Origin of the sequence: Streptomyces albiaxialis, from assembly GCF_039530985.1 — a bacterium.
GTDB lineage: Bacteria > Actinomycetota > Actinomycetes > Streptomycetales > Streptomycetaceae > Streptomyces > Streptomyces albiaxialis.
Map to the genome: position 1 here is coordinate 57303 of NZ_BAAAPE010000011.1, position 110122 is coordinate 167424.

At 72.9% G+C, this 110122-nt stretch carries 111 protein-coding genes and 3 pseudogenes (1 of these 114 running past the window's edge); 67 read left to right on the forward strand and 47 right to left on the reverse strand.

The genetic code is table 11. The features are described from left to right. Positions 1-202 precede the first annotated feature (202 nt). Positions 203-1882, forward strand: a complete 1680-nt coding sequence (locus tag ABD343_RS20840; protein ID WP_344530412.1) for an acyl-CoA dehydrogenase family protein — start codon at positions 203-205, stop codon at positions 1880-1882. A 400-nt stretch (positions 1883-2282) separates the two neighbouring features. On the opposite strand, the gene ABD343_RS20845 is transcribed toward ABD343_RS20840, so the two are convergent. Continuing rightward, on the reverse strand, positions 2283-3014 hold the full coding sequence (locus ABD343_RS20845) for a DUF7873 family protein (protein WP_344530414.1): 732 nt from the start codon (positions 3012-3014) through the stop codon (positions 2283-2285). A gap of 64 nt (positions 3015-3078) precedes the next feature. Between ABD343_RS20845 and ABD343_RS20850 the strand changes: the two genes are divergently transcribed. After that, positions 3079-3831 carry a hypothetical protein gene (locus tag ABD343_RS20850; RefSeq protein ID WP_344530416.1) on the forward strand — a complete coding sequence of 251 codons (753 nt, stop codon included), beginning with the start codon at positions 3079-3081 and terminating at the stop codon, positions 3829-3831. A gap of 301 nt (positions 3832-4132) precedes the next feature. Here ABD343_RS20850 and ABD343_RS20855 read toward each other — a convergent pair whose 3' ends face one another. Beyond that, on the reverse strand, positions 4133-4744 hold the full coding sequence (locus ABD343_RS20855; protein ID WP_344530418.1) for a TetR/AcrR family transcriptional regulator: 612 nt from the start codon (positions 4742-4744) through the stop codon (positions 4133-4135). A 62-nt stretch (positions 4745-4806) separates the two neighbouring features. Between ABD343_RS20855 and ABD343_RS20860 the strand changes: the two genes are divergently transcribed. Further along, entirely contained in the window at positions 4807-5751 is a 945-nt protein-coding gene (locus tag ABD343_RS20860; protein ID WP_344530420.1) for a beta-ketoacyl-ACP synthase III, read from the forward strand. Positions 5752-5778: 27 nt separating this feature from the next. On the opposite strand, the gene ABD343_RS20865 is transcribed toward ABD343_RS20860, so the two are convergent. Both ABD343_RS20865 and ABD343_RS20870 read right to left on the reverse strand, forming a co-directional pair. After that, on the reverse strand, positions 5779-6840 hold the full coding sequence (locus ABD343_RS20865) for a carbohydrate kinase family protein (protein ID WP_344530422.1): 1062 nt from the start codon (positions 6838-6840) through the stop codon (positions 5779-5781). A 135-nt stretch (positions 6841-6975) separates the two neighbouring features. After that, positions 6976-7740 (reverse strand): esterase/lipase family protein, encoded by a 765-nt coding sequence (locus ABD343_RS20870; RefSeq protein ID WP_344530424.1) that lies wholly within the window; start codon positions 7738-7740, stop codon positions 6976-6978. 155 nt (positions 7741-7895) lie between these two features. Here ABD343_RS20870 and ABD343_RS20875 point away from each other — a divergent pair, with 155 nt between their 5' ends. Beyond that, the gene (locus ABD343_RS20875) at positions 7896-10007 is read left to right on the forward strand and encodes a HEAT repeat domain-containing protein (protein ID WP_344530426.1); all 2112 of its coding nucleotides are present in this window, start codon (positions 7896-7898) and stop codon (positions 10005-10007) included. A gap of 96 nt (positions 10008-10103) precedes the next feature. Here ABD343_RS20875 and ABD343_RS20880 read toward each other — a convergent pair whose 3' ends face one another. Both ABD343_RS20880 and ABD343_RS20885 read right to left on the reverse strand, forming a co-directional pair. Next, positions 10104-10751 (reverse strand): dihydrofolate reductase family protein, encoded by a 648-nt coding sequence (locus tag ABD343_RS20880; RefSeq protein ID WP_344530428.1) that lies wholly within the window; start codon positions 10749-10751, stop codon positions 10104-10106. A gap of 104 nt (positions 10752-10855) precedes the next feature. Beyond that, positions 10856-11482 carry a DsbA family oxidoreductase gene (locus tag ABD343_RS20885; RefSeq protein ID WP_344530430.1) on the reverse strand — a complete coding sequence of 209 codons (627 nt, stop codon included), beginning with the start codon at positions 11480-11482 and terminating at the stop codon, positions 10856-10858. Between the two features lie 113 nt (positions 11483-11595). Between ABD343_RS20885 and ABD343_RS20890 the strand changes: the two genes are divergently transcribed. Next, complete coding sequence (locus ABD343_RS20890; protein WP_344530433.1) at positions 11596-12519, forward strand: helix-turn-helix domain-containing protein; 924 nt, start codon at positions 11596-11598, stop codon at positions 12517-12519. A 4-nt stretch (positions 12520-12523) separates the two neighbouring features. On the opposite strand, the gene ABD343_RS20895 is transcribed toward ABD343_RS20890, so the two are convergent. Further along, the gene (locus ABD343_RS20895; protein WP_344530435.1) at positions 12524-13030 is read right to left on the reverse strand and encodes a hypothetical protein; all 507 of its coding nucleotides are present in this window, start codon (positions 13028-13030) and stop codon (positions 12524-12526) included. Positions 13031-13158: 128 nt separating this feature from the next. On the opposite strand from ABD343_RS20895, the gene ABD343_RS20900 reads away from it, so the two are divergent. Continuing rightward, positions 13159-13803 (forward strand): NAD(P)-dependent oxidoreductase, encoded by a 645-nt coding sequence (locus ABD343_RS20900; RefSeq protein WP_344530437.1) that lies wholly within the window; start codon positions 13159-13161, stop codon positions 13801-13803. A 24-nt stretch (positions 13804-13827) separates the two neighbouring features. Here the strand turns inward: ABD343_RS20900 and ABD343_RS20905 are convergent, their stop codons facing one another. Beyond that, the gene (locus tag ABD343_RS20905; RefSeq protein ID WP_344530921.1) at positions 13828-14298 is read right to left on the reverse strand and encodes a MarR family winged helix-turn-helix transcriptional regulator; all 471 of its coding nucleotides are present in this window, start codon (positions 14296-14298) and stop codon (positions 13828-13830) included. Positions 14299-14442: 144 nt separating this feature from the next. Here ABD343_RS20905 and ABD343_RS20910 point away from each other — a divergent pair, with 144 nt between their 5' ends. From ABD343_RS20910 to ABD343_RS20920, 3 genes are all read left to right on the forward strand, one after another. After that, entirely contained in the window at positions 14443-16128 is a 1686-nt protein-coding gene (locus ABD343_RS20910) for an MFS transporter (RefSeq protein WP_344530439.1), read from the forward strand. Between the two features lie 9 nt (positions 16129-16137). Further along, positions 16138-16626, forward strand: a complete 489-nt coding sequence (locus ABD343_RS20915; RefSeq protein WP_344530441.1) for an NUDIX hydrolase — start codon at positions 16138-16140, stop codon at positions 16624-16626. 140 nt (positions 16627-16766) lie between these two features. After that, positions 16767-17360, forward strand: coding sequence for a hypothetical protein (locus ABD343_RS20920; protein ID WP_344530443.1), 594 nt, complete (start codon positions 16767-16769; stop codon positions 17358-17360). Positions 17361-17396: 36 nt separating this feature from the next. On the opposite strand, the gene ABD343_RS20925 is transcribed toward ABD343_RS20920, so the two are convergent. The 3 genes from ABD343_RS20925 to ABD343_RS20935 all read right to left on the reverse strand — a co-directional run bounded on the left by ABD343_RS20925 (position 17397) and on the right by ABD343_RS20935 (position 20024). Continuing rightward, positions 17397-18620: a GDSL-type esterase/lipase family protein gene (locus ABD343_RS20925; protein WP_344530445.1), complete on the reverse strand. Its 1224-nt coding sequence runs from the start codon at positions 18618-18620 to the stop codon at positions 17397-17399. Between the two features lie 20 nt (positions 18621-18640). Continuing rightward, positions 18641-19240 (reverse strand): TetR/AcrR family transcriptional regulator, encoded by a 600-nt coding sequence (locus tag ABD343_RS20930; RefSeq protein ID WP_344530447.1) that lies wholly within the window; start codon positions 19238-19240, stop codon positions 18641-18643. Between the two features lie 91 nt (positions 19241-19331). Then, on the reverse strand, positions 19332-20024 hold the full coding sequence (locus ABD343_RS20935; RefSeq protein WP_344530449.1) for a S1 family peptidase: 693 nt from the start codon (positions 20022-20024) through the stop codon (positions 19332-19334). A gap of 165 nt (positions 20025-20189) precedes the next feature. On the opposite strand from ABD343_RS20935, the gene ABD343_RS20940 reads away from it, so the two are divergent. Then, complete coding sequence (locus tag ABD343_RS20940) at positions 20190-20615, forward strand: CBS domain-containing protein (RefSeq protein ID WP_344530451.1); 426 nt, start codon at positions 20190-20192, stop codon at positions 20613-20615. Positions 20616-20713: 98 nt separating this feature from the next. Beyond that, entirely contained in the window at positions 20714-22219 is a 1506-nt protein-coding gene (locus ABD343_RS20945) for a WD40 repeat domain-containing serine/threonine protein kinase (protein WP_344530453.1), read from the forward strand. A 73-nt stretch (positions 22220-22292) separates the two neighbouring features. On the opposite strand, the gene ABD343_RS20950 is transcribed toward ABD343_RS20945, so the two are convergent. Next, positions 22293-22649 (reverse strand): ATP-binding protein, encoded by a 357-nt coding sequence (locus tag ABD343_RS20950; protein WP_344530455.1) that lies wholly within the window; start codon positions 22647-22649, stop codon positions 22293-22295. A gap of 97 nt (positions 22650-22746) precedes the next feature. On the opposite strand from ABD343_RS20950, the gene ABD343_RS20955 reads away from it, so the two are divergent. Together ABD343_RS20955 and ABD343_RS20960 are read left to right on the forward strand one after the other, a co-directional pair. After that, positions 22747-23601, forward strand: a complete 855-nt coding sequence (locus tag ABD343_RS20955) for a helix-turn-helix domain-containing protein (RefSeq protein WP_344530457.1) — start codon at positions 22747-22749, stop codon at positions 23599-23601. Position 23602: 1 nt separating this feature from the next. Then, positions 23603-23776 carry a DUF397 domain-containing protein gene (locus ABD343_RS20960; protein WP_425578234.1) on the forward strand — a complete coding sequence of 58 codons (174 nt, stop codon included), beginning with the start codon at positions 23603-23605 and terminating at the stop codon, positions 23774-23776. Here the strand turns inward: ABD343_RS20960 and ABD343_RS20965 are convergent. Next, positions 23760-24425, reverse strand: a complete 666-nt coding sequence (locus ABD343_RS20965) for a helix-turn-helix domain-containing protein (RefSeq protein ID WP_344530461.1) — start codon at positions 24423-24425, stop codon at positions 23760-23762. The two genes, ABD343_RS20960 and ABD343_RS20965, sit on opposite strands and share 17 nt — an antisense overlap. On the opposite strand from ABD343_RS20965, the gene ABD343_RS20970 reads away from it, so the two are divergent. Next, positions 24420-24761, forward strand: coding sequence for a DoxX family protein (locus tag ABD343_RS20970; RefSeq protein ID WP_344530463.1), 342 nt, complete (start codon positions 24420-24422; stop codon positions 24759-24761). The genes ABD343_RS20965 and ABD343_RS20970 overlap by 6 nt on opposite strands. Before the next feature lie 62 nt (positions 24762-24823). Beyond that, on the forward strand, positions 24824-26875 hold the full coding sequence (locus tag ABD343_RS20975; RefSeq protein WP_344530464.1) for a WD40 repeat domain-containing serine/threonine protein kinase: 2052 nt from the start codon (positions 24824-24826) through the stop codon (positions 26873-26875). 31 nt (positions 26876-26906) lie between these two features. On the opposite strand, the gene ABD343_RS20980 is transcribed toward ABD343_RS20975, so the two are convergent. Further along, positions 26907-27329, reverse strand: a complete 423-nt coding sequence (locus ABD343_RS20980) for a MarR family winged helix-turn-helix transcriptional regulator (RefSeq protein WP_344530465.1) — start codon at positions 27327-27329, stop codon at positions 26907-26909. Between the two features lie 223 nt (positions 27330-27552). On the opposite strand from ABD343_RS20980, the gene eno reads away from it, so the two are divergent. After that, on the forward strand, positions 27553-28830 hold the full coding sequence (gene eno / locus ABD343_RS20985) for a phosphopyruvate hydratase (RefSeq protein ID WP_344530466.1): 1278 nt from the start codon (positions 27553-27555) through the stop codon (positions 28828-28830). Positions 28831-28977: 147 nt separating this feature from the next. Here the strand turns inward: eno and ABD343_RS20990 are convergent, their stop codons facing one another. From ABD343_RS20990 to ABD343_RS21000, 3 genes are all read right to left on the reverse strand, one after another. Beyond that, complete coding sequence (locus ABD343_RS20990) at positions 28978-30162, reverse strand: cytochrome P450 (protein WP_344530468.1); 1185 nt, start codon at positions 30160-30162, stop codon at positions 28978-28980. Between the two features lie 113 nt (positions 30163-30275). Then, the gene (locus tag ABD343_RS20995; protein WP_344530470.1) at positions 30276-30968 is read right to left on the reverse strand and encodes a rhomboid family intramembrane serine protease; all 693 of its coding nucleotides are present in this window, start codon (positions 30966-30968) and stop codon (positions 30276-30278) included. A gap of 63 nt (positions 30969-31031) precedes the next feature. After that, positions 31032-31595 carry a CGNR zinc finger domain-containing protein gene (locus ABD343_RS21000; protein ID WP_344530471.1) on the reverse strand — a complete coding sequence of 188 codons (564 nt, stop codon included), beginning with the start codon at positions 31593-31595 and terminating at the stop codon, positions 31032-31034. A 113-nt stretch (positions 31596-31708) separates the two neighbouring features. Here ABD343_RS21000 and ABD343_RS21005 point away from each other — a divergent pair, with 113 nt between their 5' ends. Continuing rightward, positions 31709-32635 carry an alpha/beta fold hydrolase gene (locus ABD343_RS21005; RefSeq protein WP_344530473.1) on the forward strand — a complete coding sequence of 309 codons (927 nt, stop codon included), beginning with the start codon at positions 31709-31711 and terminating at the stop codon, positions 32633-32635. 7 nt (positions 32636-32642) lie between these two features. Here the strand turns inward: ABD343_RS21005 and ABD343_RS21010 are convergent, their stop codons facing one another. Further along, positions 32643-33761 (reverse strand): aldo/keto reductase, encoded by a 1119-nt coding sequence (locus ABD343_RS21010; RefSeq protein WP_344530474.1) that lies wholly within the window; start codon positions 33759-33761, stop codon positions 32643-32645. A gap of 145 nt (positions 33762-33906) precedes the next feature. Here ABD343_RS21010 and ABD343_RS21015 point away from each other — a divergent pair, with 145 nt between their 5' ends. After that, entirely contained in the window at positions 33907-34740 is an 834-nt protein-coding gene (locus tag ABD343_RS21015) for a helix-turn-helix transcriptional regulator (RefSeq protein ID WP_344530476.1), read from the forward strand. A gap of 227 nt (positions 34741-34967) precedes the next feature. On the opposite strand, the pseudogene ABD343_RS21020 reads toward ABD343_RS21015, so the two are convergent. Beyond that, positions 34968-35508 (reverse strand): annotated as a pseudogene (locus ABD343_RS21020) (cupin domain-containing protein). 78 nt (positions 35509-35586) lie between these two features. Here ABD343_RS21020 and ABD343_RS21025 point away from each other — a divergent pair. From ABD343_RS21025 to ABD343_RS21040, 4 genes are read left to right on the forward strand one after another with little or no spacing between them, the layout of a single operon-like run. Beyond that, positions 35587-36234: an FMN-binding negative transcriptional regulator gene (locus ABD343_RS21025; protein WP_344530478.1), complete on the forward strand. Its 648-nt coding sequence runs from the start codon at positions 35587-35589 to the stop codon at positions 36232-36234. A 40-nt stretch (positions 36235-36274) separates the two neighbouring features. Continuing rightward, a complete protein-coding gene (locus ABD343_RS21030; RefSeq protein WP_344530480.1) occupies positions 36275-36985 on the forward strand; it encodes a B3/B4 domain-containing protein in 711 nt (236 codons plus the stop codon). A 51-nt stretch (positions 36986-37036) separates the two neighbouring features. Further along, positions 37037-37441, forward strand: a complete 405-nt coding sequence (locus tag ABD343_RS21035) for an ArsR/SmtB family transcription factor (RefSeq protein WP_344530482.1) — start codon at positions 37037-37039, stop codon at positions 37439-37441. Further along, the gene (locus ABD343_RS21040) at positions 37441-37950 is read left to right on the forward strand and encodes an SRPBCC family protein (protein ID WP_344530484.1); all 510 of its coding nucleotides are present in this window, start codon (positions 37441-37443) and stop codon (positions 37948-37950) included. Before ABD343_RS21035 ends, ABD343_RS21040 begins: the two co-directional genes overlap by 1 nt. A 54-nt stretch (positions 37951-38004) precedes the next feature. Here the strand turns inward: ABD343_RS21040 and ABD343_RS21045 are convergent, their stop codons facing one another. Continuing rightward, positions 38005-38712 (reverse strand): type 1 glutamine amidotransferase, encoded by a 708-nt coding sequence (locus ABD343_RS21045; protein ID WP_344530486.1) that lies wholly within the window; start codon positions 38710-38712, stop codon positions 38005-38007. Between the two features lie 75 nt (positions 38713-38787). Here ABD343_RS21045 and ABD343_RS21050 point away from each other — a divergent pair, with 75 nt between their 5' ends. Continuing rightward, positions 38788-40626 carry an ABC-ATPase domain-containing protein gene (locus tag ABD343_RS21050; RefSeq protein ID WP_344530488.1) on the forward strand — a complete coding sequence of 613 codons (1839 nt, stop codon included), beginning with the start codon at positions 38788-38790 and terminating at the stop codon, positions 40624-40626. 38 nt (positions 40627-40664) lie between these two features. On the opposite strand, the gene ABD343_RS21055 is transcribed toward ABD343_RS21050, so the two are convergent. From ABD343_RS21055 to ABD343_RS21065, 3 genes are read right to left on the reverse strand one after another with little or no spacing between them, the layout of a single operon-like run. After that, a complete protein-coding gene (locus ABD343_RS21055) occupies positions 40665-41012 on the reverse strand; it encodes a YciI family protein (RefSeq protein ID WP_344530490.1) in 348 nt (115 codons plus the stop codon). A gap of 40 nt (positions 41013-41052) precedes the next feature. Further along, positions 41053-42012 carry a Vgb family protein gene (locus ABD343_RS21060; protein WP_344530492.1) on the reverse strand — a complete coding sequence of 320 codons (960 nt, stop codon included), beginning with the start codon at positions 42010-42012 and terminating at the stop codon, positions 41053-41055. After that, complete coding sequence (locus ABD343_RS21065; protein ID WP_344530494.1) at positions 42009-42665, reverse strand: CatB-related O-acetyltransferase; 657 nt, start codon at positions 42663-42665, stop codon at positions 42009-42011. Before ABD343_RS21065 ends, ABD343_RS21060 begins: the two co-directional genes overlap by 4 nt. A gap of 464 nt (positions 42666-43129) precedes the next feature. Between ABD343_RS21065 and ABD343_RS21070 the strand changes: the two genes are divergently transcribed. The 15 genes from ABD343_RS21070 (at position 43130) to ABD343_RS21135 (ending at position 54878) form a co-directional block, all read left to right on the forward strand. Further along, positions 43130-43315 (forward strand): hypothetical protein, encoded by a 186-nt coding sequence (locus ABD343_RS21070; RefSeq protein WP_344530496.1) that lies wholly within the window; start codon positions 43130-43132, stop codon positions 43313-43315. After that, entirely contained in the window at positions 43312-43899 is a 588-nt protein-coding gene (locus ABD343_RS21075; protein WP_344530498.1) for a GNAT family N-acetyltransferase, read from the forward strand. The genes ABD343_RS21070 and ABD343_RS21075 overlap by 4 nt, the downstream gene beginning before the upstream one ends. A gap of 14 nt (positions 43900-43913) precedes the next feature. Further along, positions 43914-44570, forward strand: coding sequence for an alpha-ketoglutarate-dependent dioxygenase AlkB family protein (locus ABD343_RS21080; RefSeq protein ID WP_344530500.1), 657 nt, complete (start codon positions 43914-43916; stop codon positions 44568-44570). Between the two features lie 406 nt (positions 44571-44976). Continuing rightward, a complete protein-coding gene (locus ABD343_RS41010; protein WP_312000843.1) occupies positions 44977-45060 on the forward strand; it encodes a putative leader peptide in 84 nt (27 codons plus the stop codon). Positions 45061-45194: 134 nt separating this feature from the next. Next, positions 45195-46901 carry a nitrite/sulfite reductase gene (locus tag ABD343_RS21085; RefSeq protein WP_344530501.1) on the forward strand — a complete coding sequence of 569 codons (1707 nt, stop codon included), beginning with the start codon at positions 45195-45197 and terminating at the stop codon, positions 46899-46901. Between the two features lie 34 nt (positions 46902-46935). Beyond that, positions 46936-47151 carry a hypothetical protein gene (locus ABD343_RS21090; protein ID WP_344530503.1) on the forward strand — a complete coding sequence of 72 codons (216 nt, stop codon included), beginning with the start codon at positions 46936-46938 and terminating at the stop codon, positions 47149-47151. After that, positions 47148-47864 (forward strand): phosphoadenylyl-sulfate reductase, encoded by a 717-nt coding sequence (locus ABD343_RS21095; protein WP_344530504.1) that lies wholly within the window; start codon positions 47148-47150, stop codon positions 47862-47864. The genes ABD343_RS21090 and ABD343_RS21095 overlap by 4 nt, the downstream gene beginning before the upstream one ends. A gap of 43 nt (positions 47865-47907) precedes the next feature. Further along, positions 47908-48441, forward strand: a complete 534-nt coding sequence (gene cysC / locus ABD343_RS21100) for an adenylyl-sulfate kinase (RefSeq protein WP_344530506.1) — start codon at positions 47908-47910, stop codon at positions 48439-48441. Continuing rightward, positions 48438-49373, forward strand: a complete 936-nt coding sequence (gene cysD, locus ABD343_RS21105) for a sulfate adenylyltransferase subunit CysD (RefSeq protein WP_344530507.1) — start codon at positions 48438-48440, stop codon at positions 49371-49373. Before cysC ends, cysD begins: the two co-directional genes overlap by 4 nt. 2 nt (positions 49374-49375) lie before the next feature. Further along, on the forward strand, positions 49376-50746 hold the full coding sequence (locus tag ABD343_RS21110) for a sulfate adenylyltransferase subunit 1 (RefSeq protein ID WP_344530509.1): 1371 nt from the start codon (positions 49376-49378) through the stop codon (positions 50744-50746). Between the two features lie 160 nt (positions 50747-50906). Beyond that, positions 50907-52010 carry an ABC transporter substrate-binding protein gene (locus ABD343_RS21115; protein ID WP_344530511.1) on the forward strand — a complete coding sequence of 368 codons (1104 nt, stop codon included), beginning with the start codon at positions 50907-50909 and terminating at the stop codon, positions 52008-52010. A 37-nt stretch (positions 52011-52047) separates the two neighbouring features. Continuing rightward, entirely contained in the window at positions 52048-52845 is a 798-nt protein-coding gene (locus ABD343_RS21120) for an ABC transporter ATP-binding protein (RefSeq protein ID WP_344530512.1), read from the forward strand. Next, positions 52832-53740 (forward strand): ABC transporter permease, encoded by a 909-nt coding sequence (locus ABD343_RS21125; protein ID WP_344530514.1) that lies wholly within the window; start codon positions 52832-52834, stop codon positions 53738-53740. The genes ABD343_RS21120 and ABD343_RS21125 overlap by 14 nt, the downstream gene beginning before the upstream one ends. Beyond that, complete coding sequence (locus tag ABD343_RS21130; protein WP_344530516.1) at positions 53740-54564, forward strand: sirohydrochlorin chelatase; 825 nt, start codon at positions 53740-53742, stop codon at positions 54562-54564. The genes ABD343_RS21125 and ABD343_RS21130 overlap by 1 nt, the downstream gene beginning before the upstream one ends. After that, positions 54495-54878, forward strand: coding sequence for a VOC family protein (locus ABD343_RS21135; protein WP_344530517.1), 384 nt, complete (start codon positions 54495-54497; stop codon positions 54876-54878). The genes ABD343_RS21130 and ABD343_RS21135 overlap by 70 nt, the downstream gene beginning before the upstream one ends. A 200-nt stretch (positions 54879-55078) precedes the next feature. Here ABD343_RS21135 and ABD343_RS21140 read toward each other — a convergent pair. The 7 genes and pseudogenes from ABD343_RS21140 to ABD343_RS21165 form a co-directional block, all read right to left on the reverse strand. Then, positions 55079-55378, reverse strand: a pseudogene (locus tag ABD343_RS21140) (winged helix-turn-helix domain-containing protein); the annotation flags it as partial. 65 nt (positions 55379-55443) lie between these two features. Next, positions 55444-56349, reverse strand: a complete 906-nt coding sequence (locus tag ABD343_RS21145; RefSeq protein WP_344530519.1) for a TauD/TfdA dioxygenase family protein — start codon at positions 56347-56349, stop codon at positions 55444-55446. Between the two features lie 23 nt (positions 56350-56372). After that, positions 56373-56867, reverse strand: coding sequence for an ABC transporter permease (locus ABD343_RS21150; RefSeq protein WP_344530521.1), 495 nt, complete (start codon positions 56865-56867; stop codon positions 56373-56375). Next, a pseudogene (locus ABD343_RS21155) lies at positions 56864-57750 on the reverse strand (ABC transporter ATP-binding protein). Before ABD343_RS21155 ends, ABD343_RS21150 begins: the two are co-directional and overlap by 4 nt. Then, positions 57747-58484: an ABC transporter substrate-binding protein gene (locus tag ABD343_RS21160; protein ID WP_344530522.1), complete on the reverse strand. Its 738-nt coding sequence runs from the start codon at positions 58482-58484 to the stop codon at positions 57747-57749. The pseudogene ABD343_RS21155 and the gene ABD343_RS21160 overlap by 4 nt, the downstream one beginning before the upstream one ends. A 145-nt stretch (positions 58485-58629) precedes the next feature. Next, a complete protein-coding gene (locus ABD343_RS41015) occupies positions 58630-58716 on the reverse strand; it encodes a putative leader peptide (RefSeq protein ID WP_425578240.1) in 87 nt (28 codons plus the stop codon). A 408-nt stretch (positions 58717-59124) separates the two neighbouring features. Beyond that, a complete protein-coding gene (locus ABD343_RS21165) occupies positions 59125-59919 on the reverse strand; it encodes an ABC transporter ATP-binding protein (protein WP_344530524.1) in 795 nt (264 codons plus the stop codon). 364 nt (positions 59920-60283) lie between these two features. On the opposite strand from ABD343_RS21165, the gene ABD343_RS21170 reads away from it, so the two are divergent. The 8 genes from ABD343_RS21170 to ABD343_RS21205 all read left to right on the forward strand — a co-directional run bounded on the left by ABD343_RS21170 (position 60284) and on the right by ABD343_RS21205 (position 66273). Further along, positions 60284-60502 (forward strand): hypothetical protein, encoded by a 219-nt coding sequence (locus ABD343_RS21170; protein ID WP_344530526.1) that lies wholly within the window; start codon positions 60284-60286, stop codon positions 60500-60502. Between the two features lie 415 nt (positions 60503-60917). Next, positions 60918-61685 carry a hypothetical protein gene (locus tag ABD343_RS21175; RefSeq protein WP_344530527.1) on the forward strand — a complete coding sequence of 256 codons (768 nt, stop codon included), beginning with the start codon at positions 60918-60920 and terminating at the stop codon, positions 61683-61685. Continuing rightward, the gene (locus ABD343_RS21180) at positions 61682-62680 is read left to right on the forward strand and encodes an alpha/beta hydrolase (protein WP_344530529.1); all 999 of its coding nucleotides are present in this window, start codon (positions 61682-61684) and stop codon (positions 62678-62680) included. Before ABD343_RS21175 ends, ABD343_RS21180 begins: the two co-directional genes overlap by 4 nt. Next, positions 62677-63207, forward strand: a complete 531-nt coding sequence (locus tag ABD343_RS21185; protein ID WP_344530530.1) for a hypothetical protein — start codon at positions 62677-62679, stop codon at positions 63205-63207. Before ABD343_RS21180 ends, ABD343_RS21185 begins: the two co-directional genes overlap by 4 nt. Beyond that, complete coding sequence (locus ABD343_RS21190; RefSeq protein ID WP_344530532.1) at positions 63204-63944, forward strand: class I SAM-dependent DNA methyltransferase; 741 nt, start codon at positions 63204-63206, stop codon at positions 63942-63944. Before ABD343_RS21185 ends, ABD343_RS21190 begins: the two co-directional genes overlap by 4 nt. Positions 63945-63954: 10 nt before the next feature. Next, complete coding sequence (locus ABD343_RS21195; RefSeq protein ID WP_344530533.1) at positions 63955-64137, forward strand: hypothetical protein; 183 nt, start codon at positions 63955-63957, stop codon at positions 64135-64137. Next, positions 64134-65138 (forward strand): ABC transporter ATP-binding protein, encoded by a 1005-nt coding sequence (locus tag ABD343_RS21200; RefSeq protein ID WP_344530535.1) that lies wholly within the window; start codon positions 64134-64136, stop codon positions 65136-65138. Before ABD343_RS21195 ends, ABD343_RS21200 begins: the two co-directional genes overlap by 4 nt. Next, positions 65116-66273 carry an ABC transporter permease gene (locus ABD343_RS21205; protein WP_344530537.1) on the forward strand — a complete coding sequence of 386 codons (1158 nt, stop codon included), beginning with the start codon at positions 65116-65118 and terminating at the stop codon, positions 66271-66273. The genes ABD343_RS21200 and ABD343_RS21205 overlap by 23 nt, the downstream gene beginning before the upstream one ends. 69 nt (positions 66274-66342) lie before the next feature. Here the strand turns inward: ABD343_RS21205 and ABD343_RS21210 are convergent, their stop codons facing one another. The 3 genes from ABD343_RS21210 to ABD343_RS21220 form a co-directional block, all read right to left on the reverse strand. After that, positions 66343-67566 carry a S8 family peptidase gene (locus tag ABD343_RS21210; RefSeq protein WP_344530538.1) on the reverse strand — a complete coding sequence of 408 codons (1224 nt, stop codon included), beginning with the start codon at positions 67564-67566 and terminating at the stop codon, positions 66343-66345. Between the two features lie 240 nt (positions 67567-67806). After that, positions 67807-68334, reverse strand: a complete 528-nt coding sequence (locus tag ABD343_RS21215; RefSeq protein ID WP_344530540.1) for a DUF1697 domain-containing protein — start codon at positions 68332-68334, stop codon at positions 67807-67809. A 21-nt stretch (positions 68335-68355) separates the two neighbouring features. After that, positions 68356-69477 (reverse strand): FAD-dependent monooxygenase, encoded by a 1122-nt coding sequence (locus tag ABD343_RS21220; protein ID WP_344530541.1) that lies wholly within the window; start codon positions 69475-69477, stop codon positions 68356-68358. A 150-nt stretch (positions 69478-69627) separates the two neighbouring features. Between ABD343_RS21220 and ABD343_RS21225 the strand changes: the two genes are divergently transcribed. Further along, positions 69628-70575, forward strand: a complete 948-nt coding sequence (locus ABD343_RS21225; RefSeq protein ID WP_425578235.1) for a GntR family transcriptional regulator — start codon at positions 69628-69630, stop codon at positions 70573-70575. 238 nt (positions 70576-70813) lie between these two features. Here the strand turns inward: ABD343_RS21225 and ABD343_RS21230 are convergent, their stop codons facing one another. Continuing rightward, positions 70814-72016, reverse strand: a complete 1203-nt coding sequence (locus ABD343_RS21230) for a macrolide family glycosyltransferase (protein ID WP_344530543.1) — start codon at positions 72014-72016, stop codon at positions 70814-70816. A 119-nt stretch (positions 72017-72135) separates the two neighbouring features. Beyond that, positions 72136-73452, reverse strand: a complete 1317-nt coding sequence (locus ABD343_RS21235; protein WP_344530923.1) for an SAV2148 family HEPN domain-containing protein — start codon at positions 73450-73452, stop codon at positions 72136-72138. Between the two features lie 256 nt (positions 73453-73708). Here ABD343_RS21235 and glgX point away from each other — a divergent pair, with 256 nt between their 5' ends. Both glgX and ABD343_RS21245 read left to right on the forward strand, forming a co-directional pair. Further along, entirely contained in the window at positions 73709-75853 is a 2145-nt protein-coding gene (gene glgX / locus ABD343_RS21240) for a glycogen debranching protein GlgX (protein WP_344530545.1), read from the forward strand. A gap of 88 nt (positions 75854-75941) precedes the next feature. Beyond that, the gene (locus tag ABD343_RS21245) at positions 75942-77687 is read left to right on the forward strand and encodes an immunity 49 family protein (protein ID WP_344530547.1); all 1746 of its coding nucleotides are present in this window, start codon (positions 75942-75944) and stop codon (positions 77685-77687) included. A 74-nt stretch (positions 77688-77761) separates the two neighbouring features. On the opposite strand, the gene ABD343_RS21250 is transcribed toward ABD343_RS21245, so the two are convergent. Then, entirely contained in the window at positions 77762-79036 is a 1275-nt protein-coding gene (locus tag ABD343_RS21250; RefSeq protein ID WP_344530549.1) for an MFS transporter, read from the reverse strand. An 81-nt stretch (positions 79037-79117) separates the two neighbouring features. Between ABD343_RS21250 and treY the strand changes: the two genes are divergently transcribed. Next, entirely contained in the window at positions 79118-81622 is a 2505-nt protein-coding gene (gene treY, locus ABD343_RS21255; RefSeq protein WP_344530551.1) for a malto-oligosyltrehalose synthase, read from the forward strand. A 2-nt stretch (positions 81623-81624) separates the two neighbouring features. On the opposite strand, the gene ABD343_RS21260 is transcribed toward treY, so the two are convergent. Continuing rightward, positions 81625-82257 carry an FHA domain-containing protein gene (locus ABD343_RS21260; protein WP_344530553.1) on the reverse strand — a complete coding sequence of 211 codons (633 nt, stop codon included), beginning with the start codon at positions 82255-82257 and terminating at the stop codon, positions 81625-81627. Next, complete coding sequence (locus ABD343_RS21265; RefSeq protein ID WP_344530555.1) at positions 82254-83165, reverse strand: LysR family transcriptional regulator; 912 nt, start codon at positions 83163-83165, stop codon at positions 82254-82256. Before ABD343_RS21265 ends, ABD343_RS21260 begins: the two co-directional genes overlap by 4 nt. A gap of 117 nt (positions 83166-83282) precedes the next feature. Here ABD343_RS21265 and lpdA point away from each other — a divergent pair, with 117 nt between their 5' ends. The 5 genes from lpdA (at position 83283) to ABD343_RS21290 (ending at position 89529) form a co-directional block, all read left to right on the forward strand. Further along, positions 83283-84719 (forward strand): dihydrolipoyl dehydrogenase, encoded by a 1437-nt coding sequence (lpdA, locus tag ABD343_RS21270; RefSeq protein WP_344530557.1) that lies wholly within the window; start codon positions 83283-83285, stop codon positions 84717-84719. Positions 84720-84794: 75 nt separating this feature from the next. Then, complete coding sequence (locus ABD343_RS21275; RefSeq protein ID WP_344530558.1) at positions 84795-85427, forward strand: WXG100 family type VII secretion target; 633 nt, start codon at positions 84795-84797, stop codon at positions 85425-85427. Positions 85428-85438: 11 nt separating this feature from the next. After that, on the forward strand, positions 85439-87826 hold the full coding sequence (locus ABD343_RS21280) for a PPE domain-containing protein (RefSeq protein ID WP_344530560.1): 2388 nt from the start codon (positions 85439-85441) through the stop codon (positions 87824-87826). 14 nt (positions 87827-87840) lie between these two features. Then, entirely contained in the window at positions 87841-88440 is a 600-nt protein-coding gene (locus ABD343_RS21285; RefSeq protein ID WP_344530562.1) for a hypothetical protein, read from the forward strand. Between the two features lie 147 nt (positions 88441-88587). After that, on the forward strand, positions 88588-89529 hold the full coding sequence (locus ABD343_RS21290; RefSeq protein WP_344530564.1) for a GNAT family N-acetyltransferase: 942 nt from the start codon (positions 88588-88590) through the stop codon (positions 89527-89529). Positions 89530-89662: 133 nt separating this feature from the next. On the opposite strand, the gene ABD343_RS21295 is transcribed toward ABD343_RS21290, so the two are convergent. Beyond that, on the reverse strand, positions 89663-90151 hold the full coding sequence (locus tag ABD343_RS21295) for a YybH family protein (protein WP_344530566.1): 489 nt from the start codon (positions 90149-90151) through the stop codon (positions 89663-89665). Positions 90152-90296: 145 nt separating this feature from the next. Here ABD343_RS21295 and ABD343_RS21300 point away from each other — a divergent pair, with 145 nt between their 5' ends. Together ABD343_RS21300 and treZ are read left to right on the forward strand one after the other, a co-directional pair. Next, positions 90297-91328: an ArsR/SmtB family transcription factor gene (locus ABD343_RS21300; RefSeq protein WP_344530568.1), complete on the forward strand. Its 1032-nt coding sequence runs from the start codon at positions 90297-90299 to the stop codon at positions 91326-91328. 10 nt (positions 91329-91338) lie between these two features. Further along, positions 91339-93102, forward strand: a complete 1764-nt coding sequence (treZ, locus tag ABD343_RS21305; protein ID WP_344530570.1) for a malto-oligosyltrehalose trehalohydrolase — start codon at positions 91339-91341, stop codon at positions 93100-93102. 27 nt (positions 93103-93129) lie between these two features. Here the strand turns inward: treZ and ABD343_RS21310 are convergent, their stop codons facing one another. Beyond that, a complete protein-coding gene (locus ABD343_RS21310) occupies positions 93130-93765 on the reverse strand; it encodes a LysE family translocator (RefSeq protein ID WP_344530571.1) in 636 nt (211 codons plus the stop codon). Positions 93766-93897: 132 nt separating this feature from the next. Here ABD343_RS21310 and ABD343_RS21315 point away from each other — a divergent pair, with 132 nt between their 5' ends. The 6 genes from ABD343_RS21315 (at position 93898) to ABD343_RS21340 (ending at position 99294) form a co-directional block, all read left to right on the forward strand. Next, positions 93898-94419, forward strand: a complete 522-nt coding sequence (locus ABD343_RS21315) for a hypothetical protein (RefSeq protein WP_344530573.1) — start codon at positions 93898-93900, stop codon at positions 94417-94419. Between the two features lie 59 nt (positions 94420-94478). Beyond that, the gene (locus tag ABD343_RS21320; RefSeq protein ID WP_344530575.1) at positions 94479-95315 is read left to right on the forward strand and encodes a DUF4097 family beta strand repeat-containing protein; all 837 of its coding nucleotides are present in this window, start codon (positions 94479-94481) and stop codon (positions 95313-95315) included. A 68-nt stretch (positions 95316-95383) separates the two neighbouring features. After that, complete coding sequence (locus ABD343_RS21325) at positions 95384-96370, forward strand: ATP-binding cassette domain-containing protein (RefSeq protein WP_344530577.1); 987 nt, start codon at positions 95384-95386, stop codon at positions 96368-96370. Further along, complete coding sequence (locus ABD343_RS21330; protein ID WP_344530579.1) at positions 96367-97167, forward strand: ABC transporter permease; 801 nt, start codon at positions 96367-96369, stop codon at positions 97165-97167. Before ABD343_RS21325 ends, ABD343_RS21330 begins: the two co-directional genes overlap by 4 nt. Positions 97168-97232: 65 nt before the next feature. Continuing rightward, positions 97233-98429, forward strand: a complete 1197-nt coding sequence (locus tag ABD343_RS21335) for a cytochrome P450 (protein WP_344530580.1) — start codon at positions 97233-97235, stop codon at positions 98427-98429. Positions 98430-98505: 76 nt separating this feature from the next. After that, a complete protein-coding gene (locus ABD343_RS21340; RefSeq protein WP_344530582.1) occupies positions 98506-99294 on the forward strand; it encodes a DUF899 domain-containing protein in 789 nt (262 codons plus the stop codon). Positions 99295-99409: 115 nt separating this feature from the next. Here ABD343_RS21340 and ABD343_RS21345 read toward each other — a convergent pair whose 3' ends face one another. Then, positions 99410-100897: an MFS transporter gene (locus ABD343_RS21345; protein ID WP_344530584.1), complete on the reverse strand. Its 1488-nt coding sequence runs from the start codon at positions 100895-100897 to the stop codon at positions 99410-99412. 92 nt (positions 100898-100989) lie between these two features. On the opposite strand from ABD343_RS21345, the gene ABD343_RS21350 reads away from it, so the two are divergent. Beyond that, entirely contained in the window at positions 100990-102060 is a 1071-nt protein-coding gene (locus tag ABD343_RS21350) for an alpha/beta fold hydrolase (protein WP_344530586.1), read from the forward strand. A 33-nt stretch (positions 102061-102093) separates the two neighbouring features. Here ABD343_RS21350 and msrB read toward each other — a convergent pair whose 3' ends face one another. The 4 genes from msrB to ABD343_RS21370 all read right to left on the reverse strand — a co-directional run bounded on the left by msrB (position 102094) and on the right by ABD343_RS21370 (position 105526). Next, positions 102094-102504: a peptide-methionine (R)-S-oxide reductase MsrB gene (gene msrB, locus ABD343_RS21355; RefSeq protein ID WP_344530587.1), complete on the reverse strand. Its 411-nt coding sequence runs from the start codon at positions 102502-102504 to the stop codon at positions 102094-102096. A 40-nt stretch (positions 102505-102544) separates the two neighbouring features. Then, on the reverse strand, positions 102545-103945 hold the full coding sequence (gene murC / locus ABD343_RS21360) for a UDP-N-acetylmuramate--L-alanine ligase (RefSeq protein ID WP_344530589.1): 1401 nt from the start codon (positions 103943-103945) through the stop codon (positions 102545-102547). Between the two features lie 211 nt (positions 103946-104156). Then, positions 104157-104612: an indole-3-glycerol phosphate synthase gene (locus tag ABD343_RS21365; protein WP_344530591.1), complete on the reverse strand. Its 456-nt coding sequence runs from the start codon at positions 104610-104612 to the stop codon at positions 104157-104159. Between the two features lie 122 nt (positions 104613-104734). Then, complete coding sequence (locus ABD343_RS21370) at positions 104735-105526, reverse strand: pyrimidine reductase family protein (protein WP_344530592.1); 792 nt, start codon at positions 105524-105526, stop codon at positions 104735-104737. A gap of 64 nt (positions 105527-105590) precedes the next feature. Here ABD343_RS21370 and zapE point away from each other — a divergent pair, with 64 nt between their 5' ends. Continuing rightward, positions 105591-106706 (forward strand): cell division protein ZapE, encoded by a 1116-nt coding sequence (gene zapE, locus ABD343_RS21375; RefSeq protein ID WP_344530594.1) that lies wholly within the window; start codon positions 105591-105593, stop codon positions 106704-106706. A gap of 56 nt (positions 106707-106762) precedes the next feature. Beyond that, positions 106763-108157 carry an alkaline phosphatase PhoX gene (locus tag ABD343_RS21380; protein ID WP_344530596.1) on the forward strand — a complete coding sequence of 465 codons (1395 nt, stop codon included), beginning with the start codon at positions 106763-106765 and terminating at the stop codon, positions 108155-108157. A gap of 287 nt (positions 108158-108444) precedes the next feature. On the opposite strand, the gene ABD343_RS21385 is transcribed toward ABD343_RS21380, so the two are convergent. Continuing rightward, positions 108445-109110: an ABC transporter gene (locus ABD343_RS21385; RefSeq protein WP_344530597.1), complete on the reverse strand. Its 666-nt coding sequence runs from the start codon at positions 109108-109110 to the stop codon at positions 108445-108447. After that, entirely contained in the window at positions 109107-109961 is an 855-nt protein-coding gene (locus tag ABD343_RS21390) for an ABC transporter ATP-binding protein (RefSeq protein ID WP_344530599.1), read from the reverse strand. Before ABD343_RS21390 ends, ABD343_RS21385 begins: the two co-directional genes overlap by 4 nt. On the opposite strand from ABD343_RS21390, the gene ABD343_RS21395 reads away from it, so the two are divergent. Beyond that, positions 109960-110122: the start of a peptidyl-tRNA hydrolase gene (locus ABD343_RS21395; RefSeq protein ID WP_425578236.1), read on the forward strand. Its footprint extends 620 nt past the window's final position; the window shows 163 of its 783 coding nt (coding positions 1-163); the start codon lies at positions 109960-109962; its stop codon lies off the right edge, out of view. The two genes, ABD343_RS21390 and ABD343_RS21395, sit on opposite strands and share 2 nt — an antisense overlap.

Here is a 110122-nt window from a genome sequence, read left to right on the forward strand (position 1 = left end):
CTGAAGGGGCACGCACGGTGCGGGGCGCCCCGTACCCGGCTCTTGTAGGGGCGCGCCCGGCGTGGGGGGACTGCGCTTGCCAGCCCTGCGCCTTCGCGCAGACCTCCCAAGCGCAGCAGGGAATGGCGGTGCATCGCGGAATGCCCCCGCGCCCCTGAACGCGCACGCCCCAAACCAGCACGGGAGATTTATTCTGGCTGTCATGTCAGCCACCGCCGCAGCCCCGGACTCCGCCTCGACGCACACCGTGGCCAACCAGCCCCCGCCCCTGGTCGAGTACGACCTCTTCACCGAGGATCACGCCCTCGCGGAGGCCGTCGCCCGGCATGTGGCGCCCGAGCGCGCGGAGGAGGCGCGCGGCGAGCTGAGCGCGCTGGGCCGCGCGGCGGGCTCGGCGGAGGCCCAGGAGTGGGGCCGGCAGGCCAACGAGTGCCCGCCCGTGCTGCGTACGCACGACCGTTACGGGCACCGGATCGACGAGGTCGAGTTCCATCCCGCCTGGCACCGCCTGATGGAGCGCGGCGTCGCGGCCGGGCTCACCGACCCCTGGTCGCGCCCGGACGGGCAACTGCGCCGCTCGGCGGCGTTCTACGTGTGGTCGCAGGTCGAGGCGGGCCACGGCTGCCCCCTGTCGATGACGCACGCGGCGGTGCCCGCGCTGCGCCGGGAGCCGGAGGTCGCGGCCGAGTGGGAGCCGCTGCTGGCCTCGCACACGTACGACTACGGGCTGGACCGCCCCGCGTCCGCGAAGGCCGGCGCCATCGCGGGAATGGGCATGACGGAGAAGCAGGGCGGCAGCGACGTCCGGGCGAACACGACGGCGGCCGTACCCCTGACGAGCGGGGGCGAGGGGGAGTACGTCCTGACCGGCCACAAGTGGTTCTGCTCGGCCCCGATGTCGGACGTCTTCCTCGTCCTGGCCCAGGCGCCCGGAGGGCTCACCTGCTTCCTCGTCCCCCGCGTCCTGCCGGACGGCACGCGCAACACGTTCCGCATCCAGCGGCTCAAGGACAAGCTCGGCAACCGCTCGAACGCGTCGAGCGAGGTCGAGTTCGACGGGACGACGTGGGCGCGGCGCGTGGGCGAGGAGGGGCGCGGCGTGGCGACGATCATCGAGATGGTCGCGGCGACCCGGCTGGACTGCGTGACGGGCTCGGCGGCGCTGATGCGGCAGGCGGTCGCGCAGGCCGCCCACCACACCGCGCACCGCGCGGCGTTCGGCACGACGCTGATCGACCAGCCGCTGATGAAGAACGTGCTGGCGGACCTCGCGATCGAGTCGGAGGCGGCGACGGCGCTCGCGATGCGGCTCGCGGCGGCGTACGACGGCGCGGCGGCGGGAGACGCGCAGGACAGGGCGTTCCTGCGGCTGGCGGTCCCGGCCGCCAAGTACTGGGTGACGAAGCGCGCGACGCCGCTGGCCGCCGAGGCCCTGGAGTGCCTGGGCGGCAACGGTTACGTGGAGGAGTCCGGCATGCCCCGGCTGCTGCGCGAGTCGCCGCTGAACTCGATCTGGGAGGGCTCGGGCAACGTCCAGTCGCTCGACATGCTGCGCGCGCTCCAGCGTTCGCCCGACTCGCTGAACGCGTTCCTGAGCGAGATCGGCCAGACCCGGGGCGCCGACCACCGGCTGGACGACGCGGTGAAGGAGGTGCTCTCCGACCTCGGCGACCTGGACGGCATCGAGGGCAGGGCGCGGCGCCTCGCGGAGAACATGGCGCTCGTGCTCCAGGGCTCGCTGCTGGTGCGGTACGCGCCGGCGGCTGTGGCCGACGCCTTCTGCGCCTCGCGGCTGGGCGGCGACTCGGGGCTGGCCTTCGGCACGCTGCCGGTCGGTGCCGACACGGGCGCGATCGTCGAACGGGCGCTGCCCACGGCGTGACCCGCGCCGGTCGCGGCGCGCGAGCGGGCCCGGGAGACATGTCCAGTTCCCCCGGGCCCTGTGAGTGGTGCCGTCCCCTTGTTCACGCCTGCGACTGGCAGCCAGGGTCAGTCATGAGGCCGTCGTGCTCTGCCTTTGAGCTACAGCCGCACGGAGAGCGGCTGGCCGGACTTGAACCGGCATCCGACGGCAGGAGCCCGGGCCCAACCGTCCAGGCGAGGGGACAAGGCGGATACTGAGTCTGGAGCGAGAGTCTGAGATTGATCACGCCCCCGCCTTCGGCGGCGGGACCGTGCCGTCACGACAAACTTCCTTCTTCAGCTTGCGCTCCTCGCGCACCCTGGCCTCACGACTGAGCGCGGGCCAGGGGGTTCATGGGTGCCTCCTGAGAGGCGTGGTGCTATCCGAAAAGATAGCCGAACACGGCGTCGCCCACCCGCTGGTCGGTGATCTCCGCGCCGTTGGCCTCCTCGCGGGCGAACTTCACGGCCTGCTGGAGCTTCTCCAGCCGGTCCAGCAGCTCGCGCACGCGGCGCGCGGGCAGCGCGCCGGAGAACTTGACCGTCGTCCAGTACCCGACGGGAATGTCCTCGTAATAGACCTCGACCTGGGCCGGGTGCTTCTCCGTCGCCTCGGCCTTCACATGGTTGCGCGGCACCTTCTTCGTCCGCACGGTGCGCACCGGCTCGGTCTTCCAGGCGTCCGTGGACGGGTCGAGGGTCCACGCCTCGGCGGCGTCCAGCACCGGCAGCTTGCGGAGCACGGCGTGCAGCTCCGCCAACTGCTTCTCCAGGAACAGCAGATACGTCACGGGAGCCTGGGCGACCAGCACCCGCCCCTCCACGGTCACGTCCGCGCGGGCCTCGCAGTTCGTCCAGTCCTTGGTGGCCGTCACGTCGAAGAGCCGGGTGAGGGCCGCGGCGGAGTCCCGCAGCACATCCTCGGCCTGCACCTGCACCCGCGTCGACTCGGGCGGCAACTGCTCGCCCTCCTCGTCCTTGGGCTGGTACGTGCGCGAGATCCCGGCCAGCAGGGCGGGCTTCTGCAGCCCGCGCTGGGCCTCGGTCAGGTCCTGCTGCGCCTTGGTCCTGACGCCCTTCTCGACCGCGATGATCTGATTCAGTTTCGCCACGCCCTGAACCGTACTGGCATGCGAACCGCGCACGCGATCACTTTTCCTGATCGACAATGCGCCCATGAGCGTTGAACTCTTCCTCGCCATCAGCTCCGGCGTCGTCGCCCTCGCCAGCGCCGTGCTCTCCTCCCGGTCGAGCCGCGGCCAGGCGCTGCTCTCCGCGCGCCTCCAGGAACAGGCCGAGGCCCGCTCCCGCGACGAGGCCCGCGAGGACGTGATGAGCCGCTACCGGGACCCGCTGCTGTGGGCGGCGTTCGACCTCCAGGCCCGGGTCTTCAACTTCGCACGCGGCCCCGAGGCGTTCCTGGCCACGTATTACGAGCGCGGCACGCCCCGGGAGCGGGAGTACGCCCTGCGCAGCACGCTCTTCGTCTTCGCCGAGTACCTGGGCTGGGTGGAGATCCTGCGCCGCCGCGTGCAGTTCCTGGACCTCGGGGACAGCGCGGACAACCGCAGGATGGTCGAGCTGATGGACGCCATCAGCACCGCGCTCAACAACGACCCCGGCAACCTGAGCTTCCGCCTCTTCCGGGGCGAGCAACGCGCCATCGGCGAAACGGTGATCGCCCCCGGCGAGGGCGACACCTGCATCGGCTACGCCGAGTTCTCCCGACGCCTGGACGAGGACCCGGTGTTCGCCGCCTGGTACGCCGGACTCACCGAGTCCATCCGGGAGTTCGCCGCCCGCCCCACCCGGCCCGACCGCCTGATACGCCTCCAGCACGCCCTGATGGACCTGATCGACTTCCTCGACCCCCAGGTCGAACGCTTCCCCTCCCACATCAGGGACCGCCTTCACAACGAGGGCTGGTGATCCCCCGGCACGTACGACAGCACGGGGTCGGCCCAGCCGCCCATCCTGCGGCACAGCCCGAACCGCGCGGCCAGCCACCGCCTCCGCTCCCGTCCCCGCCCCCTTCCTCGTCCTCCCGGCCGTCCTCCCACATGAACTGCAGGACCGGCATCTGCGCACGGCGGCTGGAGGCGTGCGCGAGGATCAGCGACCCCAGCGACACGAGGACCGCGAAGCCCGATATCGCGATGGTCAGCATGGTCCCCGCTCCCGCCGACGGACGGCCCGGTCTGACCGACCGATACCCCGGTTCGCGCGGGGCTCACGCCCCGGCGGACAGGATCCGGTCCAGGGCGCGGCGGGTGCGGGCCGGGGCCGTGGGGGAGGCGAAGAGCTGGATCTCCTGGTTGAGCGCCATATAGAGGCCGGTGATCTCGAAGGCCGTCTGGTCGGGGTCGGTGCCGGGCGGGAGTTCGCCCGCCGCGACGGCGATGCGCAGGTCGTTCACGAGCAGGCGGCGGCCGCGCAGCAGGAGGCGGGCGACCGTGTCCCGTACGGGCCCGCCGCGCGTGTCGAACTCGGCGGAGGCGGCCGCGAAGAAGCAGCCGCCGGGGAACGCCTCGCGCTCCCGCTCCAGATAGCGGATCCAGGCCTCGCAGAAGGCCCGCAGCCGGGTGAGCCCCGGCTTCTCGTCGGCCACCGGCTCCCATACGAGGCGGGTAAAGAGCCCGGAGGCCCCGTGCAGCGCGGCGAGCTGGAGGGCCTGCTTGGAGCCGAAGTGGCCGAGGACACCCGCCTTGCTCATGCCGAGGTCGGCGGCGAGCCGGCCGAGGGTGAGCCCCTCCAGCCCCTCGACGGAGCCGATCGCGACGGAGCGCTCGATGATGCGCTCGCGCGTTCTGCGGGACTCCGCGGCGGACTTCCGTGGGCTCATGCCTCCATCGTAGCCCTGCGGTCCCATTTAACTTCCGATCGGTCGGTTGCTATATTCCGGCCATGCCCGGAACCCGTATCGCCGCGCTGGGCCACCACCAGCCCGCGCGCGTCCTCACGAACGACGACCTCGCGCAGATGGTCGACACCAGCGACGACTGGATCCGCCGCCGCACCGGCATCGTCACGCGCCGGATCGCCGGGGCCGACGAGTCCGTCACCGACCTCGCCGCCGCGGCCGCGGGCAAGGCGCTGGCCGCCGCCGGGCTCGACCCCGCCGACATCGGGCTGGTCACCGTCGCGACATGCTCGGCGATCGACCGCTGCCCCTCGATCGCCGCCCAGGTCGCGGGCCGCCTCGGCATCCCCGGCGCGGTCGCCTACGACCTCAACAACGGCTGCGCCGGATTCTGCACGGCCCTCGCCACCGCCGGGCACTCCGTGGCGGCGGGCGCGGCCCGGCACGCGCTCGTGATCGGCGCCGAGAAGATGTCCGACGTCACGGACTGGACCGACCGCAGCACGTGCGTGCTCCTCGGCGACGGCGCGGGCGCCGCGGTCGTCAGCGCGGCCGACGACGAGGGGCTCGGCCCCGTCGTGTGGGGCTCCGATCCGACGCGCGCCCAGGCCGTACGGCTGCTCGACGACTGGCACCCGCGCTTCGCGCAGGACGGCCAGACCGTCTTCCGCTGGGTCACCTCCGAGCTGCCCGCGCTCGCCCGCGAGGCCTGCGCCCGCGCCGGGATCGAGCCCGGCGACCTGGCGGGGCTCGTCACCCACCAGGCCAACCTGCGCATCATCGAGAACGTCGTGAAGCAGCTCGACCTGCCCGGGCACGTCGTCATCGGGCGCGACGTGGTGGACTCCGGCAACACCTCGGCGGCCTCGGTCCCGCTCGCCCTCTCCAAGATGGCCGAGCGCGGCGAACTCCCCTCCGGGGGCCCGGTGCTGCTGCTGAGCTTCGGCGGCGGAATGTCGTGGGCGGGGCAGGTCGTGCGCTGCCCGTAGGCCCGGCGCTCGCCCCGGCGGTCCGCCTCAGTCGTCGGAGCCGGGGACCGGGTCGGCCTCCCCATGCTCCCCGGTCTCCGGTTCCGGCTCCGATTCCCGCTCCGGCTCCGGTCCGCGCTCGCGCCCCGATTCGGACTCCGGCTCCTTCAGGTCCGCCGCCCACGGCGGGTTCGCGCCGCGCACCGCGACGACCGCCGACGCGACGCGGACGCCGAACTCCAGCGCGCTCCCGACCTGTTCGGCGTCGAGCGCGGAGAGGCGTCCGCCGAGCGCGCCGTCCCCGTGCAGCGCGTGCAGGAACCCGGCCATGAACGAGTCGCCCGCGCCGACCGTGTCCACCACGTCCGTGCGCGGCGCGTCGGCACGGCGGACCTCGCCGTCGAGCGAGGCGAGCACGCCCTCGGCGCCGAGCGTGATCACGACGAGCCGGGTCCCGGCCGCGTGGAAGACGTCCACGGCACGCTCGGGATCCGCGCCCGGCACGAGGTGCTCCAGGTCGTCGTCGGAGAGCCGCAGGATGTCGGCCGCCGCGCACCAGCGGGGCAGCGCCTCGCGGTAGACGGCCGGATCGACCAGCAGCGGGCGGACGTTGGGATCGAGGGAGACCGTCGCGTACGGCCGTACGAGCGTGAGCAGCTCCTCGACCGCCTCCGCGCCCGGCGGCCGTACGAGCGCGAGGGAGCCGGTGTGCAGACAGGAGAGCGGCGGCTTCACGGCGGCGACCAGCTCGTCCGTCGTCCACTGCCAGTCCGCGGTGCCCCGCGCGTGGAACGAGAAGTCCGCGCGGCCCTCCTCGTCCAGGTCGGCGACGGCGAGCGTGCTCGACTCGGCGGCGTCGACGCAGCCGCTCAGGTCGACGTCGGAGGCGGCGAGGTGCTCGCGGAAGAGGCGGCCGAAGATGTCGGAGGAGAGCCGCCCGACGAACCGGGTCGGCGTGCCGAGCCGCCCCAGCGCCACGGCCGTGTTCGCGGGACCGCCCCCGGGGAAGACCTCCAGCCCGAGCGGCGCGTCACCGCCGCGCGTGGTGAACGCGTCGGCCACGCACTCGCCGAGCACGGCTATGGGGTCGGGGGCGCTGCTCTGACTCATCCGGCTCATCCGGGCGGGCCTTTCCCTGGTGCATACGGTCCGCTGCCGAGTATCGCTCACCATGCCGGGGCGGCCGAGCCCGGTCCGCGTCCGCACGCGACCGGTCCGCGCCCGGGCGGGGCCCGCTCCGGGGGCTCAGCCGCCCCGCAGGAAGTCGCGCACCGCGCGGTAGACGTGCCGGTCACCGATCAGCTCCACGTGGCCGAGGGCCTGCGGCACGGTGTGGTTGGCGGCGCCCTGGAGCGGGGTGCTGTCGGCGGGGACGATGTCGTCGGCGTCCGAGCGCCAGGTGGCGTAGCGGACGGGGCCCGGGGTCTCGTCGCCCGCGTTGAGCGCCCGGAGGAAGACGGAGTCCTCGCCCATCTGGCAGGCGTCGGTGTCCGTGCGGGGCCCGCAGTCGCCCGTGAGCGGGGTGTCCATGCCCTGATTGGGGCCGGCGATCCCGGCGAACTCCCGTACGTGCGCCGTGCCGTCGAGCTTCTTGAGGTAGTGCCGGGCCGAGAGGTTCCCCATGGAGAACGCCACGAGGTCCGCCTTGGCGGCGCCCGTGTCGGCGAGCAGCTTCCGCACGGTACGGGCGATGACGCGGGCGTTCTCGTCGTTGGGCCGCCCGGCCGTGAGGTCGACGGCGGCGATCCGCTTCTCCTCGTACCCGTCGCGGACGAACCAGCGCCGGAACGTCTCCCAGTCGGCGGGGCTCCCGCCGAGCCCGTGCACGAGCACCACGGGATCCGGGTTCCGCGACGGACCGGCGGAGGCCCCGGGGGACTCGGAGGCCCCGGGGGACGCCCCGGCGTCCGCGTCCTTCCCGCGGCCGGGGTCGTCGTCCGCGCATCCCACCAGGGGCGCCGTCAGCACCAGCAGCCCCGTCAGCATCACCGCGCACCGGAGTCGCCGCACACCGCCTCCTCGTCCCCGTACGTACCGAACAGGACCGGACAGGACCGCTGTCCCGTGCAGTATGCGCGGAATCCCCGCGCGACTCGACAGTGCGGACGTCCGGCATGCTGTGATCACCGGGACCACCGCGGGGAGGGGACGACAGAGTGCGGCCAGTGCTGAGAGGGATCGAGGACGTCGACTGGGCGTCCATGGAGCACGCCTACGGCGACGCGTCGGACGTGCCGGAGCTGCTGCGCGGCCTGGCCTCGGACGACCCCGAGGAGCGGGAGACCGCGCTGGACGGCATGTACGGCGCGGTCCACCACCAGGGCGACGTCTACGACTGCACGGTCGCCAGCCTCCCCTTCCTCTTCGCCCTGCTCCTCGAACCGGCGGTACGCGACCGGGGCACGGTCCTGGCGCTGATGTGCAGCATCGCGGGGGACACGGTCCCGGACCCCGAGGAGATATGGACCGACTTCGAGGACGAGGCGGAGCACGAGGCCTGGGTCGCCCATTACGTGACCGCTTCCGAGACCGTACGGGGCCGCTCCGCCGAGCTGTTCGCGCTGCTCGGCGATCCGGACCCGGAGCTGCGCGCCGTCGTGCCGGGCGCGCTCGTCCGGCTCCACGCCGACGCCGGGCGGGTGCTGGAGGCGCTGCGCGCACGGCTGGCCGAGGAGCCCGACGCCGAGGTGCTGCGCGCCCTCGTCACGGCCCTCGCCGACCTGGGCGTACGGCACGGCGGGGAGACCGCCGAGGGCGCGGGCGACTGCCTGGTGCGCGTCGCCCACGAGGCCCGGCCCCGGCCCGAACTGCTGCTCGCGACGCTGACGGGCCTGGCCCGCTGCGCCCCCGCGCTGCTGCCGCCGAGGGCCGTGGAGTGGGTGAAGGAGGCCATGCGCGAGGCCCGCGAGGTGCCCCCGGACGCACCGGCGTCCCCGGACACATCGCCGTCCCCGGGCGCACCGGAGCCCGCGCGTCCGCGTACCGACACGATGGTGTCGTACCTGCGCGAGCTGCGTGCCGAGCACCGCGCCGCGCTCGACGCCGACGAGGCCGTCGAGCTGCTCCGGCGGCTCCAGACGGCGCTCACGGACCGTACGGACGCCCGACTGGAGCTGCTGGTCGACCAGTTGCGCAGCCCGTCGGTGAGGCAGCGCCGCGCGGCGATGCGCCAGGCCGGCATCCTGCTGTCGGGGTGGCGGCTGCCCAGCGAGGAGCCGGTCGCGCTGATCGCCGGTCAGACCATGGGCGACGACGCGCGTTCGGCGGCCGAGGCGCTGAGCGAACTGACGTTCCTGCACCCCCTCGCGCACGGCGTCGCGGACACGATCGCCGCGGCGGTCGAGGCGTACCGGCCGCGCGGCGACGTGGCCGCGTTCGAGCCGAAGCACGAGGAGCTGTACGACCGGGCCGTCGACGCGCTGGCCGCGCAGGGCGACCCGCGCGCCGTGCCCGAGCTGGCGCTGCGGCTGGGGCGGGAGGCCCCGCCGTACGACCTGGCCGAGCGGCTGCGTCCGCTCGCCCCGCACTCCGCTCCCCTCGGCCCCGTCCTGCTGAAGCGGCTCTCCCGGCTGCGCCCCGGGGCCCACTGGCGCCGCGCCCGTTTCCTCGACGCGCTCGCCGTTCCGGCGCCGCCGGAGGGCCTGCCGGTGGCGGGGGCGTACGCGGCGGCCGAGGACGTCCCGACGCGCCTCGCCGCGTTCCGCCTCCTCGCACGGTACGGCCCGGAGGCGGCCGGGCACGCGGAGGGCGTACGGGCGTGGGCGACGGCGGACATGGACCGGTACCGCGCCCTCCAGGCGGCCACCGCCCTGTGGCGGATCACCGGCGAGGACGACCTGGACCGCGTGCGCCGCGTCCTGGACGCCGCGCTGCGCGAGGGGCGGCCGCAGGAACGCGTACGGGCCGTCGAGACGGCGGGCCTCCTGGGCCGGCACGCGGCCCCGCTGCTGCCGCTGCTGCGCGAGCGCCTGGCGGACGACGACCACCGGACGTCCGCCGCGCTCGCCCTCTGGCGGGTGCAGGGCGACGCGGAGGAGACGGCGCGGCTTCTGGTGGAGCAGTGGAGGCGCCACGCGTTCCGGCTCCCCGACATCGCCGCCTGCCTGGCGGAACTCGGTCCGGCGGCGGCCCCCGCCGTCCCCCTGGCCCGCGCCGAGCTGGCCCGCGCCCGGCGCCACGGCAACAACGACGCGGCGGGCAACACCCGCCACCACGTGGACCTGGACGAGGCCCTGCGCCACGACTGCCGCCGCGTCCTCGCCGCGAACGGAGAGTGAGGGGGCCGGCCCTCCCGTGGCTACGGGGCAGCCCCTGCCCAGCAGTCAGAGCAGAGGGCAGCCATGAAACGGCGCACAAGCACCGGGCACGCAGCGTCACTTCCGCCAGAAGAGGTGGTGCGTGACGCCGCCGCGCGGGCTGGGCACGACATCGCGGTGGAAGCGGTCGAACAGCTCGTCGGGCGACTTCCAGAACGGGACCCCGCTGCCCAGTTCGACCTCGGAGACGGCGACGTGGAGTGTGTCCACGAGGTCCGCTTCGAGGAACGCGCGGATGATCGTGGCGCCGCCGCCGAGCCGGACGTCCTTGCCCCTGGCCGCCTCCTTCGCCCGGTCGAGGACGGTCGCCGGGTCGGCGTCCACGAAGTGGAACGTGGTGTCGGAGAGCGTGAACGAGGGCCGGGTGTGGTGGGTCATCACGAACACCGGGGTGTGGAAGGGCGGTTCGTCGCCCCACCAGCCCTGCCACTCGTGGTCCTCCCAGGACCCCTCCTGCGGGCCGAACTTGCCGCGGCCCATGATCTCGGCGCCGATGTTCCGGTGGAAGTCCCGCGTGAGGTAGTCGTCCAGGCCCCGGCTGCCGCCCGGGTCCGTACGGTTCGGCCAGCTCGCGGTGGCTCCGGCCCAGGACATCAAGGCCCCGGGGTCGGCGTGGCCGAAGGGCTTCTCCAGGCTCCGGCCCTCGCCGGCGCCGAAGCCGTCACGGGAGACGGTGAAGTTCTGGACGCGAAGAAGCTGACTCATGGGGTTCCTTCACTCGTACGTGCGTACTCGCTGTCTCGCTGAGGTGTCGGAAAGGAGACCGCCGCCGGCTCCGGAACTCATCGCGCTTCCGGAGAGAATTTCGATCACCCCAGCGCGGCCAGCAGCGCCTCCTCCGGCTGGTCCTCCGCCAGGACCGTGCTGTCCCCGAAGCGGTAGACGGGGCCCGTCTCGCTGCCGAGGTCCCGGGTACGGGCGAGTTCGGCGCGCAGGAGGGCGGCGTCCTCCGTTCCCTCCGTCGCCACCCCCACGTCCTCGGCCAGGCGGGCGAGGACCTCGGGGTCCGAGAGGTGCAGTCCGTCGGTGAAGTACGCGCGGAAGAGGCGCTCGGTCATCGCGACGCCGCGCCCCTGCGCGACGGCGCGGGCCCGGAGGAGGTGCGCGGCGAAGGTGCTGGTGAAGAGCGCCCGGTCGAAGCGGACGCGGAGGCCGTCGGCGGCCCCGAGGGTGCGGTCGGCGCGGATCGCGCGGGCGGCCTCCTCGCCCTTGTCCCGCTTATGGACCTCGAAGAGCGGCTCGGCCTCGGCCGGTGCGCCGGGCCGGACCCGGTACGGGCGCAGCACCAGGTCCACGGGCCCGCCGCCCTCCTCCTCATGACGGCGGAGGGCGCGGACGAGACGGGTGAAGCCCAGGTACGAGCGGGCGCACACGAAGTCGTGGATCAGCTCGACACGGCGTACGGGCGTGGTGGCCGGCGTGGTCGTGGTCGTCATGGGCCCCAGCCTCGGTACCAGGGTCCGCACAAGGGAGTACCGGACCTTTCCTGGGAACGCCCGTACCAGGCTCCGCCCTCCCCGAACGCGCTCTCGGTCCCGATACTGAGCGGGTGAACGACGACCCCGACCCCAGCCCCGACGGCGCCGACCGCACGCTCGGCACGGCGCTGCGCCGCTGGCGCGACCGGACCGGACCGGGCGATGCCGGGCTCCCCCGGGAGCAGGCCCGGGCCCGGCGCGCGCCCGGGCTCCGGCGCGAGGAGCTGGCCGCACTCGCGGGCGTCTCCGTCGACTACGTGATCCGGCTCGAACAGGGCCGCGCGTCCTCGCCCTCCGGCCAGGTCCTCGCCGCGCTCGCCCGCGCGCTGCGGCTGACGCCCGCCGAACGCGACCACCTGTATCTGCTGGCGGGCCAGTCCCCGCCGGTACCGCGCCAGATCTGCGCGCACCTCACGCCCGGCGTCCTGCGGCTGCTCGACCAGATGGCCGCGACGCCCGTGGGCGTCCATGACGCCGCGTGGAACCTCGTCGCGTGGAATCCGCTGTACGCGGCGCTGATGGGTGACCCCTCCGCGCTGCGGGGGCGCGAACGGAACGTCCCGTGGCAGCACTTCACCGGCGGCGCGGGGTCCGCGCGCGTCACGCACGGCGGTCCCGCGGCGACGGCCCGGTTCGAGGCGGCGATGGCCGCCGACCTGCGCGCCGCCACCGCCCGCTATCCCTCGGACCCGGATCTGCGGGCGCTGGTCGCCGAACTCCGCGCGGCGAGCGCCCGGTTCGCCGCGCTGTGGGACACGCACGAGGTCGGCGTCCATACGGCCGACGCGAAGACGGTGCACCACCCGCGGGTCGGGCCTCTGGAGCTGACCTGCGACGTGCTCACGGCGCCCGGCACCGACGTGCGGCTCGTCCTCCACACCCCGGCCCCCGGCACGGACGCGGCCGACAAGCTGCGGCTGCTCGACGTCCTCGATACGCAGGCCATGGCGCAGACCACGACGCACGCCATGACGCCGGCCCCGGAGTCGGCCTGAGCCCTCAGCCCGCCGACTCCTCCGGCCGGGTGCCCGCGCCGATGCTCGTGCCCGGCTTGCGCGGCGTGCGGTGGCCGCTCACGGCCGCCCAGACCACGCCGACCAGGGTCACGACGAGCCCGGCGGCGGTCAGGACGTTCGCGGGGGACACCTCGCGGAGCACGTCCGGGTCCACGCGCGTACCGTCCAGCAGCCCGGCGTGGATCACGTGCGAGCCGCCGATCCCGGCGAGCGCCGCGCCGAGCACGACGGGCACCAGGAAGCCGTCCCGCGCGCGCAGCCAGAGCACGGCCGCGGCGCCGAAGCCGAGCGCGGCGAGGAGGCTCGGCAGGGCCGCCAGCTCGTCCGGGTCCACGGCGATGATGATCTTCGAGTCGATCCAGGCACCGGCGGAGATCGCCGCGCACCCGACGGCGAGCAGGACCACGCACCGCCACAGCGCTCCCCAGGCCGACCTGCGTCCCTCCAGGTCGTACGCGAGCGGTGGGCCGGAAGGGGCAGGTGAGGTCACCGGCACATCATGACGTACGCCGCCCCGGGCGTCACCAGGCCCCTTGCTCCGTTCCCTATGCACCGTTTGCCCTTCTTCGTGCGGTTCATACGGTGGAAGGCGACGCCACTCCCCCAGGAAGGCCCGCCATGAAGATCGTCCTGCTCGGCGCCACCGGCATGGTCGGCAGCCGCATCGCCACCGAAGCGCTCTCCCGGGAGCACGAGGTCACGGCCATCACCCGTTCGGGCCTGGCGCCCGAGGACGGAAATCCGCGGCTTACGGCGGTGGCCGCCGACGCCTCGAACCCGGAGCGGATCGCCGAACTGGCCGCCGGGCACGACGTCGTGGCCTCGGCGCTGGTGCCCCCGCGCGACGGCAGCGATCCGCGCGAGCCGTTCAGCGCGCTCTACGACGACGTCCTGCGGGGCGTACGGCAGTCCGGCGTGCGCCGCATCGTGATCGTCGGCGGCGCGGGCAGCCTGCTCGTCGGGCCCGGCGAGATGCTGCTGGACTCCCCCGGCTTCCCCGACGCCTACAAGGGCGAGGCACTGGCCCACCACGACCTGCTGACGAAGCTCCGCGACGTCGAGTACCTCGACTGGACCTACATCTCGCCCGCCCCCGAGATCGCCCCCGGCGTGCGCACCGGCACCTACCGCATCGGCGGCGAGCGCCTGCTGACCGGCGACGACGGCACCAGCTCTATCAGCGCCGAGGACTACGCGATCGCGTTCGTCGACGAGCTGGAGAGCGCGGAGCACCCGAACGAGCGCATCTCCGTCGTGCACTGATCCGTCGTGCACTGAGCACGCCGCTCAGGCCCCCTCGCGCCCGCCACGGCCCGGACCGCCCTCCCCGTACTCGTCCGCGAGCAGCGCGCCCATCGCGTCGCGCAGCTCGTCGAGGAACCCCTCGAACTCCCGCAGCCGCTCCGGGTCGTGGCGGGCCACCACCTCCGTGAGCCGCGCGCTGTACGGGCCGAAGAACTCCACGGCGCGCGGCCTGATCTCCGGGCTGCTGCGCAGCGTGACCACGCGCCGGTCGGCCTGCTCGCGGGTACGGACGACGTGCCCGGCCTTCTCCAGCCGGTTGAGCAGCGCGGTCGTCGCGCCGGACGACAGCGAGACGCGCTCGGCGAGCCGGGCCGGGGAGAGCGGGGTGCCCTTGTCCTCCGCGTAGAGGATCTCGGCGAGCGCGGCGGCGTCGGTGGCGTGCAGCCCGAGCCAGACGGCAAACCGCCGGGTGAACTCCGTGTAGTTGGCGCCGAACGCGCGCAGCCCGTCCATCAGCCGGTCCCGCCGCTCCTCCACCCGCTCCTCCACCCGTTCCGTCACCGTGTCCCGTCCTCTCCTCGCATGCCCCGGGGTTTGACAACGTACCGCGGCCATGAAGTACCTTCACCGTAAAGTTACTCACTCATGGAGGTACTTATGGGGGTACCCATGCCCCGCCGCTGGCTCGGTCTCGTGGCCGTCTCGCTGGGCGTCGCGCTGATCGTCGTGGACCTCACGATCGTCAACGTGCTGCTGGCACCCGTCATCGAGGACCTCGGGATCGACTCGACCGAGGCGCAGTGGGTCCAGGAGTCCTACGCGATCGTCTTCGCCGCGCTCCTGCTGCTCGCCGGCCGCCTCTCCGATCTGTACGGGGCGCGCCGCGTCTTCCTGCTCGGCCTGGCCGTCTTCGGCGCGACGAGCCTGGGCGCCGGGCTCGCGCCGGACGGCGGGACGCTGATCCTCGCGCGGTTCGTCCAGGGCGTGGGCGGCGCGATGATCCTGCCGTCCTCGCTGGCCCTGGTGAACGCGGCGTTCACGGGCCGGGAGCGCGGACAGGCGTTCGCCGTCTGGGGCTCGACGATCGGCGCCGCGGCGGCGGTCGGCCCGCTGCTCGGCGGCTGGCTCGCGGACTTCTCCTGGCGCTGGGCCTTCGGCCTCAACATCCCCGCCGTCGCCCTGATCGCCCTCGCCGCCCGCCTCTGCCTCCCGGCCTCGCCCCGCTCCCGCGGCCGGGTGGACGCGCCCAGTGCGGCGCTCTCGGCGGCGGGGCTCGGGCTGCTCGCGTTCGCGCTGGTCGAGGGGCGTACATACGGCTGGCTGGCGTCCGTCGAGCCGCTGACCGTCGGCGGCGTCACCTGGGGCGGCGGGCCCTCGCCCGTACTCGTCGCGCTCGTCGCCGCCTCGGCCGCGCTGGCCGTCTTCTGGCGCCGTCAGTCCGCGCTGCGGCGGCGCGGCGCGGAACCGCTCATGGACGTCGGCCTGTTCGCGCTCCCCTCCTTCCGGAACGGGAACGCGGTCACGCTCGTCGTGGGGCTCGGGGAGTTCGGGATCGTCGCCGTCCTGCCGCTCTGGCTCCAGTTCACCCTCGGCTACAGCGCGTTCGAGGCGGGGCTCGCGCTCGTGGCGCTCGCCGCGGGCAGCTTCGTCGCGAGCGGGGCCGGCTTCTCGATGGCCGCGACGGTGCCGCCGCTGACCCAGGTGCGGCTCGGGCTCGGCCTGGAGGCCGCCGGGCTGGCCGCGCTCGGCCTGTGCGCGGCGACGGACAGCGCCTGGTGGCCGGTCGCCGGGGCGCTCTTCGTCTACGGGATCGGGGTGGGCCTCGCGACGGCCCAGGTCACCAATGTCGTCCTCGCCGAGGTCCCCGCCGCGAGCGCGGGGCAGGGCTCGGGCATCCAGAGCGCGTCCCGCGAACTCGGCTCCGCGCTCGGCATCGCCGTGCTCACCACCCTGTTCTTCAGCACGCTCGGCACGTCCCTGCGCGACCGCCTCACCGGCGCGGGCATGCCGGACGCGGAGGCCGAACGCCTCAGCGGCGCGGTGACGGACAGCGCCGGGGCGGCGATCCCCTCGCTCGCGGACGGGCCGGGCGGCGCGGAGGCGGCGGACGCGGCACGCGCGGCGATGACCACCGGCCTCCAGGCCGCGAGCTACGCGTGCGCCGGACTCCTGCTGCTCGCCCTCGCCGCGACCTGGTCCCTCACACCGCGCGCGGACGGCGCGGAGCGGAAGAACGACCCGGAGGAGGGCGGGAAGAACGACCCGGAGGAGGGCGAGAAGAACGGCCGGGAGGAGGGTGATCAGCGGGCCGAACCCCTGACCGCGCCCGGCAACGGTGGCTAGGGTGCCGCCATGTCTGCCGCCGCCGCTCCCCCGCCCCACGGGCCCGCCCCCGCGTACGTCGTCAACGTCTGCGTCGCCCTGCGGCGCGGGGACCGCTGGCTGTTGATCGTCCGGCACCCGGACCTCGGGCACGCCGGGGGCACGCTCTCGGTGCCCGGCGGGAAGGTGGAGGAGGCCCGTCCGCGCGACGACGTGCTGGAGGCGACGGCGCGGCGGGAGGCGGCCGAGGAGGTCGGCGTCGACCTCGACGGCGTTCCGCTGCGGTACGCGGAGAGCACGTTCTTCGTCTCGGATCAGGGAACGCCGGTCGTGAACGTGGTGTTCGCCGCCCGCCTCCCCGAGGGCGCCGAGCCGTACGCGGCGGCGCCCGGCGAGGTCTCCGGGCTCCGGTGGCTCACGCGCGAGGAGCTGGAGGCGGAGGCGGACTGCCCCTCGTGGACGGTCCGGAACATCCGCAGCGCCGCCGCGGTCCTTGTCATGGACCCCCCGAACACCTAACCGGAACTCCGCGCACGTATGATCGCTCCGCCCGTGCGGCAGCCCTGCCAGAACGTGACGCTGCCGGAGCACGGCCGACGATCGATGCCGCCCGTCCACGGGACGGGCGGGAACGGGGAGAGCACCACATGCGGAACGGAATGACGTCCACTGTCCGGCGCGCGGCCTGTGTCGCCGCCTGCGCGGCGCTCGCGCTGACCGCCACGGCGTGCGACGGCGGCAAGAAGAGCAGGGGCGGCGGCTCGGACGGCGGCTCGTCCACCCAGCAGGACGAGAAGCCGAAGGTCCTGAAGCTGGGGCAGCCCGCCCCGGAGCCCCAGACCTTCTCGGGCTCCAAGAAGGCCGAGTTCGAGGTCGCGCCCACCAAGGTCACGATGGGCGAGCCCGGGGACCTCGCGGACCTCGACAACCAGAAGACGGCCAAGGGCAAGGTCCCCGCCTGGATCTACGTGAAGGCCAAGCAGGTCGAGGGCGGCACCACGAAGAAGCCCATGATCATGAGCGACTTCGGCGCGAAGGCGGGCGGCGCCTCGGCCAAGCGCCTCATCCTGCTCATGGGCGGCCTCAAGGCCACCCCCAAGGACTGCGTGGACGACGACAGCGTCACCTGGACCAAGGGCAAGACGGCGACCGTCTGCCAGGTCTACCTCGTCCCGCAGGGCAAGAAGATCGACGAGGTGCTGCTCAGCCGAGGGTTCACCGCCGAGCCGCAGCGCTGGGCCGTCAACAAGTAGCCGCAGCCGGCCCGCGGCGGGCTGCCGAGGGCCCTCTCACCCCGCCCGGGTGAGGGGGCCCTTCTCCGCGAAGGCCAGTTCCGCGAAACGCTCGCCGATCCGGCGGTGGGTCTCGGCGTCCGGGTGCAGCCCGTCCGGCAGCGGCAGTTCGGCGTGGTCGGCCTCGCCGTACAGCTCGCGGCCGTCCAGGAGGCGCAGGTGCGGGTCGTCGGCGGCGCGCTGCTCCACGATGCGGGCCAGCTCGTCCCGGATGACCCGCAGCGTGAGTTTCCCGGCGGCCGTCTCGGCCGGGTCGCCGGTCGCCCGGAAGCCGAGCCGCCCCTCGCTCAACGCCTCGAAGTCGAAGGCGCCGGGGCCCGGAGTGTCCTCGTGTATCGGGCAGTACAGGGGCGAGACGACCAGCAGCGGCGCGTCCGGGTGCCCCTCGCGGATGGTGTCGAGGAACCCGTGCACGGCCGGGGTGAACGCACGCAGCCGCATCAGGTCGGCGTTGACGATATTGATGCCGATCTTGACGCTGAGCAGGTCGGCGGGCGTGTCCCGCATCGTCCCCGCCGTGAACGGGTCGAGCAGCGCGCCGCCGCCCATGCCGAGGTTGACCAGCTCCACGCCGCCGCGCGCGGCGGCGAGCGCGGGCCAGGTCGTCGACGGGCTCGCGGCGTCGGAGCCGTGGCTGATCGAGCTGCCGTGGTGCAGCCACACCGGGCGGCCCCGGTCCGGCACCGGCTCGACGGGCGCGTCGGTACGGAGCGCGACCAGCTCGGTGGTCTCGTTGTGCGGCAGCCAGATCTCGACGTCCTTGACGCCCTCGGACAGCGCGCCGAACCGGACGGTGCCGACGGGCCCCTCGGTGATCTCCGCGCTCCCCGTGGCGAGATCGACGGTCACCGTGTTCCCGCCGGAGGCGGACGCGCGGCCGGTCAGACGGCCGTCCACGAGCAGGTCGTAGACGCCCTCGGGGCGGGGCGGCGCGCCGCGGTAGACCCGCTTGGTGGCGAGCGCGTCCAGCTCGACGGCGGTCGCGGCCGTACGGAACACGAGGCGGACGCCCGACGGCTGGGACTCGGCCATCGCGAGCTGGCCGTCCGGCGTACGGGCGCGGGCCCACGCGGGCAGCCGGTGCGGCAGGACGCCCCGCGCGGTGCGCTCCAGCTCGGCGGCGCCGCGCAGCAGCTCTTCCGGGACCGTGGTGATCCAACGGTGCGGGGGGTTCGGTTGGCCCGGTCGGTTCGGGTGGTCCGGGTGGTGCTCGGTGTGCATGGCTTCAACCTGTCGTTCGTTCAGGGGAGTTCGTCGGCCACGCCCTCGGACGCCTGGGCGGGCCAGTTGCGCAGCAGGGAGTCGAGGGCGTCGATGACCCGTTCCCAGGAGACCTGGGGGTCGGGGGCGCTGTGGCTGAAGCTTCCGGACAGCTCCAGCGTCACGTAGCCCTGGAAGACGCTCCCGAGGAGCCGGATCGCGTGCGTCTGGTCGGGCTCCTCCAGCGCGTACCCCCGCAGGATGGCGCGCGTCATCTGCGAGTGCCGCACGCCCGCGCTCGCGGCGGCCGTCTCCGGGTCCAGCGGCGTCTGCGCGGCGGCGAAGCGGCCGGGGTGCTCGCGGGCGTAGTCCCGGTAGACGTTCGCGAAGGCGGCGAGGGCGTCCTTGCCCGCGCGGCCCGCGAGCGCGGCGGAGACCCGGTCGGCCATCTCCTCCAGCGCGAGCAGCGCGATCCGGACCTTCAGCTCCTGGGAGTTCCGCAGGTGCGAGTAGAGACTCGCGACCTTCACGTCGAACCGCCGGGCCAGCGCCGAGACGGTCACCGCCTCGAACCCCTCCTCGTCCGCCAGCTCGGCCCCGCCCCGGGCCAGCACCTCCGCGGACAACCCCGCACGCACCATTCCCTCACCTTCCGTTTGCCTGAATCGATTATGCACCTCCCTAAAACCTTTAGGCAAACGCCTTAGCTCTTTCAGTGGGAGTCGGTCGGGCTCAGTAACCGACGGTGAGGCCCATGGCGGAGAGGGGTTTCACGACGGGCTGGTAGTACGTGGCGCCGCCCGAGGCGCAGTTGCCCGTGCCCCCGACGAGGATGCCGACGGCCGCGTTCCCGGAGACCGCCGGGCCGCCGTCGTCGCCGGGCTCGGCGCAGATGTCGGCCCGGAACAGCCCGTTGACGACGCCCTCCGGGTAGTTGATCGAGACGTTGAGCTGCTGGATCCGCCCGCAGTGCCACCCCGTCGTCGGACCGGACCGGCACACCGCCATCCCGGCCACCGGCTCGACGGCCCGCTCGATCCGCACCGCGCCCGGATACGCGTTGACCTCGCTCGGGTACGTCAGGTCCGGGTTGGTGTAGCGGATCACCGCGTAGTTGCCGCCGGGGAAGTGCGCGGCGACCGTCTCCCCCACGGGCACCGTGCGCTGCGCGTCCGCGAACCAGCGCGTGCCCACGTCGCCGCAGTACCCCGGCATCAGCCCGTAGAAGCGGGTGCCGTCCGTCGCGTTGAAGCCGATCGTGCAGCGGGTCCCGGCGTCGCTGAAGACCCCGTCCCCGCCGCGTACGGCCCCCGCGGCGGCGCCCTCCGCGTGCGCCGCCCCCGGCGCGGCGACCACCGCCAGCAGCGCGAGGCACGCGAGCAGAGGGGCCAGGATCGCTTTGCGTACTGCACGTGCGGCGCTCATAGCGCCTCCTACGGAAGTCAGGGTCCGTGACGGACGGAGCGCGCTCATTGTGGCCGAGGTACGCCCGTGGGGTAAGCGCGCATCCGGCCACCGTGCGCCCGCCCGGCACCGCCGGGAGAATGGCCAGGGACAGCAGCGTCGGACGGCAGCGAGGAGGAGAGACCCATGACCACAGCCGCCGACATCATGAACCCCGGGCCCCAGTGGATCCCGGCCACCGAAACCCTCGACAGGGCAGCGCAGTTGATGCGCGAACTGGACGTCGGCGCCCTGCCCGTCAGCGACCCGACGGACCCCCGCGAGCGCATGATGGGCATCATCACCGACCGCGACATCACGGTCCGCTGCGTCGCCGCGGGCCACGACCCCTCACACGTCACCGCCGGCGACCTCTGCCAGGGAACGCCCCGCTGGATCCGCAGCGACGCGAGCGTGGACGAGGTCCTCGACGAGATGGAGAGCCACCAGATCCGCCGCCTGCCCGTCATCGACGACGACAAGCGCCTCGTCGGCGTCATCAGCGAGGCCGACCTCGCACACCACCTCAGCGACGAGCAGCTCGCCCACTTCGTCGAACGCGTCTACGCCTGACCGAGCCCGGCACACGCCCTGCGACGTTCCCCACGGCCGCCGACCAGGATCACGCGCACGGCAGGGCAGGGGAGTTGAGGACGTGGAGGGCAATCGGCATGGCCGCAGAAGACGCGGACCCGGTAAGGGCTGAGCGGGCCACGGTCTTCCAAGAGCTGGAAGCTGACGACCCCGAGAAGTTGGGTGACTACACCCTGGTGGCGCGGCTCGGTGCGGGCGGCATGGGCACGGTCTACCTCTCGCACACCCAGGCCGGGCGGCCGGTCGCCATCAAGGCGATCCGCCCGGAGCTGGCGGACGACCCGACGTTCCGTCGACGCTTCCGCCGTGAGGTGGCCGCCGCACAGCGGGTGCACGGCCTGCACACGGCCCCCGTCATCGACAGCGACATCGACGGCACCCCGCTCTGGCTCGCCACGGCCTTCGTGGAGGGGCCGACGCTCTCCACCGCGGTGACACGACACGGCCCGCTGCCGGAGTCGGCTGTCCTGCTGCTGGCCGCGGGGGTGGCCGAGGCACTGCAGGCGGTACACGGAGCGGGCATCGTGCACCGCGACCTGAAAGCGTCAAATGTGCTGCTGGCCACGGACGGCCCTCGCGTCATCGATTTCGGCATCGCCCGGGCCGCCGATGCCACGGCCCTCACGGACACCGGGGTTGCCGTAGGCACACCCTCCTTCATGTCGCCCGAGCAGGCCGTGAACGAGGAAGTCGGCCCCGCGACCGACATCTTCTCGCTCGGCCAGCTCGTCACGTATGCCGCGAAGGGCACACCAGCGTTCGGGGAAGGCCAGGCATACGGCGTGCTGTACCGCATCGTGCACGAGGAACCGGATCTGGCCGATGTGCCCGAGGCCCTGCTCCCCCTCCTGAATCGCTGCCTCGCCAAGGATCCCGGCGAACGGCCCTCACCCGCCGAGGTCATCGACCTGTGCCAGGCGGCCTCCAGCGGCGGCGTGCTGCGACGTCCCCGCAACTGGCTGCCCGAAGCGATCACTGCGGACATCACACGGCACCAGGACGTGCCCGCGCAGGCAGGAGCGAGCACGACCGCTTCGGCCTCGGATTCTCCAGAGGCGTCGAAGAGCGTCTCGGCGGACCCGCCGGAACGTCCGGACCCTGTCGCGGTGGACGAGGCACGACGCGAGCTCGCCGAAACGCCGAAGCCCGCCCGGAAGGCGGTCCCGCGGCGAGCGCTCCTCGCCCTCGGCGCGACGGCCCTCGCGGGCGTGGGCGGCACAGCCGCGATAGTCGGTCTGCGAGAAGACTCAAAAGACAAGAGTCCAGAGAGCCCCAAGGCAAGGAAAGCCACCGTAAAGGCCGCGCACATCCTTACGGGCCACAGGAAGGCTCCCCTTTGTGTGGCGTTCAGGTCGGACGGCAAGTCCCTGGCGACCAGCGGCGACTCCGAGAAGGTGTTGCTGTGGGACGTGGCAACGGGCAGAAGACGCTCCCTCGCCGGCCGCGAAGGTGCGGTCTATTCCGTGGCGTTCAGCCCGGACGGCACAGTCCTCGCCACCGGCAGCGAGGACGAGACCGTACGGCTTTGGAAGGCAAACGGAGACGTTCCGCTCTCAGCGGCGCACGTCGGCCGACGAACCTAGTACGGCACCCGGACCCACCCGGTCTGAGGGAATTCGGCGGGCGAGGCCGGAGTGAGCGCGAGCGCGCGGACCGTCACGGCTCCGCCAGTTCGCACCACACCGTCTTCGCGCACGCGTGCCGCTCCACGCCCCACCGCGCGGCGAGCGCGTCCACGAGCGCGATTCCGCGCCCCGACTCCGCGTCGGGGCCGGCCGCGTCCTGCCGTACGGGCACCGCGCCCGGCGCCGGGTCGGTGACCGCGAGCCGCGCGTGTCCGCCACCGGTCCAGGAGAGCCGCACGCTCACCGGCGCCCCCTCCCCCACGTGCACGATCACGTTCGTGACCAGCTCGCTCACGCAGAGCGCCGCGATGTCGCCGAGCCCCCGGCTGCCCCACGCCGCGCAGTGCAGCGCCACCCGTTCCCGTACGGCCGCGAGCGCGCTCGGCACCGCGAGCAGCGGGATCGTAAGTGCTTGCCGCCCGGTCGGTTCCAGTCGCCGGAGAACATAGTCGTGCGACCGCGCCCCACCGGAAACGGCGGTAACCATGCCAGGTCCCAAGGACATCGACGGCTCGGCGGGCGTCCCCACCTTCTACGGCAAGGAGCTGCGCTGGAAGCGCGAGCAGGCCGGGCTGACGCAGCAGCAGTTGGTGGAGGGCAGTTTCTACGGAGCCACGCATCTCAGCGAGATCGAACGCGGCGAGCGGCGCATGCCGCGGGATCTCGCCGAGCACGTGGATCGCGTCCTCGACACGGACGGCTTCTTCAGCCGCCGCTGCGAGGACGTCCGGCGCGCGAGGAGGGTCGGGCACGCGTTGTATTTCGAGCGCGCCTTGGAGGCCGAGAAGCGGGCCGATTCCATCGAGGAGTGGAGCCCGACGCTGTTCCCAGGGCTCCTCCAGACCGAGGCGTACGCGCGAGCCATCGTGGAAGCAGCGCACCCCATGGAGCACCCGGACAAGGTGGCCCTCAAGGTCGATGCGCGCCTGGCACGCGCCCAGATCCTCAACGATGACGCCGAACGCCCCGAGTTCTGGTGCATCTTGCACGAGTCGCTGCTCACCCAGCCCGTCGCCCCGGCACCCGACATGGCTGATCAGTTCGAACACCTCATGGAGTTGACGTTGACCCGTCGGGTCGTTCCACAGATCGTTCCGTGGAACGCGGGGGCGCACCCCTTCATGATGGGCATGGCCACCGTCATGTCGTTCCCCGACGCCCCTCCCATCGTCTACACGGAGTCGCTGTACAGCGGCGAGACCATCGACGATCCGGCGCTCGTGAAGCGATACCGCAAGGCATACGATCGGCTCAGGGCCGCCGCACTGCCGCCGAAGGCGTCCCTAGCCCTGATCCAGGCAGCGGCAGAGGACTATCGAAATGGCAAGCAGCCAGATTGACTTGAGCACATTCGAGTGGCGCAAGAGCAGTTACAGCAACGGCGATGGCGGCAGTTGCGTCGAGGTCGGCATAGCCGAAGGCTTCATCCCCGTGCGGGACACGAAGAACGGGGGCGAGGGGGACACCCTCGTGTTCTCCGGGGACGCTTGGGCCCGTTTCATCGAACGGTTGTGAACGAACCCGGCGTACGGCCCAGCAGCGTGCGGGCCGTACGCGTGAGGTGGGGCTGATCGGCGAAGCCCGCCTCGGCCGCGGCGGTCGCGGGCGGGGCCTGCGCGAGGGCGGTGACGGCGGTCCGGAGACGGGCCCAGCGCCGTAGCAGGACGAGGGGGACGCCGACCGACTCGCGGACGAGGGCCCGTAGCCGTACGGGCGAGAGCCCGACCTCTTCCGCGGAGGCGCCGGAGTTCAGGGCGTACGCGACCCTGGGGTCCAGCTCGGCAGGGGCGGCACCTGTCAGAGCGACCAGCTCCTCGTACGCGGAGTCGAGGTCGGGCAGGGCCGCGCGCAGGCGGCGTACCGATGCCGCCGACAGGGGCGTGATCTCTGCCGGGCCCGCGAGGAGCCAGGGGTCGAGGAAGAGCGCGGCGTACCCCGCGGTCGTACGGCACGCGTGTGCGAGTTGGGGCGGGACGAGGAGGCCCGGGCCGGAAACGGCGCGACCGCCCGTCGCCACGGCCTCCCCCTCGGAGAGCACCAGCTTCCAGGCGGGGTGCCGGTGACGGCGGACCGCGTAGGGGCGGGGCTCGGCGAAGAGGGTCAGACGGCGATCGTTCTGTTCAAGCGTCCAGGCGCGGTCGGCGGAGAGCATCGCGCCATGCACGCTATCTCCGCACTCGCGCTCGCGTCACTCCTGATCGGTTCGGGCATCGCGCACTTCCTCGTACCCCGTTACTTCCGCGGGCTCGTACCGGACTGGGTCGGCCACGCCGGGCCGGTCGTCGCGGCGAGCGGGGTCGCGGACCTCGTGGTGGGCGGGGCGCTGTGCGTACCGGGGTGGCGGGAGGCGGGCGCGTGGGCGGCGGCCGTACTGATCACCGCGTATCTGCCCTCGCACCTGGACGCGCTCCGGCACGCCCGCCCCGCGTGGGCGCTCACCCGGCTCGTCGTGAACCTCGCGTACATCGGCGGAGCGGTGGCCGTCGCGATGGCGGCATAGACCTCGTCTAGGATCAGCGCGGCAGAGCAGGGGAGTTGACGACGCCGGGGGGCGATCGGGGCATGGTCGCGGAGGACGCGGGAACGGGCGCCGCCGCGCGGGCCACGGTCTTCGAGGAGCTGGGGGCGGACGACCCCGAACGGTTGGGCGACTACACCCTGGTGGCGCGGCTCGGTGCGGGCGGCATGGGCAAGGTCTACCTCTCGCACACCCGGGCCGGGCGGCCGGTCGCCATCAAGGCGATCCGCCCGGAGCTGGCGGACGATCCGGCGTTCCGTCGACGCTTCCGCCGGGAGGTGGCCGCCGCACAGCGGGTGCACGGCCTGCACACGGCCCCCGTCATCGACAGCGACATCGACGGCACCCCGCTCTGGCTCGCCACGGCCTTCGTGGAGGGGCCGACGCTCTCCACCGCGGTGACACGACACGGCCCGCTGCCGGTGCCGGCCGTCCTCCTGCTGGCGGCGGGAGTGGCCGAGGCACTGCAGGACGTGCACGGAGCGGGCATCGTGCACCGCGACCTGAAAGCGTCGAACGTGCTCCTGGCCATGGATGGTCCGCGTGTCATCGATTTCGGCATCGCGAGGGCAGCCGACGCCACGGCCCTCACGGACGCCGGGAGCGCTGTCGGCACGCCCGCCTTCATGTCGCCCGAGCAGGCGCAGGACAAGGACGTCGGCCCGGCGACCGACGTCTTCTCACTCGGCCAGCTCATCGCCTATGCCGCGAGAGGCACACCCGCGTTCGGGGAGGGCCAGGCATTCGGCGTGCTCTACCGCATCGTGCACGAGGAACCGGATCTGGCCGATGTGCCCGAAGCCCTGCTCCCCCTCCTGAATCGCTGCCTCGCCAAGGATCCCGGCGAACGGCCCTCACCCGCCGAGGTCATCGAGCTGTGCCGTGCGGCCTCTGGGGACGACATGCTGCGACGTCCCGGCACCTGGCTGCCGGAGGCGATCATCATGGACATCACGCGGCATCACGTACCGGAGCGTGCGCCGACGGGCGTCGGGGAAACGCGGCAGCCTGCCCGGAAGCCGGTCCCCCGACGGACCGTCCTCGCCCTCGGCGCCACCGTCCTCACCGCTGCGGGAAGCGCGGCCGCCGTCATGGGCCTGCGGGAAGATTCCGACCCCAAGAGCCCCGGAAATGCCGCGGGGAGAAAGGCCGCCGCAAAGAATGTCAGCGTAAAGAGTACGGACATTCTCATCGGCCACGTCGTGGGCATCAACTCCCTGTCGTTCAGTCCGGACGGCAAGTCATTGGCCACGTCCAGCGGTCCTGAGACCGTGCATCTGTGGGATCTGACAAAGAACGAGAACGAGCCCACCCTCCCCGGCGAGAAGAGAGCCACCTATTCCGTGGCGTTCAGTCCGGACGGCAAGACGCTCGCCACGGGCAACGGCGGCGACTACGAGGGGGTGCATCTGAGGGACGCGAAGACCGGCCGGATCCGGACCAGCCTCACCGGAGTCGCGGACAAGGTCCTCTCCGTGGCCTACAGCCCGGACGGCAAGACCCTGGCCGCCAGCAGTGCCGAGGACGTGCTCCTGTGGGATGTGGAGAGCGCCAAGAGGACGATTGCTCTCCCCGGCCACAACACCATGACCAACTCTGTGGCGTTCAGTCCGGACGGCAAGACCCTGGCCACCGGCAGCGACGACAAGCAAGTGCGCCTGTGGGACACGGCAACAGGCAGGCGCAGAGCCACCCTCACCGGCCACAAAGGCCAAGTCAACGCCGTCGCATTCAGCCCCGACGGCAAAACCCTGGCCTCGGGTGGCTACGACAAGCAAGTGCGCCTGTGGGACGCGGCAACAGGCAGGCACAGAGCCACCCTCACCGGCCACAAAGGCCAAGTCAACGCCGTCGCATTCAGCCCCGACGGCAAAACCCTGGCCACCGCCGGCCACGACAAGACAGTGCGCCTGTGGGACATGAGGACAGGCAAGCGCAAGGCCACCCTCACCGGCCACAGAAACGCGATTCTCTGTTTGTCGTTCAGCCCGGACGGCAGAACCCTGGCCACCGGGAGCGAGGACAGAATGGTGCGGCTCTGGAGAGCGGGCAGGGGCGTTCGCATTTCAGCGGCACAAATCGACCAGTCAGCGTAGGCGGCCATCGGTAACCGCTCGCGGCGAACTCCTAGTGCGCCGCGAGCCGTTCGACCAGGGCGGTGCTGCGTGCCAGCAGCTCCCGTTCCTCGTCCGTCAGCTCCGCCTCGATCGCCCGTGCGAGCCAGTCCGCGCGGCGGCCGCGCTCCTCCTCCAGCAGCGCACGGCCCTCGGCGGACAGCTCGACGAGGCTCTTGCGGCCGTCGGTCGGGTGGGCCCGGCGGGTGATCAGGCCCTGGTCCATGAGGAGGCCGACGGCCCGGGCCATGGACTGGGGGCGGACCCGCTGGTCGGCGGCGAGTTCGCTGGTCGTCATCGCACCGCTGCGGTCCAGCGCGCCGAGGACGGCCACCTGGCCGAGCGGCATCTGGTCCTCCAGCTTCACGCGGCGCGTGAGCTTTCCCATCGCGGTGCGCAGTTCGGCAGCGACGGCGGCGGATTCCGGAAGGGGCATACCGAATTTTAACGCAGCGATGCTGCTCAGCCGCGCTGCACAGTCGCTCTGCGCAGCGGAACTGAACAGTGCGGCTGAGCAGTGGATCTGAACAGCGAATCTGAACAGCAGAACTGCGCAGCAGAACTGCACAGCATTGCTGTAGAGTGCGGTGCGCCGGGGTCAGCGTCAGCGCCGCCGCAGCCGGGCCCCGGCTCGTACGCGAAGACGGGAAGGACCTCCCATGACCGCCATCACCTCCGTCACCGGCCGCCGCATCCTCGACAGCAGGGGCAACCCCACCGTCGAGGTGGACGTGGAGCTGGCCGACGGGTCCCTGGGCCGGGCCGCCGTGCCCTCCGGCGCCTCGACCGGCGCCCGCGAGGCCGTCGAGCTGCGCGACGGCGACCCGGCGCGCTGGCACGGCAAGGGCGTCGACCGCGCGGTGCGCCACGTCAACACGGAGCTGGCCGAGGCCGTCACCGGCCGCGAAGCCGAGGACCAGGCCGGGCTCGACGCGGTCCTCGTCGCCACGGACGGCACCCCGGCCAAGTCCCGGCTCGGGGCCAACGCGCTCCTCGGGGTCTCCCTGGCCACCGCCAAGGCCGCGGCGGCGGCGCACCGCCAGCCGCTCCACCGTTACCTGGGCGGTTCCGGCGCCCGGCTACTGCCCGTACCGCAGATGAACATCGTCAACGGGGGCGCGCACGCCGACAATCCGCTGGACTTCCAGGAGTTCATGATCGCGCCGATCGGCGCGGCGTCCTTCGCCGAGGCCGTACGGATGGGGTCGGAGATCTTCCACACCCTGCGCCGCGACCTCCTCGCCGCCGGGCACTCCACGGGCGTCGGCGACGAGGGCGGCTTCGCGCCCTCGCTGCGCACCGCGAAGGAGGCGCTCGACTTCGTCGTGGCCGCCGTCGAGCGCGCGGGGTACCGGCCGGGCACGGACATAGGCCTGGTCATGGACCCGGCCTCGTCCGAGTTCTTCCGCGAGGGCGTCTACGACTACGCCGGGGAGGGCGTACGGCGTACGCCCTCCGAGCACGCCGAGCACCTGGTCGAGTTGATCGACGCGTACCCCGTCGTGTCGGTCGAGGACCCGATGGCCGAGGACGACCTGACGGGATGGCGGGAGCTGACCGCGCGGGTCGGCGCGCGCTGCCAGCTCACCGGGGACGACGTGTTCTGCACGAACGAGACCCTGCTGCGCGAGGGCATCGCCTCCGGCGTCGCCAACTCCATCCTGGTGAAGGTCAACCAGATCGGCACCCTCACGGAGGCCCTGGACACCGTCGCCACCGCCCACCGGGCGGGGTACACGGTCGTCATGTCGCACCGCTCGGGCGAGACGGAGGACACGACGATCGCGGACCTGGCGGTGGCCACGGGCTGCGGCCAGATCAAGACCGGCTCGCTCTCCCGCTCCGACCGCACCGCCAAGTACAACCAGCTCCTGCGCATCGAGGAGCAGTTGGGCGACAGCGCCCGGTACGCGGGCGCGGAGGCGCTGCGCCGCTGAGAGAGACGTCCCGAGGAGCGCCCTTAAGGGGCGCGGGGAACTGCGCGCCCAGCCACAACACAGGCGCAGCCTGCAACGCGCAGCAAGGGGCACCCCCTGCCCAGCCTCAAGACGAGGCGAGGGCAACCACGCTCCGCCGGAATCGGACTACTCGGCCGTGCGGACGGCGACGTCAAGACGCTCCAGACCGCGCAGGCCGTTGTTGATCATCGGCGTCGAGGCCACGGTCTCGAAGCGGCTCACCCGGTCGGCCAGCCGGTCCAGCAGCGTGCCCATCTCCAGCCGGGCCAGGTGCATGCCGACGCAGACGTGTTCGCCGCGGCCGAAAGCCAGATGGTCCGAGGGGCGCCGGGTGATGTCGAAGCGCTCGGGGTCCGCGTAGTGTCGCTCGTCGCGGTTGGCCGAGCCGTAGAGCAGCGCCACCCGGCTGCCCTCGGGGAGGACCGCCCCGTCGATCTCGTGGTCCTCGGTGAGGACCCGGCTGAACTGCGGGACCGGACTCTCCAGCCGCAGCGACTCGTTGATCGCGTGCGGGATCAGCGTACGGTCGGCCCGCAGCAGGTCCCACTGGTCCGGGTGCGCGGCGAAGAGCGCGATCGTGTTCGTGATCGCGAGGATCGTGGTGTCGAGGCTCGGCGTGACGTAGTCGAGCATCAGCCCGGGGCACTTCTCGCGCGCCAGTTCGCCCCTGTCGGCGGCCTCGTGGAGGTGGGCGGCCCAGCCGTCCGGGGCGATACGGCCGGGCACCGCCTCGTGGGCGACGAAGTCCATGAACTCCTCGACGACCGGCGCCGCCCGCGCGAAACGCTCGTCGGCCGGGCCCTGCATGTCCCACATCGCGGCGGCCCACTCCAGCATCTTGGCGCGCCCCCGGTCGGGCAGTCCGACGAGGTCGGAGACGACGGCCATGGGCAGGTGCTCGGCCAGCTCCGTCGCGGCGTCAAACCGGCCGCGCGCGACCAGTTCCGCGACGATCCGCTCGGCCTCCGCCTCGATCGTGGGCGTGACGTCGCGCATCCGGTCCTGGCGCAGCGGACGGCCCAGCACCGCGCGCATCTCGGTGTGCTCGGGCGGGTCGCTGCACAGCGTGATGCCTTCGAGCTGCTCGTTCATCCCGGGATCGACGAACACCCCGCGCGCCGAGGAGAACGTCCGCCAGTCCACGAGCGCCGCGCGCACCTCCCGGTAGCGCGGGAGCGCGTAGAGGCCGTACCGGGACAGCCATACCACGGGGCCGAGCGCGCGCAGCTCCGCGTAGAGCGCGTAGGGATCGGCGCGCGCCTCGGGCGTATAGAGATCGACGTCACTGACCGGTACCGGTATCGCAGACACAGGGGCTGACTCCAAGGAACGGACGGTCGGTTCGCGCGATCTTCGCACGCGCCCGGCGGCCGACGCGGCGGATTCTGTGCGGCCGTCCCACCCTGCCATTCCCGCGCGGTGCTTTACGGGGCAACGGCCGTACGCCCGGGGCGCATCAGTCCCCCTGTCGCTCCCAGCGCGCAGCCCACGAGCAGGCCCACCCCGTGGTTGTCGGCGAGGAGGCAGAGGAGCAGTCCGGCGGCGGGGACGAGGGGCGCCGTCCGCCGCAGGACGGCCTCGCCGCCGCGCGCCACCGCGTACCGGACGGCGAGCGCGCCCACGAGGCCGCAGACCGCCACCGAGTCGCCGCCTCCCCGCGGGCTCCAGCCCGCCATGCTGACGGCCTGTGCCGCGACCCCGCTCACCACGAAGACCAGCAGCGTCCGCCCGGGCCCGAACTGCCGCTCGGCGACAGGGGCGACGACCGCGAGCGCGGCGAGGTTGAAGAGGAGCTGGGGCCATCCCGAGGACTGCACCGCGAGGGCGGTCACGGCCCGCCACCACTCGCCGTGGGGGTGCCGTTCCAGCGCGTCGACCATGCCGGGCACGGCCTCCTGGACCACGCCGAGCACCGCCATGCAGGCCACCAGCGCCGTCGCGGCCTTCGGGAGGGGGCGTCGCCATGCCCGTAGCAGGGCCAGCGGCGGAGGGGCCTCGGGGCCGCCCGCCTCGCCGCCCGCCTTGCCGTCCTCGGCGGCGAAGGCGGCCAGGAGGCGCACGCCCGTCGCGACGACGACGGCCGCGCACCCGTAGAGCAACACGCTGTGCAAGGTCACGCCCGAAGCCTGTCAGACGGTCACGGCCGGACGGTCACGGCGCCCCCCGCTCCGGTACGGGGCCTATTGCTCCGCGTGCGGGGTCCCGCACTGCTCCGCGTGCGGGGCCTCGCGCTGCTCCGCGTGCGGGGCCTCGCGTGCCCGGGCCTGGTGGCGGCGGGCCTTCAGACGATTGCCGCAGGTCTTCATCGAGCACCAGCGCGCGGTGTTGGCACGGCTGCGGTCGAGGAGGAAGAGGCAGCACTCGGGGTTCTCACAGGGGCGGAGGCGGCCCGGCATACGCTCCTTGACGTCCGCCCAGGCGAGGACCAGCTCCACGGCGAGCCGGCGCTCCGGCGGCACGTCGAGGTGCCATTCGAGGCCCGCCGCGCTGGGTCGCGGGACCCTGCGGACGTCCGCGAGGAGACGCTGCAGCTCCGCCTCCGGCCCCGACTCCGGCTCCGACTCCATCGCCTGGAGCGCGTCCCGGGCGGCACGCAGCCATCCGCGCTCCTCGGGGCCGCCGGGCCCCCCGTGCTCCCGCGCCCACCTGTCGATCTCGTGGTCGTCGCGCCACAGGTCCGTCCGGTGGCCGTCCGTCACGGGGGTGCTGTTGAGCGCCTGCAACAGGGCCTGTTCGTCCAGCACGGTGCGCGACCTTTCTCCGGCTAACTCCCTCGACTCGCTTGACAGGTTACCTCCTCGGCGGGTCTACTGAACACCGAGGGAATAACCCTCATGAAGCCTTGAAGGGGTTATTCATGGTCGAGATCCATCACCGGTATGCGACGGTGCGCGGACACCGCGTCTTCTATCGCGAGGCGGGGCCCCGCGAGGCCCCCACGCTCGTGCTGCTGCACGGGTTCCCCACCAGCTCGCGGATGTTCCGGCACCTGATCCCCGTGCTGGCCGACCGGTTCCACGTCCTCGCCCCCGACCACCTCGGTTTCGGCAGCTCCGACGCCCCGCCCGTGGACGAGTTCGCCTATTCCTTCGACTCCCTGGCCGACCTCACCGAGGCCCTCCTCGCCCAGCTAGGCGTCGATCGCTACGCCATCTATGTCCAGGATTACGGGGCCCCCGTCGGCTGGCGGCTGGCCCTGCGCGCCCCGGACGCCGTCACCGCCGTGATCACACAGAGCGGGAACGCGTACGAGGACGGCTTCGTCCCGGATTTCTGGGCACCCCTGTGGGCGTATGCCGAGGATCCGGGCCCGGAGACCGAGCCCGCCGTCCGCACCGCGCTCTCGCTCGACGCCATCCGCTGGCAGTACCTGCACGGGGTGGACAGGCCCGAGCTGGTCGACCCCGACACCTGGACCGCCGACCACCGCGAGATCTCCCGGCCGGGCAACGATCTCGTGCAGCTCGCCCTCTTCCGTGACTACGCCCGCAACCGGCCCCTCTACCCCGAGGTGCACGCCTATTTCCGCGAGCGCCGGGTCCCCCTCCTCGCGGTCTGGGGCGAGGGCGACGAGATCTTCGGCCCGGACGGGGCCCGCGCCTTCGCGCGGGACCTGCCGGACGCGGAGATCCATCTGGTGCCCGGCGGCGGGCACTTCCTCCTGGAAAGCCACCTCGACACCGTGGCGGGCTACATACGCGGATTCCTCACCGCCACGTCGTCCGGCACCGTCGCTCCGCCCGCCGCCACGCCGCCCGCCGCCACCTCGTCCGCCGCCGCGTAGCCGCCCGTCAGCGGCGGGCCTCGATCGTCAGGCCGCCCGTGGTCTCGTTCCGGATGTGGTCGCTGGCGAGCAGGTCGTGCGGGAAGCCCAGCACGGGCGCGCCGACCGCGTCGAGACGGGCGAGTTGGGCGTCGGTGAACTCGACGTCCAGGGCGCCCAGGTTGCCTTCGAGCTGCGCGGGTGTACGGGCGCCGATGATCGGAGCCGTCACGGCCGGGTTCCGCAGGGTCCAGGCCAGCCCGACCTGGGCGGGGGTGCGGCCCATCTCGGCGGCCACCTCCTTCACGACCTCGGCGATGTCGAGGTTGCGCGCGGTGAGCTGACCCACCGCGAGGTTGAACTTCTTCCGGGTCCCGTCACTGGAGGCACCATCAAAACCGTCCGCACCACCCGAGCCGCCCGCCCCGTCCGAGCCACCCGCAGCGCCCGAATCCGTCAGATCCTCGCGGCTGTACTTCCCGGAGAGCACGCCGCCCGCCAGCGGCGAGTAAGGGACCACGCCCAGGCCCATCTCGCGCGCCATGGGGATGAGGTCGCGCTCCCCGCCGCGCTCGATCAGGTTGTACTCGATCTGCAGCGCGACCAGCGGCGACCAGCCGCGCAGCTCGGCGACGGCCTGCATGCGCGAGATCTGCCAGGCGGGGGCGTTGCTCATCGCCACGTAGAGGACCTTGCCCTGCCGGACGAGGTCGTCCATGCCGCGCAGGATCTCCTCGACCGGGGTCGTGAAGTCCCATACGTGCAGGTAGAGCAGGTCGATGTAGTCCGTGCCGAGCCGCCGCAGGCTCTCCTCCACCGAGGCGAACAGGCTCTTGCGGTGGCTGCCCCCGGAGTTCGGGTCGCCGGGGCGGCGCAGCGTCGTGTATTTCGTCGCCAGCACCAGGCTCTCGCGCCGGTCGCGGGCGAACTCGCCCAGCAGGCGCTCGGAGCTGCCGTCGGTGTAGGTGCTGGCGGTGTCGACGAAGTTGCCGCCCCGCTCGACGTAGAGGTCGAACAGCTTGCGTGCCTCGTCCTTCTCGGCTCCCCAGCCCCACTCGGTCCCGAAGGTCGCCGCGCCCAGGGCCAGCGGGGAGACCCGCAGCCCGGAGCGGCCCAGCAGCCGGTAGGTGTCGAGGGTGAGCGGCATGATGGCCTCCTGTGCTCGTGTTGCGTCGCGCGTAGTGCGTCGCACGTGTTCCGTTGCCGGGAACAAGGCTGCGACGGCCGCGGACAGGGGGTAAGGGAAGGCGGATCCTGGGAAGGCCCGTCCCACTCTCGTTGTTGCACCGACCATGACGACCCCCACCGTGGACACCCATCAGGAGCTGGCCGCCTTCCTGCGGACCCGGCGCGAGCGGCTGGACCCGGGCGCCCTCGGCCTGCCCGCGCCCCGGCGGAACCGGCGGACGCCGGGGCTGCGCCGCGAAGAGGTCGCCGAGCTGGCCGGAGTCAGCGTCGACTATGTCGTCCGGCTGGAGCAGGGCCGCGGCCTGCGCCCCTCGGCGGAGGTGCTGGAGTCGCTGGCCCGCGCCCTGCGCCTGGCCCCCGCCGAGCGCGCCTATCTCTTCGACCTCACCCAGCAGCGCCCTCGCGGCGCCACCGAGCCCGCGCTCACGGTTCCGCCGCCGCTGGCCGGACTGACGGCGGACCTGTCGCCGCTGCCCGCCATGCTGATGAACCACCGGTCCGACATCCTGGCCTGGAACCGCGAGATGACCCGGCTGCTCCTGGACTTCGACACCCTGCCGCCCGCGCGGCGCAACGCGATGTGGCTGTGCCTGGCCCACCCGGAGATCCGCGAGCTCTACGTCGACCGGGAGCGTGTCCTGCGCGAAGGCGTCACCCATCTCCGCGCCGCCTGGGCCGCCCACCCGGAGGACCGCGCGCTCTCCGACCTCATCGCCGAACTCCTCGACGGCGACGAGGAGTTCGCCCGCCTGTGGGCCGCCCGCGACATCGGCGACACCGGTCGCGGCCACAAGACGATGCGCCACCCCGAGGCCGGCGAGATAGCCGTCCACGCCGAGGTCCTGATCCCTCTCCAGGACCCCCACCACCGCCTGATGCTCTTCCGCCCCGCGAACGAGCACAGCCGTACGGCCCTGGACAGGCTGTTCGCGGACTGAGGGATCAGGAAGGAGGCGCGAGCCGCAGAGGGTTCTCGTGCCAGGGCACATGTGAGGGGGTAATGGCGCGGGCAGGGGCGGAGGAGGAGCGAGGAAGTCGTCCACGCCGGTGATCCGTTCGGAGGCCTCATAGAAAAGCTGGGCCGCGAGGAGCCGCCTGTCGGCGTTCGCCAGCGAATCCAGATCGGGCGCTCCTTGCCTGAGGGGTGGTCGGCCCGATCCAGCGCTCAGCCCCCGGCTCCGGGTCCGGACGTCCCAGGCGTCGCGGGCGGCCCCGGAGGGAGCTGGACCGTCATGCGGAGGTGACAGGTGGTGGTGCGCGCGCCTCGGTAGGTGTGGAGGGGCGACGGCCCCTGGATCGTGGCTGTCCGGCCAGCCTCGACATGGCGTTCGGCGCCGTCGACGACCAGGGTCATCCGGCCCGGGTGACGCTGACGGTCTCCACGGCCCCGGCCTGGTGGGGGTGGCTCGGGTGCTCCTCGCCCGGCTCCAGTTTCCAGCGCCGGGCCTCGACCGGCGCCACGCCCCTGGCCGTCAGCAGGAGACGGCCCTCGCCGCCTCGTTCGCCTGTCCACAGCGGCGTCACGGCATCGGCGAACATGACGCGGACGCGGGCCTCCGAGGGGCCCTCCAGCAGGGCGGAGACCGGGGTGCCGAGGGTGTGACCTGGGCGCGACGGCCCAGCTCGTCCAGGGACAGGCCCGCACGGGTGCGGGCCGCCCGGGCGTTGTGCGCGAGCGTCCGCAGCGCCGCCTGCGTCGCGGTCATGTGCCCTCCCACCTGGCCACCCCGCACGCTGGAACGACTGAAAAGTAGGTTGGAACGACCGTCGACGAGGAGGAGCGCGTGTTCATCCACCCCTGGGATGCCGGTCTGGACGACGCCGAGTGGCAGAGCTGGCTCGCCGAGGGCCACGACTTCGGGCAACTGAGCGTCAACGGCCTGCCCGGCGAGCCACCCGCCGTCGTCCCCACCCACTTCACCCACGAGGGCTCGCGGCTGCTGGTCCACCTGGCCCGGCCCAACCCCGTCTGGGCGGCGGTCGAGCGCGACCCGCACGTGCTGTTCACCGTCGTCGGCGACTACGCGTTCGTGCCCGGCCCCTGGCGCGCCAAGGACGGCGTCCCGCCCGTCGAGGGCGTTCCGACCAGCTATTACGCGACCGTCCAGTTCACGTGCCGTGCCACCGTCGTCGACGATCCCGAGGCCAAGGCCGAGCTGCTGCGCCGCCAGCTCGCCCATTTCCAGCCCGACGGCGACCACGCCCCCGTCGCCGCGGGAGAGCCGCCGTACGGGCGCATGCTCTCCGGCATCCGCGGGCTGCATCTCGACGTCACGGACGTACGGGCCAAGTTCAAGTACGACGACCAGAAGCCCGTGGCGCACCGCGAGCGCGTCGCCGACCGGCTCGCCGCCCGCGGTGAGGGCCTCGACGTCCCCACCGCGCGCCAGCAGCGCCGCCGCCTGGACCACCTCGGTCCCTGGCAGCCCTGACACCCGCACCGGCGCACACCGAACAGGAACGGAACACCCTATGACCACCGTCCACCTCACCCCCGCCGTCGCCGAGGCCTTCCCCGGCACGCTCATCGCCGTGGTCACCGCCACCGGGCTGCGCGGCCACGGACCCTGGCCCGCCACCGTCGCCGCCCTGGCGGACCTGGAGCGGGAGCTGGCCGAGGACACGTGGCGGCCCGCCGACGAGACCGATCCGCGCGTCGAGGCGTGGCACGCCGCCTACCGCTCCTTCGGCACCAACCCGCGCCGCATCCGCCCCAGCGTCGACGCGCTCGGCCGCCGCCTCGCCAAGAAGGGCGCCCTGCCGCGCATCAACCCGGCCGTCGATTCCTACAACGCGGTCTCCGTCCGCCACGGCCTCCCGGCGGGCGCCTTCGACCTCGACCAGGTCTCCGGCGACATCGAGATCCGCCCCTCCGACGGCACCGAGTCCTTCACACCGCTCGGCGAGCCCGGCACCGTCGAGCAGCCCAGGCCCGGCGAGATCATCTACGCGGACGCCACCGGCGTACTGACCCGGCACTGGAACCACCGCGACGCGCACCGCACCCGCGTCACCGAGGACTCCGCCGCCGTCGCCTTCGTCCTCGAAACCCTCCGCGCCGCCGACGACGGCCATCTCCTCAAGACGGCCGCACACGAACTCCGCGACCTGCTCACCCCGCACGCCGAGGAGATCGCCGTACACCACCTCACCCCGGAACACCCCTCGGCCGCGTGCCGCTGAGGACCCTTATATGCCTTGACGCGTATATAACGTGCACGGCATATTGGAGGAGTGATCGACACGCTTCTGTCCGCCCTCGCCGACCGCCACCGCCGCGCGCTGCTCGACGCGCTGCGGCGGCGGCCGCAGGCCGTGGGCGAGCTGGCCGAGGAGCTGGGCGTCAGCCAGCCGACCGCCTCCAAGCACCTGCGGGTGCTGCGCGAGGCCGGGCTCGTCCGCGTCACCAAGCGCGCCCAGCAGCGGATCTACGCGGTGGAGCCCGAGGGCCTCGCGGAGCTGGACGGCTGGCTCGCGCCGTACCGGGCGCTGTGGAACGACCGCCTGGACGCGCTGGGCGCCCACCTCGACCGGACGGCACGGACGGCGCCGCCGGCACGGACGGCGCCGCCGGCACGGGCGCCACGGACGGCACGGGAGCGCGCGCCCGAACCCCCCACCCATAAGGAGCGGGACTGATGGATCTCGGCACCTTCATCGACTTCGACGGCCGCCCGGCCGTCCGCTTCACCCGTGTCTACGAGCACCCCGTCGAACGGCTGTGGCAGGCGCTCACCGAGCCGGGCGAACTCGCGCACTGGTTCCCCTCCCCCGAGGTGCGGATGGAGCCGCGCGTCGGCGGCAAGATCGAGTTCTCCGGGGACCCGAACATCGAGGAGGACGTGTCCGTCGGCACGGTCCTCGTCCACGAGCCGCCGCACCGCCTCGCGTTCACCTGGGGCGGCGACGAGCTGCACTTCACGCTGCGCGCCGCGGGCGAGGGCGGCTGCGAGCTGACCCTCGTCGATGTGCTGGAGCGGCGCGACGCGGCCGCGCGGAACGCGGCGGGCTGGGACGTCTGCCTCGGCGCGCTGGGCGCCCGTATCGCCGGCACTGAAGCGCGGGCCGCCCCGGACTGGGGGCCGAGGTATGAGGCCTACATCGCGGAAGGTCTCCCCTCCGGCGCGCCCGTTCCGGGCACCGAGTAGAGCCAGACCCTCGCCGGGCGTCGCCGACCACGGGTACAGGGCACGACGGGTGTCCTACCCCGCAGTCGGCGGGGCCAGCGTGGTGAAGCGGTGGAGGAGGGAGGTCCAGAGGGGGCCCGCCACCGCGTCGTCGGCCTCTGCCCGGGCGCACAGCGCCTCGTGGTCGAGGCCCAGTCCGGCCAGCCGGTCGAGGTCCCAGCCGCGCAGGCGCGACGGCGGGACCTCCGGGTGGAACTGGACGCCCCAGGCCCGTTCGCCGACCCGGAACGCCTGATACGGGCACGCGGCGCTCTCCATCAGCCACACCGCGCCGGGCGGCAGCGCCGTGATCCGGTCGACGTGGTTCTCGACGGCGGTCACCCGGGACGGCAGCGCGCCGAAGAGGGGGTCGCCCTCGGCCTCCGGCCGTACGGCCAGCGGCGTGCTGCCGACCTCCGGCTCCCCGGACCGCCCGGCGACCGCGCCGCCCGCGACATGGGCGAGCAACTGGCCGCCCAGGCAGATCCCGAGCAGCGGCGCGCCCGTGTCCAGCGCGTCGACGGCCAGCGCCCTGAGGTCCGCGAGCCAGGGCGCCCGCGCGTCCTCGTCCGGGAGATAGCCGCCGCCCAGCACGACCACGGCGCCGTGCTCCACCTTCCGGGGCACGGGCTGTCCCTCGTACGCGTGCACGACCTCCGTCCCGAGGCCGCGCTCCGCGAGGACCTCGCCGACCCGTCCGGGCCCACCGGTCGGCGTGTTCTGCACCACGAGCACATCAGTCACGGCGACGAGCGTACGTCGGGTGCCGGGGGCCAGAATGGGCGGATCGGAGAACGCGAGTGGAAGGCGGGAAACGGCGTGCGCGAACGGTCCGGAGGACACGGGCGGCCCGGAGGGCACCGCAGGGGCGGCGGACGCCCGTACGGCGAACGGGGCGGACGGGACGGACGGGGCGAGCGCGGCGAGCGCGGCGGACGCCCGCACGAGGAGCGTCCGCGCGCGCCGCGCGGCCCCCGGAGCGGGCTCGCCGAGGAGCTGGGCGCGCTCGAAGGTGCCCAGTACGGGCGGTACAAGGGCCTCGTCGGCCGCTGGGAACTGCCGGGCGGCGTCTCACTGGAGCTGGTGCGCGCGCAGTCCGACCCGTACGCGCCACCCGCCCGCGTGGCCGTCCACGTCCCCGGTGAACTCGCCGCGTTCCCGGAGGAGTTGTGGGCCTCGGCCGTACGCCGCCGCGCCCTGGCCTCGTACCTGGCCCGGCAGGCGGCCGGCGCGCTGCGCGGCGAGCGGGCGCTGCGCGTGGACGCGGGCGGCCAGGAGGTGCTGGACCGCAGCTCGTGCACCGTCGACGCGGAGGACGGCTCGGTCACCCTGCGGCTGGGCGCCGCGCTGCCGGGCCACGGGCGGCGGATCGACGGCCGCGAGGCCCGGCGGCTGCTGACCCGGGTGCTGCCGGAGGCGGCCGAACGGACGCTGCGCCACGCCTCGTCGGACGCGGAGGCCGTGCGCCGCTTCGTCGAGACCGTCGAGGACTCGGTCGCGCTGCGCGACGCGCTGCCGGGCCTCGGGCTCGTCGGCTTCGTCGCGGACGGTGCGGTGCTGCCGCGCCGCAGCGGGGTGGACGACCGGCCCGCGACGGGCGAGGGCGTGATCCCGTTCGCCTCGCCGCCGGAGCTGCGCGTCACCGTCGAACTGCCGCACGCGGGCAGCGTGACGGGCATGGGCCTGCCGGAGGGCGTGAGCCTCGTCGTCGGCGGCGGGTTCCACGGCAAGTCGACGCTGCTGCGGGCGCTGGAGTCCGGCATCTGGGACCACGTTCCGGGGGACGGACGCGAGCTGGTCGTGGCGCGCCCGGAGACCGTGAAGCTGCGCGCGGAGGACGGGCGGCGCGTGGAGCGCGTCGACGTGCACGCCTTCGTCGACCACCTCCCCGACGGCTCCGACACCTCCGACTTCTCCACGGAGAACGCCTCGGGCTCGACCTCGCAGGCCGCGTCCCTGTGCGAGGCCGTCGAGGCGGGCGCCCGGGTGCTGCTCATCGACGAGGACACGGCCGCGACGAACCTGATGATCCGCGACGCGCGCATGCAGGCCCTCGTCGCGAAGGACCGCGAGCCGCTGACCCCGCTCGTGGACTCGGTCCGCTCCCTCCACCGCGACCACGGCGTCTCCACGGTCCTGGTCATGGGCGGCTCCGGGGACTATCTGGAGGTCGCCGACCGGGTGCTGATGATGGACGCCTACCGGCCCTCGGACGTCACGGAACGGGCCCGTGAGATCGCGTCCGTACCGACGGGGCGGCGGGCCGAGGCCGAGTCGTTCCCCGGCGTCGTCGCGCGCGTCCCCGTGCCGTCCTCGCTCGACGCGGAGGTGCGCGGGCGCCCCCGCATCCGGGCGCGCGGCGAGGACGTCCTCTCCTTCGGCGACCACGAGGTGGACCTGCGCGCGGTCGAGCAGATCGCCGACCCCCGCCAGGTCACGGGCATCGGCCTCGCCCTCGAACTCGCGGTCCGCCGCGGCCATCTCGACGGCGAACGCACCCTCGCCGAGGGCCTGGACCTGCTCGGCGAGGAGCTGACGACGGCCGCGCTGCTCGCCGTGCGCGACGAGGACTTCGCGGTCCCCCGCCGCTACGAGATCGCCGCGGCCCTCAACCGCGTACGCGGCCTGCGCATGCGGAGGGCGGGGCGCCCGGCCTGACGCGGACGCCGCGCCCTCCGTAGGAGGCCTCGCGCGCGTCAGGCGGATTCGAGGACCGGGCGTACCTCGATCGTCTCCGGCGTCGGCAGGCTCCTGGCCAGCTCGACGGCCTCCTCGCGGTCGGCGACCTCGACCAGGAACCAGCCGCCGAGGGTCTCGTCACCGGCGTACGCGGGCCCCTCGGTCACCGAGGACGCGCCGTCGAGCGCCGTACGGACGGTCACGGGGCCGGTCCGCTCGGTCTCCAGCGCCTCGCCGCCGACCAGCGTCCCGGTCGCGGCGAGGGTGCCGATCCAGCTCTCGTACTCCTTGCGGTACGCCTCCCGGTCGTCCTGGATCCGGCGGCGCGAGGCGTCCGTCTCGAAGATCACGAGCGCGAATTTCATGGTGCGGGTCCTCTCAAGGGCTCAAGGGGCTCAAGGGGTGTCAGGCGGGCGCGACAGGCGCGACGCGGGCGAGCGCGCCCGTCTCCAGCGCCGCCCACACCGCGCCGTCGGGGCCGACGGCGATGCCGTGCGGCTCGGAACCGCCGGCGGGCAGGTCGTACGTGGTGATCGCGCCGTCCGGGGTGACCGCGCCGACGCGGTTGCCGGCCCACTCGGTGAACCACGCGGTGCCGTCGTCGGCGACGGTCACGGCGTGCGGGCGCGCGGCGCGGTCCGGCAGCGGGAACTCGGTGATCTCCCCGTCGGGCGTGATCCGCCCGACCTGTCCCGCAGCGATCTCCACGAACCACAGCGCGCCGTCGCCCGCCGCCGCGATGCCCACCGGCGCGGCGTTCGCGGTCGGCAACGGGTGGAGGACGGCCTCGCCGTCCATGTCGATCCGCCCGACCGCGTTCGCCGTGTTGAGGGTGAACCACATGCCGCCGTCGCCGCCCGCGACGATCGCGGACGGGAACGCGCCGGTGACCGGGAGCGGGTACTCGATGACGTCCCCGTCGACCGTGATCCGCCCGATCCGGTCGGACGCCGTCTCCGTGAACCACAGCGCGCCGTCCGGCCCCGCCGCGATGCCGAACGGCCCGCACTCGGGGGTCGGCAGGCCGAAGCCGTCCACGGCACCGCCGGTCGTGATCCTGCCGATCCGGTGCGCCTTGTACTCGGTGAACCACAGGGCGCCGTCCGGCCCGGGGGTGATGACGGTCGGCCCCGCGCCGGGGTCGATCTGATGAGCCGTCGCCTCCGCGCCCGGCACCAGCCTCCCGATCCGCCCCGCGTGGACCAGGGTGAACCAGAGCGCGCCGTCGGGCCCCGTGGTCGGCGCGTACGGCCCGGCATCGCCGTCCGACACGGTGTGCACGTCGATACGTACGTCCGCGCGTACGTCCGTGCGCTCGTCCGTGCGTACGTCCGCGCGCACGTCGGGAGTGCCCCGCTCCTTCATCGGCCCTCCTCCTCGCGGTGCGCGGCGGCGACGGCGGCGATCTCGGCCGGGGTGCCGCCCATGAGGGTGCGGGCGTGCTCGGTGACGAGTTCGGCGGGCCAGTCCCACCACGCGGCGTCCAGCAGCAGTTCGACCTCGGTGTCGGAGAAGCGCTGCCGGATCGTCCGGGCCGGGTTGCCGCCGACGATCGTGTACGGCGGCACGTCGGCGGTGACCACGCTCCCTGCGGCAACGATCGCGCCGTCGCCGATCCGGACGCCCGGCATGACGGTCACCTGGCGCCCGAGCCAGACGTCGTTGCCCACGACGGTGTCGCCGCGGCTCGGCATCGAGGTGACGAGGTCGAGGGTGTCCTCCGCCCACCGGCCCCCGAACATCGTGAACGGGTACGTGGACACGCCCATCGTCGGGTGCTCGGCGCCCGCCATCAGGAAGAGGACCCCGGTGGCGAGGGCGCAGTACTTGCCGATGACCAGGCGCTCGGGCCCGTAGGCGTAGGCGACGTTGCGGTGCTCGAACTCCGTGGCGCCCTCGGGGTCGTCGTAGTACGTGTACGCGCCGACGTCGATCGTGGGCGAGGTGACGAGCGGCTTGAGGAACACCACCCGGTCGTGCTCGGGCAGCGGGTGGACGACGGTCGGATCGGGTGCCAAGGCCGGGCCCTTCTCGGACGTGCGTGACGTGTGTGGGGTCGCCCCCGAGCCTTGTCCACCCGCGCGGCCGGTTCAACGGCGATTCCCGCATGGCAGCGATAAGCGAAAGTGATCGCCGCCGTTTCCTCAGTCGTCCCCCGGCCCGCCCTCGGGGGCCAGGACGGTGACGAGGGCGGCCACGGGCACGGGACCCCGGCCGTCGCTCGATCCCTCGATGAGGCCGTGGAGCAGGCCGAACATGGCGACGGCCAGATACGCGGCCCCGGCCTCGTCGATCGGGACCCGGCCCTGCTCGCCCCGGCCCTGCTCACCCCGGCCCTGCTCGGGCTCCTCGCCGAGGGCGGCGTCCCGTCCGGGCAGGCGGCCTGGGGCGTGGACGTCCTGCTCCAGTTCGCGACCGCGACGGCCGCGGAGCAGGGACGCGCGACGAGCCCCAGGACACGGCCGGCGAGTGGGACGCGCTCGTGCGAACGCCGCGCGACGCCCCGGCCGCCACGTATCCGCACGTCGTCGCCGTCTCCGGCGAGCTGGTCTCCGGCGCCGACCGCGCCCGCCTCTCCTGGGGCTTCCAGGCGCTGCTGACCGGCATCCTGCACACGCCCACTCCGGCTCCGGAGTCCCCCGTGTCCCGTGGTGAACTGGACACATGACCGACACCGTGCCCGTGACGACCTGGTACCTGGAGCAGACCTCGCCCGGCGATCTGGCTCCCGCTCGCATCCCGGACGAGGCGTCCGGAATACGGATCGAACGGGCCGGGACACCCAGCCCCGAATTCAGCCGGTTCCTCTACGCGTCCGTCGGCGTCGACGTGACCTGGACGGACCGGCTGCCGTGGACGTACGCGCGCTGGCGCGAGTTCCTGGAACGGCCGGGGGTGGAGACCTGGGTCGCCTACGAGCACGGGACGCCGGCCGGGTTCATCGAGCTGGACGGCGCCACCGAGAGCGGCGTCACCGAGGTCAGCTACTTCGGCCTGCTCCCCGCGTTCCGCGGGCGCGGCATCGGCGGCCACCTCCTGTCGTACGGGACGGCGCGCGCCTGGGACCTGGCGACCCGATGGGACGGGTTCCCCGAGGTCAAGCGGGTGTGGGTGCACACGTGCAGCAAGGACGGGCCGTACGCGCGGGCCAACTACGAGCGGCGCGGCTTCCGCGTCCACCGGGTCGAGGAGGGCCGCGAGCCCGACGCCACCCACCCCGGCCCCTGGCCCGGCGCGGGACCCCGGGACTGAGGGGCGCACCCGCGATGGACGCGCTGCTCCCCCGCCCCCGCACGGTCGTCGCGCCCGGCGCGGTCCACGTGCCGGGCTGGCTGAGCACGGAGGACCAGCGCCGGCTCGTCGAGGCGTGCCGCGAGTGGGCGACGGGCCCGGTCCCGATGCGGCACACCCGGCTGCCGCGCGGCGGCGTGATGTCGGTGCGCACGGTGTGCCTGGGCTGGCACTGGAAGCCGTACGCGTACACGCGTACGGCCGACGATGTGAACGGGGCGCGCGTCGCCCCCTTCCCCGCGTGGCTCACGGAGTGGGGGCGGCGGGCGCTCGCCGACGCGTACGAGGATCCGGCGGCGGGCGTGGGCTACGCCCCGGACACCGCGCTGATCAACTTCTATGACGCGGCCGCGAAGATGGGCATGCACCAGGACAAGGACGAGCGGTCCTCCGCGCCCGTGGTCTCCCTGACGGTCGGCGACTCCTGCGTCTTCCGGTTCGGCAACACGGAGACGCGGACTCGGCCGTGGACGGATGTCGAGCTGGCCTCGGGGGACCTTTTCGTGTTCGGCGGCGAGTCCCGCTGGGCGTATCACGGTGTCCCGAAGGTGCACCCGGGCACGGCCCCGGCCACCCTCGACCTCACCGGCCGCCTCAACCTGACGCTCCGCGAAACGGGCCTCCCGAGCTAGCGGGCCTCCGCGAGAGCGCCCCGCAAGGGGCGCGGGCCTGTGTCTGATGTGCGGCTCCGCCGCGCGGGCGCGACCGGTCACTACACATCGGGGCTTGCCCCATAAGGGGCGCGGGGAACTGCGCGACAAGCCACGGCGCAGCCGCAGCCTGCAATGCACGGCACGGGGCAGCCCGAACCCAGCCCTCATGTCCGGGTGCCCGGCGAAGAGGGCTGCGCTTGCCAACCCTGCTCCCCCAAGCTCTTCGAGCAGGGGGGACCCCCAGCGCAGACTTCCCAAGCGCAGCAGGGAGAAGCGGGGGCCTGCTCCGTGGAGGAGACCAGCGTGGTCTCACTCCCCAAGACATTGGCGTCCAGAATACGGAAGGTGGTGGACCAGGTGCGGCACCGCATGCCACGCTTCCCGCATGTCTCGCGCTGGAATCGCCTTGGTGAGTCGACGTCACGTCGACCTCGTCCGCGTGTCCAGCGCCATCTGTCCGGCGGGCTGACAGTCACAGCACCGCCGTTCTCCGAGCCGTCACCGACTCTTCCCCCTCGTCCGCGCTGAGCTGCGGTCACCGCCTCTCCGCGTCGATTCCGCCTGCGTACAGGCCCGTTCGCCCTGCCCGAAGGATCTCCCGCCATGGCCGACACCTCCGAGCGCCCCGCACCTCCCGCACCCGCCCGCCGCAAGGCAAAGGCAGGCCGCCACCGCGGCGAAGGACAGTGGGCCGCTGGTCACTTCACCCCGCTCAACGCCAACGAGCAGAACAAGAAGGACGACGACGGTCTCAATGTGCGGACACGCATTGAGACGATCTACGCGCACCGCGGCTTCGACTCCATCGACGGCTCCGACCTGCGGGGCCGTATGCGCTGGTGGGGGCTGTACACCCAGCGCAAGCCCGGGATCAGCGGCGGCAAGACGGCCGTCCTCGCTCCCGAGGAGCTGGACGACGAGTACTTCATGATGCGCGTCCGTATCGACGGCGGGGCCCTGACGACCCTGCAGTTGCGCACGGTCGCGGACATCTCGCAGGAGTTCGCGCGCGGCACCGCCGACATCACCGACCGGCAGAACGTCCAGTACCACTGGATCCGCATCGAGGACGTGCCCGAGATCTGGCGGCGCCTGGAGGGCGTGGGCCTCTCGACGACCGAGGCCTGCGGCGACGTGCCGCGCGTCATCCTCGGCTCGCCGGTGGCGGGGATCGCCGAGGACGAGATCATCGACGGGACGCCCGCGATCGAGGAGATCCACCGGCGCGTCATCGGCAACCCGGCCTATTCGAACCTGCCCCGCAAGTTCAAGTCGGCCGTCTCCGGTTCCCCGCACATGGACGTCACGCACGAGATCAACGACGTGGCGTTCGTCGGCGTCGAGCACCCGCAGTACGGGCCCGGATTCGACGTCTGGGTCGGCGGCGGGCTCTCCACGAACCCCAAGATCGGCGTACGGCTGGGCGCCTGGGTGCCGATCGAGGACGTGGCCGACGTCCACGAGGGCGTCGTCGCGATCTTCCGCGACTACGGCTACCGCCGGCTGCGCAACCGCGCCCGTCTGAAGTACCTCGTCGCCGACTGGGGCCCTACGAGGTTCCGGCAGGTGCTGGAGGACGAGTACCTGCTGCGCAAGATGGCCGACGGGCCCGCGCCGGAGCGGCCGGTGCACGAGTGGCGCGACCACATCGGCGTGCACCGGCAGAAGGACGGCAACTACTACGTGGGCTTCGCGCCGCGCGTGGGCCGCGTCGACGGCGCGACCCTCAGCAAGATCGCCGACCTCGCCGAGGCGCACGGCTCGGGCCGCGTCCGTACGACCGCCGAGCAGAAGATGCTCGTCCTGGACGTGGCCGAGGACCGGGTCGAGTCGCTGATCGAGGGCCTGGAGGCGCTGGACCTCAGCGCGCGCCCGTCCCCGTTCCGGCGCGGCACGATGGCCTGCACCGGCATCGAGTTCTGCAAGCTGGCGATCGTGGAGACCAAGGGCCGCGGCTCCTGGCTGATCGACGAGATGGAGCGCAGGCTCCCCGGCTTCGACCAGCCCGTCACCATCAACCTCAACGGCTGCCCGAACTCCTGCGCCCGTATCCAGACAGCGGACATCGGTCTCAAGGGCCAGCTCGTCACCAACGCCGAGGGCGAGCAGGTCGAGGGCTACCAGGTGCACCTCGGCGGCTCCCTCGGCCTGGACCCCGGCTTCGGCCGCAAGGTGCGCGGCCTGAAGGTGACCGCCGACGAGCTGCCCGACTACGTCGAGCGCGTGCTGCGCCGCTTCCAGGAGCAGCGCGAGGACGGCGAGCGCTTCGCGCAGTGGGCAGCACGCGCGGGAGAGGGCGATCTGGTATGAGCCAGACGGACCCGAGCCGGGAAGGCATCCCGAGATGAGTGAACGCGCCGCGCCGTTCTACTGCCCGTACTGCGGCGACGAGGATCTGCGGCCGTCCGAGGAGGGGCACGGCACGTGGGAGTGCGCCGCCTGCAACCGGGCGTTCCGGCTGAAGTTCCTCGGCCTGCTCGCCGCCGGACTGCGCACGTCGTCCCCGGCGCACCCGGCCCGGCCGGCGGCCACCGACGGAGAGGACCCGAGCACCTCATGAGCACCGCACACATACGGGAGCAGCGCTCCCCCGCCGAGCTGCGGGACCTCGCCGGGACGGCGGGCCGCGAGCTGGAGGAGGCGACCGCGCTGGACGTGCTGCGCTGGGCCGCGGACACCTTCGGCCGCCGCTTCTGCGTCACCTCCTCCATGGAGGACGCGGTCGTCGCGCATCTCGCCTCGCGGGCGTTCCCGGGCGTCCAGGTCGTCTTCCTCGACACCGGGTATCACTTCCCGGAGACCATCGGTACGCGCGACGCCGTGGAGGCGGTGATGGACGTCGAGGTGATCACGTTGACGCCCCGCCAGTCCGTCGCACAGCAGGACGCGCAGTACGGCCCGAAGCTGCACGACCGCGACCCCGACCTGTGCTGCGCGCTGCGCAAGGTGCAGCCGCTGGAGGAGGGGCTGCGGGAGTACGACGCGTGGGCGACGGGCCTGCGCCGCGACGAGTCCCCGACCCGCGCGGGCACCCCGGTCGTCGGCTGGGACGAGAAGCGCAAGAAGGTCAAGGTCTCGCCCATCGCGCGCTGGACGCAGGACGACGTGGACGCGTACATCGCCGAGCACGGCGTGCTGACCAATCCGCTGCTGACCGACGGCTACGCCTCCGTCGGCTGCGCCCCCTGCACGCGCCGCGTGCTCGCGGGCGAGGACGCGCGCGCGGGCCGCTGGGCGGGGCGGAACAAGACGGAATGCGGGCTGCACGGCTGATGGGGCGGGCAGGGCATTCAGGACAGGCGAGGAAGGAAGAGAGATGACCGGCGCCACCGTGTGGCTCACGGGCCTGCCGAGCGCGGGCAAGACGACGATCGCGACCGCGCTCGCCGGGCGGCTGCGCGCCGAGGGGCGCGCGGTGGAGGTGCTGGACGGCGACGAGATCCGTACGTTCCTCTCCGCCGGGCTCGGCTTCTCCCGCGCGGACCGGGACGCCAACGTCCAGCGCATCGGCTTCGTCGCCGAGCTGCTCGCCTCGCACGGGGTGACGGTGCTGGTCCCGGTCATCGCGCCGTACGCGGACAGCCGCGAGGCCGTGCGCAAGCGGCACGACGCGGAGGGCACCCCCTATCTGGAGGTGCACGTCACCACGCCCGTCGAGGTCTGCTCGGAGCGCGACGTGAAGGGGCTGTACGCCAAGCAGGCCGCGGGCGAGCTGTCGGGGCTGACGGGCGTGGACGACCCGTACGAGGCGCCGGAGGCCCCGGACCTGCGGATCGAGGCGCACGAGCAGAGCGTCGAGGAGTCGGCGGCGGCCCTGTACGGGCTGCTGGACGAGAGGGGACGGCTGTGAGCACCGTGACGACCGCACTGGAGGACACCGACAATCCCTACGCGCTGTCGCATCTGGACGCGCTGGAGTCGGAGGCGGTGCACATCTTCCGGGAGGTGGCCGGGGAGTTCGAGCGCCCCGTGATCCTCTTCTCGGGCGGCAAGGACTCCATCGTCATGCTGCACCTGGCGCTCAAGGCGTTCGCCCCGGCGCCGCCGCCGTTCGGGCTGCTGCACGTGGACACCGGGCACAACTTCCCCGAGGTGCTGGAGTACCGGGACCGCACGGTCGCCGAGCACGGGCTGCGGCTGCACGTCGCGTCCGTACAGGAGTTCATCGACGACGGCAGGCTGCGCGAGCGTCCCGACGGGACCCGCAACCCGCTGCAGACCGTGCCCCTCCTGGAGGCCATCAACGAGCACCGCTTCGACGCCGTCTTCGGCGGCGGGCGCCGCGACGAGGAGAAGGCGCGGGCCAAGGAGCGGATCTTCTCGCTGCGGGACGAGTTCGGCGGCTGGGACCCGCGCCGCCAGCGCCCCGAGCTGTGGCAGCTCTACAACGGACGGCACGCCCCCGGCGAGCACGTGCGCGTCTTCCCGCTCTCCAACTGGACCGAGCTGGACGTGTGGCAGTACATCGCCCGCGAGAAGATCGCGCTGCCCGCCATCTACTACGCCCACGAGCGCGAGGTCTTCGCCCGCTCGGGCATGTGGCTGGCGCCCGGCGAGTGGGGCGGCCCCAAGGACGGCGAGCGGACCGAGCTGCGCCGGGTGCGCTACCGCACCGTCGGGGACATGTCCTGCACCGGCGCCGTCGACTCCGACGCCGACACGATCGAGAAGGTCATCGCCGAGATCGCCGCCTCCCGCCTGACCGAGCGCGGCGCGACCCGGGCCGACGACAAGCTCTCCGAGGCCGCCATGGAAGACCGCAAGCGGGAAGGCTACTTCTGAGCATGACCACGACCGTTGACATCGAGAGCATCGACACGGCCACCTCGCTGCTGCGCTTCGCGACCGCGGGCTCCGTGGACGACGGCAAGTCGACGCTGGTCGGGCGGCTGCTGCACGACTCCAAGTCGGTCCTGGCCGACCAGTTGGAGGCCGTCTCCCGGGCCTCGGAGGCGCGCGGCCAGGACGCGCCCGACCTCGCGCTGCTGACCGACGGGCTGCGCGCGGAGCGCGAGCAGGGCATCACCATCGACGTGGCCTACCGCTACTTCGCCACCCCGCGCCGCCGCTTCATCCTCGCCGACACCCCCGGCCATGTGCAGTACACCCGCAACATGGTCACCGGCGCCTCCACCTCCGAGCTGGCCGTCGTCCTCGTGGACGCGCGCAACGGCGTCGTCGAGCAGACCCGCCGCCACGCCGCCGTCGCCGCGCTGCTGCGCGTCCCGCACGTCGTCCTGGCCGTCAACAAGATGGACCTGGCCGGCTACCAGGAGTCCGTCTTCGCCGCCATCGCCGACGAGTTCACGGCGTACGCGACCTCGCTGGGCGTCGAGGAGGTCACCACGATCCCGATCTCCGCGCTTCAGGGCGACAACGTGGTCACGCCGTCCGCGCACATGTCCTGGTACAGCGGCCCCACCGTCCTCGAACACCTGGAGACGGTGCCGGTCACCCACGACCCCACGGGCGAGGTCGCGCGCTTCCCCGTCCAGTACGTCATCCGGCCCCAGACCCCCGAGCTGCCCGACTACCGCGGCTACGCGGGCCAGTTGGCCTCCGGCGTGCTGCGCGTCGGCGACCGCGTCACCGTCCTCCCCTCGGGGCGTACGAGCACGATCACCGCGCTCGACGTGCTCGGCCAGTCCGTGGACCTGGCCTGGGCCCCGCAGTCCCTCACCGTCCGCCTCGCCGACGACCTCGACATCTCGCGCGGCGACCTGATCGCCCCCGCCGACGCCTCCGTGACCCCCTCGCAGGACCTGACGGCGACCGTCTGCCACCTCCACGACCGCCCCCTCAGGCGCGGCGAGCGAGTGCTGCTCAAGCACGCCACCCGCACCGTCAAAGCCATCGTCAAGGACATCCCGTCCCGTCTCTCCCTGACGGCCTCCGATGACACGAGGGGCCTCCCCCAGCACCCGGCGCCCGGCGCACTGGAGGCCAACGACATCGGCCGCGTCGTGATCCGTACGGCCGAGCCGCTGCCCGTCGACCCGTACGCGGCCTCCCGGCGCACCGGCTCCTTCCTGCTGATCGACCCCGCCGACGGCTCGACGCTCACGGCCGGGATGGCGGGCGACGCGTTCGCTGACCGTACGGACGAGGCCCAGGCCCAGGTCCAGGCGGCGGCCGACGAGGGCTGGGACTTCTGAGCCATGGGCATCCCCGGAGAGGTCTTCTCGACCTTCGACCAGACAGGCGGCCGGATCGGCAGCGGCGTCCGCGGCAGCGGCCAGGGCGGGGTGGGGCGATGCGCGCCGTGACCCGCGCCCCCGTCCCCCGCCGCTCCCGCCCCTCCGAGAGGACACCTCCGTGCCCCGCACCCGCCCCCGCGCCGTTACCGCCCTGACCGCGCTGACCGTTCTCCCGCTGCTGCTCCTGACGGGCTGCGGCTACGGCTCGAAGGCCGTCGAGGACAACGAGCCCAAGGCCGCGGGCGGGAAGAAGGTCGACGGCCTCGACGAGGTCAAGGTCGGCTACTTCCCGAACGTCACCCACGCCACTCCCCTGGTCGGCCTGCGCACCGGCGGCCCGATCGTCGAGGAGCTGGGCGGCACGAAGGTCGCCACGCAGGTCTTCAACGCGGGCCCCTCCGCGATCGAGGCCCTCAACGCGAAGGCCGTGGACCTCACCTGGGTCGGCCCCTCCCCCGCCGTCAACGGCTATGTGAAGTCGGGCGGCAAGAACCTGCGCATCGTCTCCGGGGCCACCTCGGGCGGCGCCTCGCTCGTCGTGAACCCGGACAAGGTCAAGTCCGTGGACGACCTCAAGGGCAAGAAGATCGCCACCCCGCAGCTCGGCAACACCCAGGACGCCGCCCTCCTCAACTACCTCAAGGGCAAGGGCCTGAAGGTCGATCCGGAGACCGGCAAGGGCGACACCTCGGTGCTGCGGCAGGACAACAAGGAGATCCCGACCACCTTCCAGCAGGGCGGCATCGACGGCGCGTGGGTCCCCGAGCCGACCGCGTCGAACCTGGCCGGCAAGGGCGGCAAGCGGCTGCTGAACGAGAAGAAGCTGTGGAAGGACGGCAAGTTCGTCACCACGAACCTCGTCGTCCGGCAGGACTTCCTCAAGAAGCACCCGGACGTGGTCGAGGCCGTGCTGCGCGGCTCCGTGAAGACCAACGCCTGGATCGCCGGCCACGAGGACGAGGCCAAGAAGCACATCAACACCGCGCTGGAGCGGGACGCGGGCAAGCCGCTGCCGGACAAGGTGCTCGATTCGGCGTTCGCCGAGATCGACGTCACCGACGACCCGCTGGCCGCCACCCTCAAGTCCCAGGCCGCGCACGCCCGCGAGGCGGGGCTGCTGAAGGAGTCCGACCTGAGCGGGATCTACGACCTGACCCCGCTGAACAAGGTCCTCAAGTCCGAGGGCCGCTCCCCGCTCCGCGACGCGGGGCTCGGGCAGTGAGCAGGCCAGTGAGCACAGGCCACCAGGAGGTGAACCGATGAGCGCCACGATCGCCGAGAAGGCGAAGACGCCCCCCGCCGACAGCACGCGCACGTCCGCCCGCTACTCCGCCCGTATCGCCCACGTGTCGAAGACCTTCGGCACGCAGCAGGTCCTCGACGACATCAGCGTGGACGTCGCGCCCGGCGAGTTCGTCACCCTGCTCGGCGCGTCCGGCTGCGGCAAGAGCACGCTGCTCAACCTCGTCGCGGGCCTGGACCGGCCGACGTCGGGCGAGATCGACGTGCCGGACGGGCGGCCCGCGCTGATGTTCCAGGAGCACGCGCTCTTCCCGTGGCTGACCGCGGGCAAGAACATCGAGCTGGCCCTGAAGCTGCGGGGCCTGCCCAAGGCCGAGCGGCCCGCCGAGGCCGAACGGCTGCTGGAGCTGGTCCGGCTCAAGGGCGCGCACCGCAAGCGGGTGCACGAGCTGTCCGGCGGCATGCGGCAGCGCGTCGCGCTGGCCCGCGCGCTCGCGCAGGACAGCAGGCTGCTGCTGATGGACGAGCCGTTCGCGGCGCTGGACGCCATCACCCGCGACGTGCTGCACGAGGAGCTGACCCGCATCTGGGCCGAGACGAACGTCTCGGTCCTCTTCGTCACGCACAACGTGCGCGAGGCCGTACGGCTCGCCCAGCGCGTCGTGCTGCTCTCCTCCCGCCCCGGGCGGATCGCGCGCGAGTGGGACGTGGACATCCCGCAGCCGCGCCGTATCGAGGACGCCGAGGTGGCGGCCCTCTCGGTGGAGATCACGGAACAGCTCAGGGGGGAGATCCGCCGACATGGCCAGCACTAGTACCGAAACCGCCGAGGAGCCCGCCGGGGCCCCGGCCCCTGCGGGCGGCGACCTCGCGGGGCTGGAGGCCGGGCTCGACGCGCTCGACACCCGTACGTCCACGCGCCCCTCGCTCGGCCAGGTGCTCCGCAAGAAGGCGCTGCCGCCGGTCGTCGCCGTCGTGCTGGTGCTGGGCCTGTGGCAGCTCGCGTTCGCGCTGGACGTGAAGCCGGACTACCAGTTGCCGGGCCCGCTGATGGTGTGGGACGCGCTGGCCGAGGAGTGGTACAAGGGCACGATCCTCGACATCATCTGGCAGAGCGTCTCGCGCGGCGCCCTCGGCTTCCTCGTCGCGCTCGCCATCGGCACCCCGCTGGGCCTGCTCGTCGCCCGCGTCGCGCTCGTACGGGCGGCGATCGGGCCGATCCTCTCCGGGCTCCAGTCGCTGCCGTCGGTCGCGTGGGTCCCCGCGGCGATCATCTGGTTCGGGCTGACGGACGCGACGATCTACGCCGTCGTCCTGCTCGGCGCCGTGCCCTCCATCGCCAACGGCCTCGTCGCGGGCGTCGACCGGATCGACCCGCTGCACCTGCGCGCCGGGAAGGTCATCGGCGCCACGGGCCTGCGCGGGATCTGGCACGTGCTGCTCCCCGCGGCCCTGCCGGGCTACATCGCCGGCCTCAAGCAGGGCTGGGCGTTCTCCTGGCGCTCGCTGATGGCCGCCGAGCTGATCGCGACCTCGCCCGAACTGGGCGCGGGACTCGGCCAGTTGCTGGAGACCGGGCGCTCGTACCAGGACATGCCGCTGGTGCTGGGCGCGATCCTGCTGATCCTGCTCGTCGGTATCGGCATCGAGCTGCTGATCTTCGCGCCGGTCGAGCGCCGTGTGCTGCGCGCCCGGGGGCTGCTCCGCTGATGTCCACCCCGCCTCCCGCCCTCCTCCTCGTCGCGCACGGCAGCCGCGACCCGCGGCACGCCGCGACCGTCGCGGCGCTCCGCGGGCGCGTACGGGCGCTGCTGCCGCACGTCCGCGTGGAGGCGGGCTTCCTCGACTTCGACGCGCCGACGGTCCCCACCGCGCTGGAACGGCTCTACGCCGAGGGCGCGCGGGAGATCGTCGCGCTCCCCCTGCTCCTCACCCGGGCCTTCCACGCCAAGACGGACATCCCGTCCGTGCTGGCCGACACGGTGGAACGGCTCCCGGGCCTCACGGTCCGCCAGGCGGACGTCCTGGGCCCCCACCCTCTGCTGACCGCCGCCCTGGAGCGGCGGCTGCGGCAGGCGGGCCTCGACCCGCGCCACGCGCCCTCCACGGGGATCGTGCTGGCATCGGCGGGTTCCTCAGACCCGGAGGCGATCGCGGTGATCGCCGAAGCCGCGCGGGAGTGGCGGCGCACCGCCGGATGGTGCGCCGTGCGGCCCGCGTTCGCCTCCGCGGCCCTTCCCCGCACGGCGGACGCCGTACGCGCGCTGCGCGCCGACGGCGTCCGCCGGGTGGCCGTCGCGCCGTACGTGCTGGCCCCCGGGCTGCTGCCGGACCGCATCGCGGCGGGCGCGCGGGAGGCGGGCGCCGACGTCCTGGCGCCGGTCCTGGGCGCGGCCCCGGAGCTGGCCCGGCTGGCCGTGCTGCGCTACGCGGCGTTGTCAGTGGGCTGTGGAACGCTGGCGCCATGCTTGACCACATCGGAATCCAGGCCGAAGACGTCCCCGCCAGCGCTCGTTTCTACGACGCGGTTCTAGCTCCGCTCGGGGCCCGCCGCTGGCTGGAGTTCGAAGGAGGCCAGGTCGTCTCCTTCGGCACCACCGCACCGGGCAACTTCTGGGTGAGCGCGGTCCCCTCGGACCAGCGCGACCGTGCCGGGCGGGAGAACCATCTGGCGTTCACCGCGCCCGACCGGGCGGCGGTCGACGCGTTCCACGCCGCGGCGCTCGCTGTCGGGGCCGAGTCGCTCCACGCGCCTCGGCTCTGGCCGGAGTACCACGAGTCGTACTACGGCGCGTTCGTCCGCGACCCCGACGGCAACAACGTGGAGGCGGTCTGCCACCACCCCTGACAACCGACCAGGGGGTGCCCCCTGCTCCCCCGCCAGGGAACCGGGGGCCCAGGACTTCGGGGCTTGCCCGATAAGGGGCGCGAGGAACTGCGCGACAAGCCACGACGCGGGCGCGCCCCGGCAGGTGAGGGAGAAGCGGGGGGGGTGCCCGGCCACGGGGCGCGGGGGTGTGGGCCCGCGCCCCGTGGTGAGGCGCGCCCTCACGGGGTGAATTTGTAGCCGACTCGGCGGACTGTGACGATGCGCTGACGGTGCGGATCACCCAACTTCCGGCGGAGACGAGCCACGTGGACGTCGACCGTACGACCGTCGCCGACGTGATCCCCGTACCCCCAGACCGTGCTCACGAGCTGTTCCCGCGAGTGGACCTGCCGCGGATAGGCGGCGAGATGAGCCAGCAGCTCGAACTCCAGGTAGGTCAGATCGAGTTCACGGCCTTCGACGTGCACCGTACGGCAGACCCTGTCGATCTCCAGGCCGGGCCCGGGAGCCGAGTCCCGGACCACCCTCAGCGCCGTACGCGGCGGCAGAGCGCGCTCGTACGGCCTCGCGTTGCCGACGGCAGTCATCGCGCACCCGCCAGCGGGGTGTAGTGCGCGGCCTCGTCGCCCTCGACGGAGCGGCTGGGGCGGCCGTCGACGCCCACCGGCACGTCACCGGCGACGGTGACCCGGTGGAGTTTGCGCGGCAGGTCGTCGTAGTCGTCGGGCGCGTAGTGCTGGGTGATGCGGTTGTCGAAGAGGATCAGGTCGCCCGGCGCCCACGTCCACCGCACGGTGTTCTCGGGGCGGGTGACGTACGACTGGAGGATGCGCAGCAGATCGCGGGATTCCGACTCGCTCAGCCCCTCGATGCCCTGCGCGAACCCGCCGATGAACAGGCCGCGTTCGCCGCTCTCCGGGTGGACGCGGACGACCGGGTGCGCGGTGCGCCACTTCGTGGAGACGAAGACCCGCCGGTGCTCGGCGGCGGCCTCCGTCTTCGGGGGCTCGGCGTAGTCGTACGCGTTCGAGTGGACGGCCCACAGCCTGTCGGCCAGTTCGCGCAGCGACTCCGGCAGGTCCCGGTACGCCGCGGCCGTGTTGGCGATCAGCGTGTTGCCCCCGTACGGCGGGACGACGAGGCTGCGCAGGGTGCTCGCCTTGGGCGGCGTGCGTACGAAGGTGACGTCGGTGTGCCAGCGGTTGGCCCGTACGCCGCTCTCGCTGTCGACGGGCAGGATGTTCGGCTGGTCCTCGACCGACGGCACGGTGGGATGCGCCGTGGTCAGCTCCCCGAAGAGGCGTGCGAAGCGGATCTGGTCCGCGTCGTCGAGCTGCTGGTCCCGGAAGAAGAGGGCCTTGTGTTCGAGAAGGGCCGCGTTCAGTTCCGCGACGAGTGCGGTGTCCAGCTCACGGGAGAGGTCCACGCCGAGGATCTCGGCGCCGATACGCCCGCCGACCCGGCGGATGTCGAAGCTGCTGCTGGTCATGAGGAGGTCCTTTCGCGAGGGGTTCAGGCGGAGGTGGTCCGCCAGGACGTGAAGCGGCGTTCGAGCGCGACGAGCGCCTGGTTGGAGGCCACCCCGAGCGCGGAGACCGTGAGGATCCCCGCGTACATCTGCGGAATGGCGAAGTTGAACTGGGAGTTGTTGATGAGGAAGCCGAGCCCGGCCTTCGCGCCGACCATCTCGGCCGCGATCAGGACGAGGATCGCGGTGGCACCCGCGAGCCGGATGCCGGTGAACACGGCGGGGACGGACGCCGGGAGGATCACCTTCTGGAACAGCCGCCAGGGCGGCAGGAACACCCGGTCGGCGAGCCCGGCGCGCGGCGCGATCTCCCAGAGCGCGAGCAGCGCGAGCACGGCGGCCGTACGGGTCGCGACGGCACCGGCGAGGCCGAGGAGCCGCCGGGGCAGCGACGGCCCGCCGTCCTCGGCGACCGGCTCCGGGGCGACGGGCCCGGCCTCCGCGGCGTCCCGCCGCTCGGCGGGCAGGGTGACGCTCATACGGCGGCCGCCTCCCGCTCCTGCCGCTGCGCGCGGTCCACCTCGTCGTGCAGCAGTTCCCAGACCCGGTGCCGGTAGGAGGCGAACTCCGGGCTGGAGCGCGGGTCGTCCGCGCCCGTACGGGTGGCGCCCAGGGACACCGTGACGACCTCCTTGACCCGCCCCGGGCGGGAGGTGAGGACGGCGACGCGCCGGCCGAGGAGCACGGCCTCGTCGATGCCGTGGGTGATGAACACGACGGTCTTGCCGGTGCGCTGCCACACCCGCAGCAGCTCGTCCTGGAGGGACTCGCGGGTCTGCGCGTCGAGCGCGCCTGGGGGCACCTCCCACGCCCTTCAGGCAGTGGGGGAGGCTCGTCCATGAGCAGGATGTCCGGGTCGTACGCGAGGCTGCGGGCGATGGCGACGCGCTGCCGCATGCCGCCGGACAGCTCGTGCGGGTGCCGCTCCTCGAAGCCGTCGAGGCCGACGAGGGCGAGGAACTCCCGTGCCCGTTCCGCCCGTTCGCGCCGCGGTACGCCGATGGCCTCCAGGCCGAACTCGACGTTGCCGCGCGCGGTGCGCCAGGGCAGCAGGGCGTACTGCTGGAAGACGGTGCCCCGGTCGTGGCCGGGCCCCGTCACGGGCACGCCGTCGACCAGGACGCGGCCGGATGTGGGCCGGGTGAGCCCGCCGAGCAGGTCGAGCAGCGTGGACTTGCCGCAGCCGGAGGGGCCGACGAGGACCGTGAACTCGCCGGGCGCGATGTCCAGGTCGACGCCGTCGAGGGCGGTGAAGGGGGCGGGGGCGGCGGCGCGTCCGCGTTTCGTACGGCTCTTCGCGCCGGGGAAGGTCTTGCCGACCCTCTCGAAACGTATCTTCGGGCTCTTCGGCGGCTCGGTCATCGGCCACGGCTCCTCGGATAGCGGTTGTAGGCGTTGGTGTAGATGTCCTCGATCCGCACGCGGTCGGCCTTGATGTCGCCGCGCCGCTCCAGCCAGCGGGCCCAGGTGGCGAGTTCGCGGGGCGCGATGCGCCCGCCGGTACCGGCGACGCCGTACGACTGCCAGTAGCGGAGCGGGGCCGTGTCCTCGCTGCGGTCGCGGCGCTCCACGATGCGGACCATGCGCGCGACGACCTGCTCGCGGGGCGTGCGCCGGGCCCATTCGAGGGCACGCGCGACGCCGGTCACGAACGCGCGGGCCACGCGCGGATGCCGGTCGAGAAAGCGGTCGGCCATCACATAGGTGCCCGCGCTGAACGTGCCGAGGAGGCGGTGGTCGTCGAAGAGCGGGCGGATGCCGCCGCGTTCGAGGGCCTTGTCGCGCATGAGGTCACCGAGGACGGCGACCTCGATACGGCCCTTGCGCAGGGCCTGTTCGGTGTTGACGGGCGGCAGCGCGATCCGCTCGACCTCGGCGGCCTCGCCGGAGTCGAGACCCTCGCGCTTCAGGCCGAGATCCTCGGCGAGTTCGGCGGGCGTGACGGTGCCGGCCCAGCCCTGGTAGCGGATGGTGGTCGCGGGAACGCCGTCCCGCCCGGCGGCGGTGCCGCACCCGGCGCTGAACGCGCCGGCTCCGACGCCGCCCGCGAGGGCGAGGAATTCTCTTCGGGGGACGGAAAAGGGGAATTGACGCACGGGTGCCTTCCGTTGCGACGCGGGAACGCGAGAATTCGGGCAGGCCGAATTCAGGAAATGCGCTCCGCGCGGGACTCAACGCACGGGCCACTGCCGTGAGCAGCGGCGATGCGGAGGAAGAGGTGAGAAGTGAGCGGCGTGCGCCTCAGGCGCAACGGCAGGCACAAATGGCGCTGGCGTGACGTCGCAGATCGACGTGCAGGCGCGCTACGAGATTGCGGTGGGTGCTCACGACAATGGAGCATGCCAGCAATTACCGCAGCCCGTCAACAATTCCCGGCCCCCGTCACCACACAGCGGGGCTTGCCCCTTCTCTCTAAGGGGCGCGGGCCTGTGCCCGATATGCGGCTCCGCCGCGCGGGCGCGCCCGGTCACAACACATCGGGGCTTGCCCCATCAGGGGCGCGGGGAACTGCGCGCCCGGCCACGACGCGCTCGCAGCCTGCGAAGCACAGCCCGGGGCACCCCGAACCCAGCCCTCATCGCGGGGCACCCGGCGAAGAGGGCTGCGCTTGCCGGCCCTGCTCCCCCAAGCTCTTCGAGCAGGGGGTACCCCCAATGGCAGACCTCCCAAGCGCAGCAGGGAGAAGCAGGGGGCCTGCTCTTTCCGGGGCGCGGGTCCTCTGCGCCGCAGCAGGGGCTAGCTCGGCGTCGCGTGGGGGACCACTACCGGGGAGCCGTCTCCTGGGGCCGAGAGGATGTCGGCGTCCACCCCGTACAACGTCCGCACGAGGTCGGAGGTGAGGACCTCCCCGGCGGGGCCCCGCGCAGCGACCTCGCCGGCGTTCATGGCGACGAGCGTGTCCGCGTAGCGGGCGGCGCTCGCGAGATCGTGCAGCACCATGACGACGGTCCGCCCGGCGGACGCGACCTCGCGGACCAGCGCGAGGACCTCGACCGCGTGCCCGAGGTCGAGCGCGCTGGTCGGCTCGTCGAGCAGCACGATCGGCGTGCGCTGGGCCAGCACCATCGCCAGCCAGCAGCGCTGCCGCTGGCCCCCGGAGAGGTGGTCGAGGCGGTGGTCGGCGAGTCCGGCGGTGCCGGTGGCCTCCAGCGCCTCGGCGACCGCGTCCTCGTCGTCCCTCGACCACTGCCGGAACAGCCCCTGGTGCGGGTGGCGTCCGTACCGTACGAGCCCGGCGACGGTGATGGCCTCCGGTGCCTGCGGCGACTGCGGGAGCAGCGCGATGCGGCGCGCGGCGTCGCGCGGCCTGAGCCGCCAGACGTCCTCGTCCCCGACCCGCACGGCGCCGGACTCCGGCTGGTGCAGCCGTGCGACGGTCCGCAACAGGGTGGATTTCCCGCAGCCGTTGGGGCCGACGATCGCGACGACGTCCCCGGCGGGGACGGAGAGGTCCACCCCGTCCACGGCGAGATGACCGGGGTACCCGGCGCGGAGCTTCTCGACGGTCAGATGCGTGGAGCGAGGCGACATGAGGTAAGCCTAGCCTAAGTTCTCCTGGATGCCCCCGGGGCCCGGAGCCACCCCGAAGCGGCCCCTCTGTCCCCTTTTGATCAACTCATTCTTTTACCTTCGCTTTTCCCTGGCTTTGCCACGGGACTTGAACGAGGGTCGCAAGAGAAGAAAGTTTCGGCCATGGACACGGCGCGATTTCTCTGGCTAGCATCGAACCGCGCTACGGGGGATTCATCAGCGCTCCTTGACCAAATGGACCCCCTGTTGCGCCGTCATGCCACGGGGTTGACCACCGCGTTCGGCAAAGCGGTACGGAGCGCGCCTTTTGTCTGGACCAAGGTGTCTGGAGCCCCGCGATTCCGAATCGAGCACGGAGGTTCTGATGCTGCTGGAAAAGGTGAACCAGAATGCCGCGCTTTCGGGTTTTGTGCCCGTCAGCGTGAGCCCGGGTGAAGTGGCCCCCATCATGGCCACGTTCACCATCGCGTGCCCCACGACCCCGGCCATCGGCGCCGGTCTGGCCAAGGCGGCCGGTGCGGTCGTGGGCGCCGGGGCCGTCACGGGCGCCGCATATGTGGCGTACGAGGCAGCCAACAAGTAATCACGCCGGCACCGGAGCACGGTTTATCGCTCTGTCTTCCGCGTGTTCCTCGAACGGTCCCATCGCGAAACGTGAAGGATGGATCATGCCGATTCACGGAAATGTCAACGGCGCATTGCTGGCAAAGGTGAATGCGGGTCAGGCGGCACATGCCCTTCCCGCAGGCGTCCCCGTCATGGCGACACCCGCCGCGTTCGTCGCGGGAGTCGTCTCCGGCGCAAAGGTGTGCGGTGCTCTCGTGGCCGCCGCCAGTGCCGGAGCAGCCGTGGGTAAAGCCGTAGCGTCCTGACAAGAGGTAGCCAACAGAGCAATGTGGTCTCGTCTTCGCAGACCTCTTGAGTTGGCAAGCGCTCGGCCTCTCGAAACAGCGGAGAGGCTGAGCGCCGTCACCCATCTCTTGAGCAGTCTTGAGTACATGGCACGCAGGTCCGACCGAGAGCCCGGCGGTCTCAACGACTGGCAGTACCTCCGCCACCAGTTCCCCACCAAGTCCCGCTTCCTCCGCTCGCTCATGGACCGCGTCGCGAAGGAGCCCGTGACGCAGGCCATCCACGGCTCCCGGGCCGTGGCCGCCGCGCTGCTCGTGCTGCCGGTCCGCAGCAACGGGCTCCGGCTGGCGTGCGACGCGTATCTCTCGGCGACCCAGCTCGCCATCTATCCGCGGCACTTCTTCGGCACGGACGGCTCGGACCAGGTCGCCTTCCTCGTCCAGACGACGGCGGCGCTCGGCCGCGCGGGCGGCACCGAGGCCTCGCGCACGGCCGCCGTCCAGTTCATCGGCGCCCAGGCCGTGCTCTCGTACGGCGCGTCCGGCTGGGCCAAGCTGCCCGGCCACCGCTGGCGCAGCGGCGACGCGCTCGTCAAGATCATGCGCACCCAGACCTACGGCGACCAGTGGTTCTTCGAGCAGCTCTCGAAGTACCCCGCGGCGTCCCGGGCGATCTGCCATGTGGTGCTCGCGCTGGAGAGCGGGTTCCCGCTGCTGCTGCTCCGGCGCGGGAAGTACATGGACGCCGGGCTGGCCGTGATGGGCGGCTTCCACCTGGCGAACGCCCGCTTCATGGGCCTCTCCCGGTTCGCCTGGGCGTTCGTCTCCACGTACCCCTGCATCCGGGTGCTGGCCAAGGGCGGCAGGGACGGCTCCGTGGGAACGCCCGTACGACGGGAGGTCACCGGCCGATGAGCTCCGATTCCCGCTCCAGCTCCGGCTTCACCAGGATGACCCTCGGCGCGCTCGCCGCGGCGGGCGCCGTCGGCGTCACATACCAGCTCTACGCGGACGCCCGCGCCAAGCGCGCCACCGGCGGTCTCGCCCACCGCCAGCTCACCTGCTCCAGCGGCAACATCATCAGCTACCACGTACGGGAGGGCGCCCCCGGCGCCGACACCCTCGTGCTCGACGCGGGCCTGCTCAGCAGCTCGCTCGCGTGGCTGCTCGTGCTCGACCACCTGGACCCGGACCTGCGGGTGGTGCTCTACGACCGCGCGGGGTACCGGCGTTCGCTGCGCCGGTGCGCCGAGGACTACTGCTTCGAGGAGAGCGTCGGCGACCTCGTCGACGTCCTGGGCGAGGCCGTGGACGGCGACTGCGTGCTGGCCGGGCACTCGCTCGGCGGCTATCTCGCGCACCGCGCGGCGACGCGGCTCCCGGAGACCGTGCGCGGGCTCGTGCTGATCGACCCCATGCACCCCCGGCAGTTGCGCGAGAGCCGCACCCAGCGCGCGGGGGCCAACAACACCAACCTCACCGTCCGCCTCGCGCCGCTGTCCATCCAGTGCGGCGGCGCCCTCCTCCTGGACCGCCGCTCCCTGCTCTCGTACGCGGACGACAGCCCGTACCGGCGGGCACTGGGCTGGGAGCTGTCCTCCGCCTCCGCGTGGCGCGCCAGCCGCCGCGAGTGGGGGTACGCGTACGCGTTCATGCTCGACGGCGGCCGTCCCCTCGACGCCCTGGAGATGCCGGTGAGCGTGCTCGCCGCCGAGGCGACCGTCGGCGACGCGCCCGAACAGCGCGCGCTGTACGAGGAGTACGCGCGCTCGGGCGCCGACGGCGGCTCCAGCGAGACCCTGGCCGGGGCCTCGCACCTGTCGATCCTGGGCTCGGCGGAGCACGCCCCGCGCACCGCGGCCCACCTGGAGAAGGCCCTCGCGGCCACGCACGTACGGGAGGCGGCATGAGCAGGACCGTCGACCGGGTGCTCCAGGGGACGTTCGCGGCGTGGTTCCTCGTCACGGTCGTCTCCCAGCACCCCGACCGCAGCTACGACCGGCTCAGGAAGTTCGACAGAACCGGGATCCTCATCCCCAACTGGCGCTTCTTCGCCCCCGAGCCGGCCGTCGAGGACCAGCACTTCCTCTACCGGCTGGCCAGCGAGGACAAGACCTCCCACACCGAGTGGCGGTCCGTCTTCGAGGTCCAGCCGCGGCGCGCCGCGCACGCCGTGTGGTTTCCCGGGCGCCGTATCGAGAAGAGCATCTTCGATGTGGCCTCGACCCTCAACAGCAACCCGCACAGCAACAACCCCATGCACGCGGACGCCCGCAAGGCCTCCTACGGGATCATCCTCGACTTCGTCCGCGCCCGGCTCACCCCGGAACCCGGCCATCCGCTGCTCCAGCTCATGCTGGTCCGGTACTCGGGCTACGACCACAGCGAGGACCCCAAGTACGACCTGATCTCCGACTACGAGCCGGTGAACCCATGAGCGACGTCCAGTACGGCAGCGCGGTCTCCTCCGTCTACGACATCCTGCTCAGCGACCCGATACCCGCCCGGGACACCGTGGACTTCCTCCGCGACCGGGTCGCGGGCAAGGACGTGCTCGAACTCGGCGTCGGCACCGGCCGGATCGCCGAGCCCCTCGCGCCCCTGGTCCGCACCCTGACCGGGGTGGACAACTCCCCGCACATGCTGGAGGGCTTCCGGGCCAAGGGCGTGCCGCAGAACGTGACCCTGATCCAGGCCGACTTCCGCACCCCCGTCCCCACCGGCGGCAGCTTCGACGCCGCGTACAGCACGCTCGGCTCGCTGGCCTGCTGCCGCGACCGGGACGAGCTGCGCGCCGCGCTGCGCGGCGCCGCCGGGCGGCTCAGACCCGGCGGGGTGCTGTGCCTGGAGTACTACTCGGCCGACACCTACCGGCTGATGCTCCAGGCCAGCCCCTTCGCGTCCCGTACGGCCGAGGGCCATCCGTTCGAGATACGGCTCGCCCTCGACCCCGTGCGCACCGTGCTGACCTCGGCCACCACGATCAGCGTGCACGGCGAGAAGGTGGACTTCGCCGAGGACGTGCTGCTGCTGGAGGCCGACGAGGTGGAACGGTGCCTGACCGAGGCCGGATTCGCCGCCGTCGAGACGCTGCGACAGCCCGGCCAGCCGTTCGACTGGTACGTGGCGCGCGCGCCGTCCGCGTCCGAGTCCGCTGCCGAGCCGACCGAGTGAGGGGATCACCATGACACGCAGCACAGCTCTCTGGTTCGTCTTCGTCCTCGTCCTGACCACCCCCATCCTCCTCGCGACCTACCGGGGCGACGACGGGCTGACCGGAACCGTCTGGCTGACCAGCCTGGGCACGGCGGCGGCGATCTCCGCCGTCACCGCCATCGCGTGGGGGAAGAAGAAAGGAGCCCGATGACGTCCCTGACCGACCGGACCAGCACGACGGGCGAGCGGGCCGGGCCCGCCGCGGACCCGGACACGGGCGCGGACTCTGCGCGCCGTGACAGCGACCTGCGGGTCATCGACGTCACCAAGCGCTTCGGCGAACGCGTGGCCCTCGACCGGGTCAGCTTCACCGTCCCGCAGGGCACCATCACCGGCTTCGTCGGCAACAACGGCTCCGGCAAGACCACCTCGATCCGCATCATCACCGGTCTCCTCCACCCGGACGAGGGCCAGGTGCACGTCGGCTCCGAGGAGGTGAGCGACGCCTTCCGCGCCGCGATCGGCTACATGCCGGAGGAGCGCGGCCTCTACCCCGACATGAAGGTCGAACAGCAGCTCGTCTACCTCGCGCGGCTCTACGGGATGCCCAAGGCCGAGGCCCGTGACGAGGTCGCCGCGTGGATCGAGCGGCTGGCGATCGGCCAGTACCGCGCGTCGAAGCTGAACACGCTCAGCCTCGGCAACCAGCAGCGCGTCCAGCTCATCGCCTCGCTGCTGGGCGGCCCGCGCATGGTGATCCTCGACGAGCCGTTCTCCGGGCTCGACCGCGCGGCCGTGACCGCGATGTCGGAGATCCTCCACGAGGCGGCGGGCCGCGGCACGGGGATCTTCTTCTCCAGCCACCAGCTCGACCTCGTGGACAGCATCTGCGAGCGGGCCGTGATCCTCAAGGACGGCCGGGTGGTCGCCGAGGGCCCGGTCGACGAACTCCGCGACCGCGGCGGCGCCGTGGCCATGGTGACCTTCGGCGACGGCAGCGCGCCCGGGGCCGAGGAGCTGGCGGCGGCCGTGCCGGGCGCCCGGCTGCTGCACGGCACCACCTTCGCGGTGCCGTGCGACACGGACAGCTCGGCGCGGGTGCTGCGCGAGTGCCTCCGGTTCGGCGACGTCACCGAGTTCTCCCGGCGCCGCCAGACCCTGAGCGATGTCTTCGCGGAGGTGAGCAGCGATGACGGCGACGAGGAGCAGTGAGCGCACCGGGGCCCTGACCACCCTGGGCCTCGTCCTGGCCCGGGAGATCAGGACCCGGACGTTCTCCCGTACGGCGCTGATGAGCATCGGATTCAGCGTGCTGATCATCGCGGGCCTGATCTTCGTCCCGAAGATCATCGGTGGGGGCGGCGGCGACCACCCCGAGGTCGCGGTCGCCGGGGCGAAGCCCGCGCAGGTCGAGCAGTACGCCAAGCTGCTGCCGGACAACGACGTGAGCGCGGCGCCCGCCGGGGCCACGCCCACCGAGGACCGACCGCTCGTCGTCACGCTCAAGCCCCGCGCCATCGACGGCAAGGTGTACGAGAGTTCGCAGCTCTCCGAGCTGGAGAGCGTCACGGCCCGGCTCCAGCTCGCGCTGCTCAGCGACGGCTCCGGGGAGAAGGCACCGGCCGTCCACCTCAAGGCGGTGCACGACGACTCCGAGGACGTCTCCCGCTCCATGATCGGCTACCTGGTCGTGGTGCTGCTCTTCGGCCAGATCGTCGGCATGAGTTCGGCCGTCACCCAGGCGATGATGGAGGAGAAGGGTAACCGCGTCGTCGATCTGCTGCTGCCCAAGATCAAGCCGCTCTCCCTGCTCTGGGGCAAGGTGATCGGCGCCGGGGTCGCCGGGCTCGTGCAGACCGGCGCGATGGCGGGTGCCGCCCTCGGCCTGCTGCTCGCCAGCGGCGACAGATCCACCTTCGACATCGTGCTCGGCATCGGCTGGATCGTGCTGCTCTGGTATCTGCTGGGCTTCCTGTTCATGGGCGTCATCTACGGCGGCATCGGCGCGATGATGCGCAAGCCGGACGACGTGCCGAGCGTGACGGTGCCGCTCCAGCTCATCAACATGCTGACGTTCCTGGTGGGCGTCGTCGCCCTGCAGCAGCCGGGCGCGGCCTGGGTGGACGTCGTCAGCAAGGTCCCGCCGTTCTCGGCGATCCTCGTCCCGCTGCAGTACATCACCCAGGAGACGACCACCGGCGACATGCTGACCAGCGCCGGCATCATCGTCGCCTGCGCCCTGGTGCTGAGCCTCGCCGGGGCCCGCCTGTTCTCCCTGGCGGTCCGCACGGACTCCCCGAAGGACGCGCTGCGGGCGTTCGTCACGCCGCGGGCCGGAACGGCATGAGCACGAGGACGGCCGCCGCGCCCCGTGGGGGAAGGACGCGGCGGCCGGGGCCCTCGGAAGAGCCGGGTGTTACTTCACGACGCGCAGCAGCTTGTTCGGCGTGCCCGCGCTCGGGTTCTTGATGGCGCCCTTGGTGGCGCCCTTGGTGAGGGCCGAGGCGACCTGCGCCGGGGTCGCCGTCTTGTGCCCGGCGACGTAGAGCGCGGCGGCGCCCGCGACGTGCGGCGAGGCCATCGAGGTGCCGGACATGGTCGCCGTGCCGGTGTTGCTCTTGTTGCTCAGCGAGACGATGTTGACGCCCGGGGCGTAGAGGTCGACGAGCTTGCCGTAGTTCGAGAAGTCGGCCTGCTTGTCGGCCTTGTCGCTGGCGGCGACGGTGAGCGCCTCCTTGACGCGGGCGGGACTCTGCGAGGAGGCGTCCCGGCTCTCGTTGCCCGCCGAGACGGCGTAGGTGACGCCGGAGGCGATCGACTTCTTCAGGGCCGCGTCCATCGCCGCGTCCTTCGGGCCGCCGATGCTCATGTTGGCGACCGAGGGGCCCTTGTGGTTCTTGGTGACCCAGTCGATGCCCGCGACGGCGGACTCGGTGGTGCCCGAGCCGTTGTCGTTGAGGATCTTGACCGCGACGACCTTGGCCTTCTTCGCGACGCCGTACTTGCCGCCCGCGACGGTGCCCGCGACGTGGGTGCCGTGGCCCTGCTTGTCGTTGGCCTTCTTGCTGCCGTCGAACGCGTTGAAGCCGTACGACGCACGGCCGCCGAAGTCCTTGTGGCCGATGCGGACACCGGTGTCGAGGACGTAGGCGGTGGCGCCCGCGCCCGCGCCGGCCGGGTAGGTGTACTTCTTGTTGAGCGTGGTCTTCGCCTGGTCGATCCGGTCCAGGCCCCACGGCGGGTTGCTCTGGGTGCCGGTGATGGTGAAGCGCTGGTTCTGGACGACCTTGTCGACCTTGTCGTCCGCGGCGAGGCGGCGGGCCTCCTGGGCGCTGAGGCCGGAGGCGGAGAAGCCGTTGACGGAGGACTTGTAGGCGCGCTTGAGCTTGCCGCCGTACTCCTCCGCGAGGTCCTCGCCGTTCGCCGCGGCCTTGATGCCGGGGGCGCCGGAGCCGTCCTTGAGCATCACGATGTAGCTGCCCTTGACCGCGTCCTTCGCGTCGGCGCCGTAGACGGTGCCCTCGGCCGGGGACGCGCCCGCGGGGAGTGTCAGCAGCGTCGCACCGCCGGCGACGGCGACAGCGGCGCCGATCGCCAGGGATATCCGGCGCTTCTTGTTACGGGACACGTGATTTGCCATGCCGAGGGAGCCTCCGAAGTGGTGGGGGGACACAGGGGTTTGTGAAGGATCCCTTCACAAACCCGATCCAGTTTCGAAACCCTGTCTGATACGCGGGCCCCGGCTCAAGCCGATTGGACAGGTGTGACGCACGCAACGTGCGTCACTTCACAGAAATCCCCTCACACCGGACCAACTTGCTCAGCTCGATCAACTCGACAAGCTCACTCAGCCCGTCAGCTCACTCAGCTCATCAGCCCGTCAGCTCGTCAGCTCGATCAGCCGTTGCACCGTGCGCCAGTTGCGGCCTGTGGAGACCAGGGCGGGGCGGACCCGGCCGAGCGCGTCGGGGAGCTTGCTGCGGCCCATCCCCTGCGGGAAGTAGCAGTACACCGCGCGGCCCACGAGGTGGAACTCGTCCGGCGCGTACGCCCCCGCGTCGATCCCCGCGAAGCGGTCCGGCGGCGGCTCGTCCTCCAGGAAGAGGACCAGCACCTTGGCCGGGTCCAGCTCGGCGACGGGCAGCGGGCAGGCCGCGGCGACCTCCCGCAGCTCCTCGTGCGTCCGCACGAGGCAGCGCACCTCGAAGCCGAAGTGCCCGGCGATGGCCCGCTCCAGGGCCGGGCCCGGGTCCGCCTCGTCGGTGACGAAGACGGCGTTCCCGCTCTGGAGGTACGTGCGCACATCGGTCCAGCCGAGCCCCGCGATCAGCTCGCGCAGCTCGGCCATCGGCACCTTCCGGTGCCCTCCGACATTGATGCCGCGCAACAGCGCCGCGTAGGAGGTCATGTGCCGCACTCTATGCGGCGGCTATGACAGCGGCCCCAGGTCGATCGCGTTCTTGGCCCGCTCCATGGACTCCTCCGAGGGGCCGTGGCCCGGATTCTCGGTGGCGAGCGCCTGGTTGAGCGCGACGAAGGGCCGCATCCGCGCGTCGTACCGCGCCAGGGCCGCCCCCTGACCGCCCTCCGGGGCCTTCCCCAGCTCGTCCGCGAGGACGTACGCGCCGACCAGCGCCAGGCTGGAGCCCTGTCCCGAGAGCGGCGAGGGGCAGTACCCCGCGTCGCCGACGAGCGCGGCGCGGTCCGTCACCCAGCTCTCCATCCGCACCTGGGCCATCACGTCGAAGAAGAAGTCCGGCGCCTCGCGCATCGCCTCCAGCAGCCGGGGCACATCGCCGCCGAGGTGCCCGAGCCGCGCGGCGAGCAGCGCCTTCTGGGCGTCCGTGTCCCGGTGGTCGTACTCCTCGGGGCCTTCCGCCGTGAAGCCGATGGTGGTGCGCAGCTCGGCGTTGCCGCGGGCGGGATAGACGCAGTAGCCCGCGCCCTCGTGCTGCATCCACACCTGCCAGTCCTCCAGCTTGAGGAAGTTGTCCGAGCTGAAGACCGCGACGTGCTGGCCGAGGGGGTGGAGGAAGCCGCCCTCGGGCCCGAACGCGAGCCGCCGGGTCGCCGAGCGCAGCCCGTCCGCGCCGACGACGAGGTCGAACGTGCGCGGAGCGCCGTGCGCGAACTCGGCATGCGCGCCGTGCTCGTCGAGGGTGAGCGCGGTGAGGTGGTCGCCGAACACGAACTCGGCGCCGTCCCGCGCCCGTTCGTACAGCAGCGCGGTCAGGTCGTCGCGCAGCAGCTCGATGTCCCCGCCGTCGAGCCGCCCGCTGCTGAGCGCGACCTCGGTCGAGCGCCACTGCTCGTTCCCCTCGCCGTCCACCATCGACATGCCCCGCATCCGGGTGCGCAGGGCGCGCGCCTCCGCCAGCAGGTCCATCCGCTCCAGTACGTCGAGCGCGACGCCGCGCACGTCGAGGGCCTGTCCGCCGGGCCGGAGGGCGGGGGCGCGCTCGACGACGGTCGGAGCGAAGCCGCGGCGACGCAGCCAGTACGCGGCGGTGAGCCCGGCGACGCCGGCACCGGAGATGAGTACGGTCCTCATGACTGCCTCCCAAATCGCTGAATGCTTCGAACGTACGGCGTACGCGTGCGGCCGCCAAGTGCGGTTTCCCTTGCCCTGTACTAGGTCAGCGCGGCGGGCCGCCGCCCTCGTCGCCGCTAGCCTCTGTGCTAGTACAGCCACCGAGAGGGGATGCTGGTGACGGAGATCACACCGCCGTATCTACGGATCGCGGCGGAGATCCGGCGGCGGATCGAGGACGGCGAACTCGCCCCCGGCGAGCGCGTCCCCTCGACCCGGCGGCTCGCGGCGGAATGGAACGTCGCGCTGGCCACAGCGACCAAGGCCCTCACGGCCCTGCGCCAGGAGGGCACGGTCACGGCCCGGCCACGGGTGGGCACGGTGGTCGCGGAGCGGAGCCGAGTGCGGCGGCAGGCGGCTCCCACTCCCCCGCGCCGCGCGGAGGGGGAGATGGGCCGGGAGCTGAGCCGGGAGCGCGTCGTGCGCGCCGCCGTCGCGCTCGCCGACGCGGAGGGGCTCGGGGCGCTCTCGATGCGCGCCGTCGCCGCGCGGCTCGGTACGGCCGCGATGTCGCCCTATCGCCATGTCGAGGGCAAGGACCATCTCGTACGGCTGATGACCGACGCGGTGTACGGGGAGCTGGAACTCCCCCGCCCCGCACCGGAGTTCTGGCGCGACCGGCTGGAGGCGGGGGCACGGGCGCTGTGGGAGCTGCACCGCGCGCACCCCTGGCTCGCCCACGCGGGCCCGATCAACCGCCCGCTGATGGCGCCGAACGTCCTGGCGTACTCGGACTGGATCCTCGGCGCCCTGGAGGGCCTGGGGCTGCCGCCCTCGCGGATGTTCGACGTGAACGTGCTGCTGTACGGGTACGTGCAGGGCCTCGCCGTCCATCTGGAGCGCGAGGCCCATGCCGAGGCGGCCTCCGGCATGACGGAGGACGAGTGGCTGGCGGGCCAGGAGCGGGAGATGGCGGGCCTGGTCACGCCGGACGCGTACCCCTCGTACAGCCGCTGGCTCGCGTCACTCGGAGAAGAGGGCTACGACCTCTCCCTCGACACCCTCTTCACCACAGGCCTATCGGCCCTCCTGACCGGCCTCGCATCCACCCTGCCCTGACGCACCCCCAAGATCCCCGCACCCGACCTCGGGGCTTGCCCGTTAAGGGGCGCGAGCCTGTGCTTGATGTGCGGCTCCGCCGCGCGGGCGCGACCGGTCACGACACCTCGGGGCCTGCCCCCTCAGGGGCGCGGGGAACTGCGCGACAAGCCACGGCGCAGCCGCAGCCCGCGAAGCACAGCACGAGGCATCCCGAACCCAGCCCCGAAGTCCGGGCACGGCGCATCGGTGGGCGCCGCTATCGCAAGGTCGCCTCGATGAGGTTCGCGGCGTGGGGGGCGCCGCCCTCTTCTGTCGTGGCGCGGCGCAACTCCGCGAGGCGATTCGTGGTCTCCGGAGAAGACGTCAGCTCGGCCAGCGAAGCACGCAGCGCGTCCGCCGTGGCCTTTTCCTTCGGTACGTGGCGGGCGACCCCGAGCCCCTCCAGGATGCCGGCGTTCATGAACTGGTCGGCCGCCTGGGGGACGGCGATCATCGGGGTGCCGGTGGCGAGGCCCTCCTGGCTGCCGCCCATGCCCGCGTGGGTCACGAACGCGTCGGCCTCCTCCAGGATCGCGAGCTGCGGCACCCAGGGGTGGGTCTCCACATTGCCGGGCAGCGGACCGAGGTCCTCGGGGGTGACGTGCTTGCCGATCTGGAGGATCACGTACCAGCCGGGCAGGTCGCCGAAGGCCTGGAGGCAGGCGCGGTAGAACTCCGGCTCGTTGGTGAACGTGGAGCCCAGCGAGACCAGCAGCAGCCGCTTCCCCTCTGCCGCCGCCGGGCGCCGCCACTCCTCCCCGCGCCCTTCGGTCCTGCCGCAGGTGCCCACGAACGTGTACCGCTCGCGGTCGACCAGCTCCGCGTTCGGCTGCATCGCGCTGGGGATCAGCACGAGCGAGCGCTCGGGGACGCCGGTGAACTCCTCGACGTCCAGATCGACGCCCTGCTCGTCCAGCCAGGAGCGGAACGCGGCGAAGTAGGCCTTGCCCTCCTCCGAGCGCTTCATCTGCGCGTACTCGGGATTGATGTCCTCCATGACGAAGCCCTCCCACGCCACCATGTGCGGCGTGAGCTGGATCTGCGGGACGCCCCAGCGCCGCGCGAGGACCCGGGCCGGGTACGAGGTCGAGTCCGACAGGACGAGGTCCGGCACGTCACCCTCGAACGCGACTTCGAGCTGGGGCAGGGCCTGGACGGCGTCGTCGAAGAACGGCCGCATGTTGTCGAGCGGGCCCGAGCCCCAGTCCGCGGGGTCGTCGGAGGGCAGCGTCGAGGTGTACGGACGCGGCTCGGCGCCCGTCGAGGCGACGAGGTCGGCCATGGCGTCCGGAATCGCATAACTCACCCGGTGACCCCGCGCGACCAGCTCGCGGACGACCTCCAGGCCGGGGTGGACGTGGCCGGGGGCGGCGATGTTGAACATGGCGATGTGCGCGCTGCGGCGCGGTGCGGTGGGCATATCCGTAAGATAGACGAGACGGTTCGTCTCGCACAACCGGCACAAGAGAACCCGCCGTGGCGGCGGGCGGGCTCTCTCAGGGCACCGGTCTCAGGAGACCGGGCTCAGGACACCGGCTCTCAGGACACCGGGCGCGAATCCGTCCAGAAGGACTCGAACTCCTCGCGGTAGACGGGGAAGAGCCCGTTCTCCGTCTCGTCCAGCGGCTTCGCGCGGGCGGCGGAGCCCTGCTCCTGCACCAGGTCGCGGGAGCCGCCGCGCAGCACGAGCACGGGCGCCTCCATCCCCCGCATGTGCCGCAGGTACGACTGCACGACCGCGAGCCCGTCGGCGCCGTCCCCGTCGACCATGTACGCCGTGAAGCGCGGCGTCTCGTCGAAAACGTGGATCTCGAACGCGCCGGTGTCCCGGAGTCGCGAGCGCACCCGGCGCATATGGAGGATGTTCGTCTCCACGGAACGGCTCAGCTCGCCCTTCTTCAGGCCGAGTTCGCGCTCGCGGCGCCGCACCGCGCTGCTGGCCGGGTTGAGGAAGAGCAGCCGCACCCGGCAGCCCGACTCGGCGAGCCGCACCAGACGGCGCCCGCTGTAGTTCTGCACCAACAGATTGAGCCCTATCCCCATCGCGTCCAGCCGCCGCGCCCCCGCGAACAGGTCCTCGGCGGGAAGCTGCCGCTGGAGCCGCACCCGGTCCGCGTGCACGCTCACGACGTCCGCGAACCGGTCCCCCACCAGTTCCTCGACCGCGTCCACCGGCAGCCGCCCGCCGGACGGCGCGTCCTCGCGCGAGGCGCCCAGCAGGTCCAGCAGCCGCGCGCACATCCGTTCGGCCTGCGCGAGCACCGTCTCGGACAGCGCGCGGTTGCGCGCGACGGCGCTGCGCGCGACCTCCAGCTCGTCCAGCGCCAGCTCGACGTCCCGGCGGTCCTCGAAGTACGGCTCGAAGCAGGGCCAGTGCTGCACCATCAGCTCCCGGAGCTGCGGCAGGGTGAGGAAGGAGAGGATGTTGTCGTCGGCGGGGTCGAGCAGATAGCCCTTGCGGCGGCTCACCTCCCGCACGGCCACGGCGCGCTGCACCCACTCCTGCCCCGCGGGCCCCGCCGCGGCGATGACCCACTCCTCGCCGTGCACCGGCTCGTAGATCGGGCGCAGCACGGCCGCGACGACGGCCCGCAGCCGCTGTTCGACCAGGTTCAGCCAGATGTAGGCCCGGCCCGCGCGCTGCGCGCGGGTGCGCACCTCCGACCAGGCGTCCGCTCCCCAGTAGAGGTCGGCGCCTATCTCCATCGGGCGCGCCAGCGGGACGGTGCCCGGCTGCCGCTCTCCGAGGCCGCCCTCGGCCCCGGCCTCCCCTGTCCCGGTCCCCGTCGCGCCGCGATCGCCCTCGCCCCCTTCGCCGCCGTCGCCTGGGGGGAGTTCAAGCCCTCCCGAGCCCAACTGCGCACCGCCTTCCGCGCCCCATTGTTCGATCAAGGAAGACTACTGCGCCCCCGGACGGCGTACACCCGGAACCCCCGTCAACTTCCCTTGCTCGTACATCCGCCCGTACGGCCGCGCGGGGGAATACGGAGGGGAAGAGGACGCAGGGGTTCGCCCGGCGGGCCACGGCTGCGCAAGGATGCTGCGGTGCTACGGGCGCGGCAGGGGCCACCGGGTACCCACCCGGAGACGACGAGCGGGGAGAGACGCACCCATGAAGGTCTGGCCGGGACAGGCGTACCCCTTGGGCGCCACGTACGACGGCGCGGGGACGAACTTCGCCGTGTTCTCCGAGGCGGCCGAGCGGATCGAGCTGTGCCTGCTGCACGAGGACGGCTCCGAGACGGCCGTGGAGCTGCGTGAGTCCGACGGCTTCGTCCGGCGCGCCTATCTGCCGGGCGTGATGCCGGGCCAGCGCTACGGCTTCCGCGTGCACGGCCCGTACGCGCCCGAGCGGGGCCAGCGGTGCAACAGCGCCAAGCTGCTCCTCGACCCGTACGCGAAGGCCGTCAGCGGCGACATCGACTGGGACGAGGCGGTCTACGGCTACCACTTCGACGCCCCCGAGCGCCGCAACGACCTGGACTCCGCCCCGCACACCGCGGCCTCGGTCGTCGTCAACCCGTACTTCGACTGGGCCGACGACCGCCCGCCCCGGACGGACTACCACCGCACCGTGCTCTACGAGGCCCATGTGAAGGGCCTCACCATGCTCCACCCCGAGCTGCCCGACGACCTGCGCGGCACGTACGCGGCGCTCGCGCACCCCGCGGTCATCGCGCACCTGGCGGAGCTGGGCGTGACGGCGCTGGAGCTGATGCCGGTGCACCAGTTCGTCACCGACAACCGGCTCGCCGACGCGGGACTCGTGAACTACTGGGGATACAACACGATCGGGTTCTTCGCCCCGCACAACGCCTACGCCTCCTGGGGCGACAGGGGGCAGCAGGTGCTGGAGTTCAAGCACGCCGTGCGCGCCCTGCACCAGGCCGGGATCGAGGTCATCCTCGATGTCGTCTACAACCACACGGCGGAAGGCAACCACCTCGGTCCCACGCTCTCCTTCCGGGGGCTCGACAACGCCTCGTACTACCGGCTCGCGGACGATCCGCGCTACTACATGGACACGACGGGCACGGGGAATTCACTGCTGATGCGCAGTCCCCACGTCCTTCAGCTCATCATGGACTCGCTGCGTTACTGGGTCACCGAGATGCACGTCGACGGCTTCCGCTTCGACCTCGCCGCCACCCTGGCCCGGCAGTTCCACGAGGTCGACCGGCTCTCCTCGTTCTTCGACCTGGTGCAGCAGGACCCCGTCGTCAGCCAGGTCAAGCTGATCGCCGAGCCCTGGGACGTCGGCGAGGGCGGCTACCAGGTCGGCAACTTCCCGCCGCTGTGGACCGAGTGGAACGGGCGCTACCGCGACACCGTCCGCGACCTGTGGCGCGGCGAGCCCCGCACCCTCGCCGAGTTCGGCTCGCGCCTGACCGGCTCCTCCGACCTCTACCAGGACGACGGGCGCCGCCCCCTGGCCTCCATCAACTTCGTCACCTGCCACGACGGCTTCACCCTGAACGACCTGGTCAGCTACGACCACAAGCACAACGAGGCCAACGGCGAGGGCAACCAGGACGGCGAGAGCTACAACCGCTCCTGGAACTGCGGCGCCGAGGGCGAGACCGACGACGAGGAGGTCCTCGCGCTCCGCCGCCGCCAGCGGCGGAACTTCATCGCGACGCTGATGCTCTCCCAGGGCGTGCCGATGCTCAGCCACGGCGACGAGTTCGGCCGCACCCAGAAGGGCAACAACAACGCCTACTGCCAGGACAGCGAGCTGTCCTGGGTGCACTGGCCCGAACAGGGGCCCTCGTCGGGCGCGTCCGGCTCCTCCGGTTCCGCCGACCCGTTCTGCGACTTCGTGCGCACCATGGTCTGGCTCCGCCGCGACCACCCCGTCTTCCGCCGCCGCCGCTTCTTCCACGGCCGCCCCATGGAGGGCACCCACGACGAGCTGTCCGACATCGCCTGGTTCACGCACGAGGGCGAGGAGATGGCCCAGCGGGACTGGCAGGCGGCGCAGGCCCGCTCCCTCACGGTCTTCCTCAACGGCAACGCGATCTCCGAACCCGGCCCCCAGGGCGAGCGGATCACCGACGACTCCTTCCTCCTCCTCGTCAACGCCCACCGCGAGGCCCTCGACTTCGTCATCCCCGTCAACCACGGGCGCGAATGGGAGGTCATCGTCGACACCGCGCAGGAGGAGCCGTACACCGCGGGCAGCGGGCACAAGGTGCAGGCGGGCGAGACGGTCACCGTCACCGACCGCGGCATGGTGGTGCTCCAGCGCCCGCTGTGAGGGCCCGGGCCCCGGCTGTCGGACCCTCCCCTTAGGGTGATCGGCGTTCATCATCGGCGGACGACGGCACGGACACGGGGGTACGGCAGTGCGGATCGAGCGGCACCAGGTCGAGGAGGCGGCGCTCACGGCGGCCCGCGAGGACTTCATCAACAGGATCGGGTCCACCGTCAATTCCATGTCGAAGGCCGGGCGTATGGGGACCTTCGACTGGGAGATGATCGCCGACGAGTTCCGCGACTATCTGGGCGCGCTCTCCGTCCAGCACCCCGACCTGGACACGGCGGAGGCCAGGGCGGCCCTCGGCGACGCGTCGGAGGCCGCGGCCGGCATGGTGGCCTTCGCCGCCTATTTCCCCCTGTGCTCCTTCCACGTCTTCCTGAACTACGTCAACTTCGGGATGTCGTACGACCAGGACATGGACGGCGAGCGCGAGACCGTGAGCGTCTTCGACTGGCGCGACGCCTTCTGCCTCACGGTGCTCACGGGCACCACGCAGCGGCACGGCGAGGCGTTCCGCTTCGCCCTGGAGACGGCCGGAATCGGGCAGGCCGGGCAGCCCGCCGCCGAACTCGCGGCCGGCTTGATGGCGTACGTGCTGGGGATCACCGACGACGACGAGGCGCCCTGGCCGCTGCCCCCGGAGGACACCCTCGCCGCGCTGGACGCCGCGCTCACCCGCGTGGAGCGGCCCGAGCACCCCGACACGCTCGCGCTGCGCGGCCTGCGCGCCCTCGCGGCGGGCGACCGGGAGGAGTTCGACTACGCCCTGACGGCGCTGCTGCGCCACACGGCCGAGGTCGGCGGCTCCTTCCCCCGGGACCTGCTGCCCCTGACGCCGCTCGCGCTGGCGGCCCTCGCCCACCGCGACCAGGGCTGGGAACCGCCGGTGGAGAGCGGATACCTGCCGCGGGCCCTGGTGACCGGGTTCGAGAGCGCGGGGGCCCGCGTCGGCGCGTTCGGCCGCGACCGGCGCGAGGAGGCGGTCGCCGAGCTGGCCGCCGGGCCCGTCGCCTTCGAGCGGCCCGGCGATCTGAACATGTACTTCAGCATGGACGCCGTGGAGATCTTCGAGGAGATCGTCGGGGACGCCCTCACGCCCGGCAAGTCCGGCAAGCCCGGCCGCGGCAGGGTGGTGGACCTGTCCCGCGCCTTCAAGGAGCTCATCACCCTCGTGACGTACCGGGCCCGGGAGTCCGCCGAGGGCAGCGAGGGCCAGCTCGACACCGTGCGCCGCGCCTCGCGGTTCGGCGCCGCGCTCTTCCGCACCGTCCTCGCCGAGCCCGGCACCGAGGTCGAGGTGGAGCTGGACGGCACGACGCTCGTCTTCCCCGCCGACGACGGCCGCCACGCCGGCCCGGGCCTGTGGCACGCGGCCGTGAACGCGGCACTGGTCACCGGCGTCCGCGAGGACCTCGCGCCGCTGGTCCTCTCCGGCGCCGCCCGGCTGCGCACCGACCGCTCGGGCGCGGCCTTCACCTCGTACCGCCGCGCCCTCCTCGACTATCTGCGTGCCGAGGACGCCGAGCCGGCGGCCGAACGGGCCGTGCGGGACGCCGAGAAGGCCGAGGGCCAGGGCTTCCTCCCGCCGCCCGCCGTCCTCCTCTCCCAGCTCGTCGAGGGCGACGAGGAGAGCTTCAACCTCGCCCTGCTCGACGCCCTGGAGACCCACCGCGACCACTACGCGGTCGCCGACCGCGGCCGGGGCCCCGACGCCCTTGTCAACCTCGACATCCTCGCCCTGACCTGCCACGCCCGCCGCCGCGGCTGGGACACCCGCGTCGTCACCCCGTATCTCCCGCCCCGCATCCTGGAGACGGCCCGGCCTCGCTGAGGGCGCTCCGAGGAGCGCCCTCAAGGGGCGCGGGGAACTGCGCGCTCGGCCACGACGACGGCCGCAGCCTGCGGTCAGCGGCCAGGGGCAGCCCCTGCCCGGTCCTGACGGTCCCGGTCGCGGGAGGCCAGGGCCAGGGCCAGAGCGCAGGCCGCCGCGGTGACCGCGACCGCGAAGGCGGCCGTCGGGCCCCTGCTCTCCGCGAGCGGCCCGCTCACGGCGAGGGCGAGGGCCTGGCCGCCGATGATGCCGCTCGTCATGTACGCCATCGACTCGCCCAGACGGCCCGCCGGAACGGCCCGTTCGGTGAGGGCGAAGAGGGTGATGAGGTGCGGGGCGTACGCGCTGCCGAGGACGACGACCGTGACGTACAGCCCCACCAGGCTGTCCACCGCCGGCAGCGGGAGGGCGAACACGAGCGCGGCGCCCGTCGCGGCGCGGCGGCGGGCCGCGAGGGACACGGACGGCGGCACGGACGCCATGGCCAGGCCGACCGCCGCGCTCATGACGCCCATCGCCGCGTAGACGAGCCCGGACTGGCCCGGCGCGCCCAGCTCCTCCGTCAGCGCGGTGATCCCGGCCTGGCAGGCGCCGAACATCGCGCCCTGGAGCGCGGCCGAGGCGCGCAGCGCGTGGACCGCGCCCCGCCGGGCGTACGGCCCGCGCGGCCGCGCCCCGTGGTGTACGGGGGCCGCCCCCTGGCGTACGGGGGCCACCGCGCGGGCCGTGGGGTGGACGGCGAAGGCCGTGCCGCACACCGCGAGCAGCCCGGCGCCGAGCGCCAGGGCCGCCGCCGGGTGCGCCACGGTCGCGGCGACCCCGACCAGCGCGGGGCCCAGGACGAACGAGGCCTCGTCCAGGGTCCCTTCGAGGGAGAGCGCGGCGCCGACCGTGCGTTCGTCGGCGCCCGCCTTCCGCGCGAGGGCGACCGTACGGGTCCGCGCGAGCGGCCCGATCTGCGGCACGCTCAGCCCCGCCGCCGCTCCGAGGGCGACGAGCGCGCCGGTCGGCGCCCGGCCGAGCGCCGCCGCGACGAGGGCCGCGACGGCACACGCGTCGAGCAGCGAGGCGGCCAGCACCACCGGGCGCTGCCCCAGGCGGTCGGCGAGCCGCCCCACGTACGGGCCGCCCACCGTCTGGCCCGCCGCCAGCGCCCCGCCGACGAGCCCGGCGGTCGCGAGGCTGCCGCTCGTCCGGGCGACGAGGAGCAGCGTGCCGAGCTGGCACATGGCCGTCGGCAGCCGCCCGAGGAAGGAGAGCGCGGGCAGCAGCGGCCCGCCGCCCAGCCCGATCACCAGCCGGTACGTCGTCATCGCGGAGCGCGTCGCCGTACGCCTCGCCGTACGCATCGCCGCAAGCTAGCCCGTACGGACGCCCCCGGGGGACGGACAGGACGCACGAAAAGGCCCCGGCCGGGTACGTACGTTCGCATGACACGTGGAGACGTCCCCGCCGCTCCTCACTCGACCTACCGGCTCCAGCTCCAGCCGGACTTCCCCTTCGCCGCCGCCGAACGCGCCGTGCCGTACCTGGCCGGGCTCGGCGTCTCCCATCTGCACCTGAGCCCCGTGCTGACGGCCGTGCCCGGTTCGGCGCACGGCTACGACGTGACCGACCACGCCACCGTGCGCGAGGAGCTGGGCGGCGAGCGCGGGCTGCGCGCCCTCGCGGGCACCGCGCGGGCGCACGGCCTCGGGCTGGTCGTGGACATCGTGCCGAACCACATGGCCGTACCGGCCGACGTACGGCTCAACGAGCCGCTCTGGGAGGTCCTGCGCGACGGGCCGGGCTCGCCCCGCGCCCGCTGGTTCGACATCGACTGGGAGGCGGGCGGCGGCCGGGTGCTGCTGCCCGTGCTCGGGGGGCGGCTGCACGAGGAGCTGCCCCGGATGCGGGTGGAGAGCGGCACGCTGCGCTGGGCCGACCGCGTCCTGCCGCTGCGCGAGGGCACGGAGGGCATGCCGCTGCCGGAGCTGTGCGAGGCCCAGCACTACCGGCTCGCCTGGTGGCGGCTGGGCCGCACGGAGCTGAACTACCGGCGGTTCTTCACCATCTCGGACCTGATCGCCGTGCGGGTGGAGGACCCCGCCGTCTTCGAGGCGACCCACGCGACGGTCCTGCGGCTCTTGCGCGAGGGCGTGGTGGACGGGCTGCGCGTCGACCACCCGGACGGCCTGGCCGACCCCGCCGCCTACCTGCGCCGGCTGCACGAGGCGACGGGGGGCCGCTGGACGGTCGTCGAGAAGATCCTCGCGGCGGACACGGACACGGATACGGATACGGATACGGATACGGACAGCGACGGCACGGCAGAGGCGCTGCCCTCGCACTGGCCCGTCGCCGGTACCACCGGCTACGACGCGCTGCGCCACATCGACGGCCTCTTGGTCGACCCGGACGGTGCCCGCGAACTGACCGCGCTCCACCGGGAGTTCACCCGCGCGCCCGCCGACCGGGGCGGGGAGTGGGAGGCGACGCTGCGGCGCGCCGCGTACCGCGTCGTGGTGCACGACCTCGCCGCCGAGGTCGAGCGGCTGACCCGGCTCGCGGTGCGCGCCTGCGCGAGCGCGCCGGACCTCGCGCTGCGCGACCACGCGCCCTGGGCGCTGCGCGCGGCCGTGCGCGAGCTGCTGGTGCGGCTGCCCGTCTACCGCCCGTACCCCGCGCCCGGCACGCCCCCGGCCCCGGGCGACGTGGCGATGCTGGAGCGCGCGGCGGCGCGGGCGCGCGCCGTCTTCCGGGTGCCGGAGGAGGCCGCCGCCGTGGACGTCGTACGGGACCTGGCCCTGGGCCTGCCGCACGGCGGGCCCTACGGCGGCCCGTACGGCGGCGACTTCCCCGCCCGCTTCGCGCAGGTGTCGTCGGCGCTGCGCGCCAAGTCCGCCGAGGACACCGCGTTCTACCGCCATGTGCCGCTGCTGTCGGCCTGCGAGGTCGGCGGCGACCCCGGCCGTCCGGCCGTCTCCCCCGCCGCCTTCCACGCGTACTGCGCCCGCCTCCAGCGCGACCGGCCGCTCACCGCCACCGCGCTCTCCACGCACGACACCAAGCGCAGCGCGGACGTACGGGCCGCGCTCGCGGTGCTCAGCGAGTGCCCGGACCGCTGGGCGGACCTCCTGCGCGCGACGGCGACGGCGACGGCGACGACGGCCGGGGAGAAGCCGGGACCGGAACCGGCTGCTCCCGACGGGCACGTCGCCTGGCTGCTGTGGCAGACCGCGTTCGGCCTGGGCGAGGTGCCGCCGCCCGTGGACCGGCTGCTGCCCGCCGTGCTGAAGTCCGTACGGGAGGCCGGGCTGCGCACCAACTGGACGGAGCGGGACGCCGGTTACGAGGCGGCCGTCGAGGAGTACGTCACCGCCGCCGCGCACGGCCCCGGCCCCGGCGCCCGCGCGCTGGACGCCCTCCGGGCCGCCCTCGCCCCGTACGCGCGGGCCAACTCGCTCGGCGCCGCGCTGCTGCACCTCACCATGCCGGGCGTGCCCGACCTCTACCAGGGCACCGAACGCCCGTACCGCGCGCTGGTCGACCCGGACAACCGGAGCCCCGCGCGGTTCCCCGACGAGGCGGGCCCGGACGGCGGCGAGAAGCGGCGCCTGACGACCGCCGCGCTACGGCTCCGGGCCCGGCACCCCGAGTGGTTCCTCGACGCCGCCGACTACGCTCCGCTGCACGCGGAGGGCGCGGCGGCCGGGCACTGCGTGGCGTTCGCCCGCTCCGGCCAGGTCGTCACCGCCGTCACGCGGCTGTCGCTGCGGCTGGAGGAGGCGGGCGGCTGGGGCGGCACGGAACTGCCGCTTCCGGAGGGCACCTGGTACGACCTCCTCACGCCCGGCGACGCGCCCCCGCCGCCCGTCATCGGCGGGCGCTGCCGCCTGGACCGCCTCTTCGCCGAGCGGCCGGTCGCGCTGCTGGTGCGGGAGGAGGCGGACTGACCTCAGCCCGCCGCCGGGCCCGGCGGCGGGCTCTGCGGGCGCGGCGGGACCGCCGGGGGCCCGGCCGGGGGCCCCGGCTGGCCCGGCTGGCCGGGGGACGAGAGGCGGAAGGCGACCTGCCCGAAGCGGACCTGGTCGCCCACGCGGACCGGGACCGCGCCGGTGACCCGGCCGCCATTGACCCAGGTGCCGTTGCGGGAGCCGAGGTCCTGGAGCACCCAGCCGCTGCCCACGGACGTCAGCCGGGCGTGGGCCCGCGAGACCGTGTCGTCGTTCAGCCGCAGGAGCGCGCCCGGTGCCCGGCCTATCAGCACCGGGTACGGGCCGGGCTCGGGCAGCAGCAGCTCGGGGAGGCGCTGGCTGCGCCACGCCTCGCGGACCTTCCCCGGGAAGGCGGAGACCCGCCCGACCGCGGTGAACCACCACCGGTTGCGCGGCACGCGCCCCGGGAGGTCGTGCAGCACGGCGTGCAGCTCCTCCTGCCACCGCGCCTGGAGAATGACCTCCATCCGGCGGACGAAGGTGTCCGGCGACAGCCGCCCCTGCTCGGCACCCTCGCGCAGCACCCCGAGGGCGCGCTCCCGGTCCGCGTCGGAGAGACGCGGAGGGCCGGGACCGGGATCGAGAGACGTCATGACCAGCATTCTCCGGAGGGCTCAACCCCCTGTCCAGCAAGGTCGTCCGTCAGTATCCGTATGAAGACATCCGCGGCACCGCCCGTACGGGACCGGCAGAACGCGGTCATCGGCCGGCGCCACGGCGGATCGACGGCGAGGAGCTGCTCGGCGGGCACCAGTTCGGGCACGAGGTGCGCGGAGACCATGGAGACGCCCGCTCCCCCGGCCGCCATCCGCGCGGCCGTCGTCGAGTGCTCGGTCCGCAGCACCGTACGGGGCACGAACCCGGCCCTTCCGCACACCAGGTCCAGGAACGGCAGGCCCTCCACCCACGGTTCCATGCCGCACCGCACCCAGGCGCGGTCCGCCAACTGCTCCAGCCGCACCGTGCCCGTGCCGCACAGCGGGTCGTCGGCGGGGACGACCAGCACGATCTCCTCCGTGCCGAACTCCCGGACCGGGCCGTCCCACTCGCGCGGCCGGTAGCCGACGGCGACATCGGCGACGCCGCGCGCCATGTGCTCCAGCAGCTCGTCCTCCGAGACGTACTCCCGCAGCACCAGCGTGATCCGCGGGTAGAGCGCGCGCAGCGCGGCGACGGCGGGCGGCAGCACGCCCAGCGCGAGGCCGTGCAGGGTGGCGACCTGCAGCTCGCCGCCGTCGGCGCCCGCGGCGGCGCGAGCCGCGCGGCGGGCCTGCCGGGCGCTGCGGACGGCGAGTTCGGCGTCGGGCAGGAAGGCGCGGCCCATCGCGGTGAGCCGCACCCCGCGCGGCAGCCGCTCCAGCAGGGGCCCGCCGACGTCCCGTTCGAGGGCCTTGATCTGGTGGGAGAGCGCCGACTGCGTCACGTGCAGCGCCTCGGCGGCGCGCGTGAACGAGGACTCCTCGACGACCGTGACCAGGTACTCCATCTGCCGCAGGCTCATCGGCCCCTCCCCCGTCTCCCCGCCACCGTCCCGGCGCGCTCCGCATGAAGAACGTTCATCCCCTTCATGGAAACATTGCGTTGGACTCATGGCCACGCCGGGCCGGAGGCTGGGGCCATGAGCGGGAACACCACGGACGTGATCGTCATCGGCGGCGGAACGGGCGGCTACAGCACGGCCCTTCGCGCCGCCTCCCTCGGGCTCGGCGTCACCCTCGTCGAGCGCGATCTGATCGGCGGCACCTGCCTCCACCGGGGCTGCGTGCCGAGCAAGGCCATGCTGCACGCGGCCGAGCTGGTCGACGGCATCGCCGAGGCGCGCGAGCGCTGGGGCGTCAAGGCCACCCTCGACGGCGTCGACTGGCCCGCGCTGACGGCCACGCGGGACGACATCGTCTCCCGCAACCACAAGGGCGTCGAGGGCCATCTCTCGCGCGCGGGCGTCCGCGTCGCGCACGGCACGGCACGCCTGACGTCCGCGCGGACGGTCCACGTCGGCCTGTCGGCCGGGGGCGCCGAGGAGTGGACGGCGCGGCGCGGCGTCGTCCTCGCCACGGGCTCGCGCCCGCGCACCCTGCCGGGCCTCGAACCGGACGGCCGTACGGTCGTCACCAGCGACGACGCGCTGTTCGCGCCGGGGCTGCCGGGCAGCGTGCTGGTGCTGGGCGGCGGCGCGATCGGCGTCGAGTACGCCTCGTTCCACCGCTCGATGGGCGCCGACGTCACCCTCGTCGAGGCGGCTCCCCGGCTGCTGCCCCTGGAGGACGAGGACGTCAGCCGCCATCTGACGCGCGCCCTGAAGAAGCGCGGCATCGACGTCCGTACGGGCGCGCGCCTGGAGGACGTACGGCGCGAGGGAGGGGGCGGGGCAGGCGGGGTGACGGCGACCGTACGGCCGTCGCGCGGCGCGGAGTTCGCGCTCACCGCCGAACGGCTGCTGGTCGCGGTCGGCCGCGCGCCCGTCACCGACGGGCTCGGACTGGAGGCCGCGGGCCTGGCGGCCGACGAGCGCGGCTTCGTGCCGCCCGCCGACTGGGCCACGCTGGAGACGGCCGTGCCCGGCGTCCACGTCGTGGGCGACCTGCTGCCGCCGCCGTCGCTGGGGCTGGCCCACGCCTCGTTCGCGGAGGGCCTGCTGGTGGCGGAGACCCTGGCGGGCCTCGCCTCCCGGCCGGTCGACTACGCGACGGTGCCGCGCGTGACGTACTCCAGCCCCCAGACGGCCTCGGTCGGCCTCACCGAGGCCGAGGCGCGCGAACGCGGCCACGACCCGGTCTCGAACACTCTCCCCCTCACGGCCACCGCGAAGGGCATGGTGCACGGCCAGGGCGGCATGGTGAAGGTCGTCGCCGAACAGGGCGCCGAGGGCCGGATCCTGGGCGTCCACATGGTCGGCCCGCACGCCTCCGAGATGATCGCCGAGAACCAGCTCGCCGTCGCCTGGGACGCCGCTCCCGCGGATGTCGCCCAGCACATCCACGCCCATCCGACCCTGTCGGAGGCCGTGGGCGAGACCTACCTCACCCTCGCGGGACGGGGCCTCCACCAGCACTGAGCGGAGACATCTTCTGTACTTCTCTTGTAGTTTCGTCAACAGCTCGTAGACGTTCACTTGCGAAGCGGGGGAGATGTGTCGTTCGAACAAGAGTGGTCAGGGCTGGTCAACAACGCACGTTCCCGGCAATCCACCTCCATGCAGCTCAACGGGCCCGCCACTCCGGGCGCGGGCGGTGACGGAGGCGGCGGCGGAGGCGGCGGAGACGGGAAGACGCTCCAGGTCACGGCGCACGTCCTGCGCTCGTACGCGGGCCGCGCGGAGAAGGTGAGCACCGAGTTCCAGAAGGTCGACAACGAGACCATGCGGGAGACCGAGCAGGTCCCCGGCTCGATGAAGGGCTTCGCGAGCGACGAGGCGTTCAAGGACTTCCAGAAGATGTGGCGCGCCCAGATGAAATACCTGGACGGGCTCTACACCGGCGTCGCCAAGGCGCTCCGCGCGGCCTCCACGACCTTCAAGGCCTCGGACATCCGGCGCAAGGCCGACCTCGACAAGGCGGACCCCACACCCACGAACCCGCTCCTGCCGAACTCGCCGCTGCTGCCCAACTCGCCGCTGCTCCCGGGCGGAAACGGCCAGTACCCGCTGACGCCGGGCTCGCAGCCCCCGTACCTCACCCCGCAGGGCCCGTCGATCGGTGACAAGCCGCTCTACGGGCCGTATGTGCCGAACACCCTCCCGCAGACCGATGCCCCGACGTCCTAGGGAGCGCAGTCATGGCCACTCCTGAACCCCTCGCGTACTCCGACGTGCGGAACGTCAACCTGGAGCCGCTCCGGCAGGCGGCAGGCAAATGGGGCAAGCTGCCCGGCAAGATCGACGGCGTCGCGACGTCCTTCAGCCGCAGCGTCTCCAACCCGCTGGAGCAGTCCGGCTGGTACGGCGACTCGGCGGAGTCCGCGTTCAAGCACTTCCGCAGCGTCCGGCACCAGATGTCCGAGGCCTCCGGCCAGGCCGAGAAGATCGGCACCGTGATGTCCGAGGCCCTCAAGGCCTTCGAGTCGGCGAAGAAGGTCCTCGAAGACGTCGAGACCGCCGTGAGCACTCCGCCGAAGGACGGCGACGGCAAGATCTATCTGAAGGTCAACAAGAAGGACGGCGTCGTCTACCTCGACCCGCCGGCCGACGTGGAACAGACCCCCGGCCTGCAGAAGGCCTTCCACGAGTCGATCGTCTACTACAACAACAAGATCCGCGAGGCCCTCCAGAGCGCCGCCGACGCGGACCACGACCTGAAGACCGCCCTCCAGATCAACCCGCCGGGCAAGGGCTTCAACGACGACATCGCCGGACACCTCAAGGACGTCGACGCCGAGACGAAGAAGGACGTCGACGCCCTGATGAAGCTGGCGGGCACCGAGGACTTCAAGAGGGACCCCAAACTCCTCTCCCGGTTCAACGGAATCCTGGCCAAGAACGCCAACAACGCCGACTTCGCCGAGCAGTTCGCCACCCGCAAGGGCCCGAAGTGGATCGAGGAGTTCTGGTACAAGACGGCCAAGCCGGATTACGACGGGGAATCCCCGCTGTCCGAAGAGAAGCCGCGCTCCAAGGCGGTGACGAAGCAACTCGCCGCGCTCCAGGACAATCTGGGTGTCACCCTGGGCCTCGCCAGCCAGTCGGACTCGCCCGAGATGACGAAGTGGAAGCAGGACGCCATCGCCTCCGGTGACGAGCGCGTACCGCTCGGCCGGAACCAGTGGTACCAGGGCGGCACGAAGCAGTTGGCCGACCCGCCCTACGGCTTCCAGGTGATGAGCAACCTGATGCGCACGGGAAAGTGGGAGACGGGCTTCCTGAACAAGTACGGCGACCGGCTCGTCGCCTTCGACAAAGAGCCCTACACGCCCTGGAACGGCACGCAGGAGATGGACGAGAAGACCCACCGCAAGTGGCTCTCGTTCGGTAACCAGAAGCCGGATTTCCTCAACTTCGGCAAGGAGTACGACCAGGGCGAGGACCCGTTCACCGGATATTTCGAGGCGCTGGGGAACAACAGCGACGCGTCCCTGGACTTCTTCAAGGACGACGGCAACTACGACCACGTCATGAAGGACCGCACCTGGGAGCCGGACGGCGACAGCCCCACGTCCGGCAAGGAAAAGGACTTCACCGGGTCCAAGGTGGCCCTCGGGCACGCGCTGGGCTCCGCGACCACCGGCCACGACTGGGACGCGCCGAAGAACGTCCCGGCCGAGCACACCAAGGACCAGGCGGACCTCATGTCCAAGATCATCAAGGACACGGGGAAGATGGACGACGACGGGAACGCGACCGCCTCGCTCTCCCCCGGCATGCGCCAGGGCCTGGGGAACGCGGCGGCGGAGTACGTGCCGGACTTCTTCCGGGCCATGACCGAGGGAGAGGGGGACAACAAGCTCTTCCCCATGACCGGGGCGCAGGCCGACATGGAGCACCGCGACGCGACGAAGTTCCTCGTGCAGCTCGGACAGGACCCGGACGCGAACGCGGCGATCACCGCCGGGCAGAAGCTCTACACCGCCCAGACGCTCGACCATCACCTCGGCGGCGACGTCCCCGAGGGCCAGCGGTACGACGCCTCCCCCCGGGACATCGTCCGCGAGGTCCTCAAGACCTCGGGCGAGACCGCGGGCACACTGGCCGCCGGAGCCCAGGAGGCCATCATCGGCCCCGCGGTCGTGCAGGACAGCGAGTACGACAAGGCCACGCTGCACAACCGCCTGTGGGGCAACGGCGCCTTCGGCACCGTGGTGACGGGCCTCAGCGTGACGAAGCCTCTCCTCCCGCACCCGGTGATGGCCGCGACCGCGGCGTCGCTGCTCATCGGCGCCGAGGGCGCGACCGTCAACGACATGGACGCCCAGAACTGGAGCAGCAACAAGTCCGCCCCCGCTGGGGACAGGGCCGGTGCGGTCTACGACGAGATGTCCGGCCGTGACGTGATCCAGAACCAGAGGATGCTGAAGGCCATCGAGGAGAAGTACGACATCGACGTGTCGAGCACCAGTTGGGGCCGCCAGTACTCCAACGACGGCTTCGACCACGGCTACAGCAGAGTCGGATCGACCGCCTCGTTCTTGACGTCCATCGAGCAGGTCAAGCAAATGGCCAGGGAAAAGTAAGGGAACGCACGCAGATGAACCGCCCCCTCCGCATCATCCTGCTCACCGTCCTCGCCGTCGCCCTGCTCGCGGCGGGGACGGTGGGCGGCATCCTGTACACGCACAAGGACGGCGGCGGCACGAAGAGATTCTCCGCTCTGGTGTCCGACGACACCTGCCCCAGCGTGCTGAAGGCGGTGCCCGCATCGCTGCTCGACCGCGTCGTCCCCGCATCCCGGCATGCGGTCCTCCAGCAGTGGGTGTACCGGGAGAAGCACAGGTTGACCACCAAGTGTGCCGTCACAGCGGACGGCAAGCAGGTGCTCAAGGTCTCCGTGGAACAGCGCAACCATGTCCACGAGCCCCGCCGCGCCGGCACGGGCCCGGGCCACGGAAAGACCAAGAGCATCCCCGGCTTCCGGCACTCCTGGTCCTCCCAGGACGCCGCGGGGCTCTCCGTCCCCTGCACCAAGGACTCGGGCAAGGGCTCCGACGACGCCACCAACCTGTACGTCAGCGCCCAGGCGTGGCGGGAACCGTACGGGAAGCTGCGCGAGGACATGGTGCGGATCGTCGAACGAGCAGCCCGGACGAACAAGGGCCCGGCCTGCGAAGCCCCACCGGCCGTCGGCTGACCCGTTCCCCTCCGCGCCCCGAAATCCCCTGGACAGATCGACCGTCCAGGGGTTTCACTTGCGCAGCGTTCATGTCCGCGAAGAACGAGGAGGCGATAGCGATGCGTACTGAGGTCATCTCGTGTCCCACTTCTTCCGGAGGAATCCGTGACATCCACGACCGGTCCCACCGATCTGGTCATCCGCGCGCTCACCGAAGCTGACGCGCGCTCCGTCTTCACCTCGCTCGCCGACCCCGGCCTCGTCGGCCGCCCCCTGCTCGGGCGTCCGTACGGCACGCTCGCCGAGGGCGGCGAGTACCGCCCCGACTGGACCTTCGTCGCCGAGCGCGGCGGCGAGGTCGTGGCGCGCGCCGCGTTCTGGGCCGCGCCCGAGGACGAGGAGCCCGTCGTCCTCGACTGGCTCGACGTCGCCGACGGCGAGCACGAGGCAGGCGTACGCCTGCTGCGCGAGGCCCCGCTCAAGGCCGAGTTCGAGCTGGTCCTGCCGCCCGGTTGGCGCGAGCGGCCCGAGGTCGCGGCGGCGGCCGAGGCCCGTATCGCGGTGGCGGCCGACGCCGGGTACGTCCCGCTCGTCGAGCGCTACCGCTACGCGTGGACCCCCGCCGAGGGCCTGCCCGAACGGCCCGGACGGCTCGTCTTCCGCCCCGAGCCGGACGACGAGGCGTTCCGCGACGTGCTGCGCCGGGTGATGACCGGCACGCTCGACGCGCACGCCCGCAAGGCCCTCGCCGAGGGCGGGGTCGAGCAGGCCGTGCGCGAGGACTTCGAGCACCTGGCCTGGCTGTCCTCGCCGCGCGAGTGGTGGCAGGTCGCGCACACCCCGGACGGCGAGCTGGTGGGCGTCCATGTGCCGGGCGAGATCCCCTCGGGCCCGGCGGCGGCGTTCATCGGCGTCGTCCCCGAGCAGCGCGGCCGGGGGTACGCGTACGACCTGCTGGCCGAGTGCACCCACTTCCTCGCGGGACGCGGCGCCGAGACCATCGCCGCCTCCACGGACACGGGCAACGCCCCCATGGCCGCCAACTTCGCCCGCGCGGGCTACCCCATCACCCAGCACCGCTACTGCATGTCGCCGCCGGCCCGCTGACGGTGCGGGGGGGGGCGCCCCGCCCGGGGGCGCGGGGAACTGCGGGCCCGGCCGCGTCGCGACCCGCGCCCCGCGACGCGCGGCAAGGGGCAGCCCGAGCCCGGCAAGGACCGCCGGACACGCCGAGGCCCGGTCATCCGCCGGCCGGCACCCTCGTGTTCTGGTCGTGGATCACCAGCCAGCGGCCGTGCTCGTAGGTGAAGGTGAGGCCGATCTTCAGGTGGGTCCGGTAGCCCGGCGCCTCGTATAGCGAGTCGAAGAGGACGAAGCCCGTGCGGCAGCCGCTGACCACGCGGCGTTCCTCGTCGAAGGTCTGCGTCCAGTCCGGGTCGTTGAAGAACTCCTCCCGGACCCACTTGAGGCCCGCCTTCTTCCCCTTCAGGATCTCGGCGTCGGGGAAGACGACGGTCCAGCCGTCGTGCAGGACCTCGGCGAACATGTCGACGTCCCGCGCGGGATGCGCGTCGACGTACTGGGCGACGGCGGCGTCGAACTGCCGCGCGCAGCGTGAGTGCGGGCCCGTGTCCGCCGTCGCGCCCCTCCCCTGCGAGGGCGCGGCGGCGGACAGGGCGATCAGGAGGGCCGCACCCGGTGCGGCGTAGTACAGCGAACGGCGGCGCATGGCCGGCTCCTCGGGGTTCGGCGGAGGTGCGCCCGGCTCGGGCGGGACACCGGAAGCGTGGCGGCGCGGCACGCGGGACCGCACACCATGAAGCCAGGGCTGAAAGGTCGGACGGAGGGCACGCCCTCCCCGTAGGCTCACGCACGTGATTGAGCTGCGGCTCGGCGCCGCCGACCTGTGCCGCACCCGGTTCGGGTTCTCGCCCCTCTCGGAGGTCGCGGCGAGCCTGCACATGCTCTCCGCCGGGCTCGTCCACCCGCTGCACCGCCCCTGGTCGGGCGGCATGCGCCGGGCGTTCGCCGAGGCCGATGTCGAGCTGCTGAAGGCCGTGGTGCCCGCGCGCCGGGACCTGGCCGACTTCCTCTTCGCCGGGGTGCGCGGCCGTACGACGACGATCGAGGGCCAGCTCGACGTGGTGCGCGCGATGTCCCCCGAGGCCGTACGCACGGACTTCGCGAAGGTCTGGGAGGGCGGTCCGCTGCCGCCCGTGCTGGAGCGCGCGCTGGACGAGGGTGCGGCGGGCGTCCACCGTCTCGCGGACGCGCTGCGCGGCTACTGGGAGGCGGTGATCGCGCCGCACTGGCCCCGGCTCAGGACCGTTCTGGAGGCGGACGTCAGCCACCGCGCGCGGCTGCTGGTGGAGGGCGGCGCCGAGGCCCTGATGGCGGACCTGCACCCCGAGGTCGCCCTCTCCGGCGGAGTCCTCAGCATCGACAAGCCGCACTGCGACCCGGCGGCCAGGGACCTCACCGGCCAGGGCCTCCTGCTGGTGCCGTCCGTCTACGTGTGGCCGCACCTCATCGTGATCGGCGAGGTGACCGAGCACCAGCCCACCCTCGTCTACGCCGTGCGCGGTATCGCCCACGTGTGGCAGGACGGCGCCCCGCGCGAGGCCGAGGACGACGCGCTCGCCGCGCTGCTCGGCCGCACCCGCGCCGCGCTCCTGCGGCGCCTGGGCGCGCCGCTGTCGCCGACGGCGCTCGCGGGGCTCCTCGGGCAGTCCCCGTCCTCGGCCTGCCAGCACCTCGCCGTGCTCCGGCGCAGCGGCCTGGTCCGCTCGTGGCGCCAGGGGCGCGAGGTGCTGTACGAGCGTACGGCGCTGGCGACGGCGCTCCTCGCGGCCGGATCGGAGGCGGCTTGCGCGCCAACTCCCCTCCGCCGGGGCCGTCCTGACTGAGAATGGCGGCATGCTGTTCGAGGTGTGGGCCCCCGCCGCAGAGACCGTGACCCTCCATCTCCCGCCGGGCCGCACGCGCCCCATGGGCCGCTCGTCCGCCCGTCGCGGCTGGTGGCAGGCCGAGGAACCGGCGGCGGACGGCGCCCGTTACGGCTTCTCCCTCGACGGCGGCCCCGTCCTCCCCGACCCGCGCTCGCGCCGCCAGCCGGACGGGCCCGAGGGGCCGAGCGCGGTCGTGGACCACGACGCGTTCCGCTGGCGCCATCCGTGGCGCGGGCTGCCGCTGCCGGGCGCGGTGCTGTACGAGCTGCACGTCGGCACGTTCACCCCGGAGGGCACCTTCGACGCGGCCGTCGCGCGGCTGCCGCACCTCGCCGCGCTCGGCGTCACACACGTCGAGCTGATGCCGGTCTGCCCGTTCCCGGGGACGCACGGCTGGGGGTACGACGGGGTCGCGCTGTGGGCCGTGCACGAGCCGTACGGCGGGCCCGAGGGGCTCAAGCGGTTCGTGGACGCGGCGCACGGGCACGGGCTCGGGGTCGTCCTGGACGTCGTGCACAACCACCTGGGACCCTCCGGCAACCATCTCCCGGCCTTCGGGCCGTACTTCACCGACCGTTACCGGACGCCGTGGGGCGCGGCCGTCAACCTCGACGGGCCCGGCTCGGACGACGTGCGCGCCCATCTCATCGGTAGCGCCCTGGCGTTCCTGCGGGACTACCAGCTCGACGGGCTGCGCCTCGACGCGGTGCACGCCCTCGCCGACAGCCGGGCCGAGCACTTCCTCGCCGAGCTGTCCGCCGCCGTCGACGCGCTCGCCGCGCACACCGGCCGCCCCCTCTTCCTCGTCGCCGAGTCCGACCTGAACGATCCCCGTACGACGGCGCCGCGCACGGCGCACGGGCACGGCGTCCACGCGCAGTGGAACGACGACTTCCACCACGCCCTGCACACGGCGCTCGCGGGCGAGTCGCACGGCTATTACGAGGACTTCGCGCGCGAGCCCCTCGACGCGCTGGCCAAGACGCTGACCGGCGCCTTCTTCCACGACGGCACGTACTCGACGTTCCGGGGCCGCCGCCACGGCCGCCCCGTCCACCCGGGCACGACGGCGACGCCCGCGCACCGCTTCCTCGCGTACGCGCAGACCCACGACCAGGTCGGCAACCGGGCCAGGGGCGAGCGGCTCGCCGCGCTCGCCCCGCCCGGGCTGCTGGCGTGCGCGGCGGCGCTGGTACTGCTCGGGCCGGGCACGCCGATGCTGTTCATGGGCGAGGAGTGGGGCGCGCGCACGCCCTGGCAGTACTTCACGGACCACCCGGACCCGGAGCTGGCGGAGGCCGTACGGCGCGGGCGGCGCCGGGAGTTCGCCGCGCACGGCTGGGCGGCGGAGGAGGTGCCCGACCCGCAGGACCCGGCGACGCGCGCCCGCTCCTGCCTCGACTGGGACGAGCCGGCCGAGCCGCCGCACGACCGGCTGCTCGCCTGGCACCGCTCCCTGGCGACGCTGCGCCACGCCCACCCGGTGCTGGCGCACACCCAGCTCGGCGCGGCCGGGGTCGAGCACCGCGAGAGACCGGACGGCACGCGCTGGCTGCTGCTGCGCAACGGGCCGCTGTACGTCGCGGTGAACCTCTCGCCCGGCCGTACGGCCGAGATCCCGCTGCCGTCCCCGCACGCGGTGCTGCTCACGGCCTGGCAGCCGCAGGGAACCCGGCTGGGCGGCGACGGGGTGCTGCGGCTGCCGCCGGAGTCGGCGGCCGTGCTGCGCTGAGCCCCGGTCCCGGCCCCCGGGGACGGGTCAGCCGTCGAGCGCGAGCCGTATGCCCAGCGCGAGGAGGACGCCGCCGGAGACCTGCTCCAGCCTGCGCCGTACGCCCGCGCGGGAGAGGACCTTCCTGAGCCGTCCGACGCCCCAGACGTACATGCCGTAGAAGCCGGTCTCGAAGACGGCCTGGAACGCGGCGAGCGCGAGCATCGCCGGGAACTGCGGCGCGCCGGAGGGCACGAACTGCGGGAGGAACGACATCGCGAAGATGCCCGCCTTGGGGTTCGCGAGGTTCACGAACACGCCCGTACGGTACGCGCGCCACCCTGATGCCACCGTGGCGCCACTCTGGGCCTCCTCGCCGCCGAGGTCGTCGGCGTCGCCGCCGCGGCGCGCGGCGCGCAGGGCCTGGACGCCGAAGACGAGGAGGACGGCGGCGCCCGTGTACCGCATCACGTCGTAGGCGACCTCGGACGCGGCGAGCACGGCCGTGAGCCCGCAGGCGGCGACGACGCCCCAGAGGAAGACCCCGGTCTCGTTGCCGAGCACGGTCAGCATCCCGAGCCTCCTGCTCCGCAGCGAGTTCCGGATGATCAGGACGGTGCTGGGGCCGGGCGCCAGCGCGATGAGGGTGCATGCCGCCACGAACGGCAGAAGGATCTCGAACACCCGCACATCCTGCCTCGCGCACCCCCGCGCGCTCGAACGGGTTTCCCGCTCGGCCGCAGGTGGCACCACACGAGAGCATGCGTAATGCCAACCCCTCTTGCATTGGCGCCATTGCGGTGCCATATTGGCGTCATGGACCTCACGCCCTACGTCGATACGCTCCGGCGCGAACTCGCCGCCTCCGCCGAGGGCGGCGACGAGGACACCCGCGCCCTGGCCGAGCGGCTCGCCGCTCCCCTGGAGTCGGCCACCCGGCTCACCCTCCTGCGCGCCCTCTCCGCCGCCATGGGCGAGGTCACCCGCGACCTCGCGCCGGGCTCGGTGGACGTACGGCTGCGCGGTCTCGACCCCGAGTTCGTGGTGACCCCGCCGCCCGGCCCCGACGAGGCGGGCGGCGCGGACGGCGGGCCCCTGACAGCGCCCCCGCTCGCGCCCCCGCCGAACGGCGAGGACGGCGCCACCGCCCGCGTCAACCTCCGGCTGCCCGCCCACCTCAAGGCCCGGGTCGAGCAGACGGCGGCGCGGGAAGGCCTCTCCGTCAACGCCTGGCTGGTGCGCGCGGCCACCGCCGCGCTGGAGCCCGGCGCCCCGGGCGGCCCGCCCGGGCGCGCCCGCCGCTGGAACGGCGGAGCCGTCACCGGCTGGGCGAGCTGAGCGCCCGCCCGCCCCGCCTTTCTTCCCTCCCACTCACGAGCCACGAGGACGGCACAGCCATGCCCGAGTACGCGACCCCCGAACCCCTCACGGCCACCCTGGAGTTCGACCTGGGGACCGTCCGTATCACCGCGGGCGAGCGCGCCACGACCGTCGTGGACGTCCTGCCCCACACCGCGGACGACGACCTCGACATCCGTACGGCCGAACAGACCCGCGTCTCCTGCTCCGGCGGGTCCCTCGTCGTCAAGGGCCCCCGGAACCGGGGGCTGTTCGGCAGGAGCGGGCAGCTCGACATCCGCGTCGAGCTGCCCGCGGGCTCCCGGATCGAGGCCACCTCGCCCATGGGCGACTACCGCTGCGAGGGCCCTCTCGGCGCGTGCGTCCTGCGCACCTCCGTGGGCGACATCCGCGTCGAGGAGGCCGCCTCCGTCAAGCTGCGCACCGACACCGGCGAGATCGAGGTGGACCGGGTGCGCGGGGACGCCGAGGTCAACGGCGCGGGCCGGATCGCGATCGGGACCCTCGCGGGCGGGGGCACGGTCAAGAACCGCAACGGCGCGACCACGGTCGGCGAGGCCGCCGGCCCCCTCTCGGTGAACTCCACCAACGGCCCCGTCGACATCGGCGTCGCGCACTCCGGCGCCGAGGCCAGGTGCGCCAACGGGTCCGTCCGGATCCGCGAGGCCGTACGCGGCGTGCTCGCGCTCCGGACCGCCTCCGGGAACGTCGTGGTCGGCGTCCGCGAGGGCAGCGCCGCCTGGCTCGACGTGCACACCCGCGTCGGCGGCGTGCACAACGCGCTCGACGCGGCCGACGGGCCCGGTTCCGCCGAGGACACGGTCGAGGTCCGCGCCCGTACGGGCATCGGCGACATCGTCGTCCACCGCTCCTGACAGCTCACCTCACAGCTCCTGACAGCTCCCGAGAACACCCATCCCCTCCCAGAGAAACGGCAGTTGCCATGAATCCCACCACCGGAACGGCCGTCTCGGCCCTCGGTCTGCGCAAGGCGTACGGCCCGGGCGGCGAGAAGGTCGTGCTCGACGGCGTCGACCTGACGATCCCCGAGGGGACCGTCTTCGCCCTGCTCGGCCCCAACGGCGCGGGCAAGACGACCACCGTCCAGATCCTCTCCACGCTCATCGAGGCCGACGGCGGCGAGGCGCAGGTCGCGGGGCACGACCTGGCGACCGACGCCGACGGCATCCGGGCGGCGATCGGCGTCACCGGCCAGTTCGCGGCCGTCGACAATCTGCTGACCGCCGAGGAGAACCTGATGCTGATGGCCGACCTCCAGCATCTGGACCGGACCGAGGGACGGCGGCGCGGCGCCCGGCTGCTGGAGCGGTTCGACCTCGCCGAGGCGGCCCGCAAGCCCGTGTCCACCTTCTCCGGCGGCATGCGCCGCAAGCTCGACCTCGCCATGACGCTCGTCGGCGACCCGCGGGTGATCTTCCTCGACGAGCCGACCACCGGCCTCGACCCGCGCAGCCGCCGCACCATGTGGGAGATCATCCGCGGGCTCGTCGCGGACCAGGGCGTGACCATCTTCCTCACCACGCAGTACCTGGAGGAAGCCGACCAGCTCGCCGACCGTATCGCCGTGCTCGACCACGGCACGATCGTCGCCGAGGGCACCGCCGAGGAGCTGAAGCGGCGCATGCCGGGCGGCCACATCCGGCTCCGCTTCGCCGACGCGGCGCAACTGGAGGCCGCCGCCGGGCTGTTCGCCTCCGTCGGGCGCGACGACGAGGAACTCACCCTGCACATCCCGAGCGACGGCGGCATCCCGACGCTGCGCGCCGTCCTCGACATCCTCGACGACAGCGGGATCAGCGCCGAGTCGCTCACCGTCCACACCCCCGACCTCGACGACGTCTTCCTCGCCCTCACGGGGAACCGCGAGAACCCCGAGAACCCCGACTCCCGGAAGGTGAACGCCCGATGAGCGCTCAGTCCTACGCCGTACGCGACGCCATGACGATGCTGCGGCGCAACCTCAAGCACGCGCAGCGCTACCCGAGCATGTCGGTCTCGACGCTCGCGATGCCGGTCCTGATGCTGCTGCTGTTCAACTACGTCTTCGGCCGCGCCCTGGGCAGCGGCATCGGCGGCACGCCCGCGGGCGCCGCCGGAGGCGGGGAGTACATCGACTACATCGCGCCCGGCATCATCCTGATGGCCGCGACCTCCGGCGCGGTCTCCACCGCGGTGAGCGTCTGCTCGGACATGACCGAGGGCATCGTCAACCGCTTCCGCACCATGGCCATCTCCCGCGCCTCGTTCCTGACCGGACACGTCGTCGGGAGCGTGCTCCAGACGCTGGCCAGCATCGCCCTCGTCGTCGGCATCGCCCTCGCGATCGGCTTCCGGCCCAGCGCGACCGCCGTCGAGTGGATCGCGGCGGCGGGGCTCCTCGCCCTCCTCGTCCTGGCCCTCACCTGGCTGGCGGCGGGCATCGGCCTGGTCACCAAGAACGTGGAGACCGCCAGCAACATCCCCCTGCCCCTGACGTTCCTGCCCTTCCTCGGCAGCGCCATCGTCCCCCCGGAGTCGATGCCGACGGGGCTGCGCTGGTTCGCCGAGTACCAGCCGTTCACCCCCGTCATCGAGACGCTGCGCGGCCTGCTGATGGGCACGGAGATCGGCAACGACGGCTACGCCGCGGTCGCCTGGTGCCTCGGCCTCACCCTCCTCGGCTACCTCTGGGCCCGCTCCGCGTTCCAGCGCGGCGCCCGCCGCTGACGGACCCCGCGTCCGTGACGACCCCGCATCCGCGACACCCCCGATCCGTACGGAAGGACACCCCCATGAGCCCGGCGCCGATCACCGAATTCCCCTTCGCACGCCCCGCCGACCGCCCGTACCTGCCGCCGGAGGGCCTGGCCCCGCTGCGCGAGGAGAGCCCACTGCGGCGGTTCACCTACCCGGACGGCCACGAGGGCTGGGCCGCCACCGGCTGGTCCACGGTCCGCGCGATACTCGCCGACCCCCGCTTCAGCTCCCGCTACGAACTCCTGCACCTGCACATCCCCGACGCGCCGCCCGGGGGCCTGCCCCCGGCCCGGCCCGGCGACCTGACCGGCATCGACCCGCCCGAGCACACCCGGCTGCGGAAGCTCGTGGCCGGCCGGTTCACGAACCGCCGGATGCGCGCGCTCGCCGACCGGATCGCGCGGTTCACGGCCGAGGCGCTCGACGACATGGAGCGCCGGGGGCCCGGCGTCGACCTGGTCGAGGCCTTCGCGTATCCCGTTCCGTCGCTCATGATCTGCGAGCTGCTGGGCGTCCCCGAGGGCGACCGCGCGGTCTTCCACCGGCACGCCAGGGAGGCCATGGGCGCCGGGGAGAGCCACGACGCCATGCAGGAGGCCCTGACCGCCCTCCAGGACTTCATCGCCGCGATGGTCCCCGCCAAGCGCGCCCGCCCCACGGACGACGTGCTCAGCGAGCTGACGGCCACCGATCTGACCGACGAGGAGATCGCGGGGCTCGGCGGCTTCCTCCTCGGCGCCGGATTCGACACCACCGCGCACATGCTCTCCCTCGGCACCCTCGCGCTGCTCGACAACCCGGACCAGGCCGCGCTGCTGCGCGAGGACCCGGACCTCGCCGACGGCGCCGTGGAGGAGCTGATGCGCTATCTGTCGGTGGCCCACACGACCGCGAAGGCCGCACTGGAGGACGTCGAGCTGGACGGCCACGTCATCAGGGCGGGCGAGACGGTCACCCTCTCGCTGATCGCCGCCAACCACGACCCGGCCCGCTACCCCTCCCCCGAGAAACTCGACCTGCGGCGCGCGGCGGCCGGGCAGCTCGGCTTCGCGCACGGCATCCACCAGTGCCTGGGCGCGCAGCTCGCCCGCGTCGAGATGCGGACCGCCTTCCCTGCGCTGCTGCGCCGCTTCCCGACGCTGCGGCTCGCGTGCCCGCGCGAGGAGCTGGAGTTCTACGACATGGTCGTCTACAGCCTCCGTGCCCTCCCCGTCGCCTGGGACGACGCGTGACGCGATGAATTCCGGCCCGCTCCCCGGTCTGCCTCTACGGACACCCTTATCGCTCACACGTCAGGAGGAGATCCCCATGGCCCTTCCCGAGGGAGTCGGGCGCCCGGCCGAGGTGACCGGGGAGCAGTGGCTCGCGGCACGCAAGGAGCTGCTGGCCGAGGAGAAGGAGCTGCGCCGCAGGCTGGACGCGCTCAACGCGGCACGGCGCAGGCTGCCGATGGTCCGCGTCGACAAGGACTACGTCTTCGAGGGCCCGGACGGCAAGGCGACCCTGCCGGACCTCTTCCAGGGCCGCAGCCAGCTCTACGTGCACCACTTCATGTGGCTCGACGAGACGGACACCGGCTGCCCGAGCTGCACCGCCGCCGCCGAGCTCCACTTCACCCCGGCGTTCCTGGCCCATCTCCACGAGCGGGACATCACCTTCGCCGCCGTGGCCCGCGCGCCCCTGCCGAGCATCGAGGCGTACCGCGCCCAGCACGGCTGGACCTTCCCCTGGTACTCCTCGCACGGCAGCGACTTCAACTACGACTTCCACGTCACGCTCGACGAGAGCGTCGCCCCCGTCGAGTACAACTACCGCACCAAGGAGGAGCTGCTGGCCACCGGCCTCCCCGAGGAGGCCCTCAAGGGCGACTGGCCGGGCAACAGCGTCTTCCTCCGGGACGGCGACGAGGTCTTCCACACCTACTCCGCGTACGCCCGGGGCCTGGACCAGCTCTTCACCCCGTACCACTTCCTGGACCTGACCCCGTACGGCCGCCAGGAGTCCTGGGAGGACAGCCCGGAAGGCTGGCCCCAAAAACCCACCTACGCCCCGGGCAAGCTGACGCTGCGCGGAGCCGACCAGCACCACTGCCACTGACGGGGCCCGCGTCTCCTGAAGCGCCCCGGAGGGGCCGCTTCAGGGGCGCGGGGAACTGCGCGAGCGGCCACGGCGCACCGGCTGCCTGCGACGCACGGCAAGGGGCAGCCCCTGCTCAGCCACGGGAGGAGACGGCGTGCCCGCGTTCGACGGGGTCCGCGTGCACGGGCGAGGCGGCACTGCCGACCGCAGTCGACGAGGGGAGGAACGCGGCGATGACAAGGCCCAGCAAGGCCGCCCCGGCGGCGATGAGAAAGGCCGTACGGAACCCGGCGAGATCCGGAACCTCGGGCCCACCCGGCACGACAGGACTGGTCATACGGGCCAGGACAACACCCACAACGGCGCTGGACGTCGACGTGCCGATGGACCGCATAAGGGTGTTCAGCCCATTGGCGGCGCCGGACTCCGAAGGATCCACGGCACCGAGTATCAGCGCGGGCATCGCCGAGTACGCGATGCCGATGCCGACCCCGATCAGCACGGCGACGACCACCGTCTGCCACACGGCCCCCATCAGCCCGGTCCCCGCCAGATACGCGGCGGCGAGGATCACCAGCCCCGTCATCAGCGAGACCTTGGGCCCGCGCGCCTGCGAGAGGCGGGCGGAGAGCGAGGAGACCAGCATCATCGCGATGCCCATGGGCGCGACGCACAGCCCGGCGACGACCATGGACTGCCCCAGCCCGTACCCCGTGGAGGCGGGGAGCTGGAGGAGCTGGGGCAGCACGAGCGTCGCGGCGTAGAAGGCGAGCCCGACCATGATCGAGGCGAGGTTCGTGAGCAGCACCTGACGCCGTGCCGTGGTACGCAGGTCCACCAGAGGATCGGCGATCCGCAGCTCGTACGCGCCCCAGGCCAGGAAGATCACGACGGCGGCGGCGAGCAGCCCGAGGACCGTGCCGCTCCCCCAGCCCCAGTCGCCGCCCTTGGAGATGGGCAGCAGCAGCGCCACGAGCCCGGCCGAGAGGCCGAGCGTGCCGATCACATCGAAGCGGCCCGGCGTGCGCCGCGCGGACTCCGGCACCAGCAGCCGCACCAGCACCATGGCCGCCACGCCTATCCCGGCGGAGCCGAAGAACAGCGCGTGCCAGTCGGCGTGCTGCGCGACGTACGCCGCGAGGGGCATGCCCAGCGCGCCGCCCACGCCGAGCGACGAGCTCATGAACGCCATGGCCGAGCCGAGCCGCTCGGGCGGCAGTTCGTCGCGCATGACGCCGATGCCGAGCGGGATCGCGCCCATCGCGAAGCCCTGCACCGCGCGCCCCGCGACCATGGGGACCAGCTCCGAGGTGAAGCCGCACAGCAGCGAGCCCGCGACCATCAGCGCGAGGCTGAGCAGGATGATCCGCCGCTTCCCGTACAGGTCGCCGAGCCTGCCCATGATGGGGGTGGCGACGGCACCGGAGAGCAGCGTGGAGGTGATGACCCACGAGGCGTTCGACGTGGACGTGTCCAGCAGCGCCGGGAGCTGGGCGACGATGGGCACGATCAGCGTCTGCATCACGGCCACCGAGATCCCGCCGAAGGCGAGGACGGGCACGAGCCAGCGAGCGGTCATACGCGGAGCCTCCAGGGCAGCACGGCACTGTCTTCTTGTCATATGGCTATTCATGCAGCGTACAAATGAACTGACCGGTGCCCGCGGTTATTTCGTCATGCGAGACTTTGGCCACAGCTCTCCTGGAGGGGCTCATGTTGGAGCGGCGGTTCGAGTCCGGCACGGTCGACCTCGGGAGCGGCAGGCGCTTCCACGTGGAGAGCGCGGGCCCGCCCGACGGCCCCCTCGTCCTCCTCTGCCACGGCTTCCCGGAGACCTGGTACTCGTGGCGGCACCAACTGCCGGTGCTGGGCGCGGCGGGCTACCGGGCGGTCGCGATGGACATGCGCGGCTACGGCCGTTCGTACGCGCCGACGGACATCCCCTCCTACCGCGTGGACCGTCTCGTCGGGGACGTCGTCGGCGTCGTGGAGGCGCTCGCCCCCGGCCGCCGGGCGCTGATCGTCGGGCACGACTGGGGCGCGCCCGTGGCGTGGACGGCGGCGTGGCTGCGCCCGGACCGGTTCCGGGGGGTCGTGGGGCTCAGCGTGCCGTTCGCCGGGCGGGGGCTCCTCGCGCTGCCGGGCGACCCGTTCGGGGAGCACCGGCCGAGCTTCGTGCAGCGCCAGGTGGGCGGCGAGGGGCGGCTGTTCTACCAGGAGCACTTCCAGCACCCGGACCAGCGCGCCGAGCGCGAGGCCGAGGCCGACCCGCGCGACTGGCTCGCCGCCGCGCTGTACTCGCTCTCGGCCTCCCCGCCCCTCCCCGAGGCCCTGGCAGGGGCGGATCTGAGCAGGCTGGACACGAAGGCGGCCGTCGACGTGCTGCGCGCGACGCTGTGCGTTCCGCAGGGCGCGCGGCTGCGCGACGGGATGAGCCTGCCGGAGGGCCCGCTGCCGTGGTTGACCGACGAGGATCTGGACCTCTACGCGGCGGAGTTCGCCCGCACGGGCATGACGGGGCCCCTCAACTACTACCGGTGCGTCGACGAGAGCTGGGAACACCTGGCCGACCTGGCGGGGCGTCCGCTCACCGTCCCCGCGCTGCACGTCGGGGGCGACCGCGACCTGGTGACGATGTGGTCCCGGGAGGCCGCCGAGCGCGCCCACGAGGTCGCCACGGACCACCGCGGCACGGTGGTCCTGCGCGACTGCGGCCACTGGATCCAGCAGGAGCGCCCCTCGGAGACGAACGACGTCCTGCTGGACTTCTTCAGCGACCTGTGACCTGTGGCCGGTGGCCGGTGGCCCGTGAGGGGCTCAGTCCCCGTCCTTCGGGACCAGCGTCAGGGAGATCGAGTTGATGCAGTACCGCTGGTCGGTGGGCGTGGGGTAGCCCTCGCCCTCGAAGACATGTCCGAGGTGTGAACCGCAGCGGGCGCAGCGGACCTCGGTGCGGATCATGCCGAGCGAGCGGTCGGTGATCAGCTCGACGGCCTCGGACTTCGACGGGTCGTAGAAGCTGGGCCAGCCGCAGTGCGAGGCGAACTTGGTGTCCGAGCGGAACAGCTCGGCGCCGCAGGCCCGGCAGTTGTAGACACCCGTGGTCTCGGTGTCCGTGTACTCACCGGTGAAGGCGCGCTCGGTGCCCGCCTCCCGCAGCACGTGGTACTCCTCGGGGCTCAGCTCCTCGCGCCACTGCTCTTCCGGCTTGTCGATCTCGTACGCCATAGCGATCTCCTTCTCCGGAGCCGGGGGCGGCGCCGCCCTCTCAGTCGGTGAGCCTGCCCAGGATGCGCGGGCCCAGCTCCGTCACGTCACCCGCTCCCATGGTGAGAACGAGATCGCCTGGCCGCGCCATTCCCGCGACCAGCTCGACGGCCTCCCCGGCCGAGGCCGCGTCCCGCACCCCGGCGCCCGCGTCCCGCGCGGCCCCCGTGATCAGGGCGCTCGTCACGCCGGGGATCGGGTCCTCGCGGGCCGGGTAGATCGGCAGCACGACCGAGTCGTCCGCGAGGGCCAGGGCCCGGCCCATCTCGGTGCCCAGCTCGCGGGTGCGGCTGAAGAGGTGCGGCTGGAAGAGGACCAGCACGCGGCCCGCGCCCGCGCCGCCGCGGATGGCCTCCAGGTCGGCGGTCATCTCGGTCGGGTGGTGCGCGTAGGAGTCGATGACCTGCACGCCCCCGGCCTCGCCCTTGAGCTGGAGGCGCCGCTTGACGCCCGTGTACGTGCCGAGCGCGCGGGCCAGCGACCCGGTGTCCGCGCCCAGGGCTGTGCCCGCGACGAGCGCGGCGACCGCGTTGAGCGCGTAGTGCCTGCCGGGCACCGAGACGCCGAACGTCAGCTCCCGCCCGTCGAGCACCACGGTCACCTCGCTGGTCAGCCCCTTCGGCACGACCTTGAGCACCCGTACGTCCGCGTCGGCGGCCTCCCCGTACGTACGGACGCGGACACGGTCGCCCTCGCGCTCCCGCACCCGGCGCGTCAGCTCGCGCGCGCCCTCGTGGTCGGCGGAGATCACGAGGGTGCCGCCGTCGGTGATCCGCGCGGCGAAAGTCTCGAAGGACTCGTAGATCTCGTCCATCGAGGCGTAGTTGGCGTGGTGGTCCAGCTCGACGTTGAGGACGACGGCGACCTCGGGCGCGTACTTGTGGAAGCTGCGGTCGCTCTCGTCGGCCTCCGCGACGAAGATCTCGCCGGTGCCGTGGTGCGCGTTGCTGCCCGGCTCGTCGAGGTCGCCGCCGATCGCGTACGAGGGGTCGAGGTCCATCGCGCGCAGGCTCACCGCGAGCATCGAGGTGGTGGTCGTCTTGCCGTGCGTCCCGGCGACGGCGAGCGGCCGGAGCCCGTCCATCAGCGCTGCCAGCGCGTCCGAGCGGTGCACCACGGGGATCCCGCGCGCCGCCGCCTCGGCCAGCTCCGGGTTGTCCTCCCGGATGGCGCTGGAGACGACGACGCCGGTGGCGTCGGGCGCGAGGTGCGCGGCGTCGTGCCCGATGTGGACGGTCGCGCCCAGCTCGCGCAGCGCGGCGGCGGTCGCCGACTCCTTGGCGTCACTGCCCGCGACGCGCGCGCCACGCTGCGCGAGGATCTTCGCGATCCCCGACATCCCGGCTCCGCCGATGCCGATGAAGTGCGGACGTGACATGTCGGACGGAACGGCGACGGCCATACGGGCTTCTCCTGGCTCAGAGTCGATCGAAGAACGCCCAAAGCCTATGGGGTCCGACCCTCAGCCCCTCACTCCGTATGCGCACTGCACTCCCCCAGGGGGCAACCCCCGGGCCCCCGGCCGAACACCTGCGCCGCCCCTCACTCCGTGTGCGCACTGCACTCCCCCGGGGGCAACCCCCGGACCCCCGGCCGAACACCCGCGCCGCCCCTCACTCCGTGTGCGCGAACAGCTTCAGCACCGGCACCCCCACCTTGTGCCGGGCCCGCGAGGCCCAGTCGCGGTGGAAGAACTCCTCGACCAGGTGGGGGGCGGTGAGGACGATGACCTCGTCGGCGTTGGTCTCCTCGGCGACGGAGGTCAGCACCTGGAGCGGGTGCTCCTCGATGAGCTGGCCGACGGCCTCCGTGCCGGCCTCTCTGAGCTGTTTCAGCGAGACGTCGAGTGCCCTTTCGGCCGCGCCGCCCGAGGGCTCCTCGCCCTCGCGCACGGCCTCCTCCAGCTCGCCGAGCGCGACGTCGTCCAGGGCCCGCAGCAAGCGGTCCTGGTCGCCACGCGGCTGCATGAGGACGACGAACGAGACCGGCTCGTCCCCGTGCAGCGTCGTGACCAGCTCGACGTCTGCGGACACCAGCGGCTTCTCGATCATCAACACGGTCGTGATCACGACGGGTGCCCTTCTGCTACGCGGGGCCCCAGGCCCCGAAAGAAACCATCCTGCCCCGCGTTCACGGGGCCCTGCGCTTGTCAGTCTGCCCAACCAGATTTAAGCGGAACGTCTCATTCCGCTCATTGTCGGATGCGACGGTAACGCGTGAAGAGGAACCCCGCCTCCTCCAGCACCCCTTCCAGCGAGTAGTCCTCGGGCGCCGCCAGCCCGGCGCCGTCGGTGATCCGCGGCGCGTCGCCGACCGTGATCAGCGGCGCGACCGACAGGCACAGCTCGTCGAGTACCCCGGCAGCCGCGAACTGCCCCAGCAGTCGCGGCCCGCCCTCGGTCAGTTGCCGCCGCAGGCCCCGCGCGGCGAGCGCGCCCGGCACCCGCGCCGCCTCGGCCCCCGCGCCCGGGCCCGCGAACACGACCTCGGCGCCCGCCGCGCGGGCCTCCGCGACCCGCTCCGCGGGGGCGCCCTCGCCGGTCACGACCAGCGTCGGCACCACGGCCTCGGTGAACAGCGGCCCCGACCAGTCCAGCTCCAGGCTCGCCGTGACCACGGCGATCACCGGGGCCGGCGACTGCCCGGCCGCCGCGCGCCGGTCCGCGAACGCCTCCCGCACGCGCGCGGGCCCGTACCCCTCCTGCCGTACGGTCTCCGCGCCGACCACGACCACGTCGGCCAGGCCGCGCAGCACGCCGAAGATCCACATGTCGGCCTCGGAGGAGAGGGGCCGGGACCGTCCGCCGTGGTGAGTGGCGCCGTCCAGCGAGGCGACCATATTGCCGCGCAGCCAGGCGCCGTCCCTCCCGCCCGGCCCTTCCAGCTCCTCCGGCAGCGGATACGCGTACTCCTCGGCGATCTCCTCCAGGCTCCACTGCGGGGCGGGTGACGGCGCGGCACGGGAAGGGAACAGGCGTCGCATACGCCGCAGTGTGGCACGGCGCACGCCCCACGGCCTGCGCGCCGGGAGCCGACGGCCGACTAGCATGACAATCGTGTCAACCAGCGCAGCGCACATATCCGATTCCGCTTCCGGCTCCTCCGGGGCGGCCCCCGCGGCCCTGAGCGCCCGCGAGCCGCACGTGCCCGCCGAGCAGCTCGTGGCCGAGATGGTGCCGCCGCCGCGCTTCGACGGCGTCCGCTTCTCGACGTACATACCGGACCCGCAGCAGCCGAGCCAGACCGAGGCCGTCCGCGTGCTGAGCGCGTTCGCCGACGGACTCGGCAGGGGCGCCACCGCGGCCGGAAGCGGCCGGAAGCGCTGGTTCCGGCGCGAGCCGAAGGCCGCGGCGCCCGCCGGGCCGCGCGGCGTGTACCTCGACGGCGGCTACGGCGTCGGCAAGACCCACCTCCTCGCCTCCCTCTGGCACGCGGCACCGGCCGCGCCGGAACGCAAGGCGTTCGGCACCTTCGTGGAGCTGACCAACCTCGTCGGCGCGCTCGGCTTCCAGCAGACCGTCAAGACGCTCAGCGGCCACCAGCTCCTGTGCATCGACGAGTTCGAGCTGGACGACCCCGGCGACACGGTGCTGGTCTCCAGCCTCCTCGCCCGCCTGGTCGAGCACGGCGTGGCCCTCGCGGCCACCTCCAACACCCTGCCCGGCAAGCTCGGCGAGGGCCGGTTCGCCGCCGCCGACTTCCTGCGCGAGATCCAGGGCCTGTCCGCCCACTTCCGCGCCCTGCGCATCGACGGCGAGGACTACCGGCACCGGGGGCTGCCCGAGGCGCCGAAGCCGTTCACCGACGACGAGGTCACGCGCGCCGCGTACGCCACCCCCGGCGCCGCGCTCGACGACTTCCCCTCCCTCCTCGAACACCTCTCCACCGTCCACCCCAGCCGCTACGGCGCCCTGGTCCGGGACGTCGCAGCGGTCTGCCTCACCGACGTCTCGGCCGTGCCCGACCAGTCCACGGCCCTGCGCCTCGTCGTCCTCGCCGACCGGCTCTACGACCGCGAGATACCGGTCCTCGCCTCCGGCGTCCCCTTCGACCGGCTCTTCAGCGAGGAGATGCTGAAGGGCGGCTACCGCAAGAAGTACTTCCGGGCCATCTCCCGCCTCACGGCCCTCGCCCGCGACGCCGAGGGTCTTCTCCGCGCGTAGCACTGGTGGTAGACACACGGGTCACATCACCTGGCCGCCAACAGGGGAGTTGCCCAGTGTCCACGACTCGACGTCAAGCATTGGCAAGAACGGGCGCGGTAGGAGCGGCAGTCGCCTTCAGCGGCGCGCTGTCCGAACTCTTCGCGGGGACCGCCGCAGCCCAGGCCACCGGCGGGAGTTCGGGCTACGGCCCGCTGATACCCGACCCCAAGGGGCTGCTCGACCTGCCCAAGGGCTTCCGCTACAAGGTCCTCTCCCGCGAGGGCGACCCGATGTCCTCCGGCGAGGGCAAGGTCCCCAGCAACCACGACGGCATGGCCGCCTTCGCCGCGCGCCGCTCCGGCCACGGCCGCAACCACGGTTCCGTCTGGCTCGTACGCAACCACGAGAACCGGATGGACGGCCGCGTCCCCGTGCCCACCGTCAAGGGCCTCACCTACGACCCGGCCGCCAAGGGCGGCTGCACGGTCCTCCAGCTCGACCGGCACAACGACGTCCTCGCCGAACGCGTCGGCATCGCCGGCACCTCCACCAACTGCGCGGGCGGGCCCAGCCTCTGGGGCACCTGGCTCACCTGCGAGGAGACCGAGTTCAAGGCCGGGGAGCAGGGCCACACCAAGGACCACGGCTACATCTTCGAGGTCGGCTTCGACAAGGACCGCCCCACGTCCGTCGAACCGCTCACCGCGATGGGCCGCTTCCAGCACGAGGCCGTCGCCTTCGACCCGCACAACGGGGCCGTCTACGAGACGGAGGACGCCTTCGAGAAGCCGTTCGGACTCTTCTACCGGTTCCTCCCGAAGAAGCCGAAGGGCGGCTACGGTTCGCTGCACGCGGGCGGCAGGCTCGAGGCGATGCGCGTGCCGGGGGTCCGCGATCTGTCGGCGGTGACCGAGACGGGCACGGCCTTCGAGGGGATCGAATGGGTCAAGGTGCCGGATCCGCTGGCCAAGGAAACCCCCATCCGTTTCCAGGACTTCGGGCCGAAGGGCATCACGCACGCGCAGAAGCTGGAGGGGTGCTACTGGGGCGGGCGCAGCGTCTACTTCGTCTCGTCGTACGCCAAGAGCGCGGAGGGTTCCGCCGCCGACCACTACGGCCAGGTCTGGCGGTACGAGCCGCACGCCAACCGCCTCACCCTCGTCGTCGTCTTCGGCCCCGACACGGACCTCCAGCTCCCCGGCGAGGAGCCGGACAACATCTGCCTCGCGCCCAGCGGCGGCCTCATGGTCTGCGAGGACGGCGCGGGCGCGCAGCACGTCTTCGGCCTCACGCGCAAGGGCAAGGTCTATCCCGTGGCCCGCGGCGCGCAGAACATCGGTACGCCGGAAGAGCCGGAGTGGGGCGAGTTCGCGGGCGTCACGTTCTCGCCTGACCACCGCACGATGTACGTCAACTGCTACACGCCGGGCACGACCTTCGCCATAACCGGCCCTTGGCACCACGCCTGAACTGGGGGCACCCCCAGTTCCCCGAACAGGGGGTGCCCCACCTCCCTCCCTGCTTCTCCCTCCCGCGAAGCTTGGGAGGTCTGCCGTTGGGGGTACCCCCTGCTCGAAGAGCTCGGGGGGAGCAGGGCTGGCAAGCGCAGCCCCCTTCGCCGGGTGCCCCGCGATGAGGGCTGGGTTCGGGGTGCCCCGTACCGTGCATCGCAGACTGCGGCCGCGCCGTGGCTTGTCGCGCAGTTCCCCGCGCCCCTTAGGGGGCAAGCCCGGAAGTCTTGGCCCCCCGGAGGGGGTTAGCGGCGGGGGGTCAGGGTCGCGGCGCAGGCCAGGGCGCAGGTGGTGAAGGCGAGCGACGCCAAGAGGGAGGGCCAGGGAGAGGGGACCGAGCCCGCTCGGGACGCGGAGACCAGGCCCTGGACCGCCGCGTTGGCCGGCGAGGCCCCCGCGACCAGCACCACGACCACCCCGCCCAGCAAAGAGAGCACGCCCCACCCCCGCCCCCGCACCACGGGCCGGCTGCACAGCGCCCCCACCCCGGCCCCCACCACCCCGCAGGCCGCCGCGGCCACCAGCCCCGCCCCCGCCGCGGGCAGCAGCGGAACGGCCACCCGCCCGTCCGTACTGTGCGGGTCGCTGATCGCGACGACGACGCCCGTCCCCACGGCCCCCAGCACCCCGGCGCCCGCCCCTCCCGCGAGCACCGCGCTCACATGGGCCCGCGCGGGACCGGCGAGCGCCGCGGCGCAGTGCCGTGCGGCGTCCGGCTCGGCGGTGACGCAGATACGGACGAGCCAGGCGGCGACGGGCAGCAGCATCGCCGCGGCGTAGCCGAGCGAGTCGAGGACGGGCTGCCCGGCCCGTACGCCGACGCCGACCAGCGCCGCGTACGCGAGCACCGGCGGCAGCCACCGCTGCGACCGTACGAGCAGCGCGAGCTGGTACCGCACCAGGGCAGTCACTCCGCACCTCCGGTGACCCGCCGGACGTGCCACGGCGGGCGCGCCGTCAGCAGCGCGTACAGCACGGCGTCCGACTCCGACGCGGGCACGGTCAGCACGGCCGTGCCGTCCGCACCGGCCCGTGCCCCCGCGACGGCCGCGCCCGGCGGCCCCTCGGCCTCGATCCGTACGACCCGGGCGCGCGGCCCGGACGCCGAAGGCCCGGGCGCCAAGGGCCCCGGCGCCGAGGGCCCCGGCACCAGGCCGCCGCCCGTCACCCGGTGGACCGTGTCCGTGGCGTCCGCGAGGCGGCGGGGGTCGTGGTCGACGAAGACGACGGTGCCGCCGTCCGCGACCCGTTCCGCCACCGCGCCGTCGAGCACTGTGCGGGCGTCCACGTCGAGTCCCGTCCAGGCCTCGTCCAGCACCAGCAGCGCGGGGGCGCCGAGCAGCGCCTGCGCGACGGCGACCTTCTGGCTGCCGCCCTTGGAGAGTTCGGACATCCGCGTACGGGCGTACCGCCCGGCGCCGAACCGCTCCAGCCACTCCCCCGCCGCGCGCGACGCCGCGCGCCGCGACAGGCCCTGCACGCGCCCCAGGTGGGTCAGATAGCCGAGCGCGGTCAGCGGCAGGGCCGAGGGGAAGCGCTCGGGTACGTACGCGCGACGCGGCGGGCGTCCGCTGATCCGGCCCGCGCTCGGCGCGTCGATCCCCGCGAGGAGGCGCAGCAGGGTGGACTTGCCGGAGCCGTTGGCGCCCTCCAGGCGCAGCAGCCGCCCCGCGCCCACCTCCAGATCGACGCCGCGCAGCACCCACGGCCCGGTCAGCCCGTAGCGGCGGCCGACCCCCTCCAGCCTCATCGACCAGCTCATGGCCGTGACCGTATCCCCTGGCAGAATTGATCACGTGAGCGATTCCCCGAATGACCCGCACGCCCCGCACGACCGGCAGGACCCGCACGACCCGCACGACCCGCCGTACGTCCTTCCCCTCGTCGTCCGTATCGAGCGCGCCGCCCCGCCCGCGCGCACGG

What these genes read in the sequence shown, in the direction of transcription:
- glgX (WP_344530545.1), top strand. Translation starts at nt 73,709, where the DNA reads ATGAAGGTCTGGCCGGGACAGGCGTACCCCTTGGGCGCCACGTACGAC.
- ABD343_RS21150 (WP_344530521.1), bottom strand. Translation starts at nt 56,867, where the DNA reads ATGAGCGTCACCCTGCCCGCCGAGCGGCGGGACGCCGCGGAGGCCGGG.
- ABD343_RS21370 (WP_344530592.1), bottom strand. Translation starts at nt 105,526, where the DNA reads ATGCGACGCCTGTTCCCTTCCCGTGCCGCGCCGTCACCCGCCCCGCAG.
- ABD343_RS21040 (WP_344530484.1), top strand. Translation starts at nt 37,441, where the DNA reads ATGGATCTCGGCACCTTCATCGACTTCGACGGCCGCCCGGCCGTCCGC.
- ABD343_RS20940 (WP_344530451.1), top strand. Translation starts at nt 20,190, where the DNA reads ATGACCACAGCCGCCGACATCATGAACCCCGGGCCCCAGTGGATCCCG.
- ABD343_RS20860 (WP_344530420.1), top strand. Translation starts at nt 4,807, where the DNA reads ATGCCCGGAACCCGTATCGCCGCGCTGGGCCACCACCAGCCCGCGCGC.
- ABD343_RS21250 (WP_344530549.1), bottom strand. Translation starts at nt 79,036, where the DNA reads ATGCGTACGGCGAGGCGTACGGCGACGCGCTCCGCGATGACGACGTAC.
- ABD343_RS21145 (WP_344530519.1), bottom strand. Translation starts at nt 56,349, where the DNA reads ATGACCAGCAGCAGCTTCGACATCCGCCGGGTCGGCGGGCGTATCGGC.
- ABD343_RS21030 (WP_344530480.1), top strand. Translation starts at nt 36,275, where the DNA reads ATGACCACCGTCCACCTCACCCCCGCCGTCGCCGAGGCCTTCCCCGGC.
- ABD343_RS21060 (WP_344530492.1), bottom strand. Translation starts at nt 42,012, where the DNA reads ATGAAGGAGCGGGGCACTCCCGACGTGCGCGCGGACGTACGCACGGAC.
- ABD343_RS21345 (WP_344530584.1), bottom strand. Translation starts at nt 100,897, where the DNA reads ATGACAAGAAGACAGTGCCGTGCTGCCCTGGAGGCTCCGCGTATGACC.
- zapE (WP_344530594.1), top strand. Translation starts at nt 105,591, where the DNA reads ATGACAATCGTGTCAACCAGCGCAGCGCACATATCCGATTCCGCTTCC.
- ABD343_RS21175 (WP_344530527.1), top strand. Translation starts at nt 60,918, where the DNA reads ATGGCACGCAGGTCCGACCGAGAGCCCGGCGGTCTCAACGACTGGCAG.
- ABD343_RS21280 (WP_344530560.1), top strand. Translation starts at nt 85,439, where the DNA reads ATGGCCACTCCTGAACCCCTCGCGTACTCCGACGTGCGGAACGTCAAC.
- ABD343_RS21165 (WP_344530524.1), bottom strand. Translation starts at nt 59,919, where the DNA reads ATGTCGCCTCGCTCCACGCATCTGACCGTCGAGAAGCTCCGCGCCGGG.
- ABD343_RS21285 (WP_344530562.1), top strand. Translation starts at nt 87,841, where the DNA reads ATGAACCGCCCCCTCCGCATCATCCTGCTCACCGTCCTCGCCGTCGCC.
- ABD343_RS21210 (WP_344530538.1), bottom strand. Translation starts at nt 67,566, where the DNA reads ATGGCAAATCACGTGTCCCGTAACAAGAAGCGCCGGATATCCCTGGCG.
- ABD343_RS20920 (WP_344530443.1), top strand. Translation starts at nt 16,767, where the DNA reads ATGACGTCCACTGTCCGGCGCGCGGCCTGTGTCGCCGCCTGCGCGGCG.
- ABD343_RS20975 (WP_344530464.1), top strand. Translation starts at nt 24,824, where the DNA reads ATGGTCGCGGAGGACGCGGGAACGGGCGCCGCCGCGCGGGCCACGGTC.
- ABD343_RS20935 (WP_344530449.1), bottom strand. Translation starts at nt 20,024, where the DNA reads ATGAGCGCCGCACGTGCAGTACGCAAAGCGATCCTGGCCCCTCTGCTC.
- ABD343_RS21325 (WP_344530577.1), top strand. Translation starts at nt 95,384, where the DNA reads ATGAATCCCACCACCGGAACGGCCGTCTCGGCCCTCGGTCTGCGCAAG.
- ABD343_RS21390 (WP_344530599.1), bottom strand. Translation starts at nt 109,961, where the DNA reads ATGAGCTGGTCGATGAGGCTGGAGGGGGTCGGCCGCCGCTACGGGCTG.
- ABD343_RS20930 (WP_344530447.1), bottom strand. Translation starts at nt 19,240, where the DNA reads ATGGTGCGTGCGGGGTTGTCCGCGGAGGTGCTGGCCCGGGGCGGGGCC.
- ABD343_RS21220 (WP_344530541.1), bottom strand. Translation starts at nt 69,477, where the DNA reads ATGAGGACCGTACTCATCTCCGGTGCCGGCGTCGCCGGGCTCACCGCC.
- ABD343_RS41010 (WP_312000843.1), top strand. Translation starts at nt 44,977, where the DNA reads ATGTCTCGCGCTGGAATCGCCTTGGTGAGTCGACGTCACGTCGACCTC.
- murC (WP_344530589.1), bottom strand. Translation starts at nt 103,945, where the DNA reads ATGGCCGTCGCCGTTCCGTCCGACATGTCACGTCCGCACTTCATCGGC.
- treZ (WP_344530570.1), top strand. Translation starts at nt 91,339, where the DNA reads ATGCTGTTCGAGGTGTGGGCCCCCGCCGCAGAGACCGTGACCCTCCAT.
- ABD343_RS21055 (WP_344530490.1), bottom strand. Translation starts at nt 41,012, where the DNA reads ATGAAATTCGCGCTCGTGATCTTCGAGACGGACGCCTCGCGCCGCCGG.
- ABD343_RS21125 (WP_344530514.1), top strand. Translation starts at nt 52,832, where the DNA reads ATGGCCAGCACTAGTACCGAAACCGCCGAGGAGCCCGCCGGGGCCCCG.
- ABD343_RS20850 (WP_344530416.1), top strand. Translation starts at nt 3,079, where the DNA reads ATGAGCGTTGAACTCTTCCTCGCCATCAGCTCCGGCGTCGTCGCCCTC.
- eno (WP_344530466.1), top strand. Translation starts at nt 27,553, where the DNA reads ATGACCGCCATCACCTCCGTCACCGGCCGCCGCATCCTCGACAGCAGG.
- ABD343_RS21200 (WP_344530535.1), top strand. Translation starts at nt 64,134, where the DNA reads ATGACGTCCCTGACCGACCGGACCAGCACGACGGGCGAGCGGGCCGGG.
- ABD343_RS20915 (WP_344530441.1), top strand. Translation starts at nt 16,138, where the DNA reads ATGTCTGCCGCCGCCGCTCCCCCGCCCCACGGGCCCGCCCCCGCGTAC.
- ABD343_RS20865 (WP_344530422.1), bottom strand. Translation starts at nt 6,840, where the DNA reads ATGAGTCAGAGCAGCGCCCCCGACCCCATAGCCGTGCTCGGCGAGTGC.
- ABD343_RS21340 (WP_344530582.1), top strand. Translation starts at nt 98,506, where the DNA reads ATGGCCCTTCCCGAGGGAGTCGGGCGCCCGGCCGAGGTGACCGGGGAG.
- ABD343_RS20910 (WP_344530439.1), top strand. Translation starts at nt 14,443, where the DNA reads ATGGGGGTACCCATGCCCCGCCGCTGGCTCGGTCTCGTGGCCGTCTCG.
- ABD343_RS20980 (WP_344530465.1), bottom strand. Translation starts at nt 27,329, where the DNA reads ATGCCCCTTCCGGAATCCGCCGCCGTCGCTGCCGAACTGCGCACCGCG.
- ABD343_RS20970 (WP_344530463.1), top strand. Translation starts at nt 24,420, where the DNA reads ATGCACGCTATCTCCGCACTCGCGCTCGCGTCACTCCTGATCGGTTCG.
- ABD343_RS21215 (WP_344530540.1), bottom strand. Translation starts at nt 68,334, where the DNA reads ATGACCTCCTACGCGGCGCTGTTGCGCGGCATCAATGTCGGAGGGCAC.
- ABD343_RS21330 (WP_344530579.1), top strand. Translation starts at nt 96,367, where the DNA reads ATGAGCGCTCAGTCCTACGCCGTACGCGACGCCATGACGATGCTGCGG.
- ABD343_RS21265 (WP_344530555.1), bottom strand. Translation starts at nt 83,165, where the DNA reads ATGAGCCTGCGGCAGATGGAGTACCTGGTCACGGTCGTCGAGGAGTCC.
- ABD343_RS21350 (WP_344530586.1), top strand. Translation starts at nt 100,990, where the DNA reads ATGTTGGAGCGGCGGTTCGAGTCCGGCACGGTCGACCTCGGGAGCGGC.
- ABD343_RS21195 (WP_344530533.1), top strand. Translation starts at nt 63,955, where the DNA reads ATGACACGCAGCACAGCTCTCTGGTTCGTCTTCGTCCTCGTCCTGACC.
- ABD343_RS21010 (WP_344530474.1), bottom strand. Translation starts at nt 33,761, where the DNA reads ATGCCGCTCACCCTCGACACCTACCGGCTGCTGGGCCGCTCCGGGCTG.
- ABD343_RS21090 (WP_344530503.1), top strand. Translation starts at nt 46,936, where the DNA reads ATGAGTGAACGCGCCGCGCCGTTCTACTGCCCGTACTGCGGCGACGAG.
- ABD343_RS21080 (WP_344530500.1), top strand. Translation starts at nt 43,914, where the DNA reads ATGGACGCGCTGCTCCCCCGCCCCCGCACGGTCGTCGCGCCCGGCGCG.
- ABD343_RS20945 (WP_344530453.1), top strand. Translation starts at nt 20,714, where the DNA reads ATGGCCGCAGAAGACGCGGACCCGGTAAGGGCTGAGCGGGCCACGGTC.
- ABD343_RS21295 (WP_344530566.1), bottom strand. Translation starts at nt 90,151, where the DNA reads ATGCGCCGCCGTTCGCTGTACTACGCCGCACCGGGTGCGGCCCTCCTG.
- ABD343_RS20955 (WP_344530457.1), top strand. Translation starts at nt 22,747, where the DNA reads ATGCCAGGTCCCAAGGACATCGACGGCTCGGCGGGCGTCCCCACCTTC.
- ABD343_RS21015 (WP_344530476.1), top strand. Translation starts at nt 33,907, where the DNA reads ATGACGACCCCCACCGTGGACACCCATCAGGAGCTGGCCGCCTTCCTG.
- ABD343_RS20880 (WP_344530428.1), bottom strand. Translation starts at nt 10,751, where the DNA reads ATGAGTCAGCTTCTTCGCGTCCAGAACTTCACCGTCTCCCGTGACGGC.
- cysC (WP_344530506.1), top strand. Translation starts at nt 47,908, where the DNA reads ATGACCGGCGCCACCGTGTGGCTCACGGGCCTGCCGAGCGCGGGCAAG.
- ABD343_RS21225 (WP_425578235.1), top strand. Translation starts at nt 69,628, where the DNA reads ATGCTGGTGACGGAGATCACACCGCCGTATCTACGGATCGCGGCGGAG.
- ABD343_RS21110 (WP_344530509.1), top strand. Translation starts at nt 49,376, where the DNA reads ATGACCACGACCGTTGACATCGAGAGCATCGACACGGCCACCTCGCTG.
- msrB (WP_344530587.1), bottom strand. Translation starts at nt 102,504, where the DNA reads ATGGCGTACGAGATCGACAAGCCGGAAGAGCAGTGGCGCGAGGAGCTG.
- ABD343_RS20885 (WP_344530430.1), bottom strand. Translation starts at nt 11,482, where the DNA reads ATGACGACCACGACCACGCCGGCCACCACGCCCGTACGCCGTGTCGAG.
- ABD343_RS21185 (WP_344530530.1), top strand. Translation starts at nt 62,677, where the DNA reads ATGAGCAGGACCGTCGACCGGGTGCTCCAGGGGACGTTCGCGGCGTGG.
- ABD343_RS21320 (WP_344530575.1), top strand. Translation starts at nt 94,479, where the DNA reads ATGCCCGAGTACGCGACCCCCGAACCCCTCACGGCCACCCTGGAGTTC.
- ABD343_RS21075 (WP_344530498.1), top strand. Translation starts at nt 43,312, where the DNA reads ATGACCGACACCGTGCCCGTGACGACCTGGTACCTGGAGCAGACCTCG.
- ABD343_RS20900 (WP_344530437.1), top strand. Translation starts at nt 13,159, where the DNA reads ATGAAGATCGTCCTGCTCGGCGCCACCGGCATGGTCGGCAGCCGCATC.
- treY (WP_344530551.1), top strand. Translation starts at nt 79,118, where the DNA reads ATGACACGTGGAGACGTCCCCGCCGCTCCTCACTCGACCTACCGGCTC.
- ABD343_RS21005 (WP_344530473.1), top strand. Translation starts at nt 31,709, where the DNA reads ATGGTCGAGATCCATCACCGGTATGCGACGGTGCGCGGACACCGCGTC.
- ABD343_RS21315 (WP_344530573.1), top strand. Translation starts at nt 93,898, where the DNA reads ATGGACCTCACGCCCTACGTCGATACGCTCCGGCGCGAACTCGCCGCC.
- ABD343_RS21130 (WP_344530516.1), top strand. Translation starts at nt 53,740, where the DNA reads ATGTCCACCCCGCCTCCCGCCCTCCTCCTCGTCGCGCACGGCAGCCGC.
- ABD343_RS21135 (WP_344530517.1), top strand. Translation starts at nt 54,495, where the DNA reads ATGCTTGACCACATCGGAATCCAGGCCGAAGACGTCCCCGCCAGCGCT.
- ABD343_RS21260 (WP_344530553.1), bottom strand. Translation starts at nt 82,257, where the DNA reads ATGACGTCTCTCGATCCCGGTCCCGGCCCTCCGCGTCTCTCCGACGCG.
- ABD343_RS21085 (WP_344530501.1), top strand. Translation starts at nt 45,195, where the DNA reads ATGGCCGACACCTCCGAGCGCCCCGCACCTCCCGCACCCGCCCGCCGC.
- ABD343_RS21180 (WP_344530529.1), top strand. Translation starts at nt 61,682, where the DNA reads ATGAGCTCCGATTCCCGCTCCAGCTCCGGCTTCACCAGGATGACCCTC.
- ABD343_RS21170 (WP_344530526.1), top strand. Translation starts at nt 60,284, where the DNA reads ATGCTGCTGGAAAAGGTGAACCAGAATGCCGCGCTTTCGGGTTTTGTG.
- ABD343_RS21190 (WP_344530532.1), top strand. Translation starts at nt 63,204, where the DNA reads ATGAGCGACGTCCAGTACGGCAGCGCGGTCTCCTCCGTCTACGACATC.
- ABD343_RS20840 (WP_344530412.1), top strand. Translation starts at nt 203, where the DNA reads ATGTCAGCCACCGCCGCAGCCCCGGACTCCGCCTCGACGCACACCGTG.
- ABD343_RS20925 (WP_344530445.1), bottom strand. Translation starts at nt 18,620, where the DNA reads ATGCACACCGAGCACCACCCGGACCACCCGAACCGACCGGGCCAACCG.
- ABD343_RS20855 (WP_344530418.1), bottom strand. Translation starts at nt 4,744, where the DNA reads ATGAGCCCACGGAAGTCCGCCGCGGAGTCCCGCAGAACGCGCGAGCGC.
- lpdA (WP_344530557.1), top strand. Translation starts at nt 83,283, where the DNA reads ATGAGCGGGAACACCACGGACGTGATCGTCATCGGCGGCGGAACGGGC.
- ABD343_RS21095 (WP_344530504.1), top strand. Translation starts at nt 47,148, where the DNA reads ATGAGCACCGCACACATACGGGAGCAGCGCTCCCCCGCCGAGCTGCGG.
- ABD343_RS20905 (WP_344530921.1), bottom strand. Translation starts at nt 14,298, where the DNA reads ATGGACGGGCTGCGCGCGTTCGGCGCCAACTACACGGAGTTCACCCGG.
- ABD343_RS21335 (WP_344530580.1), top strand. Translation starts at nt 97,233, where the DNA reads ATGAGCCCGGCGCCGATCACCGAATTCCCCTTCGCACGCCCCGCCGAC.
- ABD343_RS21205 (WP_344530537.1), top strand. Translation starts at nt 65,116, where the DNA reads ATGACGGCGACGAGGAGCAGTGAGCGCACCGGGGCCCTGACCACCCTG.
- ABD343_RS21120 (WP_344530512.1), top strand. Translation starts at nt 52,048, where the DNA reads ATGAGCGCCACGATCGCCGAGAAGGCGAAGACGCCCCCCGCCGACAGC.
- ABD343_RS21230 (WP_344530543.1), bottom strand. Translation starts at nt 72,016, where the DNA reads ATGCCCACCGCACCGCGCCGCAGCGCGCACATCGCCATGTTCAACATC.